Here is a 112,904-nt window from a genome sequence, read left to right on the forward strand (position 1 = left end):
CACGCAGCCGATGAGGTTGAGCAGCGTCGTCTTGCCGCTGCCGGACGGCCCGGCGATGGAGATGAACTCCCCCGGGTGGACCTGCAGGTCCACGCCCCGGAGCGCCGGGACGACGACCTTGCCCAGGTTGTAGTCCTTGGTCACGTTCGTGATGGAGACGATGGGGGACTTCGCTGCGGGGTTCATGCGGTGCGTCCTTTCGAAGCCTTGGTTGCACGGATGGGACGGGCGGCGCGGGATGCGCGCCACCGCTCGGCGATGCCGGCCATCTCGGTGAGGTAGAAGTCACAGAATTCCGCGGCCTCGCGCAGGTGCGGCTTTTCGGCGAGCTGCGGCGCGGAGAGGGCGCTGCGGCACACCCGCACGAAGGCCTTCATCGCCTCCTCCGCGGTGTGCAGTCGGCTCTCCCAGCCCTCGGAGCTGATGACGTAGTAGTGCTGCCGGTCGCCCGGCACGCTGACCGGCTCCACCAGCCCCATGGCCGTACAGGCACGGATGTTGGTGGACACGGAGGCGGCGCTCACCTTGAGCAGCTCGGCGATGCGCTTGAGCGACAGCGGCTCGTCCGCCAGCATCAGCAGCGCGTGGATGCGCCCGCCGATGCGCGTGCCGCCCTGCCGCTCGAAGTGCAGAGCCATCGCTTCGATGAAGCGCAGCTCCGCGGCGCCCAACTCCGTCATGCCCGGCCTCCGTGCCTTCCAACCGGGCCGCGCGCCAGTCGCGCGAGCGGGCCCAGGAAGGCGCGCCGGCATGTAATTCGTTCAGTTCATTCAGTCAAGACTGAATGAACTGAATTGCCTGAGCACAGGCCTATCGCAACTGCCTGGCAAAAGGGAAGGGGCCCGCGGCCTCATTGGCCGTGGGCCCTTCGAGTCCCCGCTTCGGGGTGCTGGCAATGTCACGGGCAGGTGTCCGTGGCAGGTGCGTGGCGGCTAGTTCTTGCTGTCGGGGTTCATGGTGCTGCCCGGGTCGTTGTGCATGTCCTCGCTCGGCGGGGGCGACTCCATGGCGCCCGAGCCGCCGGTGTTCATGTCCACGTCCTTGTCCTTCTCCATCCCGGAGCCGCCGGTGCCCTCGTTGATGGACGAGTCGGGCGACATCATGTCCCCGGAGCCGGAGCCGCCGGTGCCGGACATGGAGATGCTCTTGGCGACGTTCTCCGTCTCCTTCACCTCGTAGCTGGCGCGAATCTCCTGGCCTGGCTGCAGGTCCTTGGCCTTCTTGAGGTTCGGGTCATTGAACTGGGTGCTCTTGTCCACCTTGAGCGGCACCACCGCGCCATGCATGTCCACGAAGATGGTCTTCGAGTCGGCCTTGACGACCTTGCCTGTCAGCTCCTTCTGGCCCATGGCGTTCTGGCCGCCCATGGTGCTGCCCGTGCCGGAGCCACCCATCGCCGGCTCGTTCTGGGTGGAGCCCGAACCTCCGATGGCCGGCTCGTTCTGCGTGGCGCTGTCCTGCTGGATGCTGCTGTCCTGCTGCGGGGCCGTGGTGCCCTGCTGCGGGGCCGTGGTGTCCTGCGCGAAGGCGGCGCCCGAGCCGAACAGGGCGACGGTTGCAATAACCCCAACCAGCTTCTTCATGGAGATTCTCCTGTGTGAGTGCGGCGGAGGGCATGCGGCGCCACCCCGTTGCGGAAAACCTAGGTGCGCTGGTGGAAGGGGACAGGGCTTGCGGGGCAGCCCGTTGGAGTGCCCGTTCCCTCCTCGGCCTATGGGACGTGGAGTGTTATCCCCACTGGAAGAAGGGGGGCGGCTTGAAGGGGGCAGGGCTTTTCCCCTACCGTCGCGTTCCAAGTGCCCATCGGCCGTCCGGCCGCTGGCCCGACAGGAGACCCCCTCCGCAATGCCCCCGTCCGCCAAGCCGTCCACGCCCGCGCCGGCCCAGGAGCTGCCCGCGCCCTCCTATCCCGCTGTCGAGTCCCTGCTCGAGGCGACCCCGGCGGAAGAGGTCCGCGCCTTCTTCGCCCCCGTGAAGGCCGGCCTCACCGAGCTCAAGGGCCCCAAGGTGGACCAGGGCAAGAAGGTGCAGGCCGCCATTGGCCACGCGGAGGAACTGCTGGAGCTGCTGGTGGAGACCCGCGAGCGGCTCCTCGCCGAGGCCAAGGCCGGCAAGGGCCGGCGCTAAGCGCTGGGAATGACGGGGGTTTTCTGGCCGCGCCGCTTTTTTGGGTGGATCAGGAAACCGCCGGGCCCCTGGGCCGATAATACGTAGGAGAGCATCCGGAACATCGGGGATCTCTGACCTTTTCGCTGGCGGCAGCGCCTGGAGGAAGCAATGGCGAAGATCGACAACATGATGGGCCCGAACGTGCGTCTCTCGACCAACGTGACGACGGCACGGCAGACGCCGCAGACGGGTTTTGGAGCGCGGCTGCAGAACGGGCTCAACAGCGCGGCGAGCGCTGTGGGCACGGGCGTGGGCGCGATGGCCGGCATGCTGCCGGGCGGCAGCATCGTCTCCGCCGCGGTCTCGTCCATGCACACCTTCTCCAGCACCAGCGGCTCCGGCATGGCCGGCGCGCCGTACGCTGGGGTGATGGGCACGGCGGTGTCGCCGATGGGCGGCGGCTCGGCCTCGATGATGTCCGGCGTCGCCGGCGTCGGCGGTGGCGCGGCGGGTGGCCTGGCCGGCACGCCGTCGGTGGGCGCGAGCTCCGGCGCCAGCGCCACGGATAGCGTGAACGGCAACTTCTCGCTGAACAAGATGGCCGAGGAGAACAGCAAGCTCCTCAACCTGCAGGCCGCCATCCAGCAGGAGTCGCAGACCTTCACGGCGATTTCCAACGTGATGAAGTCGCGGCACGATTGCATCAAGAACTCCATCGGCAACGTCCGCTAGGTTTGGCGGGCACCAGCCGGCGGGTTGCGGGAGCGGCGCCGCTCCCGTGTCCGCCGGACGCGGAAAGGAAGAGCGAAGTCCATGGCGGAGAGCTCGGAGATTGCGAACAGCCTCGTCCCCGTCGGGCGCCGGCAGGCGATGGTCCTGCTGGAGGCCGGCTACCTGTGGCTCGACATGGGCCATTTCGACAAGGCGCGGGACATCTTCGCCGGAGCCGCGGCGCTGATGCCCAAGAGCGAGGTTCCGCAGCTGGGGCTGGGCGCGCTGGAGTTCGCGCAGGGCCGCCACGACAAGGCGCTGCAGGCCTACCGCTCGGCGCAGCGGCTGGCGCCGCAGTCCGCGCTGCCTCGCGCCCACGCGGGCGAAGCGCTACTGTTCATGGGAAAGGTGCCCGAGGCCCTCAAGGAGCTGAAGGCGGCCATGGACCTGGAGCCGGACGGTGATGGCGCGAAGCTGGCCCAGTCGCTCATCCAGGCGAAGGAGGCGGGTGTCCTGCCTCCTGCGAAGAAGTAGACGACGGGAGGAGAAGGCGATGGCTGTCGGTGGTGTGGGACGAGGGGGCGGTAAGGGGCGTGCCGGTGGCGCGAAGGGCGCTGCTGGCGCCGCGCCGGCGGCGGGCGCCAGCTTTGGCGGCAAGGTGGACAAGGCCGAGTCTCTTGTCGGGCCCTCGGGTCTGGTAGGCTCCAGCAATGTCCAGGGCCCCCAGGCGGCGGACCCGGTCGCCGCGCAGGCGGTGGCCATCGCCCGGAAGCTGAAGCAGGGGGGCTTCAAGAGCAAGGAAGAGGCGACGAAGGCCCTTGTCGCCGAAATCCTGAAGGAGAAGCTCCGCATGAAGTCCTCCTCCCTCACGACCAAGATTACGGACGCGCTTCAGGATGATCCGCGGCTGAACCAGGTTCTCGAGCGGCTGTGGTCCAAGGCCGAGTGAGCTGCGCTTGGCTCTGGGCGAAGACAGGAAGGTCATCCTCGAGAAGTACGGCCCCTACGTGCGGTCGCTGGCGGCGACCGTCCGCAAGCAGTTCAACGCCCAGCTCGAGCTGGATGAGCTGGTGGCCTACGGGCAGATAGGGCTGCTGGAGGCCGCGGAGCGGTTCGACCCGAAGGTGGGGGCCAACTTCCTCACCTTCGCGCACTACCGCATCAAGGGCGCCATCTTCGACGGACTGAGGAAGATGGGGGTGTTGCGGGGCTCGGACTCGCGGACGGCGTTCGCGGGGGAGCGGGCGGCGGCATACCTGGGCAACCTCGCCGACCGCGAGTCGGGGACAAGCAACCGGGGCAGCTCCTTCGACGATGATGTCAATGACATCTCGGATGCGGTGGCCGGGCTCGCGATGGTGTTCGCGTCGAGCATGGAAGGGGCGGACACGGCGGGCTACACCGACGAATCGCTGCCGGTGGATGTCCGGATGGAGCTGGAGCAGACGAAGAATCGGGTGCGGGCGGCGATAGAGAAGCTCCCGGAGAAGGAGAAGAAGCTCCTTCAGGGGTACTACTTCCAGGGCAGGACGCTGGAAGAGGCCGGGGCGGAAATTGGGCAGTCAAAGAGCTGGGCGTCGCGGCTGCACGCGCGCGCCATCGACCGGCTCAAGGAACTCTTGAACGAGGAGGAGGAACTGCCTCCTTCCCCGACGGATGCAAGGAGGGTCTCAAATGGCGGGTCCGATGACCGGGGTCTCCGCGGCACAGGTGGCGCAGCAAAAGCTGCAGGACCAGGGCGCCCAGCAGACGAACAAGGCGGGCGCGTCGAAGTTCGACGGAGTTCTCGCTGACAAGGCGCAGGGCGCGGGCCAGGTGGACGCGGCCCAGGGCGTGAACAAGGCCCAGGCGGCGCAGGCCACCCAGAAGGCGGACGCCGTCCGCCAGGTGGAGACCGTCAACAAGACGGAGAAGGCCGCCATGAACAAGGTGAGCGGCGCGGGCCAGGAGCCGATGACGGCCAAGGGCGCCGAGGCCGTGGCGGCCAAGCCCGAGACGGCCAAGACGTCCAAGGCCGGCGACATGATGACGCAGGTGATTGGCGACCTGGAGAAGGGCCAGGGCAACCTGGAGAAGATCATCTCCCAGGCCTCCAGCGGGAAGCAGTTCTCCAACGCGGAGCTGCTGTCCCTCCAGGCATCCATGTACCAGTACACGCAGCAGCTGGACCTGACGAGCAAGGTGGTCGAGAAGGCCACCACCGGCCTCAAGGACGTCGTCAAGACGCAGGTCTAGTCACTCACCCACCGGCCAGCCTGGCGGCGCTTGTGAAGGGCGGCTCCTCCCCCCGGGAGGGGGCGCCCTTCCGCGTTTTCCGGGGGCCTAGTAAGCTCACCGCGCCCATGATTCGCCGACCGCACGCGTTTGCCGCCCTGCTCCTCGCCCTCGTGTTCATGACGGGCTGTCACATCGAGCTCCAGCACGAGCTGACTGAGTCGGACGCCAATGAGATCTACGTCCTGCTCAGCAAGAACGGCATCAACGCCAAGAAGGAGAAGGAGGAGGGTGGCAACGAAGTCCGGTTCATGATCACCGTCCCCAAGGCGGACGCCGCGCAGGCCGCGGAGCTGCTCAAGCTCAACTCGCTCCCGCGCCCGGTGGAGAAGGGCCTCGCGCACTTCGCCAAGGGCAGCATGGTGCCCACCGCCACCGAGGAGCGCGCGATGCTGCTCAAGGCGCTGGCGGGCGAGGTGTCCAACGCGCTCAATCAGATCGACGGCGTGCTGGAGGCGCGCGCCATCGTGATGATTCCGGAGAACAACGACCTGACGCAGCCGGAGAACAAGCCGATGCCGTCCGCGTCGGTGTTCATCAAGTACCGGCCCCAGGAGGGCGGCAAGCCGCCCATCGCCGAGTCGGTGGTGCAGAAGTTCGCGGCCACCGCGGTGCCGGAATTGAAGCCGGAGGCGGTGACGGTGCTGATGACGCAGGCGTTGCCGCCCTCGGCGGAGACGGACGCGGAGAGCCGGCTGCAGGACGTGCTGGGACTGCGCATGACGGCGGCCAGCGCGGGCCAGTTCAAGGTGATGTTCGCCGGGGCCTTCGGCCTGGTGCTGGTGATGATGGGACTGGCGGCGTGGACCTTCATGCGCTCCGGCTCCAGCGCCCCCGCGGCGCGCGCCGGGGCTCGCGGCCGCGGCCGGCCTCCGGAGGCCTGACGCGCGGGCCCTTGCGGCGCCGTACGTTTCCTCCCCCCTCCCAGCGGGCGGCCGTGAGCCCGCGAGGTGACGTTTGGACTCGTTCTTCACCTCGCTCAACAAGCGCCAGAGCATGCTGCTCCTGACGGCCGTGACGTTCGGCGGTCAGGACAGCCTCGGCGCGTTGGAGCACCTCCCGGAAGAGGAGTCCGCGCTGCTGCGTCACCGCGCGCAGGAAATCCTCCAGATTCCGCGTGAGAAGCGCATCCCCGCGCTGGTGCAGGAAATCAAGCGGCTGGTGAAGGACCGGCGCGGGCAGCTGTGGAGCGCCGAGCCGGAGCGGCTGGCGGCGCTGCTGCAGCGTGAGCGCGGGGCCCTGGTGGAGGTGGTGCTGCGCGCGCTGCCGGGCACGCTGGCGGACGCGGTGCGCACGCACCTGCCGCCCGCGCGCGTGAAGCTCACCCGCGAGGTGCGGCCCCAGGTGCTGGACATCGTCCGGTGGAAGCTGGAGGAGGTGCTGGCGCGCGAGGCGGCGGCGCAGCAGGCCGCGGGCTTCAAGTTCTCCGACGTGCTCCAGCTCCAGCAGCGCGAGCTGCTCACCGTCTGCGACAGGCTGGGCGCGCGCGTGCTGGGGCCGGCCATGGCGGGCCTGCCGGATGCGGAGCGCGAGTCCCTCTTCGAGCCGCTGCCGCCGGACCTGCGGCTGCTGGCCAACAAGTCCGTGGCGGCCAACGCCCCGCGCAAGCTGCCGGAGGAGGACGCCCGCGCGCAGTTGGAGGTGCACGAGGGGCTGAAGAGCCTCGCGGGCGCCATCCGCAGCGCGGGCGTGCAGCGGCTGGCGCGCGCGTGCGTGGCGCAGTCCCCGGAGTTCGCCGCGCGCATGCTGGAGAAGTACCGCGGCGAGTTCGGCGCCCTCATCGCGAAGTGGGTGCGCGAGGAGCGCATCCGCCCCACCGCCCGGGGCGACGGTGGCCGCACCGACATCGTCATGGACCTGGAGCGGCTGGCCACGCGCGGCCTCATCGAGCGGCCGGTGCGCCTGGCGTCCCAGCCGCCGCCGCGCCAGTCCGCGATGCTTCCTCCGCCGCCCGGTGCGCGCAAGGCCGCCGCGGCGCCCTCCCGGGCGGCCCCGGCCGCCGCGCCCGAGGCCCGCCCGGCGCCGCGCGCGTCCATGGCCAGCCCCGCCGCGTCCCGGCAGGGGCCCGCCGCGTCGAGCGCTGTCCGCCGCGACATCATGGCCGAGCGCGCCGCCCGGAACGCAGGGGCCCTCACCAACCGCGAGGGCTCGCGCGTGGCGCCCGGGCCGAAGAAGCCCGGCGAGCCGGGTGGCTCGGCCGTGCACCGGGTGCCGGTGCCGCCCCGCCGCGAGTCCGCCATCGCCACCCCCGCCGGCCGTCGCGAGGCCGGCGCGCCGGAGCCCCGGCCGTCGCGTGCCGCGCGGGCGGACCCGGAGGGCGCCCGCATCGGCCCTCCGCCCTCGCGCCTGGGCCAGCGGGAAGGCCGGCGGCCGGATGACCCGGAGACGAGCCCCGAGCCCGGCCGGGAGCGCTCCCGCGTCTCGGGCGGCGAGTCTCGGGTGCAGTCGCGGCCCCCGGAGGAGCTGTCCCGGGCCTCGAAGATGCGGCCCCGGCCGGAGCCGGAGCCGGAGCCCGAGCCGCGCCGCTCCCGGGACGCGGGTGAGGATCCTGAAGGCTCGCGGGTGTTCCGCTCGCGGGGCTCCGTGCCCCGGGCGCGGGGCGGGGGCCCGCCGGAGGAGTCCGCGCCGGAGCGGCCTCCCCGGGTGCTGGCCGGGCGGGCGACCACGTCTCCCGGCCAGGGCTCCGCGTCCGCCCCCCGGGGAGAGGGGACGTCGGTGCAGCGCCGGCCCCGTTCCCCGTCCGGAACCGACCGTCCGGTGCCTCCGGGCGCGGGTGGGCGTGGACCGAAGGGCGGAACGCGCTAGCATCCGGTCCCCAAGGAGCAGCCCATGGCGATCGGCAAGGTGATCAAAGGTGACGGGACGGCGGAGCCGGGCCTCGCGTCGGAGCGGCCCGCGCTGAGGCCTCCCCGCGCCGGCGTGATGAACGCCGAGGTCTTCGAGGCCCGGCAGGGCGCGCAGGCCATCCTCGAGGATGCCCAGCGCGAGAAGGAGCGCATCCTCGCCGAGGCCCTGCGCGAGCGCGATGAGCTGCTGGCGAAGACGCGGGATCAGGGCCGCCAGGAGGGCCTGGCGCAGGCCACGGAGATCATCCTCCGCGCGAAGATGCAGGCCGGCGAGCTGCTCGGCACCTACGAGAAGGACGTCGTCGCGCTGTCCCTGCGGATGGCGGAGAAAATCATTGGCCGGAGCCTGGAGAAGGACCCGGACCTGATGGTGGAGCTGTGTGCGTCCGCCATCGAGAACCTGCGCAGCGCGCGGGCCATGGTGCTGCGGGTGCACCCGAAGACGGCGGCGGTGCTGCGCGCCAAGAAGCCCGTGCTGATGGAGCTCATCGGCCGCGCGGTGGACCTGGCCATCAAGGAAGACCCCGAAGTCGCCCCGGTGGGCTGCATCGTCCAGACGGAGTTCGGCACAGTGGACGCGCAGCTGCCCACCCAGCTCGAGATGCTCCAGAACATCCTCCTTCCGGACCCGAACGGCCGGAAGGACGGGCCGGCCTGAGAGGGAACGGCGACCATGGCTCTCGACCTTTCGCGCTACTTCGACCTCATCAAGGAAGCGCAGCTGGTGCGCGTCCGGGGCCGTGTCACCGAGCTGACCGGCCTCATCATCAAGGCCAGCGTGCCCAACGTCCGCGTGGGCGAGCTGGTGCTCATCAAGACCCGCAATCGCACCGCGGTGAAGGCGGAGGTGGTGGGCTTCCAGGGCGACGAGGTCATGCTCATGCCCCTGGGCGAGCTGCACGGCATCGGCCCGGACAGCGAGGTGGTGCCCACCGGCAAGCCGCTGAGCATCAAGTGCGGCGAGGCGCTCCTGGGCCGCGTCCTCAACGGCATCGGTGAGCCCATGGACGGCAGCCCGCTGCCCACCGACGGGCTCATCGACTGGTCCGTGGACCGCGACTGCCCGGACCCCTTCACCCGCCAGCGCATCGAACGGCCGCTGCCCCTGGGCGTGCGCTGCATCGACGGGCTCCTCACGGTGGGCGAGGGTCAGCGCGTGGGCCTTTTCGCAGGCTCCGGCGTGGGCAAGTCCACGCTGATGGGACAGATAGCGCGCAACACCAAGGCGGACCTCTGCGTCGTGGCCCTCATCGGCGAGCGTGGCCGCGAGGTGCGCGAGTTCATCGAGGACGCCATGGGCGAGGAGGGCATGAAGCGCTCCGTGCTGGTGTGCGCCACCTCGGACCAGCCCAGCCTCGTGCGTCTGCGCGCCGCCTACGTGGCCACGGCCATCGCCGAGTACTTCCGGGAGCGCGGCGGCAACGTGCTCTTCATGCTCGACACGGTGACACGTCTGGCCCGCGCCCAGCGTGAGATTGGCCTTGCCGTCGGTGAGCCCCCGGCCCGTCAGGGCTACCCGCCGAGCGTGTTCTCCATGCTGCCGCGCATCCTGGAGCGCACGGGCAACTCACTGAAGGGCAAGTGCACCGCCATCTACACCTGCCTCGTGGCCGGCGGTGACATGGAAGAGCCCATCGCCGACGAGGTCCGCGGTATTCTCGACGGCCACTTCATCCTCAACCGTGCCCTCGGCGAGCGCAACCAGTGGCCCGCCATGGACGTGCTCGCCAGCCTCAGCCGTGTGATGAGCGGCATCGTCAGCAAGGAGCACAAGAAGGCCGCCGGAACGCTGCGCGAGCTGCTCTCCACGTACGAGAAGCAGCGAGACCTCATCCTCCTGGGCGCCTACCAGTACGGGACGGACCCCCGCACGGACCGGGCCATCGACAAGTACGACGCCATCATCGACTTCCTCAAGCAGGACACCCACTCGAACTCCGAATTCGAGGACACGGTGGCGCAGCTCATCGCCCTCTTCGAGGAGTGATCCGGGGCAGGCCCCCGGGGCAGGGGTGCGCGGCGGGAATTCCGGGTTAGGATGGGGCCACAATGCCCCCGTATCGGTTGCAAGCCCTGCAGGACATTCGCGCCCGGGCCAAGGAGGAGGCCGAGCAGGCCTTCTCCGCCGCCATCAAGGCCCTGGAGAAGGAGAAGGCGGAGCTCCAGCGGCTCATCGACGACCTGGAGCGCCGCAAGCGCGAGCGCAAGGCGAAGGTCGCCGCCTACCTCAAGGAGGTCATCAGCAAGGGTGCCGGCATCAACGGCATGAACATGATGAACCGCTTCGAGGAGCGCCTGAAGGACGAGGAGGCGCAGGTGGCCCTGGAGGTGGAGCGCCAGAAGGAGTCGGTGAAGGTGGCCGAGAAGCTGGTGGAGAAGCGGCGCCAGGAGATGGCGGACGCGGCCATGGAGCTCAAGGCCATCGAGAAGCACAAGGAGAACTGGCAGAAGCAGGTGAAGTACGAGCGCCAACAGCGCGAGGAGCTGAACCAGGAGGAGATTGGCAACGCCTTGTTCCTGGCTCGGCAGCGCAAGTAACCTGCCGCCACCCCACCCCTCGGGAAAGAAGTCATGAGCCGAGTCGACGACGACCGCGAAGCAGCGCGCCTGGCCGAGCGCATCATGCAGGAGAAGAAGCTCGCCGAGGGCCAGGCGAAGAAGCGTCAGGAGGGTGCCACCGCCTTCCAGAAGCTGATGCAGCAGCCGCAGGCCCAGACGCCCGCGGGGCCCCAGACGCCCGCGCAGCCCCAGGGCAACCTGGGCCGCTCCGTGCTGGCGAAGGCGATGCAGCAGGGGAAGACCTTCGGCGAGAAGCTGCAGCAGCCGTCCACGGGCGGCGGCGAGGCGGCGAACCAGGCGGGACGGCGCGCGGACTCGGGCGCGACGGAGGCCCGCTCCGGCTCGCGCGCGTCGGACGCGAAGGAGACCAAGCGCTCCTCGGAGCTTCGCGACAAGGACCTGAGCAACGCGGAGACCGCGCAGGGACAGGTCAACTCGGAGAGGGGCGCCGCCATCCGGGCGGACGCCGACGCGGGCGGTGGCAAGGGCAGCAGCGGCGGGGGAGGGAAGGACAAGAAGGAGGGCGGGGGGACGGAGATGGGCCCCGGCTTCCGCTTCAACCCCGCGCTGATGGCGCCGGTGCCGGTGGCCAAGCCCAAGGACACGGCGGGCTCCGAGCGGCTGCGCGCCCTGGCCAGCGAGATTGCGCAGAAGATCGTCGACCGCATCCGGGTGGGCACCAACGCCGCCGGCAACGCCGAGTTCCAGATTGAACTGCGCGGCGACGTCATGGGCGGGCTGTCCATCAAGGTCAGCGCGCGCAACGGGAAGATTTCCGCCGCCTTCAGCGGCTCCAACCGCGAGGTGCTCAAGCAGTTGGAAGAGCACAGTGAGGGCCTGCGCACCGCGCTGGGCGGTCGCGGCCTGAGGTTGGAGGACCTGAAGTTCGAGGCGAAGACATGAGCATGGAGCCCGACGACGACGGGCCCGGAACGCACGAGCGGACGATGCTGGTGGACGTCCGCGAGCTGCGGATCCGCCCGGAGCGTCCACCCGAGCGCCAGGAGCGCGCGCCCGAGCGTCCCGAGCGCGCACCCGAGCGTCCCGAGCGTCAGGAGCGCGAGCCGTCGCGGTACGAGCGCGCGCCGGAGCGTCAGGAGCGTGCCCCCGAGCGTCAGGAGCGCGAGCCGTCGCGGTATGAGCGCGCGCCGGAGCGTCAGGAGCGCGAGCCCTCACGGTACGAGCGCCAGCTGCCGGAGCGGCCCGCGAAGCCGGAGCGGCCCTGGCGTCCGTTCATGTTCCGCAACCTGGAGAAGGTCTCCCGGGCGCAGGGCATGCTCGCGGAGCGGCTGCGCTGGCTGACGCCGGCGGAAGGCTCGCTCTCCGGGGTGGCCACGCGGCTCAAGGAGCTCTTCGACGCCCCGGTCAGCCTGTCGCTGGAATCCGTGCAGGTGCGGCCCATGGCCGAGCTGCGGCGCTTCCTGGGCGACCCCACGTTCCTGGCGGTGCTGGCGCCGGGCGCGCTCCAGGGGCGGGCGGTGCTGGAGGTGGAGCTGGCGCTCGCGCACGCGGCGGTGGACATGCTGCTGGGCGGCGCGGGCGAGATGGTGGGCCTGAGGCCGCTGACGGACATCGAGGAGGGCGTGATGGGCTACGTCGTCCTCGAGGCCCTCAAGGTGCTGGTGCCCACGCTGCAGCAGGCGGTACCCCGGCCCCGGCTGGACGGCGTGGCGCGGGGCGTGGACGAGGTGTCCGCGCGCCTGGGCGACGACGGGCCCATGCTGGCGGTCCACCTGCACGCCACGCTGGGGCCGCATGGCGGCATGGTGCGGCTGGTGGTTCCCGCGGCGGTGCTGGAGGCGGCCGAGCCGGTGGTGGAGAGCGCCCAGCGGCGCGCCCGGCTGAAGGCGGACCTGCAGGCGAATGCCAGCCGGCTGTCCGCGGTGCGCAGCTGGCTGCGGGCGGAGATTGGCACGGCGGAGATTTCAGCGCAGGACCTGTCGAGCCTGCGCGTGAAGGACGTGCTGCTGGTGGACGCGCTGTCGGCGCGGCCGGACCGGGGCGAGCCCGGCACGGCGCAGCTCCGGGTGGGCTCGGGGCGCGCGGGCCGCGCGGACGCGGAGGTGTTCATCGAGAATGGACGCTACCGGGCGCGCATCACCGACCTCGTCTCCGGGGAGCCGGGCCACCCGCGCTCGGCGGGGGAAGAGGGCTCGGGGGCGGAAGAACCAGAGGACTTCACCAACCCGGAGCTGGACATGCCTCCGGAACTGGAAGGGGCGGCCTTGGACGAGTTGAACAAGCCGGACGGAAGCGACCTGCTCGGCGATGTGCCCCTGCAGATTGCCGTGGAGCTGGCGCGCGTGCCCGTCACGGCGCAGCAGGTGGTGGGGATGCGCGCGGGCCAGGTGCTCGAGCTGAACCGCGGCCCGGGTGAGCCGGTGGAGCTGTCCGTCAACGGCAAGGTGGTGGCCCGGGGCGAGCTGGTCGAGGTGGAAGGCCAGCTCGGCGTGCGCATCATCGCCCTGGCGGGGTGATGCCCGGAGAGAGCAGGCGAGCAGTCGGGCGGGGCCCGTGGCGGTCCTCCGGCCGATGAACTAGCCTCGCCCCCAACCATGGCAGTCCTCCGCCCCCCTCTCATGCGCCTGCTGCTCGGTGCCGCGCTGGTGCTCACGGCGCCCACCGTCCTGGCGCAGGCTCCTTCCGCGCCCGTGCCGCCCGGTGGCGACGCGCCCGCCGCGAAGGCCACGCCCGCAGCGGTGGCGCCCGTTGCCCAACCGGCGCCCGCCGCGTCCGCTCCGACGGAGCCCGCGAAGGCCGCGCCCGCTCCCGCCGACACGTGGGAGGACCCCACGGTCGACGCGTCCATCGACGCGACGACGGGAGCAGGGGAGGAGCCGGAGAGCCTGGGCTGGACGCTCGTCCGGACGCTGCTGGTGCTGGGCGCGGTGGTGGCGTCCATCTACCTCACGCTGAACGTGGGCCTGCGCCGGTTGATGGGGTTGCAGGCGATGGCCGCGGGCCGTCAGCCGCTGGTCTCCGTGGTGGAGCGGCTGCCGTTGGACCAGCGCCGCAGCCTCTTCGTGGTGAAGGCCGCGGACGAATATCTCCTGGTGGGCGGCGGCGAGGCCGGTCTGCAGTTGCTGTCGAAGCTGGATTCGGAAGCGGTGGAGCGCATCCGTGCGCAGCGCCCGCAGACGAACGTGGTCCCCCTGAGCCCCTTCCTCCAGAAGCTCCTCTCCCGCCGCTCCGGCGGTTCGCCCTCCCAGCCCCCCGGCGCCTGAAGACCTTCCCGTGCACACCCCGCTCTCCGCCCGCCCCCTCCTTCCGCGCATCCCGCCCTGGCTGTTCGCGGCCGCGGTCTCGCTCAATCCCCTCATCGCGCTCGCCGTGCCGAAGAAGGGCGGAGCCGCCCTTCCCGACGCCGTGGCCAACGAGGCGGTGAACAGCGACTCGTTCACCTCGCGCCCGCTCATCCTCATCCTCGCGCTCGCCGCCATGGGCCTCGTGCCCTTCGCGCTGATGATGGTGACGAGCTTCGTGAAGATTTCCGTGGTGCTCTCCATCGTCCGCTCGGCGCTGGGCACCCAGCAGATTCCGCCCACCCAGGTGATTACGGGCCTGGCGGTCATCCTCACCGTCTACATCATGGCCCCCGTGGGTCAGGAGATGTACCGGGCGGCGGGCGTGGACATCTGGTCCAAGGGGCCCGGCGTGTTCTCCTCGGAGACGGTGGGCACGATGCTCGGCGCGGCCGGCAAGTCCAAGGAGCCGCTGCGCGCGTGGCTGATGAAGAAGGTCACCAACAAGGACCGCTCGCTCTTCTTCAACCTCGCCAAGAAGATGCGCAAGGGCGAGGACCGCGACGCCATCCAGAGTGATGACTTCATGGTCATCATCCCGGCGTTCGTGGTGTCCGAATTGAAGGAGGCCTTCCAAATAGGCTTCCTCCTCTTCGTCCCATTCATCGTCATCGACATGGTGGTGGCCAACATCCTGCTGGCGCTCGGCATGCACATGCTGTCGCCGACCACCATCTCCATGCCGTTCAAGCTGCTCCTCTTTGTGCTCGTGGACGGCTGGTACCTCATCGCCAAGGGCCTGGTCGTCGGCTACCTGTAGGAAGGCACCCCCCATGAATCAGCTCACGTTCATTACCCAGGAGGCCCTCTTCCTGGTGCTCGTCGTGTCGGCGCCGCCGGTCCTCACGAGCCTCCTGGTGGGTTTCCTCATCTCCGTGTTCCAGGCCACCACGCAGATCCAGGAGCAGACGCTCACCTTCGCGCCCAAGGTCGTCATCGTCTTCGGCGTGCTGGCCATGACAGGGCCGTGGATTGGCAGCCAGCTGTTGCGCTTCACCTTCCACGTCTTCGACAGGTTCCCCGCGCTGATTCGATGAACGCCGCGGACCTCGTCACGGATCTGGCCGCGAAGGCCAACCTCTCCGCCGTCATCTTCACGGTGGCGCTGCTGATGTGCCGGGTGATGCCCGTGCTCATCTTCAGCCCGTTCCTCGGCGGCGAAGTCGTGCCCAACGAGCTGAAGATGGGCGTCGGCCTGACGCTGTCCATCGTGCTGTTCCCGGTCATCGAAGGCTCTGTGAAGACGATTCCGCTCAGCGCGCTGCCGTACATCGCGCTGATGGCCAAGGAGGTCTTCATCGGCTTCTCGCTGGCCTTCATCGTCAACACCGTCTTCGAGGCGGCGCGCGTGGCCGGCACGCTGGTGGACACCATGGCGGGCAGCAACAACGCCCAGCTCTTCGTGCCGCAGTTGGGGCAACAGGTGTCCCTCTTCTCCAACCTCAAGGTGCAGCTCGCGGTGGTGCTGTTCCTCACGCTGGACGGGCACCACCTCGTCATCCAGGCCCTGGCCGACAGCCTCGTCTTCGTCCCGCTGGACGCCTTCCCCCGCTTCAGCCATGGGCCGTGGCCCTACTTCGACCTGCTCATCCGCGTCTTCGCGGACCTGTTGCGCGTGAGCCTGGCGCTGGCCGCGCCCGCCATGCTGGCCACCTTGCTCACGGACGTGGCGCTGGGCGCCATCAACCGCGTGGCCCCCCAGATTCAGGTGTTCTTCATCTCCATGGCCATCAAGCCGCTGGTGAGCGTGCTCATGGCCTTCCTCGTCCTCAGCGCGCTGCTGACGCGCATGCAGGACGAGATGAAGGGGATGCTGGTGATGCTCAAAAACGTCCTGTGGCTGCTGACCTGACCCTCCTTCCCCCCGGACGCATGCCATGTCGGACGAGAGCGGAGAAAAAACAGAAGAGCCATCCCAGAAGAAGCTGGATGACTCTCGCAAGAAGGGCCAGATCTGGAAGAGCAAGGACCTGAGCGGCATGGGCGTGCTGCTGGTGGGCCTGGGCGCCGTGAAGGGCACCTGGGACTCGCTGGAGCACGAAATCTCCACGCTGTTCCAGTTCACCTTCGACCACGTGGCGCATCCGCAGAACCTGGACGTCGTCACCGGGCAGGCGCTCTACATCGCCCTGAAGACCATGCTGCTGGTGTCGCTGCCGGTGCTGGCCGGCGGCGCGCTGATGGGCGGCCTCCTGGAGTACGTCCAGGTCGGCTCGCTCTTCACGATGGACCCGCTGATTCCCAAGCTGGACAAGCTCAACCCGCTGTCCGGCTTGAAGAACATGTTCTCCAAGAAGGCCATCGTCGAGCTGCTCAAGAACCTCATCAAGATCTCCGTCACCGCCTACGTCGTCTACGGCGTGGTGCGCGACGCGATGCCCCTGGTCGCGGAGTCGGTGCGCCAGGACACGCGCGGCATCATGATCATCATGGGGGAGTTGGTGACGCGCGTGGCCTCCCGCGTCGCGCTCCTCTTCGTCCTCTTCGCCATCTTCGACGTGTGGTGGCAGCGCAAGTCCTTCATGAAGGACATGATGATGACGAAGGAGGACGTCAAGAAGGAGTACAAGGAGAGCGAGGGCGACCCCCACCACAAGGCCAAGCGCAAGGAGCTCCACCACGAAATCATGGAGGGTGCGCAGATGGAGGCCGTGCGCGAGGCGGACGTCATCGTCACCAACCCGGACCATGTGGCCGTGGCGCTGAAGTACGACCGCGAGAAGGACGGCGCGCCTCGCGTGCTCGCCCGAGGCATCGACCACAAGGCCGAGCGCATCAAGGCCATTGCCCGCGAGACGGACGTGCCCACCCTGCGCAACGTGCCCCTGGCCCATGCGCTGCTGCGCGTGGAGGTGGGCAACGAGATTCCCGAGGAGCTCTTCGATGCCGTCGCCGAGGTCCTCAACTTCGTCTACGGGCTGAAGACGGGCTCGACGGCGCCGGCGACTCCGGCGGCCCGCGCCTGAAGGGGCGGGGAGCGGCTATCATGCGTGGACAGCGGAGCGGCCCATGAGTGACGACGAGGCGGAGATCGCCATCGCGCTGAAGTACGACAAGGAGAAGGACGGCGCGCCCCGCGTGGTGGCCAAGGGCATGCGGCTCAAGGCGGAGAAGATTCGCGCCATCGCCAGGGAGCACGGCATCCCCTTCATGCGGAACGTCAACCTGGCCAACGCGCTCTACCGCGTCGAGGTGGGCCAGGAGGTTCCAGAGGAGCTGTACGACGCGGTCGCCGAGGTCCTCAATTTCATCTACGAATTGCAGCGCGAGCAGGCAGCCGCCAACAGTAAGCGCTAGGGGGGCTGGACGGCCCCCACCCACCTGGAGTGAGGTTCGGTATCACGATGGCCAGAATCAATAACCAGCCCCCCAAGACTCCCGTATGGCCCTGGGGGGGACCCCGAAGCGTCCGTGAGCGGCTCGTCGACCCGTCCCAGGTCGACCGCAAGAAGCTCCGCAAGACGGGCAACCCCAAGAACCCGGCGCTCGCCTCGGCGGCGCTGCTGGACTTCATCGGTCCGGCGCACTCGTCGGAGGAGCTGCGCCTGCCGCTGCCCCCGCACCCCGGCGGGCACGACGCGGACCTCGAGGGCTTCAGCGACAGGCCCCACCTGGCCAGCGTCGCCGGTCGCGGGGACGAGGATCAGCGCCGCATGCTCGAGCGCGGCCTGTCCAAGGTGAATGCCCCTCCGGAGCGGCTGGAGCGCCTCAAGGCGCTGCTCTCGCGCGAGTCCGCCATGTTGACGCTGGTCGACCAGGTCAACGAGGAGACGAAGGAAATCATCCGCCAGATGTGGGCGGCGCAGAAGGACGAGGGCATCTAGCGCCATGGCCGTGTTGGACCCGGAGGACCCTCAGGACGAGGCGAAGCTCACGGCCACGCTGCAGCGCTGGGCGGAAGGCAAGGCCACGCTGAAGGACGTGCGCGGCTACTCGGACGACGAGCTGTACGCGATTGCGAAGACGGCCTACTTCTTCTTCTACCAGGGCCGCATCAGCGAGGCGCGCACCCTCTTCCAGGGGCTGTACGCGGTGAACCCCACGGACGGGTACTTCGCCAAGGCGCTGGGCGTGGTGGAGATGGCCGCCGGAAACGGGCAGGGCGCGCTCGCCGCCTTCGACGTGGCCGCCAAGCTGTCTCCGCAGGACCCCTCCGTCTACGTCGGCCGCGCCGAGGTGAAGCTCGCGCTCGGCCAGAAGCCGCAGGCGGTGGAGGACCTGCGCCGGGCCGCGGCCATGACGCCCGAGGATGACCCCGTCGTCCGCAAGGCCGGGGCCATGCTCACGGCGCTCGGTCGCAGGTGACGGGTGGGTCAACCGTCACTTCCGGAATGAAACGAAAAACCGGGAGTCTGCTAGGCTGCCCGCAGTTCCACTTTCGTCGTCATGGAGGTTGTTGACATGTCGAATCCCAACCCTGATCCGCGCGTTCCCGCAGAGATGCCGCCGGAAGCTCCGGCCGACCTGGTCGCCAAGCGCGAGCGCATCATCCCCGAGCTGGAGAAGCACGCGAAGACGGCGACCGGCACGCTCCAGCAGGTGATGCGGAAGATGGCGGCGCTGATCACCAACACCAAGCCGGGCGCGTCGCTGAGCTTCCAGCTCTACCAGGACGTGAAGGATGCGTTCTCCCGTCACCTGGGTGAGGCCGAGAAGAACCCGGCGCTCGCCAACATGCCGACGGTGCTCGTGGAGTCCGTCGAGTGGATGCAGGCGTACCTGAACGCCCGCGGCTTCGCGGCCGACGCGGCTCCCGCGGCGACCTCGGCGGCCGCTCCCGCCGGGAAGGCCCCGGCTGGCAAGGCTCCCGCGGCGGCTGGCGCGAAGGATGCATTCGAGTCGGGCGGCAAGAAGCACGCGTCGCTCACCGGCGAGGCGCCTCCGCCTCCCGCCGCGACGCCGGACGTCAAGGCCGAGCAGAAGGAGCTGGAGTCCTTCAAGGCCTGGATGAAGAACCCCAGCCTGGGCAAGCTCAAGGGTTAGTCCTGGATCGGAAGACGGGGCGCGGGAACGCAACTTCCGCGCCCCTCCGCCGATAACTCCTCTGAGACTGATTTCCCAAGGAGCTTCCCCCATGGGCAACACCATTTCGAATACGCCGCGCCCCGCCGCCGGCGGCAACACCCAGAAGACCAGCGCCGCCGAGCAGACCAACGCCTGGCAGAGCGTGCTGGACTCCGCCGTGGGCCGGATGACCGATTCCGAGGTCAAGGGCAGCCTGAAGTACCTGGGCGACGGCCGCATCGACTCCGTCAAGGAGAAGGTCAAGACGGACATGGAGGCCTTCGTCCGGGACAACCCGAACGCCTCCACCGAGGAGATCAAGAAGAAGGCGGAGGAGACCACGTCCAAGCACGAGACGAACGCCGTCTTCAACAAGATGCGGGACGACAACTTCTTCAACAAGCTGATGAGCCGCCGCAAGGAGCTGCTCAGGGACATGTGGGGCTGAGTCGGACGCCTTCGGGCATCCACCCCATTCGTTCGCTTTCCCCCGCCGCCCGGGTCCCCTCGCAAGAGGGTTGATCCGGGCGGTGGTCTTTTTGGCGCCCTGCGGCAGGGTGGGCCGGACGGCCGCTGGAGGCCGTCCGGCCCGCTGGAGCCCGTAAGGCCTGCTGGCTCCCGTAGGGCCCGCTGTAGCCCGTAAGGCCGCATGGGCGTTGGGGAAACCAGGCCCGCAAAAGCGAAGAGCCGGCATCCCGAGAGGGACACCGGCTCCAAGACAGCGACGTCAGGCAACCTGATTACTTGATGTTGCCGATGACGGACATCGCGATCTCGTTGAGCTTCTTGATGATGTTGGAGGCGAAGGCGGTGGCCTCCTGCTGCTTCTGGAGCATCAGCTGGGCCTCGGCGCGGTCACGGTCCGGACCGGTCAGACCGGACAGGGACTTCTCCTCCAGAGCGCTCAGGCCCTGGCTGTTCCCGAGGGCCTTCGTGAGGGACGCGGCGGCGGTGGTGGCGGTGGTCATGGCGTTCTCCAGAGAGTGGGAAGCGGGTGGTTTGCGGCGGCGCTGCTTACAAAAGGATTATGGGGCGGACGGGGTCGGAAGTTTCCTCGGGATTTTCCGATTCTTTATCCCCCCCTGGCAAGGGGGGCTTCCAGCCCTCTTTCCAGCCCTCTAAGGATGCGGGCTAGATCGGCCTTCTTTGGAAAGGTCGCTTGATAGGCGAAACTCCGGGACGCGAACTTCGAAAATAAATGTGTAGCCGCACAGCTCACCCATTTATTTCCAATCAATTCTGGGGGTACCAAGTCATGTCGAACACCATCGGTGGCAATGTTGGCAACCGTCAGCTGAACCCCGCGCAGATGATGTCCTTTGGCAGCGTCAACAAGACGGCGCTCGCCCAGAACGCGAAGCTCATCGAGTCGACGCTGAACCTGGTGGAGAAGGCCGTCAACCTGGCCACCAAGTTCGTGGATCAGATGTCCAAGGCCTCTGACTCCCAGGGCATCGCGGCGGGCCCGGGTGGGTGCTTCCCCTCCGAGAAGCCGAACCCCCTGGACTCGGTTCGCGAGCAGAACTCCCTCAAGGTGGACGACAACGGGAAGATCACCACCCCGGGCGGCTACCAGATCGAGCAGCTGGGCCAGTTCGAGTGGAAGGTGACCGGTCCGGACGGCAAGAACACCCGCGTCTGGGGTGACCCGCACGTCGCGGAGGGCGATGGCGGCACGTTCGACTTCAAGCGTGACTCGGCGTTCGTCCTCGGCGACGGCACCCGCATCAACGTCACCACCAAGCCCTACGGCAACGGCATGACGGTGACGGGCCAGCTGGACATCGTCTCCGGCGACAGCCACGTGCGCGTGACGGACATCGACAAGGGCAAGGGCAAGGTCGGCAAGCCGACGCAGGACGGCCTGGACGAGGTGGTCCGCTTCCACTCCAACCCCAAGGCGGACGTGTTCCGCATGGGCAATGAGACGGACGACTGGACGTTCGACGGCAAGGAGATCATCGGCTCCGAGCAGGGCGGTGACGTCATCAAGACGGCGAAGGACCCGTTCACCTTCAAGCCGGGCCAGAACACCGCCACCCAGAACCACACCACCCCGACGACGACGAAGAAGCAGCCGGCGTGGGCGGACCTGTCCAAGCTGAGCGACACCTTCAACGCCATCAGCAAGCTGTTCGACCAGCTGAAGAACACCCGCTCGAACGGCTTCAACCCGTTCCGCAAGACGGACGACATGTTCGGCAAGTACGACCGGGGCCAGCACCGCAGCGCGATGACCCAGTCCTTCAAGGCGATGGGCGACATGTTCCGCGCCCTGGAGCAGGTCTCCAAGCTGAATGATATGGTGCGCTTCCGCGGCACCCAGATGTTCTAAGCGCTGGAACCATCCCACCGGGCCAGGTGCGGGAGTGCCTGGCCCTTCTCGAGGTCGTCGTGAGCGACACGCCCCCTGCTGGAGATAGCAACAAGTCCGCCGTCCCGGAGCCCCTCGCCGAGGCGGTCATCCGGGGTGAGGTCACCCTCGGTCAGTTCCTCGGTGTCTCCAAGGAGGACATGTACCGCTGGGCGAACACCGCGCATCAGCTCCTGCAGGCGGGAAGCACGCAGCAGGCGTTGACCATCTTCCAGGGACTGGTGGCGGCGTCGCCCACGGACGCCGTCTTCCACGCCCAGCTCGCGGCGACGTTCATGACGCTCGAGCGGTTCGATGAGGCCTTCGACGAGTTCAACCTGGCCCTCCAGTTCAACAACGGCCATGTGGATGCGCTCGCCGGACGGGGAGAAATCCACCTGCGCCGCGGTCAGGTGCCTGAGGCGCTCGCCGACCTCAGCGCCGCCATCCAGAAGGACCCGTCGCTCACGCGGCGTGCGACGCAGCGCGCTCACGGGACGCTGCTCGCGCTGAAGCAGCAGGCGGAGCAGGCGAAGAAGTCCAAGTAGCGGGCACCCACGGGTGTCCCCTCCAGGCCCGGGCGGCGCGAGGTTCGCGCTGCGCCGGGCCTTGGCTTTTGCGGGGCATTGCTCCGCGACCTGCGGGGGCACCGCACGCGAGCGGGTCCGTGCCTCGGCGGAGAGTCAGCTCGGAGCGTGCTCGGAAGCCCGTGCTTCGGGAGCGCGCCAGCTGGGGCAGGTGCTCGGAAGCCCGTGCTTCGGGAGCGCGCCAGCCGGGGCAGGTGCTCGGGCCCGTGCAGCGCCAGGCAGCGCACAGCGGGCCGGCGGCCCGGAGACGACGCCAGGGCCGCGAGGCCCTTGGGGAAACCAGGCCCGCAAAAGCGAAGAGCCGGCATCCCGAGAGGGACACCGGCTCCAAGACAGCGACGTCAGGCAACCTGATTACTTGATGTTGCCGATGACGGACATCGCGATCTCGTTGAGCTTCTTGATGATGTTGGAGGCGAAGGCGGTGGCCTCCTGCTGCTTCTGGAGCATCAGCTGGGCCTCGGCGCGGTCACGGTCCGGACCGGTCAGACCGGACAGGGACTTCTCCTCCAGAGCGCTCAGGCCCTGGCTGTTCCCGAGGGCCTTCGTGAGGGACGCGGCGGCGGTGGTGGCGGTGGTCATGGCGTTCTCCAGAGAGAGTAGGAAGCGGGTGGTTTGCGGCGGCGCTGCTTACAAAAGGATTATGGGGCGGAGGGGGTCGGAAGTTTCCTCGGGATTTTCTGATCCATTTTTTCTGCCCGTCCCGGGAGCACTCGTGATTCTCCCGAGTCCAGCGCCAGCTGGAGGAGGGCGGGCAGGCCTCCCGGAGGCAACACCGCTGAAGCGGGAGCTACGAGCACTGCCGGAAAGCCCAGGCCCGCAAAAGCGAAGAGCCGGCATCCCGTGAGGGAGGCCGGCTCTCGAGACAGCGACTTCGGGCAACCTGATTACTTGATGTTGCCGATGACGGACATCGCGATCTCGTTGAGCTTCTTGATGATGTTGGAGGCGAACGCGGTGGCCTCCTGCTGCTTCTGGAGCATCAGCTGGGCCTCGGCGCGGTCACGGTCCGGACCGGTCAGACCGGACAGGGACTTCTCCTCCAGAGCGCTCAGGCCCTGGCTGTTCCCGAGGGCCTTCGTGAGGGACGCGGCGGCGGTGGTGGCGGTGGTCATGGCGTTCTCCAGAGAGAGTAGGAAGCGGGTGGTTTGCGGCGGCGCTGCTTACAAAAGGATTATGGGGCGGAGGGGGTCGGAAGTTTCCTCGGGATTTTCTGATCCATTTTTTCGCCCGTCCCGGGAGCACTCGTGATTCTCCCGAGTGCACCGCGTTGTTGGATGACCCGATAACAGTCTAAGCTCCCGGCGCCCGGTACCGACTGCCCTTGCCGGTACCCGGGGCCGTCCTCCCGCCCTCATGAGGGATGTGTGCAGATGACGACCGAATCAAAGGCAACGGTGTCCAAGAACGAGGCGAAGCCCCTCTCCGGCCCGGAGATGCTCGAGCAGGCCACCGAAGGCTTCAACCTCTTCCAGGACGGCCGCTTCAGCGAGTCGCTGGCCATCTTCGAGGCCCTGGCCGCCAGGGACCCCACGGAGCCCTACTTCCAGACGGCGCTCGGGGCCTGCCACCTGGCCCTCGAGGACCTGGACGTGGCCGAGTCCTACTTCAACCGCGCCATCGAGCTGGACCCGACGGACCTCACCCCGTTCGTCAACCGGGGCGAGGTGTACCTGCGCCTGGGCAAGGTGATGGAGGCCGCCCGCGACTTCAACCACGCCGTCAGCCTGGATCCGCAGGGGCAGGACCCCTTGAGCGCCCGGGCACGGATGCTCGCCGCGGCGGCGCTGGAGAGCGTGGAGGACGCCCAGCACGCCGGACCGGGGAGCGACAGCCCCGCGTAGTCACGCGGCCCCGGCCCGGTTCGCTACGGAATCGCGCTCAGGGGAACTTCATCTCCAGGTCGATGCGCTGCACCGTGCTGGCGATGGTCTGGAAGTCCGCCGTCAGCGAGCTGGAGTACGCGTCGCCGCCATTCAGCCGGACGACCATGGTCCGGGCCGTCTTCCCCGCCGGCGCGTAACGCGCCGTCACCGTGTAGCGCCCCAGCGCCACATCCTGCAGGCCGAAGCCGTCCCCCGAGTTGGTGCCCCGGGCCGTCAGCGGCGCCCCGGCGCTGCCATCCACCAGCGGGCCCGACGGCGTCAGCGTCAGCTCGACGTTCTCCCGCTCCAGCGGCGTGTTCGGGTCCTCGGGGTCCACGTACGCCGTCAGGTTGAAGAGCACCTTGCCGCCATACGTGCCCCCCTGGGGGCGCTCACCGGTGAGCTTCCAGGTGAAGTCGCGGACGGCGCCCTCGTTCGTGGCGAAGGAGGCGGGGTTGGAGGGGTGCAGGTCGAACTTGTACGTCTTGCCGTTGTACTGCCGCTGAATCTGGGCGCTGGCGTTCCAGGTGACGGCCGCCTTGCCCAGCTCCAGGCGGTACGTTCCATCCGAGCCCGACGTGCCCGACACGGTGGAGTTCTGGAGGACCTGGTTGTCGGCGACCACCTGTGCCCCCGCGAGCGGCTTGCCCGTGGTGTCCAGGACCTTGCCCTTCAGCACGTTGGTCTCCACCTGCTGGTTCCCGCCCCCGTCCTCCTTGCCGTCCCCGTCGCTCGAGCATGCCGAGCAGGCGATGGACGAGCCCAGCATCAGCAACAGCGAGAGACTCCAGCTCACGGAACGCTTCCTCAGTCGCATCGTGTTTCTCCTGGCGTTTCAGACTGCCTGTCCCGGCCCGGGTGTGACAGGGCACGTCAAGGGGGCATGAATCCGCGAGGCCTGACGCCGCGCAAGCAGTATCGCCCGCGAAGGTCGGCTGGCTGCTTGCTTCCGTCTGGGGGAGGGCGCCGTGGCACGGGAAAGTTCCAGGTCGGTGGGGCCCCCCCTGACAGAACAGGCCCAGGTTGGCCTAGGATGCCTGTCCGCTGATGGCCGCCTCCAATCCGAACAGCTTCCTCTCGAAGTACTCCGACATCGTCCTGGCGTTGGTGGTCGTGTGCATCGTCGGGATGATGATCGTCCCGCTGCCCACGATCCTGCTGGACGTGCTGCTGACGCTGAACATCAGCATCTCGGTGGTGTTGCTGCTGGTGTCGCTCTACGTGCCAGCGGCGCTACACCTCACGGTGTTTCCGACACTGCTGCTCATCACCACGATGTTCCGGCTGTCGCTGACCATCTCCACCACGCGACTCATCCTGTTGACGGGTGACCCGGGTGAAGTCGTCATCGCGTTCGGCAACTTCGTGGTGCAGGGCAACTTCGTCGTCGGCGCCATCCTCTTCATCATCCTCGTCATCGTGAACTTCATCGTCATCTCCAAGGGCTCGGAGCGCGTCGCGGAAGTGGCCGCGCGCTTCACCCTGGACGCGATGCCGGGCAAGCAGATGTCCATCGACGCGGACCTCCGCGCGGGCTCCATCGACCAGGACCAGGGCAAGAAGAAGCGCCGCGACTTGGAGCGTGAGAGCCAGCTCTTCGGCGCCATGGACGGCGCCATGAAGTTCGTGAAGGGCGACGCCATCGCCAGCATCATCATCACCGTCGTCAACATCGTCGGCGGCCTCATCATCGGAGTGACGCAGAAGGGGATGTCCGCGGGCGACGCGGCGCAGAAGTACACGCTGCTCACCATCGGTGACGGCCTGGTGAGCATGATTCCCGCCATCCTCATCTCCACCAGCGCCGGCATCATCGTGACGCGCGTGGGCGGCGAGGAGGAGGGGGCCCACCTCGGCATGGACATGGGCAGCCAGCTCACCGCCTACCCGAAGGCCATCGCCATCGCGGCGGGCATGCTCATCGTGCTCGGCCTCGTCCCCGGTCTGCCGAAGATTCCCTTCTTCCTCCTGGGCGCGGGCGCCGGCTTCGGCGCCTGGTCGATGCTCAAGAAGCAGAAGATGGCGGAGGTGGTGGAGGAGGCGGGCCCGGCCCTGGAGACGGACAACGGGACGCCGATGGCGACCGAGCCCGCGCCCAAGGAGCCGATGAACCCGGACTCCGAGCTCTTCATCCCCGTCGTCACGCCCATCGTCCTGGAGGTCTCCGACGCGCTGGTGCCCTACGTGGACTCGCGCCAGGACAACGGGAAGTTCCTCTTCGAGCTCATCCCCTTCATGCGCGACGGCCTCTTCGTGGAGCTGGGCGTGCGCTTCCCGGGCGTGCGCGCCCGTGGCAACGCGTCCCTGCCGCCGGGCGCGTACCAGATTCAAATCAACGAGGTGCCCGTCGTCACCGGCCAGGCCACGCTGGGGCACATCCTCGTCAACGACACGGTGGACCGCCTCAAGCTGATGAACATCCAGGGCTTCGAGGCCATCAACCCCGCCACCCGCCAGCCGGCCGCGTGGGTGCCCGAGCAGCACCGGGAGACGCTGGAGGCCGCGGGCCTCACCACCTGGGACGTGCCCGGCTACATCATCCTGCACACGGCCGCCGTGCTGCGGCGCAACGCCCGTGAGTTCGTCGGCGTGCAGGAGACGCAGACGATGCTGGAGCAGCTCGAGAAGGCCTTCCCCGCCATCGTCAAGGAGGTGGTGCCGAAGGTCGTCAACGTGCTGAAGCTGACGGACATCCTGCAGCGCCTCGTGGAGGAGGAGATCTCCGTGCGTGACTTGCGCGGCATCCTCCAGGCCCTGGCCGAGTACGGGCAGGTGGAGGCGGACAACGTCATGCTCACCGAGCACGTGCGCGCCGCCCAGCGCCGCTACATCTCGCACAAGTACGCGCGCGGCACCGGCACCCTCGTGGTGTACCTGCTGGACCCGAACATCGAGGAGGCCATCCGCGGCTCCGTGAAGCGGACCTCGGCGGGCGCGCACCTCGCGCTGGAGCCGGAGCTGGCGCAGGAAATCGTCCAGGCCGTGCGCTCGGAGTGCGGACACCTGCCGCCCAGCGCCCAGCGCCCCGTCATCCTCACCGCCATGGACATCCGCCGCTACGTGCGGAAGCTGCTGGAGTACGAGTTCAACCCCTCGTTCTCCGTCCTCAGCTACCAGGAGCTGTCGCCCGAGCTGAACATCCAGCCCGTGGCCCGCATCTCCACGCGGTAGCACCCGCGCTTGAACGGGCTCCCATGGGGGCCCGTCCCTCGCTCCCTGTCAGGATGAGCGCAGCCGCGCTGGAGCGGGCGCGTCCCTCGCGCTCCGTCAGCGCCCGCCGGGTCGGCTTCTTGGCTTCGGGACCTGGGCCGTGCGGCCCTGGTGCGACGGCCGTGACGCCCGCTCAGGCGCCGACGAGCACGGCAATCATCATCACCAGGAAGAGCAGCCCCACCACGCCCATCACCACGAGCGGGACGAGCTTCTGCTTGTCCTTGAGCGAGGACATGGCGCCAGCGCCGCGCTCCTCGCCGGACTCGTCCGGGACGGGCATCTCCGCGGACGGGGAGGCGGGCTCCTCGGAGGACGCGGACTCGGCGCTCGCTGGCTCCTCGGAGGACCCGGCGTCCGGGGACTCGGCGGCCTCCGCGGGCTGGGGGGCGGGTTCCTCCGCGGGGGGCGCGGGCTCCTCGGCGGGCTCCTCCACGGCCTTCATCTGGCGCGAGGGCCCCGGGCGCTGCGGCGAGGGCGGTGGGGCCTTGATGTCCGTGGAGAGCGGGACGGGCTCCTCGGCCGGCTCGGAGGGGTCCACGTAGAGGAAGCGGGTGGCGCCGACCTCCAGCTCGTCGCTGTCCTTGAGCGCCTTGCGGTTCACCCGCTTCTTGTTGACCTTGATGCCGTTGCGGCTGCCCAGGTCCTCGACGTGGGTGCCGGACCAGTCGCGGCGAATCTTGGCGTGCTTGCGGGAGACGAGGTCATCCTTGAGGACGACGTCCACCTCCTTCTCGTCGCGCCCGAAGACGACCTCCTGCGCGTCGCCAATCTCGATGCGCTGGCCCTCGCGCGGGCCGTTCATGAAGCGCAGGTAGCGCTCCTCGCCGGAGGCGAGCCCGCGCATGGCGTCCTTCACCATGCCGCGGGCGATGAAGGACGTCTTCTCCGAGTTGACGTCCGCGTTCAGCTCCGTCATCCGCTCGAAGCGCACGTCGTACTGGGCAATGGCGATGACGTCGCCGTTGCGCAAAAGCCGCTTCTCGCCCTTGGGCAGCGGCTTGCCGTTGACCTGGGTGCCGTAGGCACTGCCCAGGTCCTCCAGGAAGAAGAGGGTGCCTTCCTGGCAGATGCGCGCGTGGTTGCGCGACACGGCCTGCTGGGCGAGCACCACCTGACAGGACTTGTCCCGACCCAGGGTGATGACCGCGTCGTCGAGGACGACCTCGTTGCTCGGGGCAGCGCCGGCCTCGCTGCGCTGTGTGACGGTGAGACGGACGCTCATCGCGGAGGGGGCACGTACAGAGAGAGGCGGGGCTTCAGAAGGTGGCGTCGCTGATGAACTTCTCGCACGTCTGGTACTCGGTAGGGAATTCCTCCGATGTCCCATACTTCAGGAAGTTCTTGCATGCCACCTGGGCATGCTCCTGCTTGTGTGCATCGGAGAAGAGCTGGAAGAGGCCGAAGTGGCAGGGAGCGAACTTCGCGTCGAGCTTCACGCACTTGCGGTACGTGGACTCCTCCTCGGCGAGCAGGCCCTTCTCGCGGTACTGGCGGGCGAGCATGTAGAGGGCGGGGGCGGAGTTCTCCGCCTGCTGGGTGTCCTTCAGCTCCTTGAAGGCCGCGTCGGTGAGGGCCGTCTTGCGCTGGGCCAGCGAGAGGTTGTTGATGCAGCTGCTGTTCTGCGGGTCCAGCTGGGCGCAGTTGGCGAAGGCCTCGCGCGCCTCGGGGAAGCGGCTGACCTCCATGAGCGCGGTGCCCAGGTCATGCCACTTCTGGGGGGCGTCCGGGGTGAGCTGCACCGACTGGGACAGGTGCTCCACCGCCTCGTCGAACTCATTCTCCGCGTAGGCGATGACACCCAGGGTGTGGTGCGCGTCCGACAGGCCGGGGTTCACCGCGAGCAGCGTGCGCAGCTCCTTCTTCGCATCCTCCATCTTCTTCATCTTCATCAGGGTGATGGCGAGGTTGTAGCGCGTCTCGAGGTTGTCCGGGTTCACCTTGAGGGCCCGGCGGAAGTTGTCGTGCGCCTTCCCGTACGCGCCTTCCTCCAGGTAGATGATGCCGAGGTTCTGGTACGCCTGTAGGTGCTCCTGGTTGAAGCGCAGGGCCTTGATGAAGTGCTTCTTGGCCTCGTCCTTCTTGCCGTTGGCCATGGCGATGATGCCCTTGTTGGCCCACAGGTCGGCGTACTGGGGAGAGAACTCCAGGCCGAGGTCGCAGTAGACGTCCGCGCGGACCAGGTCACCCTTGGTGATTTCCTGCACGCACAGCTCGTTGTTGATGAGGGCGCGCTCGTGGGGCGGCGGGGTGCTGACGCAGGCCACGAGGGGGAGGGTGGAGACCAGGGACAGCGCGGTAACGAGTCGGCTCAGACGCATGGCCGGCCGAGTGTAGGAGAGCGGCCGCTCCCGAATCAACGCCCCGGAGGGGCCGAATCCGGGCTGTTTTCCGGAGGTTGCACCGTTAGACTGGCGGCCCATGCGTACCCTGCTCTGTTCCCTCGGATTCGCCCTGGCCCTCCTCGGGGCCGCCCCCGCGCACGCCCAGTTCGCCAACCGCAGCCTGGGCCTCTCGCTGGGGTACATGGACTTCAACAAGACCAAAGGCCTGGACGACGCGCTCTTCCTGGGCATCGACGCCAGCCTCTACATCGAGAACGGCTTCGAGGTGGTGTCCCTGTCGAAGATTGCCTTCCCCAAGGACACCACGGACCCGAACGAGAAGCGGGTGGTGGGGCTCGCCCCGTCGCTGGGCCTGCGCTACCTGTTCTCCGAGGAGTCCATCCGCCCGTACCTCGGCACGGACGTGAGCTACCTCATCATCTTCAAGGAGAGCGTCAGCAACTTCGTGGGAATCGGTCCCAACGTGGGCATCGACTTCTTCGTGTCGGACTCGGTGAGCCTGGGCCTGCGCGGCCAGTACAACTTCTACATCGCGCTCAACGAGAAGACGCAGACGTCGCTGACGCTGTCGGCCGGCGCGGCGGCCTACTTCTAGACGCGCCATCATTGGACGGCAGCAGGGCGGCGGCCACCAGCAGGGTCCACTTCTCGTCGGAGAGGTGGGCCGGCTTCTCCATGGCCAGCGCGTCCTGCAGCCGGGCGCCCAGCGCGGAGAACAGCCGAAGCCGCGCCTCCAGCCGCAATTCCTCGCGGCGCAGGGCGGCGGACAGCACCAATTCCCGCTCCTCGGTGGACAGCCGCTTCACCCGCGACACGAAGAGCGGGTCCGCCAGCAGGCCCTCCTCGCCGCTGGCGCCCAGGGCGGACGGCACCTTGAGGCGGCGCTCCCGTACGACAATCGTGCCGGCCAGCAGGTCTCCCAGGCGCTGGTGGGAGCCCGAGACGAGCGCCGTCACCCCACCCACCAGGTAGAAGAGGGGGAGCCGGTCCACCGGCCGCGTCAGGTTGCGCAGCGCCGCGTGGTAGAAGCCGATGCGCACGCCGCTCTCCTGGATGACGCGCAGGGAGAGCACCCGCTTTCCCACCGTGCGGCCGCTCCACACCGTCTCCAGGAAGATGGAGTAGCCCCACTCCACGAGGAAGAAGACGACGGCCAGCAGCGCGCTGCCGAAGCCGGGGAAGGCCATCATCACCACGCTGAGCGCCAGCATGATGGTGAGGGTGAGCGCGGCGACGATGAGCCCGTCCACCAGCCACGCCAGGAAGCGCGAGTACAGGCCCGCGAGCGTGAAGCGGAACTCCACGTACTCGGGGGTGAGCACCGTGTGGGTGCCGTCCAGCAGCGTGTCGGAGGCGGTCGTCACGCCGCCAGTCTAGCCCCTCGGGAGGCGGGCGGGCGCCCGTGGATTCCACCGACGGTGGCGGAAATGGGCCAGGGGTGTGACGGAGCGTGGGCGGCGTCGGCCGCCGGGCAGGCGGGGATTCGGGGGCTCGTGGGGTTATTCGTGGTTGTCCTGAGGCTGGGTTAATCTCCGGCGCTCTTTCACCGTGGCCGCCTCCGACTCCTCATCCTGGAACCGCCGACTCTGGCCGGCGGCTGCCTTCCAGTTCGCGCTCATCGCCGGGGTGACGCAGCTGAAGACGACGGCGAACGCGCTCGTGCTGTCGCGCTTCGAGTCGCAGGCGCTGCCGTACCTGTACCTGCTGGGCGCGCTGATGACGGCGACGCTGACGGTGCTGCCGCGTGGCCGGCCGGGCTCGCCGCTGGAGTCGCCCGGCGTGCTGACGGGGCTGGGCGGCGTGGTGGCGCTGGGGCTGGCGGGCGCGTTGTCGGCGGGGCAGCGGATGCCCGCGCTGGCGCTGTACCTCTTCGCGGACACCTTCTCCACGTTCGTGTCCTTCCGCTTCTGGGGGCGGATGGCGTCGGCCTTCGACGCGCGCGAGGCGCGGCGGGCCTTCACCTTCCTCAACGGCTTCGCCATGGGCGGCGGCATCGCCGGCGGACTGCTGGTGCAGGGCTTCGCCGTCCGGCTGGGCACGCCCGCCATGGTGGTGAGCGGCGCGCTGAGCCTGCTGGCCGCGGGCGCGATTTTTCATCATCTCTACAAGGGCGCTCCCGCGCCGCCGCCGAGCAGCCGGCCCGCCGCCGTGTCGTGGATGGGGTGGAGCTACCTGGCGGAGAGCCCCTACGCGCAGGTGCTGGCGGCGCTGGGAATCGCCTTCGCGGTGCTGTCGTCCTTCGTGGACTACTTCTTCCGGCTGCGGCTGGAAGGCACGATGAGCGAGGACGCCCTCGCGGAGCTCTTCGGCTCGCTGCAGCTGTGGATTGGCCTGTTCTGCGTGGCCTTCCAGCTGCTCGTGGCGCAGCGGCTGCTGAAGCGGCTGGGCCTGCTGCGCTACGTGGCGCTGGTGCCGCTGGTGCTGGCGCCCCTGGCGGGCGCGGCGCTCGTCACGCCGGTGATGTGGCCGGTGCACCTGCTGCGGCTGGTGGAGACGGCGGTGAGCTACTCCATCCTCCCGGTGGGCATCCAGCTCCTGTACGCGGCGGTGCCGGACGACCAGCGCGAGGGGCTGCGCGCGATGGTGGAGGGCCTGCTGCGCAAGGGCGGCGTGGTGCTGGCGGGCCTGCTGCTCATCGGCGCGGGCCGCGGCGCCACGGGCGACACCATGGCGGTGGCGGTGGTGGGCATGTGCGCCGCGCTGGCCGTGCTGCTGGTGCGCCTCAAGCCCGCGTACGTGGCGGCGCTGGGCGAGCAGGTGGGCGCGCCGGAAGAGGAGGAGGTGGAGCTGGAGGGGGAGGAGGAGCAGCGGCTGCTGGCCGAGGCGCTGGCGGCGCCCTCTCCGGAGCGGGTGCTGCGCGCGGTGGACATGATGGAGCAGGCGGAGGTGCCGCTGCGGCCGCACCTGCCCGCGCTCCTGCGCCACCCGAACGAGCGCGTGCTGGAGCGCGGCGTGTCCCTGGCGCTGGAGCTGGAGGCGCACGAGCTGGCGCCCGTGCTGGAGCGACTGGTGGAGGAAGGGCCCCGGCGTCCCCGGGACCAGGCCGTGTGGGCGCTGGCGCGGCTGTCGCCGGAGCGCGCGGAGCGGCTGTTGCCCGCGCTGCTCAACCACCCGGACATCGGGCTGCGCTGCGCGGCCATTGGCGCGCTGCTCAAGTCGACGGGGAACTCGGTGGCGCTGTCCTCGCTCCAGGAGCTGCTGGCCCGGGGTGACGCCGCGCAGGAGCCCGAGCGGCGCGAGGTGGCGCGGCTCTTGGGCCGGCTCCAGGACACGCGCTTCGCCGGGGCGCTGGCGCGCTACCTGGAGGACACGGACCCCACGGTACGGCGCGTGGCGCTGGCCGCGGTGGGCGAGGGCGGCTACGTGGAGCTGGCCCCGCGCCTGTTGCCCTTCCTCACCTGGCGCGAGGAGCGCAAGACGGCGCGCGAGGCGCTGGTGGCGCTCGGCGACGCGGTGACGCCGCTGGTGGAGGAGCAGCTCAACAACAAGGGCGCGCCGCTGGCCATGCGGCTGCAGTTGCCCCGTGTGCTGCGCGGCATCGGCACGCCCGCGGCGCTGGACGCGCTGCTGTTCTCCAACGTGAAGGACGACGCGTCGCTGCACTTCCGCATCGGCGCGCAGCTGACGCGCCTGCGCGACGAGCACCCCGAGCACCCGGTGGACGCGGAGCGCGTGCGCGAGGCCCTGGGCCGGCGGCGGGACGTGTACCGCGCGCTGGTGGGCGCCTTCCGCGACGTGCGCGCGGCGCTGGGGGATGGCTCGCTGCTCACCCGCGCGGTGGGAGACCGGCTGGACCAGGCGCTGGAGCTGTCCTTCTTCCTGCTGGGGCTGTTGCACCCGTCGCAGGTGATGCGCGGCATCCACTACAACCTGGTGGGGCAGGACGCGCGGCGCCGGGCGCTGGCGCTGGAGCTGTTGGAGAACCTGGTCGCCGAAGAGGACCGGGAGCTGGTGACAGAGCAGGTGGAGGCCCACCACCGCGAGCTGCCCCCCGGGGCGCCGGGCCGCCTGTGGCGGCGGCTGGCCGCGCTGGTGCAGAGCGAGGACGTGGTGCTGCGCGCGTGCGCCCGCCACGTAGCGCGGGTGAACGGGCTGAACGTGCTCCCGCAGGAGGGTGACTTGAGCGACCGCACTGTCCAACGGATGTTCGCGCTGGAGGGCGTGAGCGTCTTCTCCCAGAGTGACGTGGATGACCTGGCGGCCATCGCCGCCGTGGCCCGCGAGGCTTCCTACAAGGCCGGTGAGCGCATCTACGCGCAGGGCGACCCGGGTGATGCGCTCTACGTCATCGTCGAGGGCGGCGTGGATGCCTTCCACGACGGCGAGCATGTGCTGCGCTTCCAGGGCAAGCAGGCCTTCGGCGAAATCAGCCTCCTGGACGGCGCGCCCCGCCCCACGGACATGGTGGCCGCGGTGGACACGCGCGTGCTCATCATCGACCGGCGCGACTTCCTCGACCTGATCGCGGACCGTCCGGAGCTGCTCACCGGCTTCTTCCGCGCGGTGGGCCTGCAGCTCCAGAAGCTCATGGGCCTGCCCGACTCGCGCGAGGCGGGCCAGCGCCTGGAGCTGACCGGCCCTCAGCCCCTGGAGGTGCCGCCGCTGCCCACCGGCCCGGCCCCCGAGCCCTCCAGCGCCAACGAGGTCATCATGTCCTCCGGCGAGGAAGACGAGCGCGCCCGCGACGAGAAGTGACGGGCGTCCCCGTCCCTGTCAGGCGCCCGTCTCACCCGCTGGAATCCGCGGCTTGGGCGGGGGAGGGACGGCCGCGGCGCGCGCGGCGGCCTCTTCCGCGAGCAGGTGCGCGGAGGCGACGGGGATGAGCGGCCGGCAGAAGAACTTCAGCGGCGGGATGGAGCCGACGAAGCGCACCACCGCCAGCCCCGCGAAGGCCCAGGGGTGGCGCTCCACCGTCGACACCGGGGCGAGCACTTCCTGCGTCCTGCGCGTCCAGAACGCGCCGTAGCGCTGGAGCATGCCCCAGCGCATGCCGGGCACCTGCGTGGTGAGCCAGGTCCAGATGCGCAGGAACCAGGGCGCCCGGGGCTCCGCGGGGGGCACCCAGGCGTGCTCGCTCTTGGCGGCGGTGAACACCACCAGCCACCACACGCCCCACAGCGTGCTGAGCACGGTGAAGACGGTGGAGCTGAGGCACAGGAAGGGCACCGTGAGCAGCGCCAGGGCCGGCACGCCCACCGCGAACAGCAGCGCCGCCCGCCAGCGCCGCCGCACCTTCTTGCGCAGCCACTGCACGTCGAGCCGCACGCGCGGCTCAATCTCCTCGTCCTCCGGCTTCACGCCGGTGAGGAGGCTGGCGTCGCGGGCGATGACGTCGTGGTAGTCCCGCGACAGCGCGATGACCACCCACTGGGCCAGGTGCAGCGCCGCGAACAGCGCTCCCCAGAAGGCCAGGCCCCAGAGGGAGAAGCCTTTCACCGTCCAGAAGGACTCCTCGCCGCCAATCTTCACCCGGATGCGGCCCGGCGAGCCCTTGTCGCCCTTCGGGGAGGGGCTTCCCTGGGCGGCCACGGCCGTGCCGCCGTCCCCGGCTTCGCGCCCGGCCTGGCTCGCGGCGGCTGCTTCTTCGTCGTCCTCGTCGTCGTCCTCGTCACCGGCGGAGGAGGCTTCGTCCGCCTCGGTCTCCGCGGTGCGTGCCGCCTCGAGCGCCAGCCCGATGATGGCCTCGGCGAGGGACGTGCCCCCATCGAGCCCCTGTGCCGCCGCTTCGAGCTTCCGGGCCCGCCGCTCGAGTCGCTCCTGCGCCTCGGCCCGCCGCTCCTCGCGTGAGCGGGCCCGCTGGCTTCCCGCGTCGCCCTGGCCCGGGGTGAGCGCCTTCGCGTCCTCCCGTCGGGAAGGTGGCGCGTCTGCGTCTTCCGGGGGGGAGGGGACCTCCTCCGCGTCGTCCTGTCGGGACGTCTCCTCCGCGACATTTCGCCGGGCGTCCTCCTCCGCGTCCTGCCGGTGGGAAGCTCCGTCCCGCTGGCGCGCCGCCGGGAGGCCTTCGAGGATGCGCCTCGCGACCTTGGCGTCGGCCTCCTGCAGGTGCCGGTCCGCTATTTCCGCGGCCACCTTCCGGACCGCTTCCGCCTGGGCCTCGGACTCTTCCTGGGTCTCCTGCCGGCTCGCGCGCTTCGCGGCCTCCTTGCCGGAGCCCATGCAGGTCAGCGCCAGCGCCAGCGCCGCCACCGTCTGGAGCAGCCCCACGCGCAGGTACGTCCGCCGCGACGCCGGGTCCTTGAGCAGCGCCCGGGCCAGGTGGAACGGCAGGCTCATCCCGTAGAAGAACTGCCGCAGCGGCCCCTGGGGACGCGGGCGCCCCTGGAGGTGGAAGTGCTCCACACCCCCTCGCACCTCTTCCCAGAGCTTCCGACTCAGCGCCTCACCCTGGCCGTTGATTTCCGGGTCCTTGGAGTTATTCCCCAGGTCTTCCGGTGAAGACGGGCCCTGTTGACCCTTGTGATCCGACACGCGTTACACCGTAGCATGCGCCGAGTTGTGCTAAAGGCGCCGGTTGTGAGACCGACCCCTCCTGCCTTCCGTCCGAGTTTCCTCCGCCAGCCGCGGCTCTCCGGTGTGCTGGTCCTCGCGCTTGGCGTCCTCGCCGGCTGCGAGAAGAGCAATCCCACGCCTCCGCCCGCGCCGGCGGAGCCGCCCGCGGCGGCCCAGGCCCCCGCGGCCCCCGCGGTTCCTCATGAAGTCACGCTGCTGGTTACGGGCGGCGCCTTCGGCCAATTGCAGCCCGTCGACGGCAAGGGCGGCGCGGCGGAGATGCTCGGCCGCTGGGTGGCCGAGGAGAAGCACTGTCCCGGCCCCGTGAAGGAGGGCCAGGCTCCCTGCGCCGACTCCGGCACGCTGGCGCTCGCCACCGGTGACCACTGGAACGGCCCGGCCATCTCGTCCTTCTTCCTGGGCACGCCCACCGCCGAGGTCATGGGCCGCATGGGCTTCGCGGCCTCCGCCATGGGCAACCACGAGCTGGCCTTCGGCAAGGAGGCCTTCCTCAAGAACCGCGCCGCCGGCGGCTTCCCGTTCCTCGCCGCCAACCTCAAGGTGAAGGACCCCGCGCTCGCGGGTGACCTGTCCCTGCCCGCGTTCCAGGTGTTCGAGCGCCGCGGCCTGAAGATTGGCGTGGTGGGCCTGGCCTCGGAGAAGACGGTGCGCACGGCCATGGCCGGCCGCGCGGAGGGCCTCGAAGTCACGGGCTACGAGGACGCGCTCAACAGCGCCGTCCCCGAGGCCCGCAAGGCCGGCGCGGACGTGGTGGTGGTGGTGGCCGACACCTGCGTCACCGAGCTGCAGCCCGTCGTCGCCAAGCACGCCGACTGGAAGCTGGCGCTGGTGGCCGGTGGCCGCTGCCCGCAGCCGGTGGACACCAAGGAGGGCGGTACCACCTTCGTGTCGCTGGACCGCGGCTTCAACAAGTACCTGCGCGCGCACCTGAAGTTCGACCCGTCGAAGCCGGCGGGCGAGAAGGTGACGGACGTGGACACCAAGCTCGTCGACGTGGCGGGCGGCACCCCGGACACCGAGACGGCGCAGCTCATCGCCAAGTGGAAGGCGCAGCTCGACGAGGTGCTGGGCCAGCAGATTGGCTTCACCAAGGCGGGCATCCCCCAGAACTCGCCGCAGATGGCGAAGTGGGTGGCGGGCGCGGTGCGCGAGGTGCTCGCCACGGACGGCGCCATCCTCAACAAGGGCGGCATCCGCGGTGACCTGCCGGCCGGCGCGATTACGCGCGGCAGCATCTACTCGGTGATGCCCTTCGAGAACACCCTGCTGGTGGTGAAGCTCAAGGGCGAGGACCTGGCCAGGCAGCTCGCCAACCCCAACGCGCTCATCGCCGGCTTCACCCCCGCCGGGAAGGGCAAGTTCAAGGACGCCAAGGGCAAGGCGTTGGACCCGAAGAAGGAGTACTCGGTGGCCACCATCGAGTACCTCTACTTCGGCGGTGACGGCTTCGAGTTCGAGAAACTCGCCCCCGAGCCCACCGAGACGGGCATGGCCTGGCAGACGCCGGTGGTGGACTGGACGAAGGGCAAGGAGTCCAGCGAGAAGAAGCCGCTGGAGAAGCTGGTCAAGTAGGCCGCCCGCTTCCTTCGCTTCACCCCGAGGCGCCGGAGGGACTCCCGTGAGTCCCCCGGCGCTTCGCCGTTTCAGAGCCCCGAGGGGCCCGGGGCCGTCGGGACGCCGGGCGCCGCCGTCGGGACGGCCGGAGCGGTGGCCGGGACGCCGGACGCGGCGCCGCACACGGCCTCGTAGCGGGCGAGGGTGTCGTGCACCGTGCGCCGCAGCCGCTCCGGGGTGCTCTCGTGGAGCGTGTCCGCCGCGAGCTGCTGCGCGGACAGCGCCTCCGGGCAGCGGCCGAGCTGGAAGAGAATCGTCGACCAGGTGTCGAGCACCGCCGGGTTGCCGGGCGCCAGGGCCACGGCGCGCCGGGCCGCGGTCAGCCCCTTCTCCGGCTGCGATGTGCGCGCGTAGAAGCCGGCCAGTCCGTTCTGCGCGCTCACGCTGTCGGGCAGCAATTCCACGGCGCGCAGCCGCGCGGACTCCTGCTCCTCGGAGGTGTTGCCCGCCGCGTCCAGCGCCTGGGCCAGCGCGTCCCAGGCCTGCCCGCTGTCCGGGTGCCGCTCCACCAACTGCTGCGCCAGCCCCAGCCGGCGGGACGGGTCCACCGTGGAGCGGATGCGAAGCAGGGTGGCGGCGACGTTGCCCGGGTCCTCCTTCAGGGCCTGCGCCATCTCCTGCTCCGCGTGATGGAGGCGCTCCTCCGGGGGCGCGGCCCCGGGCGTCATGAGGAAGAGCTGGGCGCGGATGGCGTGCACCTCCGCGGGCTCCAGCGTGCGCATCTGGAGCGGGCTCTTCACCGGCGGCAGCGGGGCGGTGATGGTGGGGTAGGTGACGTGGCGGCCGCCGTGGACATAGGCGTGCAGCTCCCCGGCGAGGTCCTCCGCGCCACGGAAGGACTCCTCCCAGGCCTGGCGGGGCTCCTCGCCGCTCATGAGCCGCGTCTGGAACTCGTCGAAGCGCGCGGGGTGCCGGCTGATGAAGAAGTGCACCCACAGCCAGGAGGACGCGTAGTAGTTGCGCGACTCGGCGGTGCCGAGCAGCCCCTTGCCGTCCCACTCCCACAGCTCGTCCAGCGTGCGCCAGCCGCTGCGCAGGACGTGCGCGAGGAAGCCCGAGTGCAGGCCGCCGAGGATGACCTCGTGTTTGTCCGGCCGCAGGATGATGGACTCCAGGTAGGCGGCGAGCCCCTCGGACAGCCAGCGCGGCTGGCGCACCAGGGCGAACTCGGAGAGGTAGTGCGTCAGCTCGTGCGCCTGGGTGCCCACGTCGGCGGGGGCCTCGCTGAGGGCGTAGGCGTTGCCGGCCAGCACCAGCACCGGGCCGTCCGCGGTGGTGGCGGAGAAGCCCTCGATGCGGACGTTGGTGAAGTCCTCCAGCGCGGAGTGGTTGGCGAGGACGATGACCTCCACCGTGCCCGGCGGGTCGAAGGTGCCGGCCCACGCCTGGAGCAGGCCCTGCCGGAGCAGCTCCAGCTCCCGCGTGGCCTCCTCCGCCGTCTCCCCGTCCAGGTTGGTGCGGACGCTGAAGTGGGGGCTGCGTACCTCGACCCAGGGGCGCCCGCCCTCGGCGGGGCACACTGCGCGCAGGGTGGTGCACCCCGAGAGCAGGGTCAGCACCAGGCCCAGGACGGAGACCGACATCCGACACGTCATGGCCTCAGTTTTCCCACAACCCGCGCCGCGAGGGCAGGGAGGGCCCCCGGCGCCTGGGTTAGAGTGTCCAACCATGGAGATGGCGGAGTTCATCGAATCGCGCCGGCCGCGCTGGGAGAAGCTCGAGGCGCTGCTGGACAGGTCCGAGTCCCACGGCCTTCGCGGGCTGAGCCTCGAGGAGGCCCGTTCCCTGGGCAAGCTGTACCGGGCCGTCTCCAGTGACTTGCTGTGGGTGCGCGCGCGCAGCGGCTCGGCGGACGTGAGCGCCTATCTCAACGACCTGGTGGGCCGGGCGTATGCGCTGACGTACCCGGGGCGCCGCCCGCGCTTCGCCGACGTGTGGGGCTTCGTGGCCCGGGGCTTCCCCGCGCTGATGCGCCGCGAGTGGCGCATGTACGTGGCCTCCGTGCTGCTGCTGCTGGCGGGCACGGGCTTCGGCTACCTGGGAATGCTGGTGGACCCGGATGCCGCGCACTACCTGGTGCCCGCCGAGCACCTGAACATGGACCCGGTGAAGCGCGCCGCGGACGAGGCGGCGGGGGATGGGATGACGGCGGGGCAGCAGGCCCAGTTCACCACCTTCCTCTTCACGCACAACATCCAGGTGGCCTTCCTGGCCTTCGCGCTGGGAATCACGATGGGGCTGGGCACGGCGGTGATGCTCTTCACCAACGGCCTGTTCCTGGGCGCGCTGGCGCAGGTGTACACGGCGAAGGGCATGGCGGGCTGGTTCTGGGCGTGGATTCTTCCGCATGGCATCCCGGAGATAACGGCCATCTGCATCGCGGGCGCGGCGGGCCTGGTGATTGCGCGCGGGATGGTGGCGCCACGCGGCCTGCGCAGGGGACAGGCCCTGCGTCAGGAGGCGGTGACGGCGGTGAAGCTGCTGTTCGGCACGCTCGCGCTGTTCGTGCTCGCGGGTTTCATCGAGGGGACGATTTCGCAAATCCACCCGCCGAAGCTGTCGGTGGCGTTCAAGGTGTCCTTCGCGCTCACCGTGGGCGCGGGCGTGTATGCGTACCTCTTGTCGGACTGGCTGCGCGGCGGGAAGGCGAGCGCCGAGGATGGCGCCCGCGAGCCCGCCGCGACGCCGTGATACACCGCCCCCGTGCCTGAACGCCTCGCCCTGCCTCCGCTGCCGCCCGAGCCGGAGGTCCTCATCGAGTGCCCGCGCTTCTCCTTCGTGAAGCGGCGCGCGGACGGGACGGTGGACTTCGTGGCGCCGCTGCCGTGCCCGTACAACTACGGCAGCATCCCCGGCCTGATGTCCGACGACGGGGACCCGCTCGACGCGGTGGTGATGGGGGCGCGGCTGCCGAGAGGTCAGCGGGTGCGCGTGCCCGTGGTGGCGGTGCTCGGCTTCATCGACGAGGGGAAGGGAGACCCGAAGGTGGTGTGCAGCGCCCGCCCCCTCAGCGCCTTCGAGCGCGTCGGCCTGGAGTACTTCTTCCGCATCTACGCCTTCTTCAAGCGCGGGCTGCACCGGGTTCGCGGCAACGTGCCGGACACGCGCTTCACGGGGTGGCTTCCGCTGACGTCAGTGGCTTCGACATCCTGAGCACGCGGTACGTGAGCAGTCCCTGCTCCAGCGGTCCCACCCACTTCTCCTCGCGGAAGCCCACGCGCGTCCAGAAGCGCAGGGCCTCGGGGTTGGGCTCGGCCACACCGAGCCGCAGCAGCCGGACTCCCTGGCTTCGCAGCCAGTCCTCGTACGCACGGATGACGGCCTCGCCGCGCCCGTGCCTGCGTGCCTCCGGCGCGAGCAGCATCAGTCCCAGGTACCACTCGCCCGGTGAGGGGAAGTCGCTCACCGACTCGAGGATGCCCACCAGCGTGCCGCCCGCGTCCTTCAGCGCCACCAGGTGTCCGCGCTCCGGGCCCAGTCCTGGCGGACGCTCCCCCGGCATCTGCTTCGCTTCATCGGGCCGCGCGGGCCTTCCGTAGCAGCGCTGGAAGAAGTCCTCGCAGCGCTCCAGCAGCGGCTGGAACAGGTCCACGTCGGCGTCGGCCACGTGCTCGGCGGTGAGGTCGGCGGTCTGGAAGAGCGGGGCCATGGCGCTGTCGCTACAGCACTCCGCGCGCCTTGATGTCCAGGTAGCGGTTGACGGCCGCGAGGCTCAACTCATCCGGCTGCACGTCCATCATCTGCACGCCGCCCTGACTCACCCGGGCCTTCAGCACCTCGCGGTCCGTGAGCAGCTCGGAGGCCACGGCCTGCTGGAACGCTTCCTCCGGTCCCGGCGGCGGTGTGCGCAGCAGCTTCTGCAGCGCGGTGTCCTTCACCGACAGGCAGAGGGGCACGTGCCGCCGCGCCAGCCGGTGCAGCGGAGCCACCATGGTGGAGGCCTGCTCCTCGTCGAGGAAGTCCGTGAAGACGCACAGCAGGCTGCGGCGCGTGAGGCGGACGTTCAATTCCTTGAAGAGGGCCAGGTAGTCCACGTACGTGAGGCTCGGAGTCGTGGAGTAGAGCGCGTCCACCATCTTCCGGTACTGCCCGCGTCCGGCCGCGGGCGGCAGGTACGCCTTCACTCCATCCGCGAAGACGGCCAGCCCCACCCTGTCCCCGTTGCGCACCGCGACGAAGGCCAGGAAGAGGGCCGCGTTGACGGCGTGGTCCAGCTTGGTGAGGCCGTCCACGTGCGCCGCCATCGAGCGGCCCGCGTCCACGCAGATGAGGATGGACTGCGAGCGCTCCGACTCCAGCACGCGCGTCACCGGTCGGCCGCGCCGCGCGGTGGCCTTCCAGTCCACGTCGCGCACGCTGTCGCCCTGCGCATAGTCGCGCAGTCGTGCGAACTCGCTGCCACGCCCGTCCCGCCGGAGCTTGCGCAGGCCCAGATTCACCAGGTCCAGCGCAGCGCCGGACAGCAGCAGCCGGCTGGCCCCGCGCAGGTCCGGGTACACGGAGATGGACGTCGCGGAGGGATACGCTCGCTCGTGGAAGACGAGCCCCAGCGGGCCGCGCACCCGCACGTGCACGTCACCGAACTCGAAGCGGCCGCGCTTCGCGGGCGTCACCCGGTACACCCAGCGCGCCTCGCTGTCCGGCGGCAGGGAGAGCGGCGCCTCCTCGGGCGTGGCGGTGAAGGACTCCGGCACGTCGTCCTTCACGTGCGCGTCCACCGTGCCCGAGCCCCGGTGCACCAGCCGCAGCTCCACCTTGTTGGGCACGCCGACGTTGAGCCGCTGCGGCAGCACGCGGCGCACCTCCAGCCGCACCCTTCGCGCGGCGAGCAGGTCCACCCCGGCCAGCACCAGTGCCAGCGCGTCCAGCACCAGCACGGCGCCGCCGAGGCCGGGGAAGAACCCCGCGGCCATCATCGGCAGCGCCAGCAGCGCCAGCAGCACCCAGAGGCGCGGGGTGGGAATCAACGCGGGACCTCCACCCCCTGCACCACCTCGCGCAGCACGTCCGACGGCGTGGCCCCGTCCAGCTCCGCGTCCGGCGACAGCAGCAGGCGGTGCTTCAGCACCGGGCCGGCGAGGAAGCGCACGTCGTCCGGCGTGACGAAGCCGCGCCCCCGCAGCGCCGCCAGCGCCTTGGCCGCCAGCAGCAGGTGCACGCCCGCGCGCGGGCCCGCCCCCAGGCGGATGCGGCTCGACGAGCGCGTGGCCGCCACCAGCTTGCGGATGTATGCGAGCACCGGCGGCTCCACCGTCACCTCGTTGAGCGCCGCGCGCGCCGCCAGCAGGCCGTCCTTTGCCACCGCCGCGTTGACACCCGCGCGCGCCAGGTCACCCGAGTCGAAGCCACGGTGCACCGAGGCGAGAATCGCGTCCTCCTCCTCCGGCGCCGGGTAGCCCACTTCAATCTTCAGCAGGAAGCGGTCCAGCTGTGCCTCGGGCAGCGGGTACGTGCCCTCGGACTCCACCGGGTTCTGCGTGGCGAACACCGTGAAGAGGGGCGAGAGCACCAGGTTGCGGCCCTCCAGCGACACGCCGCGCTCCTGCATGGCCTCCAGCAGCGCGGACTGCGTCTTGGCGGGGGCGCGGTTGATTTCGTCCGCCAGCAGCAGGTCCGTGAAGATGGGGCCCTTCACCAGCACGAAGGACTGGGTCTTCAAGTCGAAGACGCTGGTGCCCAGGATGTCCGCGGGCATCAGGTCCGGGGTGAACTGGATGCGCTTGAAGTCCGCGCCGATGCTGCGCGACAGCGCCTTGGCCATCAGCGTCTTCGCCACGCCGGGCACGCCCTCCAGCAGCACGTGGCCGCCGGCGATGAGGCCGCACAGCATCAGCTCGAGGGCCTCGTCCTGGCCGACCACGGCCTTGCGCACCTCGTGCAGCACGCCCTCGCGGATGCCGTGGGCGGCCTGCACGGCGTTGCCGTTGGAGGCGAAGGAGGGGGCGGTATCGGTGACGTTCATGTCGTTCCGGGAGTGCTGCGCCGGCCCGCGCCGGCGGAGTGGAGTCGTTGACGCAGCCCGGCCGCATTGGCCGCGAGCTGCTGGAGGTCGGAGTCGCTGCCCACCGTGTCCGCCTCGGCGGCCACGGCCTGGAGTCCCCGGGCCAAATCGTCACGGCCGCGCTCGCGCAGCCCCTCGGCCACCGAGGCGGCGGGCGAGTGCGCGGGCAGGCCCGCATGCAGGGCGAATTCCTGGGTGAGCCCCTTCGCGATGAGGCCGGCGGCGAAGGCGTGGTGCCGGCCCTCGCGGTACAGGCGGCCCATGGCGAAGAGCGCGTCGGTAGCGCCCACACGGACGGACTCGGGCGGCGGGTGCGGACGGCCGAAGCGGCGCAGCGACACGGACCACAGCGCCACGCCGAGCAGCAACTGCACCACCGCGAAGTGCAGGCCGTAGCGCCGCGCGAAGTCCACCACCGAGCGCTCGTTGGTGAAGCCATGGTGGAACTCGTCGAACTCGTAGGGGCCGGGGCCCAGGCCCGCCAGCGCGCTCAGCCAGAACTGCGCGTTGTCCGCGCGCGCCAGGGCCCGGTTCATCGCCAGCTCCGGCGCGCCCACCACCAGCACCCGGCCCTGACCGTGCGGCACCACCGCCGCCACCACCTGGCCCAGCCGGTCGTCTTCCAGCACCGGCACCGCGCCGGGAGGCAGCGTCAGGTAGGCCTGCACCTTGGCCTCCACGCGCTCCACGCCCAGCGTGTACGGCGTGGGCAGTGGCGGCACCAGCGTGCGCATGGGCAGCGTGGTGTCCGCCTTGGTGAGCTTCACCGACAGCGCGTCCAGCAGCGGGTTCTCGCGCGAGCCCCAGGGCACGTACACCAGCGTGCCGCCCGCCTTCACGTGCTCCAGCAGCTTCTCGTGTTCGGTGTCGTCGAGCGCGGCGGCGCGGAAGGCGTTGAAGCCGGTGCGGGGGACGTCCTCGTCCGCCAGGCCCGCGTCGGGCTCGGCGGCGAGCTGTGTCTGGTCCGGGTCCTGCTCGTACGCGCCCTCCACCTCCACCGCCAGCAGCACGGGCGTGAATTGCCCGGTGACGATGCGCAGGTCCGACATGCGGCGGACCACGGGCAGGCCGCTCTCCTGGGCGAGCAGGAAGAGGGCGCGCGCGCCGTCCTCCTGGGCGCGGTAGGTGGACAGCGTGTCGGCGAACTCGCCGCGCTGGGCGCTCTTCACGAGGAAGGCGCCGAGCACGACGGTGAGCACGAGGCCGCCCACCACCATCAGCGGGAAGCGGTCACGCACCGGCGGCCTCCGTCGGCGCGGGCGTGGCCAGCAGCGGCTGGGTGAGGGTGCGGAACTCGCGGTAGCCCTCCGCGCCCACCGGCACGTTGCCGTACCAGGCGAAGTCGAAGCGGCGCGTGAGCTCGCGGAAGGGCGGCTTCAACTCCGAGCGGCCCCGGAACTGGCGCAGGTAGTCCCAGTTGCTCAGCGTCACGTCGTAGAGGATGGCCCCGTCGCGGTGCAGCCGGGACAGCAGCGCCAGGTAGAGGCTGCGCACCGCCTCGCGGTACTCGCCCCGGGCGGCCAATTCGTCGGCCAGGTGCGCCCAGCCTTCGGGCGGACGGGACAGCGCATGCGCCGGGTCACCCGCCAGCGCCGCGGCGTCCACCGTGGACACCTCCAGCCCGGCCCCGTCCGCGTGCTTCTTCCCCTTGTTCAGGAACATGATGAGCAGCCCGCCCAGCACCGCTACCGCCAGCGTCACCAGCACGATGGCGAGCACGTTGGCCACGGCGGTGCCGCTGACCAGCTGCGGGGCCTCCCTCGGCGGCGGGGGCGCGGGCTCCCGCTCGAAGAGCTTCTTGAGGAACTCGCCCAGCCAGTCGATGAACCGCCGCCACCAGCCCGGAGACTCCGGGGGCACGGCTTCCTCCGCGGCGTCCTTCTCCGCCTTCGGCGGCGCCACCGCGAATTCCGGCCGCGCGAGGATGTCCTTCGCCCGCGCCGACGCCACCCGCGCATCCGCGCGCGTCTGGGCTTCGAGCGTCCCCGTGGCCTGCGAGAGTCCCTGCTCCAGCGAGGCCATGGCGGTGTCGCAGTCCTCCTCGTCCCAGGCCTGGCGCTCCACGGTGCGCACCAGCCGCTCCAGCTTGCCCGTCTCGGATGGCCCCAGCGCGCCCAGTGACTCGAAGCGCGCGTCCTCCGACGGGCCGCGGGTCTCGCAGGCCTCCGCCATCGCGCCCAGCCGTGTCACGGCGTCACGCGGGGAGGTGATGGGGCGCTCGGGGGCCTTCTCCGCCCACGCCGGACTTCCCGTCAGCATGAGCCCCGCGCCGAGCACCGCCGCCAGCACCGCCGCGCTGCGGGAGCCCAGGCTCCGGCCCGTGTTCCTCGCGGGGAGCTGCTGCACGGCGGCGAGCAAATCCAGCCCCTCCTGCCGCACGCGCCCGTCCACCAGCAGCAGCGTGGCCGCGGCGGCGCGCACCGGCTCGAAGAGGGCGAACGTCGTGGCCGCGAGGAACAGCAGCCACGGCGGTGTGTCCAGCGAGGCGAAGCGCTCGGCGAACGTCAGGTCGATGCCCACCAGCTTGCGGCCCAGGAACAGCGCGAAGTTGGCGGCGATGTGCAGGTTGAAGAAGGCCAGGAGCTGCACGCCCATGAGGACGCGCACCATCATGGCGGTGCCGCGCGCCGGGCCCAACAGCCGCGAGCACAGGCCATACAGCTTCAGCGGGCTGCCTTTGCCCTGCATCATCGTCGCGTAGCCCACGCTCTGCGCGGCCAGCACGAAGAAGCCGATGCCCAGCGTCAGCGTCATCACCACCGTGTTGAAGACGAAGAGGTACGCCACCGCGATGAAGAGGCCGGGCGCGCGGCCCAGCGCGGCCCGCATCGACGCCCACGCGGCGGGCTCGGCCTTCGCGCCCAGCAGCACCTCCTGCGTGTAGTGGCAGGCCGCGCCCTGGCACAGCCCGCGGAGGAACCACGCCAGGGTGAGCGCCAGCGAGGGCAGGGCGAGCGGCCGGCCCATGCGCACCGCCTCGGCCAGGTACAGCACCGCGGCGACGACGGCCGCACCGCCGGGCAGGGTGAGGGCCCAGACGCCCGTGTTGCGCGCGCACAGGCGCAGCGCCGCGTCCATCAAGGCCACCGCGCCCCGGGGGCGCAGCTCGAGTGCGGAGACGGCCATGCGCTAGCTCGCCGCCGCCTGGGCCACCAGGAGGATGGCACCCCAGACGAGCGCCATCCCCACCAGTCCCAGCACCACGTTTCCCACCGTCCACTCGCGCCGCTCGCCCGGACCTTCCAGCGCCTTGAGGCGCTTCTCCAGGCAGCTCGCGCAGCGGTTGATGCCCTCGAACTGGGTGGTGCACTCCCGGCAGATGACGCGCCGGCACTCCACGCAGACGCCGAGGCCGGCGCGCTCCGGGTGGTAGTGACAGCGGCCCGAGCCCTGAATCATGCCGCCACCTTACGCAAACCCGGGCCCGCCACACCACCCCCTGAGAGGACGACTAGAGCTCGTCGAGGAACTCGTCGTTGTACGTGTAGCGCGACAGCCGCTTGACGAGCGCCTCCATCGCCTCCACCGGCTTCACCGAGTGGAGCATCTGCCGCAGCTTCTTCACCTTCTCGTACTCGCGCAGGGTGAAGAGCTTCTCCTCCTTGCGGGTGCCGGACTGGGCGATGTTGACGGCCGGGAAGACGCGCTTCTCCGCGAGCAGGCGGTCCAGGGTGACTTCCGAGTTACCGGTGCCCTTGAACTCCTCGAAGATGACCTCGTCCATGCGGCTGCCGGTGTCGATGAGCGCCGTGCCGATGATGGTCAGCGAGCCGGCCTCCTCCGTCGCGCGCGCGGCGCCGAAGATGCGCTTGGGGCGCTCCAGCGCGCGGCTGTCCACGCCGCCGGACATGGTGCGGCCGGAGTTGTCGATCTCCTTGTTGAAGGCACGCGCCAGACGGGTAATCGAGTCGAGCAGGATGACCACGTCCTTGCCGGTCTCCACCAGCCGGCGGGCGCGCTCCAGGGCCAGCTCCGCCACCTTGAGGTGGTCCACCGTGGGCCGGTCCGAGCTGGAGGCCAGCACCTCGGCCTTGATGCCCCGGCGCATGTCCGTCACTTCCTCGGGACGCTCGTCGATGAGCACCACCATGACGTGACACTCGGGGTGGTTGGCGAGCACCGCCTGGGCGATGCGCTGGAGCATGATGGTCTTGCCCGTCTTCGGCGGGGCGACGATGAGCGCGCGCTGACCCTTGCCGATGGGGGCAATCAGGTCCAGCACCCGCGTCACCAGCTCCTTGTGGCCGTTCTCCAGCTTGAGCCGCTCGGTGGGGTCCACCGACGTCAGGTCCGCGAAGTGCGGCAGCCGCGGGACGCCTTCCAGCGGCAGGCCGTCCACGGTGTCCACCTTCTGGATGACGCCCTTGTTGCCGCGCATCTGCGCGAAGGCCGTGAGGTACTGGCCATTGCGCAGCTTCAGCTTCTGCACCAGGTTCTTCGGCAGCTCCGGGTCATCCGGCGCCGCCAGCAGGTTGCGCTTGAGCTGCCGCAGGAAGGCGTTGGGGCCCTTGGCCTCCGTGTCCAGCACGCCCTCCACCGGCGCCAGGTTGGGCTGCTGCGCGACCTCACGCTGGTGCCCGCCGCCGTGCTGCTGCCGCTGCGGGTGGTGCTGCTGATGCTGCTGGGGCTGCGGGGCGCCCTGGCCCTGCGGCGGTTGCTGCTGCTGCGCCTGGCGCTGGCGGTACTGCTCCAGCTCCTGCGGCGTCAGGAAGACCTGGACCTGCTGCCCGTCCGCGCCGGGCTGCATCCGGTAGGCCTGACCGTCCGGGGTGAAGAGGACCTGTGCGCCACGACGGCGGCGGCGACGGCGGCGGCGGCGGCCGCCTGCCTGGCCGGGCTGCCCGGGGGCGCCTCCCTGGGATGGGCCACCCGCGCCCGCGGCATCGCCATCGTCGGGACCCTCGTCGTCACCGTCGTCGCCGCCGTCGTCATCCGCGTCGGGAGGAGGCGCCGGGCGGGCGGCCACGGGCATCGGGGAGGCATCTCGGGGGTCGCTGTTATCGGGGTTTTCGCTCATGGGGTTTCCAGACGGCGCGCGTCCCATGCAGGCCATCCCGGAGGAGGCGGAGACGCAGGGTGACTCAGGCTGTGGGACAGGGAGCCGGACGCGGGGCCTTGAGACGAGCAGGCCGAACCGCCGGTCCCTGAAGCACCCTGGCGGCCCGAGGCCGTCCGGGGTGCATGGGTAACACTAACAGAGGCCGGGGGCGGCGCCGCCGCTTTTTTCGCCCCCGCTTCACTCCGGTGTTCTGCGGCCGACCTCACTCCACCGTGAGGGTGAAGGGCATCATCGCCTTCATCCCCGGCTGGAGCAGCTCCAGATTCAGCCCCGCGGAGCGCGCCAGCATCCGGAGCGGCTCGGGAATGGCGGGAGGCGGCTCGGGCAGGAGGGCGAGCGCCGCCCGCACGCCCGGCTCCCCGCCCAGCCCGGAGAAGAAGCCCCGCGCCTCGCCCATGACGACGACGTCCACGTCCTCGTCCGCGGGCACGCCGGCCCGCTTCCGCGCGGCGTCCACCGCCTCGGGCAGGCCGCCCAGCCGGTCCACCAGCCCGCGCGCCAGCGCATCCTGCCCGCTCCACACGCGGCCCCGCGCGAGCTCGTCCACCTTCGCCTTGTCCAGCTTCCGCCGCGCGGCCACCTCGGTGATGAAGATGTCGTACGAGGCATCCACCCACGCCTGCGCCGCCGTCTGCTCCTCCGGCGTCCACGGCTCCCACGTGTCGAACATGTCCGCGAGCGGGGCGCGGGTGATGTTCTCCTGGCTGACGCCGAGCATCCCGCCCAGCAGCCCCTGGAGGGCGGGCTTGACGTAGTAGACGCCGATGCTGCCGGTAATCGTGGGGGCGAGGGCGAGCACCTCGGTGGCGCCCATGGCCGTGTAGTAGCCGCCGGACGCGGCGAAGTCGCCCATGGAGGCGATGACGGGCTTGTGCTTCGCCGCCTCCAGCACCGCCTGGTACATCAGGTGCGAGGCCAGCACGTCCCCGCCGCCCGAGTCCACGCGCACCACGATGCCCACCACGGACGCGTCCGCCTGCGCGCGCTCCAGCGCCCGCACCACCGTCTCCGCGCCGGCAATCTGGCTGAAGCCCAGCGGGTCCTCGCGGCTGCGGCCCCCGGAGATGGTGCCCAGCACCGGCACCACGGCGATGCGGCGCCGGCGGCCCCAGCGCCCCTCGCGCTCGTCCCTGGGCGCGTAGGTGGTGCTGAAGCGGCCACCCGGCACCAGCTCCTTCACCTTCGCGTCCAGCTCGGTGGGGAGGATGACGCCGTCGAGGAAGCCCAGCTCGTGGGCCCTCTTCGCCGTGGCGAGCCCCGCGGCCCACAGCTCCCGCAGCCGCTCGGGCGGCTGCTTGCGAGACTCCGCCACGCCCTTCTCGTACCAGGCCGACTGCGTGTCCAGGTACGCGTTCACCTGCTCGCGCCACTCCGCGCTGGGCTCGGTGTTGGCGAGCTGCTCCGTGGCCGACTTGTACTTGCCCACGCGCGCCACGTCCCAGTGCACGCCCAGCTTCTGGAACGTCCCGCCAATGGTGTTGAGGTGCACCACCAGCCCGTTGATGGGCAGCATCGCCTCAGGCACCGCGTAGACGCGGTCCGCCGCCGAGGCCACGAAGTAGCCCTCGTCGTCCGCCGACAGCAGCACCGCCATCACCCGCTTGCCCGAAGCGCGCAGCCGCAGCACCGCCTGGCGCAGCTCCTCCGCCTTGCCCCAGTTGACGCCGGGCAGCCCCTCCATCTTCAGCACCACGCCGCTCAGCCGCTCGTCCTTCGCCGCCAGGTCCAGCCACCGCGCCAGTTCCAGGTACGGGTCCGTGCCGCTCGCCCCCAGCAGCGCGAGCAGCGGGTTGTTGCCGCCGGCCAGCATGTCGTTGACGTCCACCATCGCCACCACGCCGCCGGGCGGACGCAGCGAGCGGTAGCTCTCGCTGGACAGCCGCAGCGCCAGCACGTGGTCCGTCCCGTCCTCCGTGCCGCCCACCGCGTACGTGAGGCCGAGGCCGGACGTGTCCACCGTGGCCGCCACCTGGAGCGCCAGCGGCGCGCCGCTGACGAAGCCGTGGGACACGCCCGCGCCCAGGCGCAGGCCCGGAATCACCTCCGCGTTGAGCGTGTACGTGGCCTGCCCCTGGCGGAAGGCCCCTTCGGAGAAGAGCCAGTCCACGCCCAGCGTGTAGCGCTCGTCCAGCGGCCGCACGCCCAGGCCCAGGTTGTACTGGCGCTTCAGCTCGAAGCGGCCCTCCTCGGGGGCGTTGAGGTCGCGCACCACCGCCGCCAGCGACAGCGCGCGCGCCGGCCGCGCGGTGAGGCCCAGGTCGAAGCTGGACAACGCATCGAGGTCGCCGTCGTCCGAGCTGAAGGTGTGCCACGAGCCGCCCAGCTGCAGCGTGCGCGAGCCCACCGACAGGCCCAGCGACGTCTTGCGGTAGTCCGGCTCCGCGCGGCCGCGCACCCACTCCATGGAGAGGCCCGCGCCCAGCCCCAGGAAGCGCGAGGCCAGGAAGACGCCGTCGCCCACGCCGTCCCGCACGAGGTTGCGCTCGTGCAGGTAGAACAGCTGGCTGCCCCCGACGTAGCCGAGGCCGGCGGGGTTGAGGGAGAGGGCGGTGGCCTCGTCCACCAGCGCCGCGCCGGTGGGCGGCAGCGTCACACCCCGGGAGGGGAGGGGGGCGCTGTCGATGGCGCCCGTCTGGGCGGCCGCGAGGGAGGGGAGCAGCAGGAGGGCAAGCAGGCGCATACGCCCCGGGACTCTAGGCGCCGAGCGCCCCGGGACAAGCGCCGCGCGTCACCAATCCTCGGTTCCGGACACCCCGTCCAGCGGGTCGTCGCCTTTCTTCTTCTTCTCCGAGGCCTTCGTCTTGCCGCCGCGGTCCTCGGCGCTCCAGTCCTCGGTGCCGCCGCGGTTGTCCAGCGGGTCCGAGCTGCGCGACACCTTCTCCTCGCCGCTCGTGTTCACCAGCTGGTTCACCATGCGCTCCAGCTCGTTCTTCAGCTGGCCGAACTCGTCGCCCTGCAGCACCACGCGCCGGCCGCCAACCCGCTTGCCGCTCTTGATGTCGTAGTAGCTCAGCGACAGCTCCGAGCCGTCCTCCAGCGCCTTCAGCGTGCCCACCATGGCGCGATCCAGCCCCAGCGACTGGCCCATGGCCGTCACCCCGGAGGCCTTCGACGCGCCGCGAATCACCTCGCCGGCCACGCGGTCCAGCTGCACGTCATAGGCCTTGTACGCGGGCGTGGGCACCAGGACCGCGCTCACCTCCACGTCGTCCGGCGTCACCTCCAGGAGCTGCCCGTGCTGGCGGAAGCCGGGGCGCTCCAGCCGCAAGAGGTGCTTGCCGATAGGCAGCGTGGACAGCGTCGTCGGCGTGTAGCCCACCATCTCCCCGTCCAGGTACACCCGCGCGCCCGCGGGCCGCGACTTCACCGTGGCGCCGCCGCGCAGCTGTGAGGTGCGGCTGGTGGCCACCTGCACGCGCAGGGCGAGGTAGTCCCGGCCGAAGCGCTTGGGGTTCAGCTCGAAGGTGGGGTTGAGGGCAATCAAATCCATCAGCGCCAGCTTCGCCTCCTCCACGTCGCCGCGCAGGTGCAGCAGCGCGCCGTAGAGGGCCAGCGACTCACACAGGGGCGAGCAGCCGCGCATGGCCCCGGCCGCGGACTCCAGCTCCTTGAGGGTGCCGCGGACCTTCTTCTCCGCCTCCTCGTACTCCTTCTTGTCGAAGGCGGCGACGCTCTCCGACAGGCCCTTGCGCGCCCTGTCCAGGGACGCCTTGGCCGCCGTGTCCTCCGGCATCCCGAACAGCTCCTCGGGCTTGCGCACGGTGAAGCTCGCGAAGTTGCCGAGGGCGTCATTCATGTAGCCCTCCATCCGCACGCTCGCGGACTCGGAGGCCGGGTCCATGGGCACGACGAGGCTGGTGACGGTCCGCGCCGGAGGCGGGGCTGCCAGGGCCAGCGCGGGGAGGAGGGCGAGGACAAGGGCTTTCATGGGGTACCTCGAAACGGGCGACGCGAGCCGCCCGCCATTCATTCAATCCCTGCGCCTCAGAAACCGACGCCGCCGGACACGGGGTTCCAGCCGCTGCCCTTGTCCTGGGTGGCCACGAACACGGCGCCCGCCGTCACCGCCGCCACGCCGCCCACCACGGCCCAGAACGCGGGCCGCTTCAGGAACGAGGTGTCCAGGCCGCCGCCGCGCTCGGAGACGCGGGGCGCCAGGGCGCCGTTGACGAAGTCGCGCACCTGGTCCGCCGCGGCGGTCGGGCCGTGCTTCCCCTCGCGCGACGCCAGCTCGATTTCCACGCCGCGCAGCCGCGCCTTGGACTTCAAGTCCCACGCCTGCAGCTCCGCCTCGGCGCGGCCCTTCTTGTCGCGGGACACCGCGGCCAGCACCACGTAGCGGGCGCCCAGCCGCTCGCCAATCGCGCGCGCCTCGGCGGGGACGACGTCCTGGTCGAAGGCCTGCTCGGACGCGGCCTTGGCGGCGGCGTCACGCACGGCGGCCAGGCCCGGCGCGGGCTCCAGCTTCGCCTTCAGCGCGGTGGGCGCGGAGGACTTCACCTCCGCGTAGGTGGAGTAGGCCGCGTAGCCGGGCAGCTGTACCACCACGGGGTGCTGGCCGGCGGGCACCTCCACGGCCCTCATCGGCGTGACGCCCAGCTTCTGGCCGCGCACCCGCACCTCGGCGCCGGCCGGCTGCGAGTCCACCGCCAGCGTGCCCGAGGGCAGTCCCCTCACGGCGGTGCGGGCCTCGTCGTAGGCCTTCTGCACTTCCTGGCTGAAGAGGGCGCTGTCCGGACGGGCGGTGGGCTCGGCCACCGCGGCGTGGGTGAAGGCCTCCTTGGCGCCCATCATGTCCCCGTTGAGCTGCCGCGAGGCGCCCAGGAAGATGTAGGCCTGCGCCAGCCGCTCCGTGCTCAGCTCCGCCGGGGCCTGCGTGTAGGCCTCCGCCGCCGCCTTGAACTTCGCCTCCGCGGCCTCGGGGTCCAGGTTGTCGTAGGCGGTGCGGCCCTCCTCGAAGAGGGTGTCCGCCTTCGTCAGCGACACGGGCTCCGGCGGCGGGAAGGCCGCCCCCAGGTCCACCAGCTCCACGCCGGTGCCCAGGTGGCGCAGCAGCTCGCCCTCCAGCTTCGCCGCCGCGTCAGCCGCCGCGGGCGTGCGCGCCACGGCGAACAGCGCCACCGGGCCGGAGGCCGTCAGCAGGGCCGGCTTCTCCAGGACGGGCTTCACCACGGCGGGCGTGGGCTCCGGCTTCGCCGGGGTGGCCACCGCGGGCGTCGCCGGCTTCTCCAGCGGCGTCACCGGCGTCTCGTGCTCCGCGGGCGTGGCGGGCTTCTCGTCGGGATCACCGAAGACCATGGGCTCGGTCGGCGCCACTTCCCCGGTCTCCGCCGTCTCGCTCTCCTCGGCGGCGGGCACCTTCTTCTTCTTGGAAGGTGCCTTCTTCTTCTTCACCACCTTGGTGACGGCCGGCTTCTTCTTGCTGGCCTTCTTCCGGGTGGTCTGTGCGTGCGCGGGGAGGACGGCCAGGAGCAGCGCGAAAAGCAGGGCGAGTCGGCGGAACGTGTTCACGGCGCCGGAGCCTAGCCGAGCAGGGGGGCTTCCTCACAAGTCCCGGACCGTCCCCATGGCCCTTCCGAGCCCCGGGCCGCCGGCCCTGTAGGGTGGGGAACGACCCGCGCCACCAGGGGCGCGGGCCGCGTTTCCAGGCAGACTGGACGGCTAGACGTCCAGGTCCTGGACCTCGCTGGCGCGCTCCATGATGAACCTGAAGCGGGCGCTCACGTCCTTACCCATCAGGTCGTTGATGAGGCGGTCCGTGTCCAGCGGGTTGTCGATGGTGACGCGCAGGCTCATCCGGTTCTTCGGGTCGAGCGTCGTCTCCTTCAGCTCGTCCGGCGTCATCTCACCCAGGCCCTTGAAGCGCATGATGTTCGGCTTCGCGTTGCCCTTGGTCTTCTCCCGGATGATGCGATCCCGGTCGGGCTCGTCCAGCGCCCAGTACGTCTCCTTGCCGATGTCCACCCGGTACAGGGGCGGCTGGGCGATGTGGATGGTGCCGCTCTCGATCAGCGGGCGCAGGTGCCGGTAGAAGAAGGTGAGCAGCAGCGTGGCGATGTGGTGGCCGTCGCTGTCCGCGTCCATCAGCAGGAAGACGCGGCCGTAGCGGAGCTTGGTGATGTCGAAGTCCGTGCCGATGCCGCAGCCCAGCGCGGAGACGATGTCCTGCAGCTCCTTGTTCGTCGTCACCTTGTCGGTGGACGCCTGCTCCGCGTTGAGCACCTTGCCGCGCAGCGGGAGGATGGCCTGGGTGCGCCTGTCGCGGCCCTGCTTCGCGGAGCCGCCTGCGGAGTCACCTTCCACGATGAACAGCTCGCTCAGCCCCGGGTCGGTCGAGGAGCAGTCCGCCAGCTTGCCCGGCAGGTTGAGCCGGTGGCTGACGGCCGTCTTCCGGCTGATGGCCTGGGACGCCGCCCGGCTGGCCTCGCGCGCGCGGGCGGCGAGGATGATGCGGGCCACCACCGCCTCGGCGATGGACTTGTTGTCGTTGAGCCACTTCTCCAGCGCCGGACGGAGCACGCCGTCCACCTGGGCCGTGACTTCGGGGTTGTTGAGGCGGCCCTTCGTCTGGCCCTGGAACTGGGGCTCCACCACGTAGGTGGAGAGGATGGCCACCATGCCCTCGCGGATGTCCTCCGCGGTGAGCGTCACGCCCTTGGGCGTCAGGTTGTGCGTCTCGATGTAGTTGCGCACCGCCTTCACGACGGCGCCGCGCAGGCCGCCTTCGTGCGTACCGCCCAGGTTGGTGGGGATGCCGTTGACGTACGAGCGGATGTGCTCGTCCGTGGCCTCCGTCCACGCCAGCGAGGCCTCCAGCCGCACCCCGTTGTCACGCGAGTGGTAGAACGTCGCGCTGCCCGGAGGCACCATCGGCTTCTGCCGCTCCGCCACCACCTTGGTGAGGTACTCGGCGATGCCGCCGTCGTGCTTGTACGTCACGTGCGTGTGCGGGTGGGCCGTGTCGTCCTTCCAGATGACGGTCATGCCCTTGTGCAGGTAGCTCTTGGCCTCCAGCCGCTCGCGCACCGTCTCCGGGTCGAACTTCAGCTTCTCGCCGAAAATCTCCGGGTCCGGCTCGAAGGTGACGGACGTGCCCGTGCCGCGGCAGGGGCCGTCCACCTTCAGCGGGGTGGTGGCCCGGCCGCGCGCGTAGTTCTGCACGTGCTTCTTGCCGTCGAGCTTGATCTCCACGACGAGCTTGCGCGAGAGCGCATTGACCACCGAGCTGCCCACGCCGTGCAGACCGCCCGAGTGGACGTAGTTGCCCTGCTCGAACTTGCCGCCCGAGTGAAGCGTCGTGAGGATGACCTCCACGGCCGGCTTCTTGTACTTGGGCATGATGTCCACGGGGATGCCGCGCCCGTTGTCCACCACGGTGATGCTGCGGCCGTCCTTGTGGAGCGTCACTTCCACGGTGGTCGCGAAGCCGTTGATGACCTCGTCCACCGAGTTGTCGAGGATTTCCCACAGCAGGTGGTGATAGCCGGTGCTGTCGGTGCCGCCGATGTACATCGCGGGGCGCTTGCGCACGGGCTCCAGGCCCTCGAGGACCTGGATGTCGGCGCCTGTGTAGCTTTCCTTCTTCGTCGCCATGGCTTCCTCTGACTAGTCCTTCTTCTCGGGCAACTGGATGAAGGCGATGGGCCTGGCCACCTTCTCCACCGCGTCGCGCTTGGACATCTCGCGGCCCTTGCCGCCGCGGCCCGTCACCTCGTACTTCGCCGGGGACAGGTGCAACTGGCGGCCCTTCTGCGTCTCGAACTCGAGCTTCGCGTCCTTCTGGCTCGGCGGGGCGACGAGGAAGTCCACCACGCCGTCGCCCTCTTCCACCTTGATGACGGTGACGCCCTTGCCGGGCCCCGCCAGCTCGTTCACCTCAGCCACCTTGCACACCAGTGCATGAGTCTTCCGGGTGAGCACCGCGAGCAGGTCCTTCTCACCCACCGGCTGCACGCCGATGATTTCGTCGCCCTCGCCCGTCTTCGCGTAGCGGCGGCCGGCGCGCGTGGACGCCTCCAGGTGCGGCTCCAGCAGGAAGCGCATGCCCAGGCCGTGCTTCGTCACGCCAATCAGCTTCTCGGTGCGGGGCAGCCGCGTGTCCAACGACAGGGCGGCCACGACGCGCTCGCCGTCGTCGAACTTGAAGAACTTCTGCACCGGCTCGCCATAGCCCGAGGAGGCGGGCACGTCGTTGAAGCGGGTGACGTACGCGGTGCCGAAGTTGCTGAACAGCACCAGGTTGGCCTTGAGGCTGCCGGCCAGCACCGTCATGACGGCGTCGCCCTCGCGCAGGCGGGTGGAGGAGGGGTCCTTCACCTCGCGCATGCGCTTGAGCCAGCCGTCGCGCGTGAGGACCACGTGCGCGTCCTCGTCCGCGATGAGGGCCTCCTCGCTGAACTCCATCTCCTCGGAGCCCGCGCCGCCGATGCGGGTGCGGCGCTTGTCGCCGTACAGCGTCTTCAGCTCTGTCAGCTCGTCCTTGACGGTGGCCCAGACCTTCTTCTTGTCCCGGAGGATGGTCTCGATGCGCTTGATCTCCGCGCGCTTCTCCTTGAGCTCCTTCTCCACGACGAGGATCTCGAGGCGGGCCAGCTTGTAGAGCTTCATCTCCAGGATGGCGTCCACCTGGAGCTCGTCCAGCTTGAAGCGGGCGATGAGCTTCTTCGCCGCGTCCTGCTTCCCCTCGGACGCGCGGATGATTTTGATCATCTCGTCGAGCGCGTCGTAGACCTTCTCGAAGCCCTCGAGGATGTGGACGCGCCGCTGCAGCTCGCCCAGCTCGTGCTGGAAGCGCTTGGTGACGACGTCGAAGCGGAAGTCGAGGAAGTACTGGAGGATGGACTTGAGGTCCAGGCGCTCCGGGGTGCAGACCTCGGGGTTGTCCTTGTTGGGGACGAGGCACGTCATGTTGACGCCGAAGTTCGTCTGCAGCGGCGTCTGCTTGTAGAGGTACGCCATCACCAGCTCGGGGTTGGCGTCCTTCTTCAGCTCCAGGACGATGCGCACGTCCTTGGTGGACTCGTCGCGCACGTCGGTGATGAGCGGCATCTTCCGCTCGCGCACCAGGTCGCCAATCTTGGCCACCAGGGTGGACTTGTTCACCGTGTAGGGGATGGAGGTGACGACAATCTGCTGGCCGCCGCGCTTCAGGTCCTCCAGCTTGTACTCGCCGCGGATGCGGATGCTGCCCTGGCCCGTCTCGTAGATTTCCCGCAGCTCGGGCTTGCTGTTGAGCACCTGCGCGCCCGTGGGGAAGTCCGGCCCCTTGACCCACTTGAGCAGGTCCTTGGTGACGAGCTTCGGGTCTTCGATGAGCGCCACCAGCGCGTCCACCAGCTCGCCCAGGTGGTGCGGCGGGATGTTGGTGGCCATGCCCACGGCGATGCCGGTGGTGCCGTTCATCAACAACTGCGGCACGCGCGCGGGGATGACGACGGGCTCCTGGAGCGAGCCGTCATAGGTGGGCCGGAAGGCCACCGTCTTGCGGCCCAGCTCCTTGAGCAGCTCGCTGGCGAGGGCCGCCAGGCGGCACTCGGTGTAGCGCATGGCCGCGGCGCCATCGCCGTCCATGGAGCCGAAGTTGCCGTGGCCGTCCACCAGCGGGTAGCGCAGGGAGAAGTCCTGGGCCATGCGCACGAGGGCCTCGTAGATGGAGGCGTCGCCGTGCGGGTGGTACTGGCCCATGACGCTGCCCACCACCTTCGCGGACTTCTGGTACTTCGCGTCATGGGTGAGGTGGTGGTCGTGGTACATGCCGAAGAGGATGCGGCGCTGCACCGGCTTGAGGCCGTCCCGCACGTCCGGCAGGGCGCGCGAGGTGATGACGGAGAGGGCGTAGTTGATGTACCGGCGACGCGCCTCGTCAGCCAGCGAGGCCGGGACGGAGTTCTCTCCACCGCCGCCACCGGCGCCAGCCGCGGAGCCCCCACCACCGCCGCCACCCCCGGCCCCCTGCTTCTTTCGCGTCTTCGAATCGGCTTCTGCGAGCATGGTCATCAATCCAGGTGAGAACGCCTCGTACCCGAACGCGGCGCGCGACCCGCGCACTCCTCACTTCCGGGTCCGGAGGTATGTAACAGGGCGGCGGGACTACCATGGCCCCCTGACATTTGGAACGAATTCGGGGGGTTGCGCATGCTCCGGGTGCGCCCACCTATACGTCCGTATAGTCCTGTGCTCCAGTAGAACCCACCGCCAACCCCGCGAAATTCCGAGGTTGTGGGGCTGACTGGTTGCTGTGGGGACGGGACGGTGGGTGTGGGGGGTACCGGACTACCCGTGGTCACCGGGAGGCGACCTGGCCGGGGTCGCCGGAAGGCGACCTGGCCGTGGTCGCCGGAAGGCGACCTATCCGTTGTCACCGGTAGGGGAGGCGGGCGGCTTGGGCTTGCGGGGGTCCGCGTTGCGGGCCTTGCCCCAGCTGCCGTCCTTGAAGATGCGGACGCCCCGGCCGCCGGCGCCGCCGATCATCCCGGGGATGGTGGCCTGGACGGGCTTGGCCCCCGGCGGCTGGTACACGACGCGCACCTTGCGGGCGGAGGGAATCGCCGGGCTGGTGGCGTCCACGAGGAGGTAGACGGTGTTCTCGTCCACGTGGAGCCGCTCGGTGTCCTGGCGGTGGTTGAGCTCGGCGAGCAGCTCGCCGTCATCCGCGGAGCGCGCGTCATTGGCGAGCAGGCGGACCTTCACGCGCAGCCGGGTCTCCGGGGGCGAGCCGTCTTCGTTGGCGGCCTCGCGCACGCCCTGGACGACGATGGCCACGTCGGCGCCATTGGCGGGGCCGTCCTGCGTCAGGTGCAGGCCCGTCTGCTTGCTGGAGTCGGTGTCCAGGAGGAGGGTGGCGTTGGCGCAGCGGCTCTTGCAGCCCTCGCCCCAGGGCTCGCGGTCGAAGCGCAGGCGCATGGCGAAGTCGCTGCCCTGGGGGCCCACGGTGGCGTCGACGATGACGGGCCGCTCGCCCCCCGGCGGGGCGGTGTAGCGGAAGGTCGGCTTCTCCTTCGCGGCGAAGCTGGTGCTGGCGAGCAGCGTGCAGACGAGCAGCGGCAGCGGACGCTTCACGGGACGAACCTCCTCGGGAGCCGGAGGGCGTATTCAAGTGGGAAGCGGCCCGCGGCTTCAAGTCCCGACGTTAGAGTGGGCGGGTGGAGGAGGAACGCGATGCGCAATCCGTACGTGCGGCAGCTCAAGCTGGGGCCCATGGACAACTTCGTCTACCTGGTGGGGCCGGCCAGGTCGGACGAGGTGCTGGTGGTGGACCCGGCGTGGGACGTGGAGGCGATTGAGCGGACGGTGAAGGAGGAGGGGAAGCGGCTCGTCGGCGCCTTCGTCTCGCACTGTCACTTCGACCACATCAACGGGCTGCCGGACCTGCTCTCCCGGCACGACGTGCCGGTGTACGTGCAGCGCGAGGAGGTCCAGTTCTCCGCCGAGCTGCGCGAATTGGGTGACGCGCTGCGTCCGGTGGGGCCGGGGGACGTGGTGAAGGTGGGGACGGAGGACTTCCATGCGCTGCACACGCCGGGGCACACGCCGGGCTCCCACTGCCTGCTGGCGGGGGACGCGCTGGTGTCCGGGGACACGGTGTTCATCAACGGCTGCGGCCGGTGTGACATGAACGGCGGCAACCCGGAGGAGATGTACCGCTCGCTGTCCCAGGTGCTGTTGAAGGTGCCGGACACCGCGAAGCTGTGGCCGGGGCACGACTACGCGGACGTGCCGGTGACGTCCATGGCCGAGGTGCGGAAGAAGAACCCGTACTTCGCCTTCCACGACGTGGCCTCGTTCGTGGCGTTCCGCATGCGGCCGAGGAAGTAGCGCCCGGGAGGGCTCCCGGGCGCACGGGGCTCCGCGACGTCAAGCGAACAGGTTCTCGATGGAGAGGTACCGCTCGCCCGTGTCGTAGTTGAACGTCAGCACGCGGCTGCCGTCCGGTACCTCCGCCAGCTTGCGCTGCACGGCCGCGAGCGACGCGCCCGAGGAGAGGCCGAGGAAGATGCCCTCCTCCTTCGCGGCCCGCCGCGTGAAGTCGAAGGCCTCCTCCTCGGGAATCTGGATGACGCCGTCGAGCACCTCGGTGCGGAGGATTTTCGGGATGAAGCCCGCGCCGATGCCTTGGATGGGGTGCGGTCCCGGCTGGCCGCCGCTGAGCACGGGGGACTTCACCGGCTCCACGGCGAAGACCTTCAGCTTGGGGAAGCGGTCCTTGAGCACCTCGGCCACGCCGGTGATGTGGCCGCCGGTGCCCACGCCGGTAATCAGGTAGTCGATGCCCTCGGGGAAGTCCTGGAGGATTTCGCGCGCGGTGGTGCGCTTGTGGACCTCCACGTTGGCGGCGTTCTCGAACTGCTGCGGAATCCACGCGCCAGGCGTCTGCGCGACCAGTTCCTGCGCTCGCGCAATCGCGCCCTTCATGCCCTGCGCGCGCGGGGTGAGCTCCAGCTTCGCGCCATAGGCCGCCATGAGCCGGCGCCGCTCGATGCTCATCGACTCGGGCATGACGAGGGTGAGGGGATAGCCCTTCACCGCCGCGACCACCGCCAGGCCGATGCCCGTGTTGCCGGAGGTCGGCTCGATGATGACGCTCTCCTTCGTGAGCACACCGCGCGCCTCGGCGTCCTCAATCATCGACAGGGCGATGCGGTCCTTGATGCTGCCGCCCGGGTTGGCGCGCTCCAGCTTCACCCACACCTCCACGCGCGAAGAGAAGAGGCGGTTGATCCGGACGTGCGGGGTGTTGCCGATGGTCTGCAGGATGTTGGCTGCCTTCATGGGGTCTGCCTCCAGGTGGGAAGGGACAACGGGGACGTGAAAATGGAAGCGGCCCGACACCTCTTTGGAGGGCGGGCCGCGCGAGCGACGGGAGAGATTTCAGGAACGCTCTACGCGCTCTCCCAGTGCTCGGGGCCCGCCAGACAGCAGCAGGCACACGCCACGCGGCAGCAGCAGCAGCACTGAGCGCCAGTCGTGGGGAGCGGGAGCGACATCCACCTGGAACTATGTGCGTCCGGGCTGGCGGCCGTCAATCCGTTCCGCCGGGAAGGTGCCAGTCACTCCGGCCCCTCGGCGCCTGGTTCCGAGCCCGGTGCCACGCTCATTCCTCGCACCCACCTTCTGCTCACGGGGCTCCCTGGGGGAGGCCCCGGTGCTCGGGCTCGCACGCGAGCGGAACGGAAGCTCCGTTCCAGCTTCACCGCGGCCGCCTGGGAGGGAGTGCCGTGATGCTGGCACCAAGCGGGATGCTGGCGCCCACCGAGGTGCACATCCGGGCCGAGCCCCTGACGTGCTTCGCGCCCCTGCTCGGCGAGGCGGGCTGGCATGTGCTCCAGGAGCGCGTCGAGCAGGCCCGTGCCCGCATGGCGGGCCGCACCTTCTGGAACGTGAACTCCACTTCGCGGGGCGGAGGCGTGGCGGAGATGATTCCGCGGCTGCTCGCCTATGCGCGCGGCGCGGGCGTGGACGCGCGGTGGATGGTGCTGGAGGGCACGCCGGACTTCTTCCGGGTGACGAAGCGGCTGCACCATGCGCTGCACGGCTCGCGCGGGGACGGCTCGCCGCTGGGCGCGGACGAGCACGCGCTCTACGACGAGGTGCTGCGCGACAACGCGGAGGAATTGCTCGCCCTGGTGCGGCCCGGAGACGTGGTGCTGCTGCATGACCCACAGACCGCGGGCCTCGCGCCCGCGTGCGCGGCGGTGGGAGCCCACGTGGTGTGGCGCTGCCACGTGGGGTGCGACACGCCCAACGCAGAGGTGGTGCGCGCGTGGGAGTTCCTCGCCCCGGGGCTCGCCGCCGCGCAGCTCGCCATCTTCTCCCGTGCCTCCTACGTGCCGCCCCAGTGCGCGGACCGTGCGCTCGTCGTCCAGCCCTCCATCGACATCTTCGCGGTGAAGAACCAGCCCCTGGCCCCGGACGTCGCGCGCGCCATCCTCGCCCACGCGGGGTTGCTGCGGGTGGAGCCCGGTGCTCCCGAGCCCGTCTTCACCCGAGGCGACGGGTTGCCCGCCCGGGTGTCGCGCGGGGCGGACATCGTGCGGCTCGGCTCCACACCTGCGGTGGACACGCCGCTGGTGGTGCAGGTGGGGCGGTGGGATCCGCTGAAGGACCCCGCGGGCGTACTGCGAGGCTTCGCATTGCTCGCGCGCGCCGCCCCGGGCCTGCGCGCGGAGCTGGTCCTCGCCGGCCCCGCGGTGACGTCCGTCGCGGACGACCCCGAGGCGGCGTCCACGCTCAACGACGTCATCGCGCTGTGGCGGCAGCAGCCGCACTCGCTTCGCCAGCGCGTGCACCTGGCGTGTCTGCCCATGCGGGACTTGGAGGAGAACGCCGCCATCGTCAACGCGCTCCAGCGCCACGCGACGGTGGTGGTGCAGAAGAGCCTCCAGGAGGGCTTCGGGCTCACCGTCACCGAGGCGATGTGGAAGGAGCGCCCCGTGGTGGCCAGCGCGGTGGGTGGCATCCAGGACCAGATTGTCGACGGGGTGAATGGCCTGCTCGTGCACGACCCGAGCGACCCGGCGGAGTTCGCAAGCGCCGTGCGCAGGGTGCTATGCGACGGCGAGCTGGCCGCGCGCCTGGGGGCCCGGGCCCATCAGGACGTGCTCACGCACTTCACCGGTTCGCGACACCTCACCGACTTCGCACGCCTGTTGGAACGACTGGACGTGCAACCCGAGAGCTCCGGCGTGGCCTCCATGGCGCATTGAGGTCCATGCCGTCTGAGCTGGCTTTTGCACAAGGCTGTTGGAAAAAGCCTCACTCGGGTCTGTAATTGTGCATGTCTGTTGTGGGTTGTTTGGGGTTCTTGTTTGGCAAGGTAGGCTTCTCGGGTGCCCCAGGGTGGGGTGCACTGCCCGGAGGAGTCCGAGATGAAGAAGAAGCTGATCGCCGCGAGCGTGTTTCTGTTCGGTCTGGGAATCGGAGGCGCGGCGGCCGCCGCGTCCAGCAGCACTTCGGGAACCGGCAGCACGCCTGGCATCACCGAGGAGATGGCCGCGTGTGTCTATGCATGTGAGTCCGGCGGCGGCAACCACACCGTGTGTTGGAATTGCTGCGTGCGGAACATCTGCGCGGTGGATTGAGGTACCTCCACGAGCGCGCGTTCTGAGGCGGGCCGGGGCCCATGACGAGCCCCGGTCCACTCACACCGCGACTACCAGTAGACGGCGACCGACGAGATGCGGTCGTTCCACGAGTGCCAGCTGCGGAACGGCCACCAGCCCGTGTACCAGCCCCAGCCGCTCAGGTTGTTGATGGCCCAGTTGCGGCCAATCCACAGCACGTGACCCTGGTAGTTGGAGTGCTCGGTGACGAGCGTCCAGCTGCCGCACTGGGTGCTCCAGATGGAGGAGATGCGGTCGTTCCAGAAGTTGCCCACGTAGCTATAGCCGTAGCCCGGGTACAGGGTGAAGTAGTAGCCCCAGTAGCCCGCGTGCTCGAAGAACCACGAGTACGGGTCGCATGCCAGCTGCTGCACCTTGGGCTCTTCGGAGGGGAACTGGTTCGTCGCCTCCAGGTACTTCGTCAGCTCCTCCGTGGTGCGGAAGCCCTGCACCGCGCCCAGCTCCGCCGAGCGCCCGTCGAGCACGTAGTGCGACAGGTGGATGTCCTTCTCCCGAATCTGCTCCGCCGTGTACGTCACGCCATCCACGAGGATGGGCAGCTCGGGCAGGAAGCCGTCCTCGGGGTCCTTCTCCAGATCCTCGCGCGCCGCGTCCCTGAGCACCGCGGACAGCGGCACGCGCTCCATCTGCGCTTCCTTGATGGGCGCGGGCTTCGAGTCGTGCGGCGGCGTCGGCTCGTACGGCGCGGCCGCGAGGGACGTGCCGCCAACCAGCAGCGAGGCCAGCGTCAGGGAACCAATGAGCGTCTTCAGCTTCATGTGTTCTCTACCTGTTCTTGTTCGGGGGTGTGGTGGGAAGCCAGACGGCCTCCCATGCCCGCGGCCACACTCCGGCCGGGGTCCCCCGTTTTGTATCACTGATCAGGATTTAATCTGAAAACAGCGAATACAGAGATGACAGGTTGCTCTTGACCCGTGTGCGTATGGACCCGTGGCGCGCCGTCTACACCCGCCGCGCCCGCGCACCCACGGACGGCATCTGCAGTCCCTTGGGCTTCGCGTGCATGGACCAGTACGCGGCCACGGCCAGCAGGCCCACGGCCAGCAGCGTCCACAGCGCGGCCCACACCAGCGCGGGCACCCAGGTCAGGTTCGCCAGCAGCGCCGCATCGCTCTGCGAGCGCACCGCGCTGTTCCACAGGTCATCCCGCAAGTCGAACACCGCATACAGCGCGGTGAACGCGGCGATGAACAGGTTCAGCACGTCCACGGCGCCGTCGGGCAGGAACTTCGCGCAAAGCCCCAGGGCCAGCGCCGTGCCCAGGCAGAAGGCTATCGTGAAGGTGTCCCCCGCGTAGAACACGCCCATCAGCGTCAGCCACACACACGCCGCGCCCAGCACCCAGCGCCGCAGCTGGAAGCGGAACGTCGCCAGGAGCAGCCCCGCGCCCGCCACCGCGCTGCCCAGGTAGCCGCCCGAATAGACGGCCACCTTCGCCAGGAAGCCCGGCGGCAGCTGGGACAGGCAGGAGCCTGACTCGTTGGCCGCCAGATGGATGCGGTCCACCGAGCCACCCACCAGCAGCGTGGCCAGCGCATGCCCGCTCTCGTGCATCATCACCACGAGCACCTTCAGCGGCCAGAAGACGGGCGAGTACCAGAAGTACCATCCCACCCCCAGCATCAGGACGAGGAGGGCCAACCGGCCGAAATCAAGCTGTGCTCCGCTGGCGGTCCTCATCGCGCGCACCCCTCCCGTGGGACACCCCAACACTTAAGCCCGGTCCCTCTTCCTGGAAAATCCCCTGCCGCGGAGCGTTGAAGAATGGGGGGTCGCGTGCGGGCGCCGGACGGGGTAGGGAAGAGGCACCATGAAGAAGACGCTTCTCCTCCTGTCGCTCGTGGCGGCCCCGGCCCTGGCCGGTGAAGGCAAGTGGACTCCCCAGCAGGTCCTGGAGCTGGACCCCGCGTGGCTTCGCGCCCAGGGGCTCCAGGTGCCTCCCAAGAAGCTGTGGGACCCCCAGCGCGGTACCGGCCTGCTCGCGGGCACGGTCAACGTCGGGGGCTGCTCCGGCGCCTTCATCTCCTCTTCCGGCCTGGTCATCACCAACCACCACTGTGCCTTCGGCATCATCCAGGAGCACAGCACCCCGAAGCGCGACCTCATCACCGACGGCTACCTTGCCTCCAAGCGTGAGGACGAGCTGCCCGGCAAGGGGGCGCGCGTGCAGGTGCCCCGCAGCTTCAAGGACGTGACGAAGGACGTGCTCGCCGCGGTGCCGGCCGGCGCGGACGACCTCGCGCGCTACCACGCCATCGAGCGCAAGCAGAAGGAGCTGGTCGCCGAGTGCGAGAAGCGCCCCGCCACCCGCTGCCAGGTGGCGACCTTCGACGGCGGCCTCAACTACACGCTGGTGGACGCGGTGGAGCTGGCGGACGTGCGGCTCGTCTACGCGCCGCCCCGCGCGGTGGGCGAGTACGGCGGCGAGGAGGACAACTGGATGTGGCCGCGCCACACCGGTGACTTCGCCATCATCCGCGCGTACACCGCGCCGGACGGCAGCTCCGCCCAGTACAGCGACAAGAACATCCCCTACAAGGCGGAGTTCTTCTTCCCCCTGGCCACCGAGGGCGTGAAGCCCAACGACTTCGTCATGGTGCTGGGCTACCCGGGCCGCACCTACCGCGCGCTGCTCGCGGAGGAGATGGCGACGCGCCAGTCGCGCGTCTACCCGCGCATGCGCGACGTGTACGGCGAGGCCATCCGCATCCTCGAGGAGGAGGGCGGCAAGGACGCCTCCGGGAAGATTGCCGTCGCCTCGCAGCTCAAGAGCCTGCACAACGTCTACAAGAACGCGGGCGGCCAGCTCGAGGGGCTCAAGCGCGGCCACCTCGTGGAGAAGCAGCACGCGGCGGAGGCCGCGGTGGCCGCCTGGGCGAAGAAGGGCGGCGCGAAGTGGGCCCAGGCGCTCGAGGCCCGTGACGCGCTGCTGGCCGAGGAGGCCGCCAACGCGAAGGTGTTCGAGCGCGAGTTCCTCCTGAACAACGTGACGCGCCTGGCGCGCGGCCCGGCGCTGGCGGCCACGCTGTCCCGCCTCGCCGCGGAGCACGCGAAGCCGGACCTGGAGCGCCGCCCGGAGTACATGGACCGCGAGCTGCCGCGCCTCAAGGACCGCCTGGAGCGCGAGCAGAAGAACCTCTTCCTCGCCGCGGACAAGCACCTGCTGCTCGCCTTCGTCAAGCGCGCGCAGGCGCTGGGCCCGGACGAGCGCATCGCCGCCGTGGACACGCACTTCGGCAAGACGTTCTCCGAGAAGGACGCCGTCGCGAAGATTGAGGCCATGTACGCCGGCACGAAGGTGCTGACGCTCGACGAGCGCCTGAAGATGGCGGGCGAGACGGTGGCGCAGCTCCAGGCCCGCAAGGACCCGCTGCTCGCCTTCGGCCTGGACCTGGCGAAGGAGCTGACCGCCCTCGACGAGGTCGAGGACCGCCGCGACGGCGCCACGCTGCGCCTGCGTCCGGAGTGGCGCAAGGCCGTGCTGGCCCACGCGGGCAAGCCGGTGGCGCCAGACGCCAACGGCACCCTGCGCGTGTCCTTCGCGAAGGTGCAGGGCTACGCGCCGCGCGATGGCGCCGTGTACACGCCGCAGACGACGCTCTCCGGCATGCTGGCCAAGCACACCGGCGAGGAGCCCTTCGACGTGCCGGAGAAGTTCTCCAAGACGGCCGAGGCGAAGCGCTTCGGCACCTGGACGGACCCGCGGCTCAAGGACGTGCCGGTGGACTTCCTGTCGGACGCGGACACCACGGGCGGCAACTCGGGCAGCCCCACGGTGAATGGCAAGGGCCAGCTCGTCGGCGTGAACTTCGACCGCGTCTGGGAGAACGTGGCCAACGACTTCGGCTACAACCCGGACGTGGCCCGCAACGTCAGCGTGGACGTGCGCTACATCCTCTGGACGCTGGACCAGGTGGAGGACGCGGACGCGCTGCTGCGCGAGCTGGGCGTGCGCAAGGGCCCGCCCGTGGTGCGGGAGACGCGCTGATGGCGGACGCGGAGAACGGCTCGCTGCCCCTGCCCGTCTTCAAGCCAGACGAGCGGGTGTGCGCCAACTGCAAGCTGTTCAGCCCGCACTCCATCGAGGAGCGGCGGGGCTGGGTGGGGACGTGCCGCCTGCACTCGTGGCGCGGCATGTTTCCGCCCTCCGCTCCCATCTGCGACAAGTACGTGCCCAAGGGGAGCGCCGCGCCCCTGCCGCCGACTGTCTCCTCGCGCGAGCGTTCCGCGCGCAGCGTGGCGCCGGTGGTGGTGCGGCGCCGCGTGGACCCTCAAGAAGAAGTGGACCTGGAAGGGCTGAGCATGACGCGTGAAGAGCTGATGGAAATCTTCCGGGAGGCGTCCGGCATGGGCGAGTCGCCGCCGCTGGCCAACAAGTGGGAGGGCGGCACGCTGCGGCTCGTCCCCGGCAACCCGGAGCTTCAGGCCAGGGACTTGCCCATCGACAACCTGTTCCACAAGGTCGTCATGGTGCGCGACAGGCTGCGGGTGCTGGAGCAGAAGCTCAACGCGCACCCCAAGCTGTCGGACGCGGAGAAGGTGGAGATGCAGAGTTACATCACCCGCGTGTACGGCTCGCTCACCAGCTTCAACGTCCTCTTCAAGGAGAAGTCGGACCAGTTCGTCGGCGCCAAGGGCGACGAGTAGCCGCGAGCGCGGGCCGCGGGGCTCATGCTCCCGCGGCCCGGCGGTGCCTCACGGCACCCGGTGGCGTCAGGGCTGCTGGCCCCGCGCTTCCATGAGCGTCAGCGCGCGCTGCCGGGCGCGGTGCAGGGTGCTCTTCACCGTGCCCTCGGGGATGCGCAAGAGGCGCGCAATCTCCGGGTAGCTCAGGCCGCGCACCTCGCGCAGGTAGAGCACCTGGCGCTGCTGCTCGTTGATGTCGTCCAGCGCCTCGCCGAAGTGGCGCTCCATCTCCGCGCCCACCGCGAGCAACTCAGGCGACAGCGGCTCCTGGGGCTCATGGCTCAGTCGCTCGCGGCGCTTGCGCGCGCGCAGCCAGTTGATGCTGCTGTTCACCATGACCCTGTGGAGCCACGTGGTCCACGCGGCCCGGCCTCCGAAGCCCGGGGCCCTGCGGGCCAGCCGGGCGAAGACGTCCTGCACCACGTCCTCTGCGTCGTCGGTGTCACCGACGATGCGCCGGGCAATGGCCAGCGCGCGGGGACGGTGCTCCGTGTAGAGCTGGGAGAGGGGAGGGAGCGAGATGAAGGCGGCGTGCATGACGGGTGGTCTCCTGGAACACCCCGGGTGGGGACTGCCAGGAGTGGGAACGCACCAGCCGCCAGAAAGGTCTATCGCCCCGCCGGAAAAGGGGTTCTTCACCCGGCGTGTCGGAAGGCAGACACGCATACATCCCTGGGGAGCGACACGCACCTCCCCTGGGTACGGACGCGGGGCTACTCCTGCTCGTCCTGCTTCGTCAGGCCCCAGTCCTTCAGCCGCTTGAAGAGGGTGGAGCGCGCCACGCCCAGCTCGCGCGCCACGCGCTCGCGGTTGTTGTTGCAGCGCTTCAGCGCGGCCTCGACGATTTGACGCTCCAGCTTCTCCAGCATCTGCTCCAGCGTCATGCCGGGCGGAACCTCCGGCACGGAGATGCCCGTGTCGCGGTTCAGCTCCTGGTCGAAGGACAAGTCAGACGCGTCGATGACGGGCCCCTTGCGCAAGAGCAGCGCGCGGTGCACCACGTTGCGCAGCTCGCGGATGTTGCCCGGCCACGCGTGGTGCTGCAGTCGCTCCAGGGCCGCCGGGGTGAAGCGGATGGCCTGCCCGCGCGGCGCATAGGTGCGGAGGAAGTGCTCGGCCAGCGCGGGCAGGTCGCCCTTGCGGCTGCGCAGCGGCGGCAGGTGCAGCGGGATGACGCAGAGCCGGTAGTACAGGTCTTCACGGAAGCGGCCCTCGCGCGCGGCCGCGAGCAAGTCCCTGTTGGTGGCAGCCACCACCCGCACGTCCACCTGCAGCGGGCGGCTGGCGCCCACGCGCTTGATTTCTCCGCCCTCCAGCGCGCGTAGCAGCTTGGCCTGCAAGTCCAACGGCAGCTCGCCAATCTCGTCGAGGAAGAGCGTGCCTCCGTCGGCCTCCTCGAAGGCGCCCTTGCGCGCGTTGGCCGCGCCGGTGAAGGAGCCCTTCTCGTGGCCGAACAGCTCGCTCTCGATGAGCTCCTTGGAGATGGCCGCGCAGTTGACGGGGATGAGGGGCCGGTTCGCCCGCTGGGAGCAGGCGTGGATGGCGCGCGCCACCAACTCCTTGCCGGTGCCGGACTCACCCAGCACCGTCACCGCCGCGGACGAGGGCGCCACCCGCTCAATCAGCTCCGCCAGGTGCCGCACCGACGGGTCCGAGCCGATGATGCCGTGGAAGTCCGCCACCTCCTTGCGTGCCGCCGGGGACGCGGACTCGAGCACCAGCTCCGTCTCGCCCACGCGCAGCACGGTGGGCAGCGGCACCTCCGCCTCGAAGACGCGCACCGGGCCCAGCCAGGTGCCGTTGGTGGAGCGCAGGTCCACCACGTGGAAGGTGCCGTCGCGCCGGCTCACCTTGAGGTGCCGGCTGGAGGCGAAGCGGTCGGTGAGCACCAGGTCACACGCGGCATCCTTGCCCGCGGTGAAGCCCTCGCCGGTGAAGCGGTGCACGGACTCGTTGATGCCCTGCTTCACGCGCACCTGCGCCGGCTGCCAGCGCGCGGCCTTCGCGTCCGGGGCCTGCACGGACGTGGTGTGCCCCACCTCGGTGGTGACGTCCGCGCCGTCGCCGCCAGCGCGCAGGCGGAACACCGCGCGCCACTGGCCCAGCGTCAGGTCCGCGCCGTCCGGCAGCTCACCCTGGGTGACGGACTGCCCGGCCACGGTGGTGCCCTTGCCGGACAAATCCTCCACCCGGCAGCGCTCGCCGTCCCACAGCAGGGCCACCTGCTGGCGGCTCACTTCCGGGTCGGGGATGGCGACGTCGCTCTGCTCGCCGCGACCGAGCACCAACCGGGCCCGGTCCACCGCCACCCTCAACACCTCCTCGCCACGACGAAAGAACACCAGCTCCGGCATCCCAGCCTCTCCCGGCAGGTCGGTATGCCTGGGCTTTACACGTCAGGTGTTCACCTTTCAACCCCACGCCCCGGGTAGGGCGCGGGGGGTACCGGGCGACTACCGGCGAGGCAGGAAGGTGGGCCGGTTGAGGAAGCCGGCGAGACGCGCGGCGCGGAAGCTGGGGTCCTTCTTGTCCGGCGGAAGGATGGTGACGCCCGCGCCGAGGATGCCCAGGCGCTTCTGGAAGTCGGGGTCCAGCTTGACGTTCACGTCCATGGCCGGCTCGCTGTACTCCAGCTTCTTGCCCAGCTTCAGCGTGCCGGTGGCCAGCGCCTCCAGGTCCTCGCTCTTCAGGCGCAGTGTCTGCACCGTGCCCAGCCCCTTCTCGAACTGGATGCGGCCGGTGAGCGCGCCCAGCGCGACGCGCGGAAGGTCCATGGGCACCACCTGGCCGCCGCCCATGGGCAGGGACACCTTGCCGCCCTTGATGACCAGCCCCTTGGTGTCCAGCGTCAGCTCGCCGTCCGCCTGGGACAGGTCCGCGTCCGCGGTGTTCTTGCCCTTGGGCAGCGTCAGCGCGAGGACGCCGTTGATTTCGCCCTCCATGTCCATGCCGGTGAAGGCCGGAAGGTTGCCGCCGGACGCCTTCAGCCCGTCCGCCTCCGCGTGCACCTTCACGTCACCCAGGCCACCGACGGACGCGGTCAGCGTGCCGCCCATGGCGCTCGCGCGCACCGCCACGCCGGGCGGGAAGAGGGTGGGGCGCACCGCCACCGAGTCGAACAACAGCGGCTCGCCCAATTCCAGCGCGCCCGGCACGGTGCCCTCGCCGGAAGCCAGGGCCGCGACGACTTCCGCGCTCAGCGGCTGCGGCGGCTTGCTCACGCGCACCTGGGTGGCGGTGACGCCCGCCAGCCCCGGCCGCAGCGAGCCGATGCGCACGGCGAGCCCCGCCTGCGCCGCCTCCGTGACGATGCGGCCACGGATGGCGTCGTACGGGAAGGTGACGAACAGGCCGAAGACGAAGGCCACCACCGCGAACACGGCGTAGCCGAGGAACACCTTCCAGCGGGCGGTCTTGGTTTCAGGAGGCATGGGTTATTGCTTCATCCGGTAGGTGGCGACGGTGGTCCACGCCGCCAGCGTGTCCGAGGCGGGCCGCGGCTCGATGCGCAGGTACTTCACCTTCACCACGCCCGGCCCGCTCTCCACCGTGCGGAGGAAGTCCGTCAGCTTGCGCAGGTCCACGTCCGTGAAGTTCAGCTCCACGGTGCTCTCGATGATCTTCCCGTCACCCACGCCCATGTCGCCCTTGGGCGTCATGTTGGGTGCCTGGAGGCCGGCCGCCGTGGCCTTGTCCTCGATGTAGCTGATGAGCTGCACGTTGCTGGACGTGAGCTGCTGCTCCACGGACTGCCGGGCCGCCTGCGCCTCGCGGAAGCTGGCCGCGAGCGCCTGCACCTCCTGCAGCTTGGCCAGCTTGTCCTGCGTCCGCTTCCGGTAGCCGGACGCGCTGTTGGCGAACCCCGCCAGCACCGCGAAGACGATGAATGCCAGCAGCGCCGCGCCGGCGATGGACACCATGCGCCGCTCGCGGTCGCTCAGCCGCTCGAACCACATCGTCACCGGCGCGAAGACCTCGGAAACCTTTGCCATGACTAGCTCTCCCCGCCCATGTCACCCGGGCACTGGACCTGCACGTCCAGCCGGAACGTCACCTTGGTGCCGTCGCGCGTCCGCTCCACCTTGCCCTGCTTCACGTCCTTGAAGCAGGCGTGGCCCTTGAGCGCGTTGGACAACGTGTCCACCTGCTTCGAGGAGTCCGTCTCTCCCTGGAGGATGACCCGGTCCAGGTCGATTTGAATCCGGTCGAACTTCACCGGGAGGCTCTCAGGCACCCGCTGCGTCACCTCCGCGAGCAGGTTGACCGCGGTGACCTTGGGCAGCGCCGCCGCCGGGCTCTCCACGCCCTTGAGCATGCTGAGCGCCCGGTTGTAGTCCTTCTCGCACTTGCCGAGGATGCGCTGGGTGGTGTCACACAGCACGGCATCCACCTGCGCCTCGCGGCGCGACAGCACCGAGTTGCGCACCACGCCGAAGGCAATGAGGAGCAGCAGGAGCGTGGCCGCGAACGAGGCCAGCAACCCCAGCTTGTCCTTCATGTAGTCGAAGTCGCCCTTGAAGCCGAGGTCGCCCCGGCGGAAGTTGAAGCGCGGCGCCTTGGCGCCCGTCGCGTTGCCGCGCAGCGCCAGCGCGTACGCCTGGGACGCCGCCGGCTGCGACGCCGCGGGAATCGCCTCCGCCGCGTCCGCGGGCAGGGCCAGCACCCGCACCGGGAGGTTCAAGTCCCGTGAGAGCTGCTCGGCCAGGCCGGGCATGCGCGCGGTGCCGCCGCACAGCACCAGCGCGCCCACCTGCTGGCGGGTGCGCGCGGTGAAGGCCTTGAGCGTGGGGCGCAATTCGCGCAGCACCGGCTGCAGGCCGCGCACGAAGGCCGCCGCCGCGCGCTCCGCGTCCGGGCCCTGCGCCGCGCTGGCCATGGCCCCGTGCTGCTCCTTCCAGTGGTGCGCCTCCGCCACCGACGTCTGGAACTCGGTGGCCAGCGCCTTGGACAGGTCCCGGCCGCCGCCCGCGAAGGTGCGCGCGAACAGCACGCCCATGCCCGGCTTGCCGAAGGACACCGAGGTGCGCTCGTGGCCGATGTCCACCACCGCCACCGCGCCGCCCTCGCCCGTGCCCTCGAAGAGGCCCGCGTGCTGCTGGAGCAGGTTCTGGTAGGCGAGGCCCGGGTGCGTGACGATGCGCGGGTCCACCTTCAGCTCTTCGAGCAGCGCGAGGAGCGACTGCAGCTCCTCCTTGCGCACCACGCCCACCAGCAGCTCGCTGGCCTTCTCCTTGCCATCCGTGTCCTTCAGCGCCACCACCTGGTAGTCGTAGACCACCTCGGAGATGTCGAAGGGCAGCTGGCTGCCAATCTCGAAGGGCAGCGTCGCTTCGATCTTCTTGCCGTCGGAGTACGGCAGGCTCAGCGCGTGGGTGATGAGCGACGGGCCGGGCAGGGCGATGACGACCTGGTCCGCGTGCCCCGGCGGGAGCTGGCCGAGCAGCTCCTGCACCGCGGCGCGCAGGGTGTCTGCGCGCTCTCCCTCGGCGGCGCGCCGTACCTCGGCGAACCCCCGGACTCCGTGTCCCTTCGTCTTGGACTCCAGCACCACTCCCTTGACGGAGTAGCTGCCGAGGTCCAGGCCAAGAATGCGGGCCATGCTATTCCTCTCTCCAGTACAGGAGGCGTCCGAGCGTGTCGTCCAGCCGGACCACGGCGGTGAGCGTCTTCTGCACGCTGCCCGCCTCTCCCACGGATTTGATGGTGAACGTCTGACTCTTGTCGCCCACGAGGCGGTTGCCCGCCACGTTGGACTTCACGGCCGGATTGACGGCGATGCCCGCCGACTCGACGACGGCCACGAAGTCCTGCACGGACATGCCGAAGAAGCTGAACATGCGCGCGGAGCGGATGCGGCTGATGAGCTCGTTGACAAACACCGGATCCGACAGGCGCGGGTCCGGGTGCGCCGGGTCCGCCACCGACATCACGGCCAGCATCATCATCACCGGGTCGTCCGTGTTGATGTTGGGCCGGCGGTTGATGTCCGGGTACACCGTGAGCCTGTCGCGGAACGCGGACATGAACTGGTCGTTCACCCCGTGCACCCGGTACAGCTCGTCCAGGCTGTCGAAGCGCGCGTTCTTCGGCTCGTAGTTCGGCTCGTAGCGGCTGTAGGGCGAGCCCTCGTCGGAGAAGCCGGAGGGCATGGGGTTGGTCGCATCCACCAGGTTGATGGCCGAGCCCACCTCGTCGTCGTCCGCCCAGTCCTTGATGGCAATCACCACGTCCTGCGGCGTGCTGCGGACCTTGTTCGCGTCGTCGCGCTCCCAGAGGAACTCGAAGCGCTTGTCGTTGAACATGTCCAGCATGCGCAACATGGTGGGGTACGCGTCGCCGGCACCCGCCATCAGGCGGTGGACGTTGAGCTTCTCTTCCTCGTCGGTGATGGTGGCCAGGAAGCAGCCCTCGAACCCGCCGAAGGAGCGCTTCGTCATCTGCGCCGCCACCTCTTGCGAGGCCGGGTCCGCTTCCGCGTCGTCCATCTTGAACTTGGCGTCGTCCTCCGCCGGCTTCAGGGCTTCCGTCTCCCCTCCGCCCGCGTCGCTCTTCACCAGCCCCTTGAGCATGTGGCAGTCCACACGCGCCATCTTGTAGAGCTGGATGTTGAGCGACGTCGGCTGCGGCGTCTGCTGGCCGCCCTGCTGCGGGGTGCCGCCAATTCCCAGCTGCGCGAGGATGGACGCCGGGTTGGGGATGGGCGTCTGGTCCACCTGCTTCTGGAAGCGAAGCAGCAGCCGGGACAGGGCGATGCCCGAGCGCGCCATGTAGTACGCGCGCACCTCGTCCCGCTGATTGGCCGCCAGCTGCAGGTCCACCCGGCTGTTGTACGCGAACTCGGTGGCAATCACCGTGAGGAGGGCGATGGAGACGATGGCGATGATGAGCGCCACGCCACGCTCGCGCTTGCCTCCCGAGCCCTTGGGGGCCGCGGGGCTCGCGGGCGTGCCGGACGGGCGGCGGCGACGGGACGTCTGCTTGAAGAAGGAGCGGGGCATCAGTACCTCGGGAGCTCCGTGTTGAGCATGATTCGGGCCTGGGTGGTGTAACGCGCTTCCTTCCCGGACTCGTCCACGGCCGTGACGGTGATGCGCACGCGGGTGGGCAGGAGGGCCTTCAGCTCCGTACGCCGCGTGTCCCACTCGTCGTCCCACTCCTTCTTCTCTGAATTCCAGTACGCGAACTCCAGCCCCTTGACGCCCTCGAAGAGGGTGTCCGTGGTGCCGCCGCGGTCCATCCGGTCATCCACGTTGGGGTTGACGCGGCGCTTGAGGTCCTGCCGCCCGCGCGCCTCGCGGTCGCTGGACGCCTCCACGAAGTACTCCACCACCGCCTGGTCGGACTCCTTCACGTCCGTGTACAGGCGCTGGTGGGAGAAGGTCGTGAACATCAGCTTGTCCCGCTCGCCCACGAAGTTGGTGGGCCGGTCATTCTGGTCGCGGAAGCGCTTGAGGTCGAAGCGGTCGCTCACGTACGCGGAGCCGACCTCGCGCGCCATGCGGTTCATGGCCACGCGCACCTGGCGGTAGCGGTCCGCGTCCGTCTCCACCGTGTCCTTGGCGGTGATTCCCGTCTGGAAGGCCATGGCCACCACCGTGCCCATCAGGGCGGTGATGGCGACGGCCACCATGACCTCCATCAGCGTGAAGCCTCTCGAATGGCGCCTCATCACTGGGTCCTCCTCGGGAAGCCGGGGATCTTGATGTTGCCCAGCGGGTTGTTGCCCTGGCCGCCCGGAACGATGCCGCCGTTGCCGTTGGGCCGCGGGTTGGCGCCGCCGTTGCGCTGGTTGTTGAAGACGTCCTGGCGCACGAGCGGCGCGCGCGTCTGCGGGTTCAGCATGGTGCCGTTGGGCCCGGGCATGGGGTTGGGCACGATGATGCCCGTGTTCGGGTCCACCCAGGCGTTCTGCTGGTCGCCCGGCTGCGTGCCCGTCTGGTTGAGGGCCGCGCCGCCGTTGCGGTCCGAGCCCGGCCCCAGGGACACCACGTGCGTCACCAGGTCGATGCTCTCCAGCTGCGTGCCTTCCTGCCAGAAGACGGTGAGGTGCACCTCGCGCACCGTCTGGGTGATCTGCTGCACCATCTGCGTGAACATGGGCTGCGCCATGCCCATGGCCGCCCCGCCCATGCCGCCCATGCCCGCGGGCTGGGGACCGCCGGAGCCGTCCTTGCCGCCGCTCGCCCCACCACCGCCGCCGAAGAGGCCGGCGATGCCGGACATGGGGTCATCGCCGCCGCCGCTGTCGCCGCCGATGGGCAGGTTGAAGATGGCGCCGATGAGCTGGTCCGGCGTCACGCCCTCCGTCTTGGGGGCGATGATGCGCGCGCGCCACTTGAACTGGGGCCAGCCGTCGTCGGAGAAGTCACCGGACTCCTCGTCGTCGTCGTTGGAGAAGCCGTCGTCGTAGAGCTTCTGCTCCAGGTCCGTCATCTTCGAGCGGGCCAGCAGCGACGCCACGGTGAGCCGCTTGGTGTAGACGTGGTTGGCGATGGCGCCCGAGTTCAGGTCGAAGATGGCCATGAGCGCCATCGCGAGGATGGCGAGCGCCACGACGACTTCCAGCAGGGTGAAGCCCTTGTTACGCCTCATCGCGGCACCTCCAGCGCTTCGGCCACCACCTGCACCTTGCCGGTGAGGGGTGACACGTCCAGCGTCCAGACGTTGTCTCCCTGCCGCAGGTACACGTACGCCTTCTCCGTGTAGCCCTGCGGGAAGAAGTAGAGATAGGCCACGCCGCTCTCCACCGGCTCGCGCTGCTGGCGCGTCCACACCGACACCTTCACGTCCGGCGGCAGCTCACGCGAGGGCACCTCTTCCGACGTGTACGACGAGAAGCGGGCCGCGCTCTCCACGCGCTGCTTCTCGCCCTCCATCAGCTCCGTCGCGCTCGGCGCGTCACCGCTGGACACCAGGTAGTTGCGGCGCGTCTCGCCGGGCGCGGCCTTGCCCCCCGCACGCTCGCTCCGCTCGCGCTCGCTGTTCACGTCGCGCAGCGCGCTGTCGCGATCTCTCGACGTCGTCACGCCACCCTCGGCGCACTCGGCGTGGTAGCGGGTGGGCTCCTCGGACTTCGGTTCCGGAATCTCGAACACCAGGCGGCACGTCTTGCCGCGCAGCGCGGCCGAGTCGTAGAGCGAGCGGATGAGGCCCGCCATCTCGCCCGCGGAGCCCTTCGCCTTGGCGCCGGTGAGGGAGCCGATGCCCATCACCGCCGCGGAGAAGAGCATCGCGACGATGATGATGGCGATGGAGATTTCGATGAGCGTCAGTCCGCGCTGGGCCCGGCGGCGCGCAGGCGTCGGCCCGCGCCGCGTCCGGAGGTCCGCGCGGCGACGCAACGGGGTGGCTTGCGTCATGGCTGCTCCCAGTTCGCGGCCAGCGTGCCGCCGCTGCTCAGGTCCGCGTCCGGGCCACTGCCGCCCGGCTTGCCGTCCGCCCCATAGGAGACGACGGCGCCGCTCGCCCCATTCATCCAGTACACGTACGGGTGGCCCCAGGGGTCCACCGGCGGGCCCTCCAGCAACTGGGCCTGGATGAGTGGGGTGAAGCCCTCTTCCTTCGAGGGGAAGCGGCCCATCAGCCGGTGGTGCGACTTGAAGAGCCCCTCCAGCTTGCGGATCTCCGCGCGGGCGCGGCGCTGCTCGGGCGTCAGCGAGGGGTCGTTGGTCAGCCAGACCATCAGGAAGGCCAGACCCGTGGCGACCGAGATGACGAGGGCCAGGATGAGCCGCCCCAGCCGCTGCGGGCGCTCCTGTCCCCCGGTCGAGGGCATCGGGGATGTGGTGGAGGCGTGCTCGTTCATACCCAAGGCCCTGTTCAACACGCGCGGTGCGCTAGTTCTTCACTTGTTGTTGGCGGCGGCAGCGCCGTCCGCGGACGAGATGTCCGCGTCGTTGCCCTCGCCGCCGGCGGTGCCGTCCGCGCCGTAGGAGATGATGACGGGCTTGCCGCCCTCGTTGATGTACACGTAGTCGTTGTTCCAGGGGTCCTTGGGCATCTGCTCGAGCGTCTGCGTCTCGACCAGCGCGCCCAGGCCGGAGGCGGTGTCCGGGTACTTCCCCTTCTTCGTGTAGTACAGCTTCATCGCGCCCTGGATGTTCTTGATGTCCAGCGAGGCGCGGTCGCGACGGGCGGCCTCGAGCTGGGGAATCACGGCGACGCCCACCGCGGCGGCGATGAGGCCGAGGATGGTGATGACCACCATGATCTCGATGAGGGTCATGCCGAGGCGGTTGCGACGGCGGCGCTGCTGCTTCTGGATGTTCTGGCTCATGTCAGCTCTCAGTCTCGGGTGACTTTCTGGCAAGCCACCGTGGGGTTTGCGTGTCGTCCTGTCAGGGCGTCCGGGCCCCGTCCGCCACTCCCGCCGCCGGACGCGCCGGCTGGGGACCGTACAGCCGGGCCCCCACCGTCAGCAGCGCCGCCGCCACGGCAATCATCGCCGCCAGGGTGACGCGCTGGATCCAGCGGTCCATCGTGTCGTTCATGGCTTCGTCACTCCTCAGTGAATCGCCGAGTTCACCTGAAGAATCGGCATCAGGATGCTGAGTGCGACGAATGCAATCACCGCGCCCATCACCACGATGAGCATCGGCTCGAGCAGCGAGGTGAGGGCGCCGATGCGCACATTCACCTGCGTCTCGTAGTTGTCCGCGACGTTGGTGAGCATCTCCTCCAGCTGGCCGGAGCGCTCGCCGATGGCGACCATGTGGTACACGAGGGGCGGGAACTCGCCTGAGCGCTTGAGCGGGCTGGCGATGCTCTCGCCCTCGCGGATGGAGTCGCGGGCCTTCTCCACCACCTCCGCGAGGACGTTGTTGGTCATCACGGCCTTGACGATGTCCATGGCCGCCAGGAGCGGGACGCCGCTCTTGAGCAGGGTGGACAGCGTGCGGGCGAAGCGGGAGATGGCCAACAGGCGCACCAGGCTGCCCACCACGGGCGCCTTCAGCGTGATGCGGTCCCACTTCGGCTTGCCCTTGGGGCTCTTCGTCCAGCGCATGAAGAGGAAGCCTCCCAGCACCATCAGCGGGAGGGCGATGAACCACCAGTTCTGGAAGAAGTTGCTGGTGGCGATGAGGATGCGCGTGTTCAGCGGCAGCGTGGCCTTCATCGTCTCGAAGATCTTCGTGACCTTGGGCACCACGAAGACCATGAGGGCCACGAGGATGCCGCCGCCCACCACCATCATGATGGCCGGGTAGAGCATGGTGCTGAGGATCTTCTGCTGCAGCCGGGCCTGGTTCTCCGTGAAGTCCGCCAGGCGCGTGAGCACCGCGTCGAGCGCGCCCGAGGCCTCGCCCGCGCGCACCATGTTCACGTAGATGCTGGGGAAGATCTTCGGGTGGGCGCCCATGGCGTCCCCGAGGGACGAGCCCTCATTCACGCGCTGCTTGATGTCGGAGAGGGCGCGCTTGAAGCGCTCCTTCTCCACCTGGTCCACCAGCGCGCTCAAGGACTCCACCAGGGTGACGCCCGCGTGCAGCAGCGTGGACAGCTGCCGGGTGAAGATGGCCACGTCGTCCGTGTTGACGCGGCCGCGGCCCAGCTTGCGCAGGTCGATGTCGCGCGCCACGAGCGACGCGTTGGCGCCCTTGGACACGGCGGCGCGGCTGCCCTCCGCCTGCGCCAGCACGTCCGTGAGGAAGATGCCGTCGGTGCGCAGCTTGGAGCGCAGCGTCTTGGGCGAATCCGCTTCCAGCAGGCCCTTGACCTGCTTGCCCGTGGAATTGAGACCTCTGTACTCGAAGACCGGCATGGCTCGTTACCCCGGCCCCTCCCAGGGAGGAGCTGTCGGTTACATGTCCTCCTGGGTGATGCTCAGCACTTCCGCGATGGTCGTCTCGCCGAGGGCAATCTTGCGAGCGCCGTCGTCCAGCAGGGTCGTCATGCCCTTGCCGGTCGCGGAGCGCTTGATGCTGGATGCGTCCACGTTCTTCAGGACGAGCTGGCGGATGTCGTCATCCACGGGGAGGAACTCGTAGATGCCGGTGCGGCCGCGGTAGCCGTTGCGGTTGCAGGACGGGCAGCCGGTGGCCTTGTAGATGCGGTCCGTCCCGTAGCGCTCCTTGAACGTCGCGAGGCTGAGGCCCAGTTCCTTGATCTCCACGTCCGTGGGCGTGTAGGCCACGCGGCAGTCCGGGCACACGCGGCGCACGAGGCGCTGGGCGAGGATGCCGGTGAGCGACGAGGCCACGAGGAAGGGCTCCACGCCCATGTCCACGAGTCGCGTCACCGCGCCGGCGGCGTCGTTGGTGTGGACCGTGGAGAGCACCAGGTGGCCCGTGAGGGAGGCCTGGATGGCGATTTCCGCCGTCTCCTTGTCGCGGATTTCGCCGACCATGATGACGTCGGGGTCCTGGCGGAGGAAGGAGCGCAACCCCTGCGCGAAGGTGAGGCCAATCTTCGGGTTGATGGCCATCTGGCCAATGCCCTTGAGCTGGTACTCGACCGGGTCCTCGACGGTGAGGATGTTGAGGTCCGGGGTATTGATTTTGGACAGGGCGCCGTAGAGCGTCGTCGTCTTGCCGGAGCCCGTGGGGCCGGTGACGAGGATGATGCCGTGCGAGCGCTTGATGACGGCTTCCATCGAGTGGAGCGTCGCCTGGCTCATGCCGATTTCCGCCAGGTCCAGCAGCGTCGCCGTCTTGTCGAGCAGACGCATGACGATGCGCTCGCCGAAGGACGTGGGGATGGTGGACAGACGGATGTCGATGTCGCGGCCGGCCAGCTTGATGCGGATGCGGCCGTCCTGCGGCAGGCGCTTCTCCGCGATGTTCAGCTGCCCCATCACCTTCACGCGGGACACAATCGCGTTCTGGTAGCGCTTGGGCGGCTTGATGACCTCCTGGAGCACGCCGTCCACGCGGAAGCGCACCAGCAGCTCGCGCTCCATGGGCTCGATGTGGATGTCGCTCGCGCGCTCCTTGGCGGCGCGGAACAGCACCGAGTTCACCAGCCGGATGACGGGCGCCTCGTCGTTGACGTCCAGCAGGTCCGCGGGCTCGTCCAGCTCGTGGGCGATGGCGTCCAGGTCCTGCGTCTCCATCTCGTCCACGAGCTGCTCGGCCTCGTTGACGGAGCGGTCATAGACGCTGTTGATGGCGTCGGTGATGGTGTCGGCCATGGCAATGCGCGGGGTGATGCTCTGCCCCAGCAGCAGGCGCACGTGGTCCAGCGCGGACGTGTCCAGCGGGTCCGCCACGGCGACGACGGCGGTGTCACCCTCCATGGACAGCGGGAGGATGTGCGACTGCTTGGCGAAGTTGATGGGGATGCGCTTGACCAGCTCGGCGTCCACCTCTTCGGTGAAGATGCGCGCCAGGTAGGGCAGGTCGAGCTGGTGGCCGAGCGCCTTGGCCACGTCCTCGTTGGTGACCGCCCGCATCCCCACCAGCGCCTCGCCGATGCGCTGACCCTTCTCCGCCTGGACGGTGAGGGCTTCCTGGATCTTCTCCTCGGTGAGCGAGGGGACGAGCGCGCGGAGGATTTCGCCCAGCGGCCGGCCGCAGAGGAAGGCCTGACCGTGCGCGACGACCTGGGTGGCGTCGTTGCGGGCGGGCGCCACGGCGTCCGTGGCGTTCAAGGTGGGGTCGGCGGTCACGTTCATGGAATCTGTTCCCCCTGGTCCGGCTGGACACGCAGGCTCTCCGGGCTCTCGGGGGCGGCCGGTTCGGAGGGCTGGGCCGGTGCTCCAGGCACTGGCTGATCGGAACCACCCGGAGGCGGCTCGACTTCCCGTACCGGCGGTTCACCCGGAGGCGTCCCCTGGGCGGGGGCTGGCGAGGGAGCGGGCGCCGTGCGCCCGTTCGTCCGCGCGGGAGCCTGGCTGGCGGGGGCGATGATGCGCTCGCCATTCGCGCCGGGGCCGCCGTTCTCCGCGCGCTGCTGCTCCTTCAGGACGGCCTGGTTCATGCGCGACATCGGGCCGGGCTTGCGGCTGAAGTCCACCGCCACGTCGTACCCGGGCACCTGGCCGTAGAACTGCTCCACGAACTGCTGCCGCTCCTTCATCTTGCGCTCGAAGATGATGCGGAAGTCCTCGGGGCCCCGGATGATGTAGGGCGTCAGGAAGAGGAGCAGGTTGGTCTTCGTCTTCTTGCGCGTCGTCTCGCGGAACAGGTGGCCGATGATGGGGATGTCACCCAGCACCGGCACCTTGGTGACGGACTCCAGGGTGCGGTCCTGCATGATGCCGCCCAGCACCACCGTCTCCTGGTCCTTGGCAATCACCGTCGTCTTCGCGCTGCGGCGCGACGTGGTGGGGCCGAGCACCGGGTCCGACGAGGCAATCTCCTCCGTCTGCTCGCTGATGACGAGGCGGATGTAGTCGCTCTCGTTGATCTGCGGCTTGACGGTGAGCTTGAGCTCCACGTTCTGGCGCGTAATCGGCGCGTACAGCGAGCTCAGGCCACCCAGACCGCCGAGGATGCCGCCGAGGCCGCCGGCGGTGCCGGTGCCGGTGCCGCCGGAGACGGACGAGCCCAGCGACGAGGGGTTGAAGCCGGACTGGAAGGGCACGTTCTGGCCCACCGTGATTTCCGCCTCCTCGTTGTCGCTGGTGAGGATGTGCGGGGTGGAGAGCACGTTGACGTCCGAGCTCTGCTGCATGGCGTGCAGCACCACGCCGAAGGCGGGGATGTCCAGGCCGAGCTTCTCCAGCGCGGGGATGACGGGGCCCTGGAGGCCGGCGAGGAAGCCGCCGAACTGCGCGAGGCTGCCCAGCGACAGCGACGGGGGCAGGCCGTTGCCGGTGTTGTTGGTGCCGATGAGGCCCGGCACCGCGCCGTCGTCCGTCTTCAGGCTGAAGCCGCTGTGGAGGTTGACGCCGAACGCGGCGTCCCGGTTCAGGTTGACCTCCATGATGACGGCCTCGACGAAGACCTGGCGGCGCGGCGTGTCCAGCTGCTGGATGATTTGAACGATGTTCTTGTAGTCCGCCGCGCTGGCGACGATGACCAGCGAGTTGGTGCCCTTGTCGGCCGAAATCTTCACCTCACCGCTGAACAGCTCCGCGGCCTGCGTGGAGCCGGTGGGGCCCCGGGGGATGCCCGGCGGCGCCTGCGGGGTGGGGTTGCGCGGGCGGTTGGCGGTGCCCTGGGCCAGCGACTGGAGCGTGCTGGCCAGCTCCTCCGCGTTGGCGTTCTCCAGCGGGTAGACGTTGATGCGGCCGCCGCTGGTGGTGGGGATGTCCAGCTGCGCCACCAGCTCCTGGATGCGGTCGAAGGCGGCGGGGCTGGCGACGATGATGAGCTTGTTGGTGCGCTCGTCCGGGATGATCTGCGACAGCGTCACCGGGCCCCCGGAGCCCTCCTGGCCCTGGGCGGCCTGAGCGGCGGCGACCTCTCCCGGCGGGGCGCCGGGGGACACGTTGGACTGGAAGCCGCCGGGGCGCGTGCCGGAGCGGGCGTTCTTCGCCTCGAAGAGGCGCTGCACCGTGGTGGCCACGTCCTGCGCGGTGGCGTACTGGATCTGGATGATGCGCAGCTCGTCGCTGGCGGCGCGGCTATCCAGCTGGTCGATGATGCGCTCCAGCCGGTGGATGTTGGAGCCCACGTCGTTGACGATGATGGTGTCCGGCGGGTACGGGATGGTGTCGCCGTCCTTGGACACGAGCTGCTGGAGCACGCCGCGCAGCGGCTCCACTTCCACGTTCTTGATGCGGAAGAGCTTCGTCACCATCTGCTCGTTGGTGGTGTACGGCTCGTCCTCGTCGACGATGGTGGGGATGGGGTTCTGCTTCGCCGAGCGCTTGTCGACAATCTTCAGGAAGCGGCCGTGCTGGTAGACGGACAGGCCGTTGGCGTCGAGCGCGGCGAGGAAGGCGGAGTAGAAGGCATCCGCGTTGACCTCCACGCGGCCGTTCTCCGGGCCGATGATGGAGATCTTCCCGCGCACGTTCTCCGGGAGGATGAAGGTGCGGCAGGTGGCATCCGCCACCGTCTGGACCAGCTTCTCGATCTCCACCTTGTCGAAGTAGATGCCGTAGCGGGCATTGCGCCGGGCCTCCTCGCACGTGGGCGTGCGGCGGGGACCCTGGTTGGTGTCCTCGCCTTCAGCGGGGGCCTGCGGAGTGATCGTGCGATCACTCGGCGCGGCGGGCGCGTTGGTACCGGGCGGAGGGGGGCGGCGCTGAGCCTGCGCGGGGACAGCGAGCGCAAGGCACAGGCAGAGCATCCAGGACGGGAGCGTCTTCATGGAGAGCGGGCGATGCGGGGGTGATTAACGGACGTTGTACGACTTTTTGATCGGCGCTCCGTTGCGCTCGATCTCAATTTCGATGCGGGATGCGTCCTTCATCTTCGAGTAGACCTCCAGCGCCTTCTCGGGGCTGTTGAGGTCGAACCCGTTGATGCGGCGGATGACGTCGCCGTTCTGCACGCCAATCTTCGAGTAGATGGAGTCCGGGCGGATGGAGAAGAGCTTGAAGCCCACCGCCTGACCGTCCTTGAACGCGGGAACGATGCGGGCCTGCATGGCCACGTCGTTGAGGTTGTTGAGCGTCTTGTCGATCTCCGCGCGCGGCACCTCGTACTCGTTGTCACTCGTGGCGCGGATGCCGCTGCCGTTGCCAGGCGGGGGCGTGGTGTTGGCCACCGCCACGGGCGGGGAGGGCGGCACGAAGGCGCCGTCACCGGGCTGCCCGTCGATGTACTCGCGGCGGCCGTTGTTGAGGATGATGACGCGCTCGCGCTCGATTTCCTGCACGGTGGCGCCCTGGAGGGCGTTGCCGACCATGTACGTCTGCGAGCGCTGGGTCACCATGTCCTGGATGGACGCGAAGGACCAGTCGGGGTTGCCGGCGACGAGGGTGCCGAGCAGCTTCACCCGCAGGCCGCTCTTCACCGGCGGCGCGTTGGGGTCCACCTGCGGCGTCTCCGGCTCCCGCACGGCGACCTCGGGCTCCGGAATCTTGATGCCGGTGAGCCGCGACAGCCGGTTCATGTCGAGCGAGGCCAGGGCCGCCTCCGGCCTCCGTGCCTGGGTCGGAGCGCGCGTCGCCGTTCCGGAGGGAACCGGCGCGATGGCGGACTCGACGAACAGGTTCACCGTGCGCGCCGCCAACAGGGCCACGAGCAGGATGAACAGCAGGTTCACCGTCCAGAAGTATTTTCGAAAGAAGAGTTCCATCACGCTTCCGGTAGTAAGCCGGCCTCACGGTGAGCAAGTCAGGTGCCACCGCGTGCCAGGCGGACAATCCAGGACCAACGGGCCAAGGGCGCGGAATTATTCCGGAATGGCAGGCGGCCCCGAGGCGGGTGGCGACCCCCGGAACCTTGCCGGACAAATTGTCAAAAGGGGGCAGGGCCTCGTGTGACGCCCTGTCAGTCGTCCGTGTCGGGGCCGGAGGCGGCGGCGGGGCTGGAGGCGGGCTCTCCGGAGGTCTGCTCGCGCTCCAGCTTGCGGTAGATGGTGCGCGCGGCGATGCCCAGCAGCCGGGCCGCGAGCGTCTTGTCGCCGCGCGTGTGGCGCAGCGTCTCGTGGATCACCCGCCGCTCCACTTCCTCCATGGGCGTACCGATGGGGATGACGAGCTGACCGGCCGAGCCCAGCGGGCCCTTGCGCACCGACTCGGGCAAGTCGCTGGCCTCGAGCACGTCGCCGCGGGCGAGGACCACGGCGCGCTCCACGGCGTGCTCCAGCTCGCGCACGTTGCCCGGCCAGGCGTAGTTCTCCAGCACGTTGAGCGCGTCCTGGGAGAAGCCTCGCAGCACCTTGCCATTCTTGGCGGCGAAGCGGCGCAGGAAGGCGTCCGCCAGCAGGGGGATGTCCTCGCGGCGCGAGGCCAGCGCCGGCACGCGAATCTCCACCACGTTGAGGCGGTAGTAGAGGTCCTCGCGGAAGCGGCCCTCGGCCACCTCCTTCTGGAGGTCCTTGTTGGTGGCGGCGACCAGCCGCACGTCCACCTTCACCGTCTGCGTGCCGCCCAGGCGCTCGATTTCGCCCTCGGCCAGCGCGCGCAGCAGCTTCACCTGCGCGGACAGCGGCATCTCGCCGACTTCGTCGAGGAAGAGGGTGCCGCCGCTGGCGCGCTCGAAGCGGCCCTCGCGACGGGCCACCGCGCCGGTGAAGGCGCCGCGCTCCACGCCGAACAGCTCCGCCTCCAGGATGTTCTCCGGCAGGGCACCGCAGTTGACGGCGATGAAGGGGCCCTTCGCGCGGTTGGAGTACTCGTGCACCGAGCGCGCGGCCAGCTCCTTGCCGGTGCCGGACTCGCCCAGGAGCAGCACGGTGGCGGTGGAGGGAGCCGCCTGGCGGATGGTGTCCAGCATGGCGCGGAAGGCGGGGGACTGGCCCACCATGGAGCGCCCGCCGGCCGCGTTCATCTCCGCCAGCTTCGCCTTGAGGGACTGGTTCTCCGCCACCAGCGCGCGCTTCTCCAGCGCCTTCTGAATGGCCTTCACCAGGGCGTGGCGCTTGAGGGGCTTGGTGATGAAGTCGTAGGCGCCGTCCTTCATCGCGGCCACGGCCGTCTCCACGGTGCCGTAGGCCGTCATCAGCACCACCTCCACGTCCGGGCGGATGGCGCGCGCGGCGCGCAGCAGCTCCTGCCCGTCCATGTTGGGCATCATCAAATCCGTCACCATGGCGGCGACTTCCGGGCGGCGCAGCAGCTCCAGCGCCTCCGTGCCGTTGGCGGCGGCCAGGGTGGCCATGCCTTCACGCTGAAAGATGCGGATGACGGAATCGAGGTTGGCGCGGTCGTCGTCGACGACCAGGACCGTGGGGGATGTCATGGCGTGTGCAGGCTCTCCTGGGGGGCCGCGCTCCTGCAAGTCGTGTTCCTTCAGGCCGACTCCTCATCCGGCTCCATGGGGCCGCCGCCCATCCGGCCGATGTCCTCGCGCTTCACGGTGTCCACGTTGAACTTGCGGGCGCTGGCCAGCATCCGGTCGATGGTGGCGTTGAAGTCCGGCTTGCCGCCGTTCTTGCGGAAGCGCAGGAAGTTGATGCGGGCGACGACGAAGTTCTTGAGGTAGGGGCTCTGGAGGCCGCGCTCCTTGAGGGTGTTGACGACGGCCACCACGGCGTCATCCAGCTCCAGCAGCCGGTCCGCGCGGGCCTCGCGCAGGGCCAGCGCCTCCTTCAGGGGCAGCTCCTGGAAGTCCTCCAGCACCTTGACGAAGGGGTGGTAGGCGCCCGCGGAGTAGCGGGGCCGCTTCTCGTACGCGGCGCCGAGGGTGACGAAGGAGGGCTCCTCGAAGAGGTGCGCGAAGGCCGTCTCGTGGCCCTTGCGGTCCGCGCCCACGAGGCCGCGGTACATGCGGATGACCTCCAGCGAGCGCTCCTTCAGGTTGTGCGCCTTCTCCGTGTTGAGGGCGAGGATTTGATAGGCCACGTCCTCGTCCGGCAGCACCAGGGCCACAATCGACTTCGCGCCCAGCAGCTTGCTGGCGTTGAGGCGGTGGTTGCCGTTGGGCGTCCAGTACATGCCGTCCTTGCGCACGGCGATGACGGGGTCCAGGTACCGGTCCAGCCGCTCCATGGCATTGGCCAGCCGCTTCACGTGCGGCTCGGACAAGTCCCGCTGGTACGGGGTGGGCTCCACCTTGTCGATGGGGAGCACGGCGAAGATGGTGGGGTGGCCGCCCAGCGGCTCGCGGTAGACGCCGAGCACCTCGCCGCCGTCGGTGCGCACCGCTTCGAGCAACTCCGTGGGGTATTCCACCGAGTCGCTGGCCACCTCCGCGGGGGTGAGGCCCTTCGACTTCGGTTCCGCCTTCTTGCGGCGTGGCTTGCGGGCCGTCGTCGGCTTCTTCGCGGTGGCGGTCTTCCGTGCGGACTTCGCTGCTGCCATGGGCCGAGCCCTCCTTTGCGCTGCCTCGGGTTGTACGCGCAGGCCCTGACATGCCAGGGCCCGCGCGTAGGTCCACGCTAGGGTGACGCGGAGGGTAGGGCTACTCTCCCGAGACGGTGAGCTGCCGGAAGCGGACAGTGGGCGCGCCCACCGAACCGCCACGGAATTGCAAATCGCTCCCGATGCCGTCCACATCCTGCAGCATCTGGAGGAGGTTGCCCGCCACCGTCACCTCCTGCACCGGGTGCGTCAGCTCGCCCTTCTCGATCCAGAGGCCGTTGGCGCCGGCGGACAGCTCGCCCGTCACGGGGTCCGTGCCCTGGCCGAGCAGCGCCGTCACGTAGAAGCCGCTGTCCACCTCGCGCAGCAGCTCCTCGGGCGACTTCGTGCCGGCCTCCAGGTAGAGGTTGGTGGCGCCGATGGAGGGGAGGGCGTTGTAGCCACGCGACGCGTTGCCCGTGGTGCGCGCCTTCGCCTTGCGCGCAGTGAAGGCGTCGTAGAGGAAGCCCGATAGCACGCCCTTGTCGAGGATGGGGGTGCGCCGCGTGGGCACGCCCTCGCCGTCGAAGGGCGCGGTGGCGAGGCCGCGCGGCAACAGGCCGTCATCCACCAGCGTCACGTGCGGGCCCGCCAGCCTCTTGCCCTTGAGGGGCGCCAGCACGCTGGCCTGTTGGTACACGGCGTTGCCATTGGCCGCGGCCGCGAGGTCCGAGACGAAGTTGGAGGCGACGAGCGGGTCCAACACCACGGGCACCTGCTGCGTCTTCACGCGCTTCGCGCCCAGCATGCGCACCGCGCGGCGCGTGGCCTCGCGGCCGATGGACTCCGGCGAGTCCAGGTCGTCCAGGAAGCGCTTGTAGTCCACCCAGTAGCCCGTCTGCAGGCCCTTCCCGTCCGAGGCCACCGGCATGGCGTAGAGGAAGACGTACGTGCCGGAGTACGCGCCCGTCATTCCCTCGGTGGAGGCCATGTACACCTCGGAGACGAAGTCCCCGGCGCCCACCGCGTTGAAGGCGACGACGCGCGAGTCCTCCGCGCGCGCGGCCTTCTCCACCTCGAGCGCGGCCTTGATCTTCCAGTCGCCGGGCAGCTCCGACACCTTGGTGTCGAAGAGCAGGCCGGTGTCCCCGAAGCGGCCCAGGTCCTTGCCCGAGGGCAGGCCGTTGAGCTTGTTGGGCGCGGCGGCCCCGGCGAGCTTCAGCGCCAGGTCGATGATGTGGTCCAGGGCGGCGGGCTCGAAGTCCGACGTATAGGCGAAGCCGAGCCGGCCCTTCACGAGGACGCGTACGCCCACGCCCTTGCTGGTGGACTGGGTGAGGTCCTCGATTTGTCCCTCGTGCACGCGCACGCTGCCCTGGCGGCCCACCTCCAGGAAGGCCTCCGCCTGCTGGGCGCCCTTCTTCTTCGCGCGCTGGACGATCTTCTTCGCGAGCTGCTGGTAGTCCACGGTTGGCGCTCCCTCTCTCAGGCGACCTTGGTTCCGCCGACGGTGACGTTGTCGATGCGCAGCGTGGGCAGGCCCACGCCCACCGGCAGCATCTGCCCATCCTTCATGCACACGCCCATGCCCGGGTCCGGCATCGGGTCGGTCCCCACGCGCGTCACGTTCTTCAGCGCCTCCGGCCCCACTCCGATGAGCATCGCGTTCTTCACCGGGCGGCCCAGCTTGCCGTCCTCGATCTGGTACGCCTCGCTCACCTCGAAGACGAAGTTGCCGTTGGTGATGTCCACCTGCCCGCCGCCGAAGGTCGCGCAATACAGGCCGCGCTTCACCTCCTTGAGGATGTCCTCCGGGGCGTGGTCGCCCGGGGCGAGGAAGGTGTTCGTCATGCGCGGCAGCGGCAGGTGCTTGAAGGACTCGCGCCGCCCGCTGCCGGTGGTGCGCTGGTTCATCAGCTTCGCGTTGAGGCCGTCATAGAGGTAGTTCTTGAGGACGCCGTTCTCGATGAGCACCTTGCGCTCACCGGGGTTGCCCTCGTCGTCGATGTTGATGGAGCCGCGGCCGCTGGACACCGTGCCGTCGTCGATGACGGTGACCAGGTCCGACGCCACCTTCTGCCCGAGTTTACCGGCGAACAGCGACGTGCCCTTTCGGATGAAGTCCGCCTCCAGGCCATGGCCCACCGCCTCGTGCAGGAGGATGCCGCTCCAGCCCGGCGCCAGCACCACCGTCTGCGGGCCGGCCGCGCAGTCCACCGCGCCCAGCGTGGCCACCGCCTGCCGCGCCGCCTCGCGCGCCACGTGCTCCGGCGGGAAGGTGTCCCAGTGCGTGAAGGACACGCGGCCGCCACCGCCGAACATGCCGGTGCGCTGCTCGCCATTCTTCCCCTGGGCCACCACCTGGACGGCCATGCGGCACAGGTCCTGGGTGTCCTCGGTGTAGCGGCCCTCGGTGTTGGCCACGGCGATGCGGCGCGTCTGGTCCACGTACGAGGCATTCACCTGCTTCACCCGCGCGTCGAACGCGCGAGCGGCCTTGTCCGCGCGCGACAGCAGGCCCGTCTTCAGCGCCACGTCCACGTCCATCAGCGGGGTGGCCACGTGGTAGTGGCTGGGCACCGCGGCCCGGCGCACGGGGAAGCTGCGCTCGGCGCCGCCGCCCTGGGCAATCATCGCCGCGGTGGAGGCCGCGCGCACGAGCGCGGGCTCGTCCCAGTCGTCGGAGTAGGCGTAGCCCACCTTGGCGCCGGAGATGACGCGCACTCCGACGCCCTGGATGAGGCCCGTCTGCGCGCTCTTGATGCGCGACTCCTCCAGCATCACCGCCGTGGTGAGCGTGCGCTCCACATAGACTTCGGCGAAGTCACCGCCGCGCTCCATGGCGACGGCGAGCAGGCGCTCGACGAGCGGCTGGGGTAGCAGCGGGGCGGACGAGGGCCCCCTGGCCACCGGGGGGGCAAGCTGGGCAGCAGAGGCGCGTCGCGTGGACGCAGAGGCTCGGGGCATAGTGGGGGACTCCCTGAGTGAAGAAGCCGTTGACGGAATGTGGGCACCTACATAGGAGGCGGCGCCGCCCGGAGCAACGCTCAAAGCCCGCCCTTCTTTCCCGGCTGAGCGACCTGTCCGCATTCCCACCGTGGGGACGGCGCTCTAAGATGCCCGCCGTTTCGAGACTGGAACCCACCCCATGCCTCCTCGTCCTCCTCCCTCCTCCCGCGCTGGCGCCGGCCGTTCCGGCGGTGGCTCGGGGGCGGACTCCCCAAACTCGGGCCGTGGCCGGCCTGCCCGCGGTACGCCCTCGTCCGAGGACGAGGACTTCTCCGCGCCATTGACTGGCGAGGAGAGCTACCCCGAGGACGGGCCCCCCAACCCGGAGCTGTACGGCGACTCCAGCGGTTCGGGCGGCGGACGCCGGGACATGACGCGCGTGGCCTCCGTCCAGGACATCGACGACGAGGGCTCCACGCGCGAGCAGGAGGACGACAACCCGGACGCCACGCGCGCCGGCCCGCCGGTGCAGATGCTGGTGCTGGCCGGCCCGGACCGGGGCCGCAAGAAGCGCTTCCAGAGCGTGCGGATGGTCATCGGCCGCGGCAAGGACTGCGACTTCCCACTGGAGGACCAGTCCGTCTCCCGCCGCCACCTGGAATTGGTGTACGGCGAGGGCGGCGTGGTGATGCGTGATCTGGGCAGCGTCTCCGGCACGCAGGTCAACGACCAGCGCGTGGACGAGTGCGTGCTCAAGCACGGCGACGAGCTGTCGGTGGGCAAGACGCGCCTGCGCTTCGTGGATGAAGCGGAGCAGATCAAGGAGCTGCGCGCCCAGGCCGAGCAGCGTGAGGCCGAGGAGAAGCGCGAGCGCGAGGAGGCCGCGAGCGAGGCGAAGGAGGCTCGCAAGTCGGGAGGTGCCGCGCGCGGCAGCGACCTGGACCCGGGCGACCCGCGCCTCAACGAGGCCACCAACGCCAACTACAAGCTGTCCGACGTCCTCCGCGACGAGGGGAAGAACAAGGGCACCGCCGTGGTGTCCCGCCCCGTCCGCCCGCCCACGCGCGGCGCCAGCGCGAAGCAGGGCTTCGGGATGACGGGGAAGCAGAAGGGCCTCATCGGCCTGGCCGGCTTCGTGATGGTGATGCTGGTGATGGGGCTCGTCTTCGCCAAGAAGGGCCCGCCGCCTCCGCCGCCCGTGGACCCGAACGTGGAGCGCGCGAAGCTGCTGATGCAGAAGGCGCGCGAGTCCGTGCGCGCGGATGACTTCGCCAATGCGGTGCGGCTGGTGGAGGAGGCGGAGAAGCTGCTGCCCGGCGTGGACGAGGAGGGCCTGGCCCGCGCGGCGCGCAAGCAGCAGGACGTGCTGGACGCGCTGCAGAAGGTGCGAGACCTCATCGACGAGAAGAAGTTCGACGAGGCGCGCGAGAAGCTGGCCAACGCCCCGGAGGGCACGGCCAAGACGGACGAGGAGCAGCGCAAGCTGGAGGCGGAGCTGGGGGAGAAGCAGCTCGCCTGGCGCATCCAGCAGGTGGACGAGGCGCTCGCGACGAGAGACCCGGAGGTGATTCGCCCGCTCCTGGACACGCTGCCCGCGCAGAACCGGCCGGCGTATGAGGCGAAGCTGGCGGACATCGAGGCGGAGCTGGCGAAGGAGTCCGCCGACTCGGCGCGCCGCAACCGCAATGCCAGGGATCGCGCGGCGGCAAACGCGAAGGAGCAGCGCCGCCAGTTCATGGAGGAGGCCTTCCTGGACGTGGAGCGCCGCTTCAACGGCGGCGACTACCCGCGCGCGGTGCTGGAGTGCGACCGGGTGGTGGACCGCTACAAGGGGGACAAGGAGGTCAAGGACCGGTCCATGGCCCTCAAGCGCCTCATCCCCCAGTTCGCGCGCGTCCTGGAGGAAGGGCAGAAGAAGATGGACGCCAACGCGCTGGAGGCCGCGGCGAAGCCGCTGCGCCGGGCGGCGGAGCTGTACCGGCAGATTGGCTTCCGGGGCTCGCTGGGCAACACCCTCGACGAGCAGCTCGCGTCCTCGTCCGTGGCGTCGGGGCAGGCGGCCCTCAAGAAGGGGGACCTGGCGTCGGCGGGCTCCAGCTTCCGCGAGGCGATGCGGCTCAACCCCGGCGACGGCCGCGCGAGAGATGGATTGGAGGCCCTGCAGAAGAAGGTGGAGGAGCTCTACCTCCAGGCCTATATCCAGCGCGACAGGGACCCGCAGGCGGCCGCGGAGAAGTTCAAGGTCATCATCGAGACGGCTTCCGAGGGCTCGGAAGTGAAGCGCAAGGCGGAGATGTACCTGGGCGAGGTGCAGCAGTGAGCCGCGGCGCGCAAACACCAATGGTTCGTGAGGAGCTGGGATGAACGAGTCGTCGCTGCGTGAGCTCGGGATGGACCTCATCGAGGAGCGCCAGTTCGAGCGCGCCCTCGCCGTCTTCGCCGAGGCGGTGCGCCGCGTCCCCGCGGACCATCGCTCGCGGATGCTGGCGGCCCGGAGCCTGGCGGAAATGGGGGAGCGCGAGCGCGCCGTCACCGCCTACCACGCGTGCGCGGAGGGCCTGCTGCGGCGCGACTACCTGCTGTCCGCGATGGCCGCGTGCAAGCAGGCGCTGGACCTGTCCCCGAACGAGCGGCGGCTGAAGGACACGCTCATCCGCGTGCACGCGCGCGCGGTGCGCAACGCGCCGGGCCGCGCCGCGGTGCCGCCGCCCCTGCCGCCGGAAACCCTCTACGACGGCAAGGTGAACACGGACCTGATGGGCCTGCAGGGCGAGGAGCTGTCCAACCGCGCGATTGAGGTGCTGGCCGCGCCGGACCCGGGCGGCTCGGCGGACCCGAATAGCCGCCCGCCGCTGCCGCTGTTCGCGGAGCTGGACCGGGAGGCCTTCCTGGACCTGGTGGGCCGCATGGCGTGGCGCCGGGTGAAGCCGGACGACGTGGTGAGCCGCGAGGGCGAGCCCACGGACCATCTCTACGTGCTCGTCGCGGGCAAGGCGGAGGTGACGCGGCAGATGGACGGCGAGGCACGCACGCTCGGTTTCCTCGGCGGCGGCTCCATCTTCGGGGAGATTGCGCTGCTGACGGGCGCGACGCCCACGGCGACGGTGACGGCGGTGTCGGACACGGAGGTGTTCGAGATTCGCCGCGAGCACCTCAACGCGGTGGCCAAGAATCACCCGGCGGTGCCGCAGGTGCTGGCGGACTTCGCGCAGCAGCGCATGGCGCGAAATCTGATGGCCACCTCGCCCATGTTCCAGACGCTGCCGGAGTCGGAGCGCGGCGCCATGCTCCAGCGCTTCGCCTTCCGGGCGCTCCAGCCGCGCGAGAAGGCGCTGGTGGAGGGCGAGCACTCCCCGGGCCTGTTCCTGGTGCTGGCCGGTGAGTTGGTGGTGCAGAAGGAGGACCCTGCGGGCGGCGTGGTGACGCTGGGCGTGCTGCGCGAGGGCGACGTGGCGGGGGAGATCTCCCTGCTGACGGGCCTGCGCGCCTCGGCCACGGTGGAGGCCACGCGCAAGACGGCGGCGGCCTTCCTGGAGCGCGCCGCGTTCCATGAGCTGGTGAAGTCCCATCCGCACATCCGCACGTACCTGGAGCAGCTGTCGGACCGGCGCCTGAAGCAGATTGGCGAGGCGCTGCGCCCCGCGGAAATCATCGACGCGGACGAGCTGGTGCTCGAGCCCGAGGCGGCGTGAGGCGTTCATGGTGACGCTGTCGCGCTCGCGGGTGTTGGGAGTGGGGGTGGCACTGCTCGTCGCCGGGGCGGTGCTGTATTTCTGGCCGCGCCCGGAGCCCGGCGTGCAGGAGGCCATCACCCGCCAGGTGGTGGCGATGACTCGCGCCGCGGAGGAGAAGGACGTGAGCGGGGTGATGGAGTCCGTGTCCGAGCGCTTCAAGAGCGACGGGAGCGGCTGGTCGAAGAAGGAGGTGCGCGGCGTGCTGACGGCGCAGGTGCTGCGCGGTCAGTGGGTCCGCGTCTTCATGACCAACCTGGAGGTCCACGAGGTGTCCCCCACGCAGGGAGACTTCCAGGCGCGCTTCATCTTCGGCCGCTCGCAGGCGGAGAAGGTGCAGGACCTCGCCGCGACCAGCATCCTGAACGCGTACCTCATCGAGGGCACGTTCGAGAAGGAGGACGACGGCGAGTGGCGGGTGGTGCGCGCGAAGTACCGCCCGTTGGACCCGACGGAATTGCTGTAGCTACTGCAGCAGGGCGCCCGTCTCGGTGACCCAGGCCTTGGCCATGGCGCCCTGGCCCGCGGCCTCCAGGTTCTTCTTGATGCCGTCGATGCGCGCGGACAGCTCCTCGCGCGGGGTGCCCTGCGCGCGGGCCCGCACGAGGCCGAAGTAGTAGTGCTGGCAGCCGGCGGCGTACTCGCTCTGGGCGAAGAGCAGGTCGCCCATGGCGGCGTAGGCCTCCGCCAGCGTGCCCGCGCCGGTGTCCGGTGCCACCGTGGTCAGCAGCGCCTTGGCGCCCTCGTAGTCCTTGCGGGCCAGCAGCAGCGCGCCCTTGGCGTACTGCGCGCGGGACAGGCCCACGCCGCGCGCGGTGATGGCCTTGTCGTAGGCCGTCAGGGCCTCGTCCTGGCGGCCCGCCGCCTCCAGCACGCCGCCGCGGGCGAGCCAGTAACGGCCGTCCTGCTCCAGCAGGCTGACCTGCTTCCCGTCCCCCGTCGTCACCTGCACGGGCTTGAAGGTGGCCTCGTACGCGTCCAGCAGCGCCAGCGCGCCGGTGCCGTCGCCGGCCCCTTGCAGGGCGCGCGCGCCGTCCAGGTAGAGCAGGGGGGCGTTGCGGTGCTTCGCCACGGCGGCCTCGAAGGCGGCGCGGGCTTCCGGGGCCTTCTTCGCCGCCAGCGCGCGGGCGCGGGCGAAGAGGGCGTAGTGGTCATCCGGGGTGATTTTCAGCGCCTCGTCCGCGGCCGACACGGCCTCGTCCGCCGCGCCGCGCGCCAGGGCCAGCTCCGCCTTCAGCGCTCCGGCGCGGGACTTCACCACCGGCGTCAACTCCGCGTCGTGGGCCTGCAGGTCGGCCAGCGTCTTCTGCGCCTCCTCCAGCCTGCGGCCCTGGTACGCCTGGGCCAGCGCCAGGGACACGCGCGCCAGCAGGTGGTCAGGGTTGACGGTGGTGGCCTTGGCGAAGGCCTCCATCGCCGGGCCGTACTGGCCCTCGTCGAGCAGGGCCTCGCCCTGGGCGGTGGTGAAGCGCGGGTCTCTGTACGCGGCTTCGGCGGCGCGGGCGAAGGCCTGCCTCGCACCTGGCAAATCACCGCGCGCCTGGAGGGCCATGCCCAGCGCCAGCGTCAGCTTGGGGCTGCTCGCGCCCTGCGTCTTGAGGTCCTCGAGGTACTTCTCCGCCTCCGGGGCCTTGCCCTCCGCGAGGAGGTGCAGGGCGCGCGCGCCGAAGCGCTCGCCGGAGCGGGAGTCCTGCTCCTCCGCGCGCGCCAGGTACTCGCGGGCCTTCGTGTCCGCGCCGGGCTGGTGGTGCTCCAGCCACAGCACCGTCTGGATGTCGGCGGCCAGGGCCTGGGCGTCACGGGCCTTGTCGTTGAGCTGGAAGAGGGCCTCCAGCTCCTTCATGGCCTGGGCGAGGTCCGTGGGGTTGCCGCGCTGGGCGGCGGCGCGGGCCGCGCGCATGCGCTCCTCGGTCTCCTTCCGGATGCCGCCCCGGTGGACGAAGTACGCCACCGCGCCCACCAGCAGCAGGGCGACGACACCCACCTGCATCAGCGCGCTCGCGAAGCTCTCGCGAGGCTTCCAGTCCCTGCGCCCTTCCGTACCCATGGACCTGCCTCCCCCGCTGGGAATGAGTGTTTCCGGACGGTTTCGCCCTCTTGCCGAGTATAGGGGCCGCGCACAGATAGGAACGCCCACTCCGGGTGTCAACGGTGGGAGCCCGAAGGCGTGCGGGCCACACGACACAGGGCGTCAGCCTCCGGGTCTGGCTGGTGCATACTGCCCATCGGAGGTGCGCAATGGCGGTACACACGGCCCTGTCTCCCGAGGCCTTCACCCGGGTGGCGGAGGCGTATGGGTTGGGCGCGGTGCGAGAGGTGACGCCCATTCCCCAGGGCTCCATCAACACCAACCACCGGCTGGAGACGGACGCCGGGCGCTTCTTCATGCGCCACACCACCGTGCGCTCCGCGGACGACCTGCGCTTCGAGTCCGCGCTGCTCGCGCACCTGACCGAGTACCACTTCCCCGGGCCCGTGCTGCTCACCCCGCGCACCGGCGCGCCCTTCCTGGAGCTGGAGGGCGGCCGCGTCAGCGTCTTCCGCTGGCTGCCGGGCGAGGAATTGCGCCACCCGCGCCTCACCGCCGACCACCTGGAGTCGCTGGGCACCGAGCTGGGGAAGATGCACCGGGACACGCAGTCCTTCTCCGGCTCACGCGAGAATCCCTACGGCCCGGAGACGGTGCGGCAGTGGCTGGTGGGCCTGGCGCGCCACCCGGACGCGGAGCTGGCGTCCGTGGCGAATGAGCTGGAGCGCTACCTGGACAAGGCGGAGGCGGTGCGCCAGGGGCTGGAGCCCCGGGGCGTCATCCACGCGGACCTCTTCATGGACAACGTGAAGTGGCTCGGAGACCGCGTGGGCGCCTTCTTCGACTTCGAGATGGCGTGCCGCGAGGCGTACGGCCTGGACGTGGTGATTACGCTCAACGCCTGGTGCTTCGACGGCGGCCAGTACCTGCCCGAGCTGTGCCGCGCCTTCATTCGCGGCTACCAGGACGTGCGGCCCCTGTCCGCCGTGGAGCGCGGCAACCTCTTCGGCCACGCGCTCTTCGGGGCGGTGCGCTTCACGTCCAGCCGCATCCGCGACTACCACCTGTCGCCGCTGCCGGCCGACAAGCTCACCAAGAAGGACTACCGCACGTACCTCAATCGGGCCCGTGCGCTGGCCGCGATGGGGCCCCAGGGGCTGTTCGAGCTGCTGGGGCTGTAGGCCCTTCGCCTCAGATGCCGGAGACGATCTTCCAGGTGCCGCCCTCGCGGCGGAGCACCATCTGCTCCAGCTCGGACTCGCGCTGGGGCTTCGGGTTGAGGCCCGGCATGCGCCAGCTCGCCTTCCAGTAGTAGATGGCGGCGGCGACATCCTCCCCCAGCTGCACCCGGCGGACGTCCAGCTCCACCTTGGGCGACTGGAGGGCCTTGAAGAGGTTCTCCAGGTAGGGGCCGACGTTGGCGGCGGTGAGGTCGTCCTCGGGGTCGGACGGGGTGCCCGCATCCTCGCGGAAGTCCTTGGTGAGGAGCGCCTTGATGGCCTCGGCATCGCGGGCCTCGAGGGCGGCGCGGTACAGCTCCATGACCTTGAGGATTTCGCGCGTGTCGGGGGTGTCGTCGATTTCGGTGCCGGGGATGCGCTTCGGGGCGCAGGCGACCAGGAGGGACAGGACGCTGAGGGCGAGGAAGCGGTTGAGCATGGCGGGGCCTTACGAGGACAACCGAGAGGAAGTCAACCCATTCCCAGGCCCCGCCTGGCGGGCGGGCACAGGGCCCGCCGTCACAGCCCGGCCTTGCGGCTACGCCTTGCGGACGACCTCGGCGATGAACCGGTTGAGCACCGGGACCTCGTTGTCGAGAATCTTCAGGCCCTCGCTCTGGATGATCTTCTCGCCAATCATGGCCAGGGGCTTCATCAGGAACGGCAGCTTGAGGGTGATTTCACCGTCCAGCGAGCGCTCCGTCTGGCCACCGCCCAAGTCCCGCAGGGTCAGCTTGCCCGTGTTCACCAGCATCTTGGAGATGGTGTTCGACGTGGGCACGTTGGTGAAGGTCAGCTCCTTGCGGCGCTTGTCGTACGTGGACGTCTCGATGAAGGCGAAGTACTCGGGCGGCACCTGCTTGGGGCCGATGCTCTGGATGACGGGCTTGGGGCGGTAGCGCACGCGGCGCTTCACCAGGTCACCCTCGCTCTTCACCTCCAGGGGCTGCAGCTCCAGCAGCACGCCGTGGTGCTTGAGGAGGAACTCGAAGTACCGCTCGTCGAGGAGCGCGCGCTCCACCTCGTCCACCGTCCCCTGGATTCGCTGCCTCGTCTCGAACCGCATCCGCGTCCTCCTTGGCTGGGAGCTGCTTCCGTCTCCGCTGTCAGGGCTCCCTGCCTAGCGGAATCCCCGGCTAGCGAAAAGCCTGACGTGGCACCAGTGGACCCCGGAAGGTCGTCTCCTCGAAATCACACCGCTCGCGCCACTCGTCGGCGGTGGCCCGGAAGGCGGCGCCGAAGTCCGGCAGCGCCCCCACCTCGTGGCGCACCGCGCCGCAGTCACCGGCCAGGTAGGCGGACTCCACCCGCAGGCGCAGCGCCTCGCGGCGCAGGGCCTCCGGCAGCCCCTCGTCGGAGAGCGCTCGCTGGAGCTGCTCCCCCGCGAGCACCGGGGCGCCCACCTGGCTCAGTCGCCGGCCCAGCAGGTAGCTGAGGTACGGGTCCCCTGGCAGCGCGGTGAGGGCGCGGTAGAGGAGCAAGAGCCGCAGCTCCTCCTGCGTGGTGCGGAAGTAGGCCTCGATGGGGCCCTTGCGCCCGGGCGAGTCCAGCGCGGCGAGCTTCACCTGCGCGGTGCGCGTCAGGTCCGGCCCGGCGTCCTTCGCCAGCACCACGTCGAGGAACTGGCGGGCGGGCCCGGCCTGCTCGCGACGCAGCTCGACGTCCGCGCGCGCCATGGCCACCTCCGCCTCCAGCACGGACTGGCCCTTCACGCGCTCGGAGTCCGCCAGTGTTGCCAGCACACTGGCCGCGTCGTCGTACCGTTCGAGAGCGGACAGCGCGGAGGCCTGGCCGATGCGGAAGGCGGGCTCGTCGGGCTGCAGGTCCGCCGCGCGGCGGAAGCGCTCCAGCGCGTCCTCGGGGTCGCTGACGAGCGCGTCGCGGGCGGACTCGGACAGCTTCGCCACCTCGCGCGCGCAGGCGCGGGTGAAGAGGCTGCCGGTGCGGAAGCGGGCGAAGGCGCGCGCCACCGCGGCGTCGTCCAGGGGCAGCGCGTCCACGTGGCGCTCCCACTCCGAGACGAGCTCCTCCAGCGGCCGGCCGTAGGCTTCACTGAAGTCCCCGTGCGCGTACACGGTGCGCAGCTTCGGCGCGCCATACGTCTCCGCGAGGTACAGCAGGAACGAGCCCGCCACGGTGTACGCGCGCGAGGGCGCGGATTGGTAGAAGCCCTCCGGCCCCATCAGCTTGCGCATGTCCGGGGCCAGCTTCTGCCGGCGCATGCCCGCGGCCCACTGGTGCAGCGTGAGGTCGCCCTGCACGGGGCCGTCCGCCGCGACGGCCAGGCCCTCAATCAACCCCATCAGCGGCCACACACCCAGCCGGGTGGAGACGCGGAAGGGGCCGCCGCCCGCGGGGGCCGCCATGACGTGCGCCAGTTCGTGGTGCAGCGTGGAGTGGGGGAAGGCCTTGTCCTGGATGTGCAGCGAGTGCAGCCACGGCTTGGCGAACTGGGTGCGGCCGGCGCCCACCAGTTGCTGCTTCTGCTTCTCGTCCTTGTAGAGCCACACGTCGATGCGCTCGGTGGGGGCCACGCCGAGGAAGCGCTGCGTCTGCATCCACCGGAACTCCATGTCCCGCATCATCCGGTCCACGTCCTCGCGCGGCTTGCCCCGGGGGTAGTGGAGGCGGAAGTGCTCCGTCTCGCGGAAGCCGCCCAGCGTCTCCGCGAGGTACGCGTCGTTCATCCGCAGGCCGAGCTCCGGGCCGCGCGTCTCCATGAGGACGATGGCCGTCAGCGGCAGCACCAGCAGGGCCAGCGGGCCAGGGCGCAGGCCGGTGCGGCCCAGGCGACCGGTGCCGGTGTCGAGCAGCCCGGCCGTCAGCCCCGCCAGCACCCACGCCCACAGGAGCGTCTCCAGGCGGAACCAGGCCAGGGCGGGCGTCACCGCCAGGGCCTCGTCGTACAGCGGCCCGGGCATGTGGCCTAAGAAGTGGTTGAACGCGAACACCTGCGGACCCAGGACGATGGGCCATACCGTGGGCACGGCCGACACCAGCACCAGCAGCGCATACAGGCCCACCGCCCGGCCCGGCCGCTTCGCCTTGAAGCCGCAGAAGACGCCCGCCACGGACGCCAGCACGGCCGAGGGGAGGGTGAGCAGGGGATAGAAGCCCACCAGGGCGAAGGGGTCGCACGCGGTGCGCAGCACGGCGAAGAGGGTGGCCGCGAGGAAGGGGGGCACCAGCACCCCCACGTTGAGGACGAGGGCGGTCCCCAGGGCCCGGCCCACGGCGGTGCCGGGGTCCTGCTCCCGGGTGGCGCCGGGGGGGCGGGGGTCCACCCCCAGGAGCAGGCGGCGCTCCTGGGCGGCGGCGGCGATGCCCGTCCCCCCGCCGAGCAGGCCCACGGCGATGGACAGGGCCAGCCCCAGCTCGAAGCCGGGGACGCCGAAGAGGGGCACGAGGACGAGCGCCGAGCCACCGCCCGCCAGGACGAGCACGGTGGCCAGTACAGCCGGGCGGCGCAAAAGGCCCAGGGCACGGGTGAGGACTTGCCGCATGGCCTCCCCTATACTCCCCGCCAGCATGTCCGAACAGAAGACAGGTCCCGAGGCTCGCCAGCACGGGCGCGCGCCCATCGAGCTGAAGGTCGACTACAAGAAGCTCAACTCGTTCTTCGCGGACTACACGAAGAACATCAGCAAGGGCGGCACCTTCATCAAGACGAAGAAGCCGCTGCCCATCGGCACGCGCTTCCTCTTCAAGCTGACGGTGCCCCACCGCGAGGCGCCCTTCGAATTGCTGGGCGAAGTGGTCTGGTCCAAGGCGGACGCGGAGGAGCCCGGCATGGGCATCCGGTTCATCTACAGCAGCGAGGGCCAGCGGGTGGAGTTCGAGACCGTGGTGGAGCGGCTGATGTCCGACAGCCTCGGCTCCGAGCTGACGGAGAAGCTCCTCAACAAGCCGCTGCACCCGCACCCATGAGGGCCTTCCTCCGTGGAAGGGCTCTGGCCGGAGCGCTGGCCGCGGCACTGCTCGTGGCCGGCTGCCAGCAGGAGGCGCAGGGCAGCACGCCCCGTGCCGAGAAGGCGGCGCCCGCGAAGCCGCCGTCCACGGACATCACCGCGGAGGACTACGCCATGCAGCCGCTGCCCCGGGGCTACGTGCGGCTCAAGGACGCCTTCGGCGGCGTGCACCGCGTGGAGGTGGAGATTGCCGCCACGCCCGACGCGCGCACCCGGGGCCTGATGTGGCGCAAGGAGCTGGCGGACGGGAAGGGCATGCTCTTCCTGTTCCCCTCCGAGGACGTCCAGGGCTTCTGGATGCGCAACACGCTCATCCCGCTGGACATGCTCTTCATCTCCTCGGACCTGCGCATCGCCGGCATCGTCTCGCGCGCGGAGCCGAGGACGCTCAACTCCCGCTCGGTGGGGCTGCCCAGCCAGTACGTGCTGGAGGTGCCCGGCGGCTGGACGGAGAAGGTGGGCGTGAAGAAGGGCACCGCCGTGGAGTTCGAGGGCGTGTCCGGGATTCGCATCGTCCCCTGAGGGCTGCTTCAGCGGCCGGGCGTCATGAAGAAGTGACGCATCTTCCAAGTGGTTGCCACACGGCCTGCGCAGGATGCGCCCGCGTTCGCGCGTCCTCGGGCCCGTGAATCACCTTGGAGGAGTTACTCAATGTCTTCTCGTCTCATGGGGCTCGCCACCAGCGCGATGCTCCTCGGCAGCACCGTGGCCGTCGTCGGCTGTGAGGGCGAGCAGGGGCTCGCCGGAACGCAGGGCCCGGCCGGACAGGATGGGCAGGACGGCGCCCCCGGCCGTGACGGCACCAACGGGACTCCCGGCCAGGACGGCGACGATGGCGCCCCGGGCCAGGACGGCGACGATGGCTCCCCGGGCCAGGATGGTGACGACGGGCAGCCCGGCTCGCAGGGGCCCGCGGGTCCGGGCTCGTATGGCCAGCCCGGTCCCGGCGCCATCACCCGCTCGCCCGGTGTCGAGGCGGGCACGCCGCTGTCCTCGGTGATTGCGATTACCTTCCGAGGCGACCTGGGCACCGGCGCCGGCAACCTGCCCGAGTACGTGAAGGCGCGTGTGAATCAGGTGGTGGCCGGCCAGATGCCGACGCCCATGGTGTTCCCGCTGCCGCCGGCGTCCACGGACACCGTGCGCACGGTGCCGGGCCTGTTCTCCTCCACGGTCATCAAGTGGATGGACCCCATCGGCTACAGCAAGACGAGCCCGCGCTTCGGCGCCAACGTGGACTACATCGCCTTCTTCGGTGACAAGTGGTCCGCCAATGGCAACGCGCCCCAGTACAACGGCAGCGGCTCGGCGGCGTGGATGTGGATCAACCACGAGTACATCTCCGGCACCAAGCCGAGCACGGGCAAGGCGCCCCTCGGCCAGCACCTGGACTTCGCGAAGTTCCTCCGCAACACGGCCGTGCTGCCCAACACCGTGACGGACGGCACCACGTGGCAGGCCAACGAGCTCGTCACGTACAACAAGGAGTGGAAGAAGCAGCTGGGCGGCTCCTGGATTCGCGTGGTGCAGGACCCGGCCACCGGCGAGTGGGCCGTGGACCGCAGCGCGGCCAACCTGCGCTACGACGCCTCCAGCGCCACGCTGGCGAAGGTGGTGGGCGTGACGCTGTCCGGCACCGAGCGCGATGACAGCGGCGCCGTGCTCCCCGACGGCGTGGTGCCCGGCACCCACTCCAACTGCTCCGGCGGACAGACGCCGTGGGGCACCATCTTCACGGGCGAGGAGAACGTCCAGGGCGTCTACGGCGACCCGGAGCTCGCGCTGTGGGTCGACGGCAGGAACGAGTGGACCGCCAACGCCCAGGGCTTCGCGCCCGGCGCCCCGGTGGCGCCGGACTTCTCTGCCCCCGTGTCCGGTGACCTCGTCAGCTCCGACGTCAACTCCACCCACCGCAAGGACGGCTACGCCTACCTGACGGAGATCGACCCGGGCCAGCCGGGCGACCTCTGGTACGACAAGGACGCGGCGAAGCCGGGCGAGGGCCACCGCAAGCTGGGCATCATGGGCCGTGCGCACTGGGAGAACGCCGCCTTCGTGGTGGACGCCAACTGGAAGCTGCTCAACAACCAGCCCATCGTCATCTACGGCGGCGACGACCGCCGGGGCGGCCGCATCTTCAAGTTCGTCTCCAGCGGCAACTACACCGCGGGCATGACGAAGAAGCAGGTTCGCGACCTGCTCAACGACGGCAAGCTGTACGCCGCGCACTTCGCCGGCCTGGACAACAGCACGGGTGACACGCTGATGGGCGGGGTGATTCCCACCGAGCAGGCGCCGGGCCAGGGCCGCTGGGTGGAGCTGAGCGTGGACAGCCAGGACCTGGCGCCCAACGGCGAGGCCTACGGCCAGCCCACGCTGACGGTGGGCGCCGCCCTGCGCGACGCCAACTACAACGCGGTGGGCGGCTTCACCACCGACGACCAGGTGCGCAAGGTGCTCTTCACCGTCGCCAACAAGCTGGGCGTGATGGAGCTCAACCGTCCGGAAGACCTGGAGTGGAACCCGAAGGACCCGAGCGGCCAGCCGCTGCTGTACGTGGCCTTCACCGAGCACGGGCAGCCCACCTACCTGGACCAGCAGGGGCGCGTCGCCACCGCCTGGTTCAATGGCACCAGCTGGGTGACGAAGACCCGCGGCGCCACGGACAACCGCAGCGGGGACCGCGTGGGCTCCATCTTCGGCATTCGCGAGTCCAGCACCTCGGCGCCGGGCGGCTCCAAGACGTTCACCTACTTCCGCGTGTGGAAGGGCGAGACGGCCTCGCTCAGCGCGGCGCCCGAGTACTCGGCGGCCAAGCCGGACAACATCCTCATCGACCGCGACGGCGGCGTGTGGTTCGGCACCGACGGCAACTTCGGCGTCAACAAGGTGGCCGACAGCGTCTACTACCTGAACCAGAACCCGGCCCATGTCGGCAGCGAGTACTTCCGCCGCGCGTTCCGCGTGCTCTCTCTGCCGAGCGACGCCGAGGCCACCGGCCCCGCCTTCAGCTCGGACATGAAGACCCTCTTCGTCAGCGTCCAGCACCCGGGCGAGGACAACTTCAGCGTCTGGCCGTAGTCGCAGTCACTCAAGGGAAGTCGCAGTCACGGAGGTCGAGACGGATGTCCGCGGGGTCGAAGGGAGTCGTGTCGGGAGCCCTCATCGGGCTCCTCGCGCTGGGACTGGTGTTCAGCGCCGTCGGCGTGTGGAGGGCCCGCCAGCCTCCCGCGCCGGAGCCTCCCTTCGACCCGCTCGCGCAGGCGCTGGCGAGCGGCAGCCGCGTGCTCAACCGCGAGGCCCCCATTCCGTCCATGTGTTACACGAAGACGGAGGGGGCCTCGAACCCGTGCTGGACGTGTCACACGGGCGGCGTCGGCGACAACGTCATGGGCGACGAGGCCCTGCAGGCCGAGTACGCCTTCAGCGACGTGGGGCAGACGAACCAGTGGACCAACCTCTTCACGGACCGGTCCGCCGCGCAGGCTGACCTCTCCGACGACGAGGTCCTGGAGTACATCCGCCAGGACAACTACGCGCCGCTGCGGGCGGCGCTGCTGGGACTTCCGGGCGGCTTCAAGGGCTGGGTGCCGGACCTGGACCTGGCCCGTGGCTTCGATGACGACGGCTTCGCCCGCGACGGAAGCGGCTGGCGGGCGGTGCGCTACAAGCCCTTCCTGGGCACCTTCTGGCCCACCAACGGTAGCACCGACGACGTCTTCATCCGCCTGCCAGCCGCCTTCCAGCAGGACGCGGAGGGGCGGCCTTCGCGGGAGATGTACCGACTCAACCTCGCCATCCTCGAGGCGGCGATGACGGTGGACCCTGCGCTGACGGACGTGACGCAGGCCGTGCGCCGCGTGGAGCCGGTGGACGAGCGGGTGGGTGGCGTGGACCTGGATGGGGACGGGGTGCTGGGGTCCTCGGTGGAACAGGTGCGCGGGCTGCCGGCGCGCTACGTGGGCGGCGCGGCGAAGGTGGCCGTGCGCCAGTACTTCTACCCGCGCGGCACGGAGTTCCTCCACACCGTGCGCTACGTGGACCCGGATGCACCCACGCTGCTGTCCGCGCGCATGAAGGAGGTGCGCTACTCGCGCAAGGACGAGGAGCACGAGGGCCTGCGCGTGAGGGGCTTCTACGCCGAGGAGCAGGAGAAGAAGCTGCAGGGGCGCCTGCCCGTGTTCCCCGGCAACCCCGAGCTGGGGCTGGTGAACGAGTTCGGCTGGCGCCTGCAAGGGTTCATCGAGGACGCGCGCGGGCGGCTGCGCGTGCAGACGATGGAAGAGCACGCCTTCTGCATGGGCTGCCATACCAACCTGGGCGTGACGGTGGACCAGACCTTCGGCTTCCCGCGCAAGGTGCCGGGCAGGGAAGGGTGGCGGCATCAGGACCTGCGCGGTCTTCCCGACGTGCCGCAGGCGGGCCACGCGAAGCCGGAGGTGCTGACGTACTTCGAGCGCGTGAAGGGCGGAGACGAGTTCCGCGCCAATGACGAATTGCTCTCGCGCTTCTTCCCGCACGGCACGCTGGACGAGACGTCCGTGCGCCGCGCCGCGAAGGGCGGAGACCGGGACCTGGCGTGGCTGGTGACGCCATCGCGCGAGCGGGCGCTGGCGCTGGGCCGGGCCTACATGGCGCTGGTGCGCGAGCAGGGCTTCACGAAGGGGCGAGACACGCTGCTCGCGCCGCCGAAGAACGTGCTGGCGCGGGTGGAGAACGGCTCCACGAGGCTGGAGGACGCCGGCCTCATCTTCGAGGACGGCCGGCTGCACCTGACGTGGGAGTGAGCAGTCGGGGGAATGGACTCCTCGCCGCGCCCCGCCTCCAGCAGTTGCCGCATATACGCGCGCACCGCCTCCAAGTCACTCGCGTCTCCGGGCGGCCGCTGCTCCGCTTCCAGAGTGCCTTTCTCGTCAGCGCGGACAGAAGGGCCACATCGATAGGCCGCAGCGGCATGCGGTTGCGACGCCTGTTGACGGGTGCGGAGTCACCTCCGAATTCGGACGATTCGGCCTGGCGCGCGGTCTTCGCAGCGGTAGATGCCGCACAGCCGCCGGACGAGGAGGAACTCCGGTGGCGGTGACGGACGCCCAGGTGAGGAAACTGATGGAGGAGTTGACGAAGCACGGAACCCTCGGACTCGCTGCGGCGAAGTCCGGAATGGCCCTCTAACGCCTTTCCGGCCGAGGTTCCGCTGTCCCGGCTGCTCTACCAGGGGCCCGCGTGGAGTCCGGCGGGATGCGGACGGACCACTGGTCCTGGCCCTCCGTTGCGTCTGTTCAGGGTGACATGGAGATTGCCGGCCATCGATCACCGTCAGGCGGCACCTGCACCCAGCGGCCACGAGGCGCGACGAAGAAAGCGTAGGGAAGCGTTCTCAAGAGCTCGGGCACCGAACCAACGGACGGGCCCGGAGGAGGCGGCGCGCAAAAGTAGAGCTGAAGGTAGTACCGGAGGAAGAGCCGCCAGGCCCCCTCCGCCGCGAGCTCCGTCAGCCAGTCCAGGACCTTGGGATGAGCTAGCCAGGACTCCGTCGAGTCAGGTGCGAACGCCCTCAGCCACTCGAGGCACTGCGCCGCTTGGGGGGGAAGGAGGGCGCGCACCTCTTCGGGAGGCAGTTCGTGATGTGCCTGGAGCCACTCCGCCCCGAGCAGGAACGCCCTTTCCCAATGCCCTGCCTCGCCGAGGGCAGCTTCGGCTCCGGGCCAGGCTGCGGGCCCCATGCGTCCGAGCACCAGGCACGCACCGCCGGAGAGGACCGGGTCGGGATGAAGGGCGGCCTCTACAAGGGGTGGGAGCTCGATCCTCTGCGCCAGCTCCGGGTGCCAGGTGATTTGCTGTAACAGCGCCCAGGCAGCCCCCTTCCGAACGGGATAGTGAACCTGGAGCCGCACGACACGGCGCATGGGGCTCTGGAGGAGCTCCATCAACAACGAGAGCGCCTCGTCTACTTCCTGAACCATGAAGAGCACCATGAGCTGCTGGTGCACGATGGCGTCCCCGTTGCTCTGAGCCCCCGCTTGCAGGAAGTCGAGGCTCCTGCGTACGAGCGGTTCCGAAAGTGGAGCCAGCTCGACGAGGACCTGGGCCGCATAGCAGGCTACCCCATGGTCGCGCGACCCCTCCGTGTAGCCGAGACCGATGTCCTGCGCGTCGGAAAGCAGCTCAAAGAGAGGGGCGAGCCCCTCATTCCACCGGTGGTTTTGGATAGCGTCGATACATGCCCGTCGCACCTGCCAGCTCGGGTCCTTCGCGGTGGCCAGTACGGCGCGTCTTCCGGACGCATCCGCCCGAGGCGCGAGCGCGAGAATGGCGGCGTTCCGGCATTTTGAATCGGGGTCTTGAAGCGCGCGCTTGAGTAGGTCAGTGGCCTCGTGCGACACGTCCGAAGAGAGTGCCTGAGTCACCTTCTCTCGGAAGGCCGCGACCGGGGATTCCAGCATCGCCGCAGCGGTTGCCGCGACGGGCTCACCCGCTGCGGCCAGCACGCGAAGGGCTGCGCCGTGAAGCTCCGGAGAGGGACTGCGCACCCACTTCCAGAGGCGCTCGCGGTCATCGGCGGAGATCTCGCCCAGGTCGGGAGGCCAGGGGCTCTGGGCCTGCGCCTGGACGCAGGCGTGCAGCGCCGGGCATCCCCCGGGGAACAGAATGCGCGCCAGGGTTTCCTGAACTCTGGGCTCCACCTCTTCGCGCTCGTTCCAGGGAAGGTCGTTTCCGACAATCGCGACCAGCGCTGCTCTGCGCTCCTCGGGTTCCACCAGCAATGGACTCAGCTCGGTGTGGAGCGCCTCCGGTGGCCACAACCTGAAGAGTGCCTGAAGGCACGCGCGTGCCTCATGTCCCTCGGCGGTGGCCAATGCACCGAACAGCAACGGCGCGCTCCCCGTGTGCCTCGTGCGGCCGATGGCCTCGTAGACCTGCCAGCGCTGCCCGGGGCTACAGGCGTCTCTGAGCGCGCGGAACTCGTCCAGCGACGCATCCCCTGGTTTGATGGCCTTGCACCAGTAGAAGAGCAGCTCGCGAAGTTGCGGGTGCTCAGGCAGCCACGCATATCCCTCGCGAGCCCTACGTCGGGCGACCAGCCGATCAAGCATCTCCGCCAGCATGACGCGCTCATCGAGGTCATGCTCGTCGATGGCCGCGGCCTCAAGGAGGTCCAGGTGCCCCTGCTCAGCCTCCCTGCGCTCGAGAGTCGCAATCTTGTCCCAGCGCCGTTTCAACTCGGAATGGAGCAATTCCAAGAGCTCATCGAATGGTGGAGACGCGCAGCTCACGGCCCCCAACATGATGGCGTAGAGGGCATTCGTTGGCTCCCGGATGGCGACGGGAGCCGACGCGGCGAATGCCTCGGGAAAGTGCCATCCCAAGAAGTCCAGGTCCCGTACGAACTGCTCCTGGAACACGTTGCTGATACCGGGCAGCACGTACTGGATGAACCGCTCCATGACCCGTCGCGCGTCGGCACTTGAGCGGAGCGCCTCCAGGAGTGGTCCAGGCCAGTCAGGAAGCCGCCACCACGTCAATCGCCGGAATCCGTCCTCGAAGCCGTCCTTGATGACGCGCAGGGGGAGAAGGGCCCGAACCAAGGCTGCTACGGGGTCTGCTCCCCGCAGCCACCTGGCGGCAGTGACGTAGAGGTCCGGTAGGGAGGCGCCATCCGCCGTCAGCAGAGCCGAACGGAGCCACGCGTCGAATGCGATATGCGCCTCGCGGGAGAACATCCGGAAGTCGGATGGCAGCGCTCCCGCGAGCTCCAGTACGCCCTTGAAGTCCTCTTCCGCCAGCAAGCCCTTGAGCAACGCGGAGAAGACGTCTGCGGCCTGGGAGAACTCTTCGTTCAGCAGGAGCTTGAGCCCCGCGGTGACCTGCGGGTGGGCACGGTATCCTTCATGCTCCTCGGTCAACCAGCTGGCCGCGAGCATCCAGTCGAGCAGCTTCCGGATATCGACGTGAAGGTTCCGGTCCACCCCGTGGAGAACTTCCGACCGAGCAAGGGCTGTCTCCAGTGAGAACACCGCCCCCCGCGACAACAGACTCCAGAGGGTGAGGGCCGACGGAACCCCGTTCCAGGGCAGGCCGCGAACCTCCTGCGCCACGATGTTGGCAATCTGGTCGACAGCCGATTCCTGCAGTAGCGCACGAAGGCGGCTCACGTCTTGAGGCTTCAGCCGACGCACCTTCGCGGCGAAGGTCTTGATTGAGAGCGGAGCCTGGAGACGCTCCAAGACCTCGTCGCGATGGTCATCGACCAGGGCGCGCTGCCACCCCTCGGCTCTCTTGAGCTTGTTCTGGAGAATCCGCCAGCGCGTGGAGGCGTCATAGTCCGTGGCGTCCAGGTGCATCGCCTCGGCTCGGAGTTGCTGGAACTGCTGCCGCCCGCTGGAGGCGCGAAGAACCGCAAGCCGGGACATGACGATGATCTTCTTGTCAGCCCGGGCTTCGTCCAGCAGCCCGGGGAGGGCATGGAGCCAACGTGCCGCTTTGTCATCCGGACGGTCGGGCCCAAAAGGGTCCTCGACGAAGAAGACGGTCGGCTCCCTCGTGGCCTCGAGCTGGTCCCGAAGTCTGGCGGGGTCCTGAACGGGCACGAACGCGAAGGGCTCTTCAGCGGTCTGGTACTCATACGCGAGCCTGCGCGCGACCAGTGTCTTGCCCACCCCCGGTGGGCCGAGCAGCATGAGCAGGTGCCTGCTTTCGAGCTGGGCCTTCATGGTCTCGAAGTTCCGTGGCGCCACGAAGTCTTCCAGTTCCTCGGTGGGCGCGAGTGAGCCCTTGTGCTTGCGGACTGTCGCGACGATGTCCTCCTTGGTCCAGAATCGGGAGGCCGCGCCTGGAAGCATCCTGGCGCGCACCGCTTCGGTCAGGGCCTCACGGCACTGCCGTACGGTGAGCCCGGGAACGTGCAGGTGCCGCTTCAGCAGTTCCTCCGTGATGAGTTGAAAGTGCTCCTTTTCCTTCGGCTGGAGCACCGTGATGCGAGGGGCCAACTCCTCGAGGCGTACACCCTGGGGAAGGTACCCTTTGAGGGAGTCTGGCAACCGTGGAGTGGGCGCCAGTCCCAGGATGTCGTGGACCTGCAGCGATTGAAGGGAGGAGTCGAGCGTGGTGTTGGTGATGAGCAGGTAGTGCTCGCCGGGATTCGCGGCCAGCCGTTCCACGGGAGACAACCGCCGCCCGGGGCCTCGCGTGCCTGGAGGCCGCCGTGGGATGCCGACGAGCTCGACGAACTCCGCCTTGCCCCAGTGCCTGCTTCGGTACTTCACCTGGATGCTGAGGAGCTGTTTCCCGCCGGGCGCCGGAAGCAAGACCGCGAGATCTTCCTGGGACTCGGGCTCAAGCTCGATGCGCTCGATGCCCTCGTTTCGAGCAAACATCAGCTTGAGCGCGACCCAGACGGTCACGGCCTCTTGGTATGCGAAGCCCTGGTTCGCCGCTCGGCCGCCGATGTCCTGATTCGCCGACATTCGGCACTCTTCGCTTGGGCCCGCGGAGATTTCAAGATGCCGGCAATGCCGGTGCGAGGCTGCCAACGTCGTCGAGGATATTGGAGCGAATCATCCGCGAACTGGGCTGGCGTCCGGAGCTGTGGAGGCAGGCGACGGGTTCTGTCGTACGTGAAGGAAGCGGGAGGGGTGCGAGCGATTTTGGAGCACCTGAGACTGCCCACGACGGAGTGCAAGGCTGGCCCCAGCGCGAGGGGCACCCGAAGCCGCGTAGTGTTGAGGCTCAAGACTGAAGCTGACCCGGTTCGGCAGAGCCTGCCGGGCCTTCGCTCTCAGGCAGCATCTCGGTACTTCCTTTCGTAGCTTGTACTTCGAGGAACCGCTCTGATGGTGACCCTGGAAAGGTACGTCAATCGGACCTTCACCCTGAAGCCTGGGCGGGACGGTTCAAAGATAGGGCTGAAGCAGTATCACGCGTTTGCACACGGCTCTCGGCCCGTCTGGTGGACGGAGGAAGTGCCCTTCGCCTCCACCTCCTTTGGCGTCTACGAGAACGTCCCCGGACAGAGGAACCAAGCCCTCCTCTTCAGCGAAGAGCAACTAGCCGTCCTGACATCAGACGGTGCCTCCTACGTCAGGTTTGCGGACATCGAGAGACTGGTCCTGCCCGTGAAGAGACCGGTCTCGCTCTCGCTGAGCGTCGTCCTCCGCGCGGAGGCCCGCTTCGAGATTCCGGCCTTTGCGCCCGTGGGTGTGGCTTTCGACCTGTACCGGCTACTCCTGAGGGCCACACAGATGGTGCGGCGGCGGAACCCTTCCGCGGGCACTCCCAGAGGGACAGAGCCCGCATGAAGCGATGAGCGCCCGCGTCAGCGCTGAACGCGGCGCTCCAGCAACTCCGTGGAGCGGTGGATGAGCTGACGCATCGTCACTGTGCCCAGGAAGCGGCCCTGCGCGTCCACCACCACCACCGGGTCATAGAGCGTGTCCGCCCCGCGCTTCATCGCCACGCGGGCCAGGGTGGTAATCGCCATGCGGTCTTCCACCACCAGCGGGCGCTCGTCGCGGGACGTCAGGCGCTGCCGCGTCACCAGCGCCTTGGGCCTGTCTCCCTCCAGCAGGACCACGTGGCCCAGCTGGGGCGCTTCGCGGAAGAGTGCGTGCAGCTCCTCGACAGGCAGCGTCTCGTCCACGCACAGGCGGCGGATGATCATGCTGCCCACCGTCTCGTCGTCTTCGCGTTCGCGGAAGTCGAGCGCGCGCATGGCCAGGTGGCGCTGCGCCTCGAACTCTCCGGTGGGTAGCACGGGCTCCGGGGCCGGGCGGGCGATGAGGTAGCCCTGCACGTGGCGGATGCCCAGCCGCAGCAGCACGGCGAGCTCGTCCCAGGTCTCCACGCCCTCGGCGATGAGCACGGCGTCCACGCTCGCGGCGAAGGCCACCAGCGACTTCACCAGGTGCTGCTGGTAGCTGTAGCGGTGGATGTCGCGCACCAGCGCCTGGTCCAGCTTGATGAACTGCGGCGCGCTGTGCACCAGCGTCACCAACCCCGAGTGCCCCGCGCCGAAGTCATCCAGCGCGATGCCGAAGCCCTCCGCCGCGCACTGGCGCGTCAGCCGCTGGATGAGCG

At 69.7% G+C, this 112,904-nt stretch carries 100 protein-coding genes (1 of these 100 running past the window's edge); 46 read left to right on the forward strand and 54 right to left on the reverse strand.

Features of this window, described 5'->3' with window-relative positions; translation table 11 throughout:
• From G4D86_RS25870 to G4D86_RS25880, 3 genes are all read right to left on the reverse strand, one after another.
• Positions 1-186: ATP-binding cassette domain-containing protein (locus G4D86_RS25870; RefSeq protein WP_163996711.1), on the reverse strand; the 186-nt coding region annotated here is incomplete at its 3' end.
• Positions 183-680 carry a GbsR/MarR family transcriptional regulator gene (locus G4D86_RS25875; protein WP_163996712.1) on the reverse strand — a complete coding sequence of 166 codons (498 nt, stop codon included), beginning with the start codon at positions 678-680 and terminating at the stop codon, positions 183-185. The genes G4D86_RS25875 and G4D86_RS25870, both read right to left, overlap by 4 nt.
• Positions 681-932: 252 nt before the next feature.
• The gene (locus G4D86_RS25880) at positions 933-1,583 is read right to left on the reverse strand and encodes an RNA-binding protein (RefSeq protein WP_163996713.1); all 651 of its coding nucleotides are present in this window, start codon (positions 1,581-1,583) and stop codon (positions 933-935) included.
• Between the two features lie 262 nt (positions 1,584-1,845).
• On the opposite strand from G4D86_RS25880, the gene G4D86_RS25885 reads away from it, so the two are divergent.
• From G4D86_RS25885 to G4D86_RS25995, 23 genes are all read left to right on the forward strand, one after another.
• The gene (locus G4D86_RS25885) at positions 1,846-2,127 is read left to right on the forward strand and encodes a hypothetical protein (protein ID WP_205519737.1); all 282 of its coding nucleotides are present in this window, start codon (positions 1,846-1,848) and stop codon (positions 2,125-2,127) included.
• 150 nt (positions 2,128-2,277) lie between these two features.
• Complete coding sequence (locus tag G4D86_RS25890) at positions 2,278-2,841, forward strand: hypothetical protein (RefSeq protein WP_163996714.1); 564 nt, start codon at positions 2,278-2,280, stop codon at positions 2,839-2,841.
• 81 nt (positions 2,842-2,922) lie between these two features.
• Entirely contained in the window at positions 2,923-3,354 is a 432-nt protein-coding gene (locus G4D86_RS25895) for a tetratricopeptide repeat protein (RefSeq protein ID WP_163996715.1), read from the forward strand.
• Between the two features lie 19 nt (positions 3,355-3,373).
• A complete protein-coding gene (locus tag G4D86_RS25900) occupies positions 3,374-3,769 on the forward strand; it encodes a hypothetical protein (RefSeq protein ID WP_163996716.1) in 396 nt (131 codons plus the stop codon).
• Positions 3,770-3,776: 7 nt separating this feature from the next.
• Positions 3,777-4,613 carry a sigma-70 family RNA polymerase sigma factor gene (locus G4D86_RS25905; RefSeq protein ID WP_163996717.1) on the forward strand — a complete coding sequence of 279 codons (837 nt, stop codon included), beginning with the start codon at positions 3,777-3,779 and terminating at the stop codon, positions 4,611-4,613.
• On the forward strand, positions 4,531-5,055 hold the full coding sequence (locus G4D86_RS25910) for an ATP-dependent helicase HrpB (RefSeq protein WP_240360474.1): 525 nt from the start codon (positions 4,531-4,533) through the stop codon (positions 5,053-5,055). Before G4D86_RS25905 ends, G4D86_RS25910 begins: the two co-directional genes overlap by 83 nt.
• 107 nt (positions 5,056-5,162) lie before the next feature.
• The gene (locus G4D86_RS25915; RefSeq protein WP_163996718.1) at positions 5,163-5,978 is read left to right on the forward strand and encodes a type III secretion protein; all 816 of its coding nucleotides are present in this window, start codon (positions 5,163-5,165) and stop codon (positions 5,976-5,978) included.
• A gap of 73 nt (positions 5,979-6,051) precedes the next feature.
• The gene (locus tag G4D86_RS25920; protein ID WP_163996719.1) at positions 6,052-7,899 is read left to right on the forward strand and encodes a hypothetical protein; all 1,848 of its coding nucleotides are present in this window, start codon (positions 6,052-6,054) and stop codon (positions 7,897-7,899) included.
• Positions 7,900-7,923: 24 nt separating this feature from the next.
• The gene (locus G4D86_RS25925; protein WP_163996720.1) at positions 7,924-8,598 is read left to right on the forward strand and encodes a FliH/SctL family protein; all 675 of its coding nucleotides are present in this window, start codon (positions 7,924-7,926) and stop codon (positions 8,596-8,598) included.
• Positions 8,599-8,613: 15 nt separating this feature from the next.
• Positions 8,614-9,927 carry a type III secretion system ATPase SctN gene (sctN, locus tag G4D86_RS25930; RefSeq protein ID WP_163996721.1) on the forward strand — a complete coding sequence of 438 codons (1,314 nt, stop codon included), beginning with the start codon at positions 8,614-8,616 and terminating at the stop codon, positions 9,925-9,927.
• A 62-nt stretch (positions 9,928-9,989) separates the two neighbouring features.
• Positions 9,990-10,478 carry a flagellar assembly protein FliH gene (locus G4D86_RS25935; protein ID WP_163996722.1) on the forward strand — a complete coding sequence of 163 codons (489 nt, stop codon included), beginning with the start codon at positions 9,990-9,992 and terminating at the stop codon, positions 10,476-10,478.
• Between the two features lie 33 nt (positions 10,479-10,511).
• Entirely contained in the window at positions 10,512-11,402 is an 891-nt protein-coding gene (locus G4D86_RS25940; RefSeq protein ID WP_163996723.1) for a flagellar hook-length control protein FliK, read from the forward strand.
• Complete coding sequence (gene sctQ, locus G4D86_RS25945; protein WP_240360475.1) at positions 11,399-12,976, forward strand: type III secretion system cytoplasmic ring protein SctQ; 1,578 nt, start codon at positions 11,399-11,401, stop codon at positions 12,974-12,976. The genes G4D86_RS25940 and sctQ overlap by 4 nt, the downstream gene beginning before the upstream one ends.
• A 78-nt stretch (positions 12,977-13,054) precedes the next feature.
• A complete protein-coding gene (locus G4D86_RS25950; protein WP_240360476.1) occupies positions 13,055-13,723 on the forward strand; it encodes a FliO/MopB family protein in 669 nt (222 codons plus the stop codon).
• A gap of 10 nt (positions 13,724-13,733) precedes the next feature.
• Positions 13,734-14,561 (forward strand): type III secretion system export apparatus subunit SctR, encoded by an 828-nt coding sequence (gene sctR / locus G4D86_RS25955; RefSeq protein WP_163996724.1) that lies wholly within the window; start codon positions 13,734-13,736, stop codon positions 14,559-14,561.
• A gap of 13 nt (positions 14,562-14,574) precedes the next feature.
• Positions 14,575-14,838, forward strand: coding sequence for a flagellar biosynthesis protein FliQ (gene fliQ, locus G4D86_RS25960; protein WP_163996725.1), 264 nt, complete (start codon positions 14,575-14,577; stop codon positions 14,836-14,838).
• On the forward strand, positions 14,835-15,653 hold the full coding sequence (locus G4D86_RS25965) for a flagellar biosynthetic protein FliR (RefSeq protein ID WP_163996726.1): 819 nt from the start codon (positions 14,835-14,837) through the stop codon (positions 15,651-15,653). Before fliQ ends, G4D86_RS25965 begins: the two co-directional genes overlap by 4 nt.
• Before the next feature lie 25 nt (positions 15,654-15,678).
• Positions 15,679-16,767: a type III secretion system export apparatus subunit SctU gene (sctU, locus tag G4D86_RS25970; protein WP_163996727.1), complete on the forward strand. Its 1,089-nt coding sequence runs from the start codon at positions 15,679-15,681 to the stop codon at positions 16,765-16,767.
• A 43-nt stretch (positions 16,768-16,810) separates the two neighbouring features.
• The gene (locus G4D86_RS25975) at positions 16,811-17,098 is read left to right on the forward strand and encodes an EscU/YscU/HrcU family type III secretion system export apparatus switch protein (protein WP_163996728.1); all 288 of its coding nucleotides are present in this window, start codon (positions 16,811-16,813) and stop codon (positions 17,096-17,098) included.
• A gap of 47 nt (positions 17,099-17,145) precedes the next feature.
• Positions 17,146-17,625 (forward strand): hypothetical protein, encoded by a 480-nt coding sequence (locus G4D86_RS25980; protein WP_163996729.1) that lies wholly within the window; start codon positions 17,146-17,148, stop codon positions 17,623-17,625.
• Positions 17,626-17,629: 4 nt separating this feature from the next.
• Positions 17,630-18,106, forward strand: coding sequence for a SycD/LcrH family type III secretion system chaperone (locus G4D86_RS25985; protein WP_163996730.1), 477 nt, complete (start codon positions 17,630-17,632; stop codon positions 18,104-18,106).
• Positions 18,107-18,202: 96 nt separating this feature from the next.
• Positions 18,203-18,784: a hypothetical protein gene (locus tag G4D86_RS25990; protein WP_163996731.1), complete on the forward strand. Its 582-nt coding sequence runs from the start codon at positions 18,203-18,205 to the stop codon at positions 18,782-18,784.
• A 91-nt stretch (positions 18,785-18,875) separates the two neighbouring features.
• Complete coding sequence (locus G4D86_RS25995) at positions 18,876-19,253, forward strand: hypothetical protein (RefSeq protein WP_163996732.1); 378 nt, start codon at positions 18,876-18,878, stop codon at positions 19,251-19,253.
• Between the two features lie 292 nt (positions 19,254-19,545).
• On the opposite strand, the gene G4D86_RS26000 is transcribed toward G4D86_RS25995, so the two are convergent.
• Positions 19,546-19,773, reverse strand: coding sequence for a hypothetical protein (locus tag G4D86_RS26000; RefSeq protein ID WP_163996733.1), 228 nt, complete (start codon positions 19,771-19,773; stop codon positions 19,546-19,548).
• 287 nt (positions 19,774-20,060) lie between these two features.
• Between G4D86_RS26000 and G4D86_RS26005 the strand changes: the two genes are divergently transcribed.
• Both G4D86_RS26005 and G4D86_RS26010 read left to right on the forward strand, forming a co-directional pair.
• Positions 20,061-21,140: a DUF1521 domain-containing protein gene (locus G4D86_RS26005; protein WP_163996734.1), complete on the forward strand. Its 1,080-nt coding sequence runs from the start codon at positions 20,061-20,063 to the stop codon at positions 21,138-21,140.
• Between the two features lie 59 nt (positions 21,141-21,199).
• On the forward strand, positions 21,200-21,706 hold the full coding sequence (locus G4D86_RS26010) for a tetratricopeptide repeat protein (RefSeq protein ID WP_240360477.1): 507 nt from the start codon (positions 21,200-21,202) through the stop codon (positions 21,704-21,706).
• Between the two features lie 393 nt (positions 21,707-22,099).
• Here the strand turns inward: G4D86_RS26010 and G4D86_RS26015 are convergent, their stop codons facing one another.
• A complete protein-coding gene (locus tag G4D86_RS26015) occupies positions 22,100-22,327 on the reverse strand; it encodes a hypothetical protein (protein ID WP_163996733.1) in 228 nt (75 codons plus the stop codon).
• 305 nt (positions 22,328-22,632) lie between these two features.
• Positions 22,633-22,860: a hypothetical protein gene (locus tag G4D86_RS26020; RefSeq protein WP_163996733.1), complete on the reverse strand. Its 228-nt coding sequence runs from the start codon at positions 22,858-22,860 to the stop codon at positions 22,633-22,635.
• Between the two features lie 258 nt (positions 22,861-23,118).
• On the opposite strand from G4D86_RS26020, the gene G4D86_RS26025 reads away from it, so the two are divergent.
• On the forward strand, positions 23,119-23,589 hold the full coding sequence (locus G4D86_RS26025; protein ID WP_163996736.1) for a tetratricopeptide repeat protein: 471 nt from the start codon (positions 23,119-23,121) through the stop codon (positions 23,587-23,589).
• A 37-nt stretch (positions 23,590-23,626) separates the two neighbouring features.
• Here G4D86_RS26025 and G4D86_RS26030 read toward each other — a convergent pair whose 3' ends face one another.
• Positions 23,627-24,406 carry a carboxypeptidase-like regulatory domain-containing protein gene (locus G4D86_RS26030; RefSeq protein ID WP_240360478.1) on the reverse strand — a complete coding sequence of 260 codons (780 nt, stop codon included), beginning with the start codon at positions 24,404-24,406 and terminating at the stop codon, positions 23,627-23,629.
• A gap of 251 nt (positions 24,407-24,657) precedes the next feature.
• On the opposite strand from G4D86_RS26030, the gene sctV reads away from it, so the two are divergent.
• A complete protein-coding gene (sctV, locus tag G4D86_RS26035) occupies positions 24,658-26,781 on the forward strand; it encodes a type III secretion system export apparatus subunit SctV (protein WP_163996738.1) in 2,124 nt (707 codons plus the stop codon).
• A gap of 172 nt (positions 26,782-26,953) precedes the next feature.
• Here the strand turns inward: sctV and G4D86_RS26040 are convergent, their stop codons facing one another.
• Both G4D86_RS26040 and G4D86_RS26045 read right to left on the reverse strand, forming a co-directional pair.
• Positions 26,954-28,045 carry an FHA domain-containing protein gene (locus G4D86_RS26040; protein WP_163996739.1) on the reverse strand — a complete coding sequence of 364 codons (1,092 nt, stop codon included), beginning with the start codon at positions 28,043-28,045 and terminating at the stop codon, positions 26,954-26,956.
• A gap of 34 nt (positions 28,046-28,079) precedes the next feature.
• Positions 28,080-29,141 carry a tetratricopeptide repeat protein gene (locus tag G4D86_RS26045; RefSeq protein WP_205519738.1) on the reverse strand — a complete coding sequence of 354 codons (1,062 nt, stop codon included), beginning with the start codon at positions 29,139-29,141 and terminating at the stop codon, positions 28,080-28,082.
• 100 nt (positions 29,142-29,241) lie between these two features.
• Between G4D86_RS26045 and G4D86_RS26050 the strand changes: the two genes are divergently transcribed.
• Positions 29,242-29,760 carry a hypothetical protein gene (locus G4D86_RS26050; protein WP_163996740.1) on the forward strand — a complete coding sequence of 173 codons (519 nt, stop codon included), beginning with the start codon at positions 29,242-29,244 and terminating at the stop codon, positions 29,758-29,760.
• Here the strand turns inward: G4D86_RS26050 and G4D86_RS26055 are convergent.
• Positions 29,702-30,529 carry an RDD family protein gene (locus G4D86_RS26055; RefSeq protein WP_163996741.1) on the reverse strand — a complete coding sequence of 276 codons (828 nt, stop codon included), beginning with the start codon at positions 30,527-30,529 and terminating at the stop codon, positions 29,702-29,704. The two genes, G4D86_RS26050 and G4D86_RS26055, sit on opposite strands and share 59 nt — an antisense overlap.
• A 184-nt stretch (positions 30,530-30,713) precedes the next feature.
• Between G4D86_RS26055 and G4D86_RS26060 the strand changes: the two genes are divergently transcribed.
• Entirely contained in the window at positions 30,714-33,860 is a 3,147-nt protein-coding gene (locus G4D86_RS26060) for a cyclic nucleotide-binding domain-containing protein (RefSeq protein ID WP_163996742.1), read from the forward strand.
• Positions 33,861-33,878: 18 nt separating this feature from the next.
• Here the strand turns inward: G4D86_RS26060 and G4D86_RS26065 are convergent, their stop codons facing one another.
• On the reverse strand, positions 33,879-35,633 hold the full coding sequence (locus tag G4D86_RS26065) for a hypothetical protein (RefSeq protein ID WP_163996743.1): 1,755 nt from the start codon (positions 35,631-35,633) through the stop codon (positions 33,879-33,881).
• A 15-nt stretch (positions 35,634-35,648) separates the two neighbouring features.
• Between G4D86_RS26065 and G4D86_RS26070 the strand changes: the two genes are divergently transcribed.
• On the forward strand, positions 35,649-37,247 hold the full coding sequence (locus tag G4D86_RS26070; protein WP_163996744.1) for a bifunctional metallophosphatase/5'-nucleotidase: 1,599 nt from the start codon (positions 35,649-35,651) through the stop codon (positions 37,245-37,247).
• Between the two features lie 71 nt (positions 37,248-37,318).
• Here the strand turns inward: G4D86_RS26070 and G4D86_RS26075 are convergent, their stop codons facing one another.
• Positions 37,319-38,872: a tetratricopeptide repeat protein gene (locus G4D86_RS26075; RefSeq protein ID WP_240360479.1), complete on the reverse strand. Its 1,554-nt coding sequence runs from the start codon at positions 38,870-38,872 to the stop codon at positions 37,319-37,321.
• 85 nt (positions 38,873-38,957) lie between these two features.
• On the opposite strand from G4D86_RS26075, the gene G4D86_RS26080 reads away from it, so the two are divergent.
• Together G4D86_RS26080 and G4D86_RS26085 are read left to right on the forward strand one after the other, a co-directional pair.
• Positions 38,958-39,980 (forward strand): stage II sporulation protein M, encoded by a 1,023-nt coding sequence (locus tag G4D86_RS26080; RefSeq protein ID WP_163996745.1) that lies wholly within the window; start codon positions 38,958-38,960, stop codon positions 39,978-39,980.
• Between the two features lie 12 nt (positions 39,981-39,992).
• Positions 39,993-40,442, forward strand: coding sequence for an inorganic diphosphatase (locus G4D86_RS26085; protein ID WP_163996746.1), 450 nt, complete (start codon positions 39,993-39,995; stop codon positions 40,440-40,442).
• Here G4D86_RS26085 and G4D86_RS26090 read toward each other — a convergent pair.
• The 13 genes from G4D86_RS26090 to G4D86_RS26150 all read right to left on the reverse strand — a co-directional run bounded on the left by G4D86_RS26090 (position 40,399) and on the right by G4D86_RS26150 (position 59,407).
• Positions 40,399-40,938, reverse strand: coding sequence for a GNAT family N-acetyltransferase (locus G4D86_RS26090; RefSeq protein WP_163996747.1), 540 nt, complete (start codon positions 40,936-40,938; stop codon positions 40,399-40,401). The genes G4D86_RS26085 and G4D86_RS26090 overlap by 44 nt on opposite strands.
• Before the next feature lie 10 nt (positions 40,939-40,948).
• On the reverse strand, positions 40,949-42,256 hold the full coding sequence (locus G4D86_RS26095; RefSeq protein WP_163996748.1) for a DUF58 domain-containing protein: 1,308 nt from the start codon (positions 42,254-42,256) through the stop codon (positions 40,949-40,951).
• A complete protein-coding gene (locus G4D86_RS26100) occupies positions 42,253-43,251 on the reverse strand; it encodes an AAA family ATPase (RefSeq protein WP_163996749.1) in 999 nt (332 codons plus the stop codon). The genes G4D86_RS26095 and G4D86_RS26100 overlap by 4 nt, the downstream gene beginning before the upstream one ends.
• Positions 43,248-44,528 (reverse strand): DUF4350 domain-containing protein, encoded by a 1,281-nt coding sequence (locus tag G4D86_RS26105; protein ID WP_163996750.1) that lies wholly within the window; start codon positions 44,526-44,528, stop codon positions 43,248-43,250. Before G4D86_RS26105 ends, G4D86_RS26100 begins: the two co-directional genes overlap by 4 nt.
• Positions 44,521-46,416, reverse strand: coding sequence for a DUF4129 domain-containing protein (locus G4D86_RS26110; RefSeq protein ID WP_163996751.1), 1,896 nt, complete (start codon positions 46,414-46,416; stop codon positions 44,521-44,523). Before G4D86_RS26110 ends, G4D86_RS26105 begins: the two co-directional genes overlap by 8 nt.
• 3 nt (positions 46,417-46,419) lie before the next feature.
• Positions 46,420-46,689 carry a hypothetical protein gene (locus G4D86_RS26115; protein ID WP_163996752.1) on the reverse strand — a complete coding sequence of 90 codons (270 nt, stop codon included), beginning with the start codon at positions 46,687-46,689 and terminating at the stop codon, positions 46,420-46,422.
• Positions 46,690-46,741: 52 nt separating this feature from the next.
• Entirely contained in the window at positions 46,742-48,307 is a 1,566-nt protein-coding gene (rho, locus tag G4D86_RS26120) for a transcription termination factor Rho (protein ID WP_163996753.1), read from the reverse strand.
• Between the two features lie 244 nt (positions 48,308-48,551).
• On the reverse strand, positions 48,552-51,029 hold the full coding sequence (gene sppA, locus G4D86_RS26125; protein ID WP_163996754.1) for a signal peptide peptidase SppA: 2,478 nt from the start codon (positions 51,027-51,029) through the stop codon (positions 48,552-48,554).
• 48 nt (positions 51,030-51,077) lie between these two features.
• Entirely contained in the window at positions 51,078-52,277 is a 1,200-nt protein-coding gene (locus G4D86_RS26130; protein WP_205519739.1) for a PEGA domain-containing protein, read from the reverse strand.
• Positions 52,278-52,333: 56 nt separating this feature from the next.
• Positions 52,334-53,860 carry a PEGA domain-containing protein gene (locus tag G4D86_RS26135; protein ID WP_163996756.1) on the reverse strand — a complete coding sequence of 509 codons (1,527 nt, stop codon included), beginning with the start codon at positions 53,858-53,860 and terminating at the stop codon, positions 52,334-52,336.
• 150 nt (positions 53,861-54,010) lie between these two features.
• Entirely contained in the window at positions 54,011-55,942 is a 1,932-nt protein-coding gene (locus tag G4D86_RS26140) for a DNA gyrase/topoisomerase IV subunit B (RefSeq protein ID WP_163996757.1), read from the reverse strand.
• A gap of 12 nt (positions 55,943-55,954) precedes the next feature.
• Positions 55,955-58,339, reverse strand: a complete 2,385-nt coding sequence (locus G4D86_RS26145) for a DNA gyrase/topoisomerase IV subunit A (RefSeq protein ID WP_205519740.1) — start codon at positions 58,337-58,339, stop codon at positions 55,955-55,957.
• A 357-nt stretch (positions 58,340-58,696) separates the two neighbouring features.
• A complete protein-coding gene (locus G4D86_RS26150; RefSeq protein ID WP_163996759.1) occupies positions 58,697-59,407 on the reverse strand; it encodes a hypothetical protein in 711 nt (236 codons plus the stop codon).
• 99 nt (positions 59,408-59,506) lie between these two features.
• On the opposite strand from G4D86_RS26150, the gene G4D86_RS26155 reads away from it, so the two are divergent.
• Complete coding sequence (locus G4D86_RS26155) at positions 59,507-60,163, forward strand: MBL fold metallo-hydrolase (RefSeq protein ID WP_163996760.1); 657 nt, start codon at positions 59,507-59,509, stop codon at positions 60,161-60,163.
• Positions 60,164-60,202: 39 nt separating this feature from the next.
• On the opposite strand, the gene cysK is transcribed toward G4D86_RS26155, so the two are convergent.
• Complete coding sequence (cysK, locus tag G4D86_RS26160) at positions 60,203-61,117, reverse strand: cysteine synthase A (protein WP_163996761.1); 915 nt, start codon at positions 61,115-61,117, stop codon at positions 60,203-60,205.
• Positions 61,118-61,566: 449 nt separating this feature from the next.
• On the opposite strand from cysK, the gene G4D86_RS26165 reads away from it, so the two are divergent.
• Both G4D86_RS26165 and G4D86_RS26170 read left to right on the forward strand, forming a co-directional pair.
• Entirely contained in the window at positions 61,567-63,051 is a 1,485-nt protein-coding gene (locus G4D86_RS26165) for a glycosyltransferase (protein WP_240360480.1), read from the forward strand.
• A gap of 162 nt (positions 63,052-63,213) precedes the next feature.
• Positions 63,214-63,426: a hypothetical protein gene (locus G4D86_RS26170; protein WP_163996762.1), complete on the forward strand. Its 213-nt coding sequence runs from the start codon at positions 63,214-63,216 to the stop codon at positions 63,424-63,426.
• Between the two features lie 71 nt (positions 63,427-63,497).
• On the opposite strand, the gene G4D86_RS26175 is transcribed toward G4D86_RS26170, so the two are convergent.
• Both G4D86_RS26175 and G4D86_RS26180 read right to left on the reverse strand, forming a co-directional pair.
• Positions 63,498-64,226 (reverse strand): hypothetical protein, encoded by a 729-nt coding sequence (locus tag G4D86_RS26175; protein ID WP_163996763.1) that lies wholly within the window; start codon positions 64,224-64,226, stop codon positions 63,498-63,500.
• Between the two features lie 184 nt (positions 64,227-64,410).
• Positions 64,411-65,148: a M50 family metallopeptidase gene (locus G4D86_RS26180; RefSeq protein WP_163996764.1), complete on the reverse strand. Its 738-nt coding sequence runs from the start codon at positions 65,146-65,148 to the stop codon at positions 64,411-64,413.
• A gap of 130 nt (positions 65,149-65,278) precedes the next feature.
• On the opposite strand from G4D86_RS26180, the gene G4D86_RS26185 reads away from it, so the two are divergent.
• Both G4D86_RS26185 and G4D86_RS26190 read left to right on the forward strand, forming a co-directional pair.
• Complete coding sequence (locus G4D86_RS26185; protein ID WP_163996765.1) at positions 65,279-67,456, forward strand: S46 family peptidase; 2,178 nt, start codon at positions 65,279-65,281, stop codon at positions 67,454-67,456.
• Positions 67,456-68,115 carry a hypothetical protein gene (locus G4D86_RS26190; protein ID WP_163996766.1) on the forward strand — a complete coding sequence of 220 codons (660 nt, stop codon included), beginning with the start codon at positions 67,456-67,458 and terminating at the stop codon, positions 68,113-68,115. Before G4D86_RS26185 ends, G4D86_RS26190 begins: the two co-directional genes overlap by 1 nt.
• A gap of 66 nt (positions 68,116-68,181) precedes the next feature.
• Here G4D86_RS26190 and G4D86_RS26195 read toward each other — a convergent pair whose 3' ends face one another.
• The 20 genes from G4D86_RS26195 to G4D86_RS26285 all read right to left on the reverse strand — a co-directional run bounded on the left by G4D86_RS26195 (position 68,182) and on the right by G4D86_RS26285 (position 90,901).
• A complete protein-coding gene (locus G4D86_RS26195; RefSeq protein ID WP_163996767.1) occupies positions 68,182-68,691 on the reverse strand; it encodes an RNA polymerase sigma factor in 510 nt (169 codons plus the stop codon).
• A gap of 176 nt (positions 68,692-68,867) precedes the next feature.
• Complete coding sequence (locus tag G4D86_RS26200; RefSeq protein WP_163996768.1) at positions 68,868-70,508, reverse strand: sigma 54-interacting transcriptional regulator; 1,641 nt, start codon at positions 70,506-70,508, stop codon at positions 68,868-68,870.
• A gap of 99 nt (positions 70,509-70,607) precedes the next feature.
• Positions 70,608-71,585 carry a type II secretion system protein GspN gene (gspN, locus tag G4D86_RS26205; protein WP_163996769.1) on the reverse strand — a complete coding sequence of 326 codons (978 nt, stop codon included), beginning with the start codon at positions 71,583-71,585 and terminating at the stop codon, positions 70,608-70,610.
• A 3-nt stretch (positions 71,586-71,588) separates the two neighbouring features.
• On the reverse strand, positions 71,589-72,146 hold the full coding sequence (gspM, locus tag G4D86_RS26210) for a type II secretion system protein GspM (protein ID WP_163996770.1): 558 nt from the start codon (positions 72,144-72,146) through the stop codon (positions 71,589-71,591).
• Positions 72,147-72,148: 2 nt separating this feature from the next.
• On the reverse strand, positions 72,149-73,753 hold the full coding sequence (gene pilM / locus G4D86_RS26215) for a pilus assembly protein PilM (protein WP_163996771.1): 1,605 nt from the start codon (positions 73,751-73,753) through the stop codon (positions 72,149-72,151).
• Position 73,754: 1 nt separating this feature from the next.
• Positions 73,755-75,152, reverse strand: coding sequence for a type II secretion system minor pseudopilin (locus tag G4D86_RS26220; protein WP_163996772.1), 1,398 nt, complete (start codon positions 75,150-75,152; stop codon positions 73,755-73,757).
• Positions 75,152-75,823: a type II secretion system protein GspJ gene (locus G4D86_RS26225; protein WP_163996773.1), complete on the reverse strand. Its 672-nt coding sequence runs from the start codon at positions 75,821-75,823 to the stop codon at positions 75,152-75,154. The genes G4D86_RS26220 and G4D86_RS26225 overlap by 1 nt, the downstream gene beginning before the upstream one ends.
• Positions 75,823-76,746: a type IV pilus modification PilV family protein gene (locus tag G4D86_RS26230; RefSeq protein ID WP_163996774.1), complete on the reverse strand. Its 924-nt coding sequence runs from the start codon at positions 76,744-76,746 to the stop codon at positions 75,823-75,825. The genes G4D86_RS26225 and G4D86_RS26230 overlap by 1 nt, the downstream gene beginning before the upstream one ends.
• Positions 76,743-77,513, reverse strand: coding sequence for a prepilin-type N-terminal cleavage/methylation domain-containing protein (locus tag G4D86_RS26235; protein ID WP_163996775.1), 771 nt, complete (start codon positions 77,511-77,513; stop codon positions 76,743-76,745). Before G4D86_RS26235 ends, G4D86_RS26230 begins: the two co-directional genes overlap by 4 nt.
• Positions 77,510-77,959 carry a type II secretion system protein GspG gene (locus G4D86_RS26240; RefSeq protein WP_205519741.1) on the reverse strand — a complete coding sequence of 150 codons (450 nt, stop codon included), beginning with the start codon at positions 77,957-77,959 and terminating at the stop codon, positions 77,510-77,512. The genes G4D86_RS26235 and G4D86_RS26240 overlap by 4 nt, the downstream gene beginning before the upstream one ends.
• Before the next feature lie 39 nt (positions 77,960-77,998).
• On the reverse strand, positions 77,999-78,430 hold the full coding sequence (gene gspG / locus G4D86_RS26245) for a type II secretion system major pseudopilin GspG (RefSeq protein WP_163996777.1): 432 nt from the start codon (positions 78,428-78,430) through the stop codon (positions 77,999-78,001).
• A gap of 61 nt (positions 78,431-78,491) precedes the next feature.
• Positions 78,492-78,644: a hypothetical protein gene (locus G4D86_RS52220; protein ID WP_205519742.1), complete on the reverse strand. Its 153-nt coding sequence runs from the start codon at positions 78,642-78,644 to the stop codon at positions 78,492-78,494.
• 14 nt (positions 78,645-78,658) lie between these two features.
• Positions 78,659-79,915, reverse strand: a complete 1,257-nt coding sequence (gene gspF, locus G4D86_RS26250) for a type II secretion system inner membrane protein GspF (protein WP_163996778.1) — start codon at positions 79,913-79,915, stop codon at positions 78,659-78,661.
• Between the two features lie 39 nt (positions 79,916-79,954).
• The gene (gspE, locus tag G4D86_RS26255) at positions 79,955-81,766 is read right to left on the reverse strand and encodes a type II secretion system ATPase GspE (protein ID WP_163996779.1); all 1,812 of its coding nucleotides are present in this window, start codon (positions 81,764-81,766) and stop codon (positions 79,955-79,957) included.
• Complete coding sequence (gene gspD, locus G4D86_RS26260) at positions 81,763-84,354, reverse strand: type II secretion system secretin GspD (protein WP_163996780.1); 2,592 nt, start codon at positions 84,352-84,354, stop codon at positions 81,763-81,765. The genes gspE and gspD overlap by 4 nt, the downstream gene beginning before the upstream one ends.
• 24 nt (positions 84,355-84,378) lie before the next feature.
• Complete coding sequence (gspC, locus tag G4D86_RS26265; protein ID WP_163996781.1) at positions 84,379-85,287, reverse strand: type II secretion system protein GspC; 909 nt, start codon at positions 85,285-85,287, stop codon at positions 84,379-84,381.
• A gap of 194 nt (positions 85,288-85,481) precedes the next feature.
• Positions 85,482-86,894: a sigma-54-dependent transcriptional regulator gene (locus G4D86_RS26270; RefSeq protein WP_163996782.1), complete on the reverse strand. Its 1,413-nt coding sequence runs from the start codon at positions 86,892-86,894 to the stop codon at positions 85,482-85,484.
• A gap of 50 nt (positions 86,895-86,944) precedes the next feature.
• On the reverse strand, positions 86,945-87,955 hold the full coding sequence (locus G4D86_RS26275; RefSeq protein ID WP_163996783.1) for a ParB/RepB/Spo0J family partition protein: 1,011 nt from the start codon (positions 87,953-87,955) through the stop codon (positions 86,945-86,947).
• Between the two features lie 100 nt (positions 87,956-88,055).
• Entirely contained in the window at positions 88,056-89,402 is a 1,347-nt protein-coding gene (locus tag G4D86_RS26280; protein WP_163996784.1) for a TldD/PmbA family protein, read from the reverse strand.
• Between the two features lie 17 nt (positions 89,403-89,419).
• Positions 89,420-90,901, reverse strand: coding sequence for a TldD/PmbA family protein (locus G4D86_RS26285; protein WP_163996785.1), 1,482 nt, complete (start codon positions 90,899-90,901; stop codon positions 89,420-89,422).
• 322 nt (positions 90,902-91,223) lie between these two features.
• Here G4D86_RS26285 and G4D86_RS26290 point away from each other — a divergent pair, with 322 nt between their 5' ends.
• The 3 genes from G4D86_RS26290 to G4D86_RS26300 are packed head-to-tail and all read left to right on the forward strand — an operon-like array spanning position 91,224 to position 95,080.
• Positions 91,224-93,203 (forward strand): FHA domain-containing protein, encoded by a 1,980-nt coding sequence (locus tag G4D86_RS26290; protein WP_240360482.1) that lies wholly within the window; start codon positions 91,224-91,226, stop codon positions 93,201-93,203.
• Positions 93,204-93,243: 40 nt separating this feature from the next.
• Positions 93,244-94,575 (forward strand): cyclic nucleotide-binding domain-containing protein, encoded by a 1,332-nt coding sequence (locus G4D86_RS26295; protein WP_163996787.1) that lies wholly within the window; start codon positions 93,244-93,246, stop codon positions 94,573-94,575.
• A 7-nt stretch (positions 94,576-94,582) separates the two neighbouring features.
• Positions 94,583-95,080, forward strand: coding sequence for a hypothetical protein (locus G4D86_RS26300; RefSeq protein WP_163996788.1), 498 nt, complete (start codon positions 94,583-94,585; stop codon positions 95,078-95,080).
• Here the strand turns inward: G4D86_RS26300 and G4D86_RS26305 are convergent, their stop codons facing one another.
• Positions 95,081-96,661, reverse strand: coding sequence for a tetratricopeptide repeat protein (locus G4D86_RS26305; protein ID WP_163996789.1), 1,581 nt, complete (start codon positions 96,659-96,661; stop codon positions 95,081-95,083).
• A gap of 191 nt (positions 96,662-96,852) precedes the next feature.
• Here G4D86_RS26305 and G4D86_RS26310 point away from each other — a divergent pair, with 191 nt between their 5' ends.
• On the forward strand, positions 96,853-97,824 hold the full coding sequence (locus G4D86_RS26310; RefSeq protein WP_163996790.1) for a homoserine kinase: 972 nt from the start codon (positions 96,853-96,855) through the stop codon (positions 97,822-97,824).
• A gap of 10 nt (positions 97,825-97,834) precedes the next feature.
• Here the strand turns inward: G4D86_RS26310 and G4D86_RS26315 are convergent, their stop codons facing one another.
• The 3 genes from G4D86_RS26315 to G4D86_RS26325 all read right to left on the reverse strand — a co-directional run bounded on the left by G4D86_RS26315 (position 97,835) and on the right by G4D86_RS26325 (position 101,366).
• The gene (locus G4D86_RS26315; RefSeq protein ID WP_163996791.1) at positions 97,835-98,302 is read right to left on the reverse strand and encodes a nuclear transport factor 2 family protein; all 468 of its coding nucleotides are present in this window, start codon (positions 98,300-98,302) and stop codon (positions 97,835-97,837) included.
• Between the two features lie 99 nt (positions 98,303-98,401).
• Positions 98,402-98,929, reverse strand: coding sequence for an SRPBCC family protein (locus tag G4D86_RS26320; RefSeq protein ID WP_163996792.1), 528 nt, complete (start codon positions 98,927-98,929; stop codon positions 98,402-98,404).
• Positions 98,930-98,999: 70 nt separating this feature from the next.
• On the reverse strand, positions 99,000-101,366 hold the full coding sequence (locus G4D86_RS26325) for a tetratricopeptide repeat protein (RefSeq protein ID WP_205519743.1): 2,367 nt from the start codon (positions 101,364-101,366) through the stop codon (positions 99,000-99,002).
• A 25-nt stretch (positions 101,367-101,391) separates the two neighbouring features.
• Between G4D86_RS26325 and plpQ the strand changes: the two genes are divergently transcribed.
• From plpQ to G4D86_RS26345, 4 genes are all read left to right on the forward strand, one after another.
• Complete coding sequence (gene plpQ / locus G4D86_RS26330; RefSeq protein WP_163996794.1) at positions 101,392-101,790, forward strand: motility regulator PlpA; 399 nt, start codon at positions 101,392-101,394, stop codon at positions 101,788-101,790.
• Entirely contained in the window at positions 101,787-102,353 is a 567-nt protein-coding gene (locus G4D86_RS26335; RefSeq protein WP_163996795.1) for a DUF192 domain-containing protein, read from the forward strand. Before plpQ ends, G4D86_RS26335 begins: the two co-directional genes overlap by 4 nt.
• Before the next feature lie 129 nt (positions 102,354-102,482).
• The gene (locus G4D86_RS26340) at positions 102,483-104,912 is read left to right on the forward strand and encodes a PhoX family protein (RefSeq protein WP_163996796.1); all 2,430 of its coding nucleotides are present in this window, start codon (positions 102,483-102,485) and stop codon (positions 104,910-104,912) included.
• Between the two features lie 44 nt (positions 104,913-104,956).
• Positions 104,957-106,618, forward strand: a complete 1,662-nt coding sequence (locus tag G4D86_RS26345) for a hypothetical protein (protein WP_163996797.1) — start codon at positions 104,957-104,959, stop codon at positions 106,616-106,618.
• Between the two features lie 492 nt (positions 106,619-107,110).
• On the opposite strand, the gene G4D86_RS26350 is transcribed toward G4D86_RS26345, so the two are convergent.
• On the reverse strand, positions 107,111-111,295 hold the full coding sequence (locus G4D86_RS26350; protein WP_163996798.1) for an nSTAND3 domain-containing NTPase: 4,185 nt from the start codon (positions 111,293-111,295) through the stop codon (positions 107,111-107,113).
• Positions 111,296-111,661: 366 nt separating this feature from the next.
• On the opposite strand from G4D86_RS26350, the gene G4D86_RS26355 reads away from it, so the two are divergent.
• A complete protein-coding gene (locus G4D86_RS26355) occupies positions 111,662-112,126 on the forward strand; it encodes a hypothetical protein (protein ID WP_163996799.1) in 465 nt (154 codons plus the stop codon).
• A gap of 17 nt (positions 112,127-112,143) precedes the next feature.
• Here G4D86_RS26355 and G4D86_RS26360 read toward each other — a convergent pair whose 3' ends face one another.
• Positions 112,144-112,904 carry the 3' portion of an EAL domain-containing protein gene (locus tag G4D86_RS26360; protein ID WP_163996800.1) on the reverse strand. It continues 418 nt past the right edge of the window, so 761 of the gene's 1,179 nt are visible here — the last part of the coding sequence; its start codon lies off the right edge, out of view; it ends in the stop codon at positions 112,144-112,146.

Source organism: Pyxidicoccus caerfyrddinensis (genome assembly GCF_010894405.1).
Classification (GTDB): domain Bacteria; phylum Myxococcota; class Myxococcia; order Myxococcales; family Myxococcaceae; genus Myxococcus; species Myxococcus caerfyrddinensis.

What these genes read in the sequence shown, in the direction of transcription:
- G4D86_RS25875 (WP_163996712.1), bottom strand. Translation starts at nt 680, where the DNA reads ATGACGGAGTTGGGCGCCGCGGAGCTGCGCTTCATCGAAGCGATGGCT.
- G4D86_RS25880 (WP_163996713.1), bottom strand. Translation starts at nt 1,583, where the DNA reads ATGAAGAAGCTGGTTGGGGTTATTGCAACCGTCGCCCTGTTCGGCTCG.
- G4D86_RS25885 (WP_205519737.1), top strand. Translation starts at nt 1,846, where the DNA reads ATGCCCCCGTCCGCCAAGCCGTCCACGCCCGCGCCGGCCCAGGAGCTG.
- G4D86_RS25890 (WP_163996714.1), top strand. Translation starts at nt 2,278, where the DNA reads ATGGCGAAGATCGACAACATGATGGGCCCGAACGTGCGTCTCTCGACC.
- G4D86_RS25895 (WP_163996715.1), top strand. Translation starts at nt 2,923, where the DNA reads ATGGCGGAGAGCTCGGAGATTGCGAACAGCCTCGTCCCCGTCGGGCGC.
- G4D86_RS25900 (WP_163996716.1), top strand. Translation starts at nt 3,374, where the DNA reads ATGGCTGTCGGTGGTGTGGGACGAGGGGGCGGTAAGGGGCGTGCCGGT.
- G4D86_RS25915 (WP_163996718.1), top strand. Translation starts at nt 5,163, where the DNA reads ATGATTCGCCGACCGCACGCGTTTGCCGCCCTGCTCCTCGCCCTCGTG.
- G4D86_RS25925 (WP_163996720.1), top strand. Translation starts at nt 7,924, where the DNA reads ATGGCGATCGGCAAGGTGATCAAAGGTGACGGGACGGCGGAGCCGGGC.
- sctN (WP_163996721.1), top strand. Translation starts at nt 8,614, where the DNA reads ATGGCTCTCGACCTTTCGCGCTACTTCGACCTCATCAAGGAAGCGCAG.
- G4D86_RS25935 (WP_163996722.1), top strand. Translation starts at nt 9,990, where the DNA reads ATGCCCCCGTATCGGTTGCAAGCCCTGCAGGACATTCGCGCCCGGGCC.
- G4D86_RS25940 (WP_163996723.1), top strand. Translation starts at nt 10,512, where the DNA reads ATGAGCCGAGTCGACGACGACCGCGAAGCAGCGCGCCTGGCCGAGCGC.
- sctQ (WP_240360475.1), top strand. Translation starts at nt 11,399, where the DNA reads ATGAGCATGGAGCCCGACGACGACGGGCCCGGAACGCACGAGCGGACG.
- G4D86_RS25950 (WP_240360476.1), top strand. Translation starts at nt 13,055, where the DNA reads ATGGCAGTCCTCCGCCCCCCTCTCATGCGCCTGCTGCTCGGTGCCGCG.
- fliQ (WP_163996725.1), top strand. Translation starts at nt 14,575, where the DNA reads ATGAATCAGCTCACGTTCATTACCCAGGAGGCCCTCTTCCTGGTGCTC.
- G4D86_RS25965 (WP_163996726.1), top strand. Translation starts at nt 14,835, where the DNA reads ATGAACGCCGCGGACCTCGTCACGGATCTGGCCGCGAAGGCCAACCTC.
- sctU (WP_163996727.1), top strand. Translation starts at nt 15,679, where the DNA reads ATGTCGGACGAGAGCGGAGAAAAAACAGAAGAGCCATCCCAGAAGAAG.
- G4D86_RS25975 (WP_163996728.1), top strand. Translation starts at nt 16,811, where the DNA reads ATGAGTGACGACGAGGCGGAGATCGCCATCGCGCTGAAGTACGACAAG.
- G4D86_RS25980 (WP_163996729.1), top strand. Translation starts at nt 17,146, where the DNA reads ATGGCCAGAATCAATAACCAGCCCCCCAAGACTCCCGTATGGCCCTGG.
- G4D86_RS25985 (WP_163996730.1), top strand. Translation starts at nt 17,630, where the DNA reads ATGGCCGTGTTGGACCCGGAGGACCCTCAGGACGAGGCGAAGCTCACG.
- G4D86_RS25990 (WP_163996731.1), top strand. Translation starts at nt 18,203, where the DNA reads ATGTCGAATCCCAACCCTGATCCGCGCGTTCCCGCAGAGATGCCGCCG.
- G4D86_RS25995 (WP_163996732.1), top strand. Translation starts at nt 18,876, where the DNA reads ATGGGCAACACCATTTCGAATACGCCGCGCCCCGCCGCCGGCGGCAAC.
- G4D86_RS26000 (WP_163996733.1), bottom strand. Translation starts at nt 19,773, where the DNA reads ATGACCACCGCCACCACCGCCGCCGCGTCCCTCACGAAGGCCCTCGGG.
- G4D86_RS26005 (WP_163996734.1), top strand. Translation starts at nt 20,061, where the DNA reads ATGTCGAACACCATCGGTGGCAATGTTGGCAACCGTCAGCTGAACCCC.
- G4D86_RS26015 (WP_163996733.1), bottom strand. Translation starts at nt 22,327, where the DNA reads ATGACCACCGCCACCACCGCCGCCGCGTCCCTCACGAAGGCCCTCGGG.
- G4D86_RS26020 (WP_163996733.1), bottom strand. Translation starts at nt 22,860, where the DNA reads ATGACCACCGCCACCACCGCCGCCGCGTCCCTCACGAAGGCCCTCGGG.
- G4D86_RS26025 (WP_163996736.1), top strand. Translation starts at nt 23,119, where the DNA reads ATGACGACCGAATCAAAGGCAACGGTGTCCAAGAACGAGGCGAAGCCC.
- sctV (WP_163996738.1), top strand. Translation starts at nt 24,658, where the DNA reads ATGGCCGCCTCCAATCCGAACAGCTTCCTCTCGAAGTACTCCGACATC.
- G4D86_RS26040 (WP_163996739.1), bottom strand. Translation starts at nt 28,045, where the DNA reads ATGAGCGTCCGTCTCACCGTCACACAGCGCAGCGAGGCCGGCGCTGCC.
- G4D86_RS26045 (WP_205519738.1), bottom strand. Translation starts at nt 29,141, where the DNA reads ATGCGTCTGAGCCGACTCGTTACCGCGCTGTCCCTGGTCTCCACCCTC.
- G4D86_RS26050 (WP_163996740.1), top strand. Translation starts at nt 29,242, where the DNA reads ATGCGTACCCTGCTCTGTTCCCTCGGATTCGCCCTGGCCCTCCTCGGG.
- G4D86_RS26070 (WP_163996744.1), top strand. Translation starts at nt 35,649, where the DNA reads ATGCGCCGAGTTGTGCTAAAGGCGCCGGTTGTGAGACCGACCCCTCCT.
- G4D86_RS26075 (WP_240360479.1), bottom strand. Translation starts at nt 38,872, where the DNA reads ATGTCGGTCTCCGTCCTGGGCCTGGTGCTGACCCTGCTCTCGGGGTGC.
- G4D86_RS26080 (WP_163996745.1), top strand. Translation starts at nt 38,958, where the DNA reads ATGGAGATGGCGGAGTTCATCGAATCGCGCCGGCCGCGCTGGGAGAAG.
- G4D86_RS26090 (WP_163996747.1), bottom strand. Translation starts at nt 40,938, where the DNA reads ATGGCCCCGCTCTTCCAGACCGCCGACCTCACCGCCGAGCACGTGGCC.
- G4D86_RS26100 (WP_163996749.1), bottom strand. Translation starts at nt 43,251, where the DNA reads ATGAACGTCACCGATACCGCCCCCTCCTTCGCCTCCAACGGCAACGCC.
- G4D86_RS26110 (WP_163996751.1), bottom strand. Translation starts at nt 46,416, where the DNA reads ATGGCCGTCTCCGCACTCGAGCTGCGCCCCCGGGGCGCGGTGGCCTTG.
- G4D86_RS26115 (WP_163996752.1), bottom strand. Translation starts at nt 46,689, where the DNA reads ATGATTCAGGGCTCGGGCCGCTGTCACTACCACCCGGAGCGCGCCGGC.
- rho (WP_163996753.1), bottom strand. Translation starts at nt 48,307, where the DNA reads ATGAGCGAAAACCCCGATAACAGCGACCCCCGAGATGCCTCCCCGATG.
- sppA (WP_163996754.1), bottom strand. Translation starts at nt 51,029, where the DNA reads ATGCGCCTGCTTGCCCTCCTGCTGCTCCCCTCCCTCGCGGCCGCCCAG.
- G4D86_RS26130 (WP_205519739.1), bottom strand. Translation starts at nt 52,277, where the DNA reads ATGAAAGCCCTTGTCCTCGCCCTCCTCCCCGCGCTGGCCCTGGCAGCC.
- G4D86_RS26140 (WP_163996757.1), bottom strand. Translation starts at nt 55,942, where the DNA reads ATGGCGACGAAGAAGGAAAGCTACACAGGCGCCGACATCCAGGTCCTC.
- G4D86_RS26145 (WP_205519740.1), bottom strand. Translation starts at nt 58,339, where the DNA reads ATGCTCGCAGAAGCCGATTCGAAGACGCGAAAGAAGCAGGGGGCCGGG.
- G4D86_RS26155 (WP_163996760.1), top strand. Translation starts at nt 59,507, where the DNA reads ATGCGCAATCCGTACGTGCGGCAGCTCAAGCTGGGGCCCATGGACAAC.
- cysK (WP_163996761.1), bottom strand. Translation starts at nt 61,117, where the DNA reads ATGAAGGCAGCCAACATCCTGCAGACCATCGGCAACACCCCGCACGTC.
- G4D86_RS26165 (WP_240360480.1), top strand. Translation starts at nt 61,567, where the DNA reads ATGCTGGCACCAAGCGGGATGCTGGCGCCCACCGAGGTGCACATCCGG.
- G4D86_RS26170 (WP_163996762.1), top strand. Translation starts at nt 63,214, where the DNA reads ATGAAGAAGAAGCTGATCGCCGCGAGCGTGTTTCTGTTCGGTCTGGGA.
- G4D86_RS26175 (WP_163996763.1), bottom strand. Translation starts at nt 64,226, where the DNA reads ATGAAGCTGAAGACGCTCATTGGTTCCCTGACGCTGGCCTCGCTGCTG.
- G4D86_RS26180 (WP_163996764.1), bottom strand. Translation starts at nt 65,148, where the DNA reads ATGAGGACCGCCAGCGGAGCACAGCTTGATTTCGGCCGGTTGGCCCTC.
- G4D86_RS26185 (WP_163996765.1), top strand. Translation starts at nt 65,279, where the DNA reads ATGAAGAAGACGCTTCTCCTCCTGTCGCTCGTGGCGGCCCCGGCCCTG.
- G4D86_RS26190 (WP_163996766.1), top strand. Translation starts at nt 67,456, where the DNA reads ATGGCGGACGCGGAGAACGGCTCGCTGCCCCTGCCCGTCTTCAAGCCA.
- G4D86_RS26195 (WP_163996767.1), bottom strand. Translation starts at nt 68,691, where the DNA reads ATGCACGCCGCCTTCATCTCGCTCCCTCCCCTCTCCCAGCTCTACACG.
- G4D86_RS26200 (WP_163996768.1), bottom strand. Translation starts at nt 70,508, where the DNA reads ATGCCGGAGCTGGTGTTCTTTCGTCGTGGCGAGGAGGTGTTGAGGGTG.
- gspN (WP_163996769.1), bottom strand. Translation starts at nt 71,585, where the DNA reads ATGCCTCCTGAAACCAAGACCGCCCGCTGGAAGGTGTTCCTCGGCTAC.
- gspM (WP_163996770.1), bottom strand. Translation starts at nt 72,146, where the DNA reads ATGGCAAAGGTTTCCGAGGTCTTCGCGCCGGTGACGATGTGGTTCGAG.
- pilM (WP_163996771.1), bottom strand. Translation starts at nt 73,753, where the DNA reads ATGGCCCGCATTCTTGGCCTGGACCTCGGCAGCTACTCCGTCAAGGGA.
- G4D86_RS26220 (WP_163996772.1), bottom strand. Translation starts at nt 75,152, where the DNA reads ATGCCCCGCTCCTTCTTCAAGCAGACGTCCCGTCGCCGCCGCCCGTCC.
- G4D86_RS26225 (WP_163996773.1), bottom strand. Translation starts at nt 75,823, where the DNA reads ATGAGGCGCCATTCGAGAGGCTTCACGCTGATGGAGGTCATGGTGGCC.
- G4D86_RS26230 (WP_163996774.1), bottom strand. Translation starts at nt 76,746, where the DNA reads ATGAGGCGTAACAAGGGCTTCACCCTGCTGGAAGTCGTCGTGGCGCTC.
- G4D86_RS26235 (WP_163996775.1), bottom strand. Translation starts at nt 77,513, where the DNA reads ATGACGCAAGCCACCCCGTTGCGTCGCCGCGCGGACCTCCGGACGCGG.
- G4D86_RS26240 (WP_205519741.1), bottom strand. Translation starts at nt 77,959, where the DNA reads ATGAACGAGCACGCCTCCACCACATCCCCGATGCCCTCGACCGGGGGA.
- gspG (WP_163996777.1), bottom strand. Translation starts at nt 78,430, where the DNA reads ATGAGCCAGAACATCCAGAAGCAGCAGCGCCGCCGTCGCAACCGCCTC.
- G4D86_RS52220 (WP_205519742.1), bottom strand. Translation starts at nt 78,644, where the DNA reads ATGAACGACACGATGGACCGCTGGATCCAGCGCGTCACCCTGGCGGCG.
- gspF (WP_163996778.1), bottom strand. Translation starts at nt 79,915, where the DNA reads ATGCCGGTCTTCGAGTACAGAGGTCTCAATTCCACGGGCAAGCAGGTC.
- gspE (WP_163996779.1), bottom strand. Translation starts at nt 81,766, where the DNA reads ATGAACGTGACCGCCGACCCCACCTTGAACGCCACGGACGCCGTGGCG.
- gspD (WP_163996780.1), bottom strand. Translation starts at nt 84,354, where the DNA reads ATGAAGACGCTCCCGTCCTGGATGCTCTGCCTGTGCCTTGCGCTCGCT.
- gspC (WP_163996781.1), bottom strand. Translation starts at nt 85,287, where the DNA reads ATGGAACTCTTCTTTCGAAAATACTTCTGGACGGTGAACCTGCTGTTC.
- G4D86_RS26270 (WP_163996782.1), bottom strand. Translation starts at nt 86,894, where the DNA reads ATGACATCCCCCACGGTCCTGGTCGTCGACGACGACCGCGCCAACCTC.
- G4D86_RS26275 (WP_163996783.1), bottom strand. Translation starts at nt 87,955, where the DNA reads ATGGCAGCAGCGAAGTCCGCACGGAAGACCGCCACCGCGAAGAAGCCG.
- G4D86_RS26285 (WP_163996785.1), bottom strand. Translation starts at nt 90,901, where the DNA reads ATGCCCCGAGCCTCTGCGTCCACGCGACGCGCCTCTGCTGCCCAGCTT.
- G4D86_RS26295 (WP_163996787.1), top strand. Translation starts at nt 93,244, where the DNA reads ATGAACGAGTCGTCGCTGCGTGAGCTCGGGATGGACCTCATCGAGGAG.
- G4D86_RS26300 (WP_163996788.1), top strand. Translation starts at nt 94,583, where the DNA reads ATGGTGACGCTGTCGCGCTCGCGGGTGTTGGGAGTGGGGGTGGCACTG.
- G4D86_RS26305 (WP_163996789.1), bottom strand. Translation starts at nt 96,661, where the DNA reads ATGGGTACGGAAGGGCGCAGGGACTGGAAGCCTCGCGAGAGCTTCGCG.
- G4D86_RS26310 (WP_163996790.1), top strand. Translation starts at nt 96,853, where the DNA reads ATGGCGGTACACACGGCCCTGTCTCCCGAGGCCTTCACCCGGGTGGCG.
- G4D86_RS26315 (WP_163996791.1), bottom strand. Translation starts at nt 98,302, where the DNA reads ATGCTCAACCGCTTCCTCGCCCTCAGCGTCCTGTCCCTCCTGGTCGCC.
- G4D86_RS26320 (WP_163996792.1), bottom strand. Translation starts at nt 98,929, where the DNA reads ATGCGGTTCGAGACGAGGCAGCGAATCCAGGGGACGGTGGACGAGGTG.
- G4D86_RS26325 (WP_205519743.1), bottom strand. Translation starts at nt 101,366, where the DNA reads ATGCGGCAAGTCCTCACCCGTGCCCTGGGCCTTTTGCGCCGCCCGGCT.
- plpQ (WP_163996794.1), top strand. Translation starts at nt 101,392, where the DNA reads ATGTCCGAACAGAAGACAGGTCCCGAGGCTCGCCAGCACGGGCGCGCG.
- G4D86_RS26335 (WP_163996795.1), top strand. Translation starts at nt 101,787, where the DNA reads ATGAGGGCCTTCCTCCGTGGAAGGGCTCTGGCCGGAGCGCTGGCCGCG.
- G4D86_RS26340 (WP_163996796.1), top strand. Translation starts at nt 102,483, where the DNA reads ATGTCTTCTCGTCTCATGGGGCTCGCCACCAGCGCGATGCTCCTCGGC.
- G4D86_RS26345 (WP_163996797.1), top strand. Translation starts at nt 104,957, where the DNA reads ATGTCCGCGGGGTCGAAGGGAGTCGTGTCGGGAGCCCTCATCGGGCTC.
- G4D86_RS26350 (WP_163996798.1), bottom strand. Translation starts at nt 111,295, where the DNA reads ATGTCGGCGAATCAGGACATCGGCGGCCGAGCGGCGAACCAGGGCTTC.
- G4D86_RS26355 (WP_163996799.1), top strand. Translation starts at nt 111,662, where the DNA reads ATGGTGACCCTGGAAAGGTACGTCAATCGGACCTTCACCCTGAAGCCT.